The following is a 94,638-nucleotide window of genomic DNA, read 5'->3' as shown; positions in this document are numbered from 1 at the left end:
GCAGCAGCGCCAAGATCGGCGCGGGCAAGTTCAGGCCGCTACGACCGCTGCAACCGGCTTAGCGTGCTTTATTTTCCGTTTTCTGAGGCGACCCCTACCGGAACAACGTGAACATGCTCTACATGGCGCTGACGATGCTCGCCCCGATGGGGGTGATCATGCTGGCAACGATGGGCAAGATGTACGGCAACAAGCCGCTGAACCTTGCGCTTTATGCCGGCCTGACGGTGCTGTTCCTTGCCTCGCTGTTGGCAACGCGCCGCCAGGCGCTGGTCGACGACCGCCAGTTCATCGACTCGATGATTCCCCACCATTCCGGTGCGATCCTCATGTGCCGAGAGGCAAAGCTCGCCGACCCGGAGCTTCTGAGGCTCTGCGGAGAGATCGTCAAAGCGCAACGTGCAGAGATTGAGCAGATGGAAGTGATCGCCGCACGCTTGCGAGCTCAGAAGTGAACGCGTCCTGACGACAGATGGGAATCGGCGCTCCAATCTGACACGACCGTAGTCTGCGGGGCTCGCAGCGATCATGCGCCGCTTCACAGGCTCCCATCCAAGGCAGACGTCCCCGGGGTCTCGCGATGGCAGCACAGCCGTTTGCTCGAAAAGTGCATGGCACCTTCAAGGCGCGCGCGACGACATCAAGGTGACTTGGGCGGAAGCATACCAACGCGCCGTCGAGCTGCTTGGATGCGTCCGATCCGGTCAATAGTGGCGATCTCTGGCGCTGCGCGTTTTCCGCGGGACGTGGCAGATGCTTAGCTGGAGAACCGACGACAGCCGCGTGCGCTGCGCCTTGTCTAGAGCTTCTCAGTTGGTCGACCACCCGGTGGCTCTCGCCGTTCCTCGCCCTGTACGACAAACGCTACCTCGGACTCTAGGGGCCCTTCGGCAGGTGCTCGGCAGCCTTCGCGCGGACTGCCCGAAAGTGACCCTCATCAAGCGGGCCGCCGTCAGGCTCGTATCGGGTAGGCAGGAGAGTTGCGCCCTAACTGATTGGCGCGTTGGTTATCTTCGCGGGGCGACGCAAATGACTAAAACGTAATGGCCGCGTTGGGCTGCCGTCCCAGCGGGATTCCTACAGTGAGATCCATGACGTCCGGAAACGGCGTTTGGGCCGTAGCCGCCGGCTACGGCGCTGATTTAGCTTGAAGGAGTACATCATGTCGCGCATCAATCTTTCCACCGCTATCGTCGCCGCAGTCCTCGCGATCACAACTGCGCCTGCTTTCGCAAGCAACGGCTTCACGCCGGCCAACAACGATTCCGGCGGCGAGTACCACGCCATGCCCGGCGGCAAGACACGAGCCGAGGTTATCGCGGAACTCGAAGCGGCCCGACGGGATGGCACCCTTGCGAGGATGAGCCGCAACCAGTCTTACGAGCTGGGCTATGACATGCCGACGAGGTCGGTCGGCACGAAGCGGGCGAAGGAAGCCTCCAATGGCAACATCTCGGGCAGCGGCGAACTCGTTTTCGAAGGTCCGGCAGCGGGTGCACGCACCCGGGCGGAAGTGATCGAGGAATTGCGTCGCGCGCGCGAGGACGGGTCGCTGCGCCGCATGAATACGAATCGCGGGTATTGATCAAGCGACTCAGGTTAGCGGTCGCCGATGTTCGAGGCTCGTTGCGCATTGCTTTGTGCTGGCGTCAGGCGTCTACCGCTATCGCGAGGACGGCACGGCTGCGAAGAGATCGGGGCGACCGGCTAGGAGTCTGCGCGGCAGAACTCGCTGCGCACGGTTGCAGCGTGCTGCGAGCCCATCGGCTTGAGCTTCGATGAGCTTTTAGCGGCTGTCCCGATGGGGTGCAGCCTTTGGCCAGCCTGGCAAGGCTGCTGCAGGCACATTGCAAGCGTGCTCTTCGCACAGCCTCGGCACTTGTAGCGCTGCAACCGGCTGGCTTGACCATTGCGAACGTTGGCAATGCGACCCGCCACTCAGCGAGCGGCGGCGATGCCAACATCGAGCCGAAAGCGCAGGGCAGCCAAGTGAGGCTGGAGGTTCGCAATCCCGGCGTCGGCGTCTCGCTGGAGGGTGCGGCACTTGTTCAGCCGCTTCGTGTACGGCGACGGGGCGCGGCAGGACTCGCGCAGCCATCAGGGCCTGGGATGAACCTCGTGCAAGCAGGAATCGCGGTCATGCACTGCGGCTACGACTTCGCACGGTCCCATGATGTTGGACGGAGATTGGTCTTCGGTGGCCAGCGGCATCGGAGGGCGGATGACGGATTTGTCATCGTTCGGTGCGGCTGATGTTGGTTATGTGTGCCTAGAGTCAACGCGTGCACTTGGCACATCTCTGAAAGGATCGACCATGAAGCCCTTCATCACCTCTGCAGTCCTTGCCATCGCGCTTGGCGGCATGGCCGCTCCGGCACAGGCCCATCACGCGCTCGCCAACGCAGTGAAAGCCTCCATCGAGTTGCGTGACGGCTCCACACTGCATGTCTTCAAGGATGGCAAGATGTCCAAGGAGGATGCCTTCGGTCGCGCCGTATTCCTGAAGCGCGGCGAGATACTCACGGCCAAGGACGGACGCCAGATCACGGCGGTTGGTAACGAAGTTGCCCGCCTGGAGGCCTTGCTGAAGGAAGACCATACCGGATGACTCGGCACATAGCCGCGTTCGCGGTGGTCACCCGGCAACCCCAGCGTCGACACCCTGACAACGTCCGTAGACATGTCGACAGCTTTTCCCCATCTGAACTAGGCGTTGAATGTGGATTGAAGGCCGCTGGATCTCAAGAGAGCTGTTCAGCCAGTTGATCCTGATCTGGCTGGTCGGCGTTGCGATTGCCGCGGTGGCGGTGTGGCGATTGCGCCGCAATTCAACGAAGGGCGGCGACGCCCGTCGCAAATACGTAAAGCGCACACGTCGGCGGAAAGGCAAATAGCAGGGCCACCCGACGCTTGCGTTCGCAACTCTTAACGCTCTGTAGAGCCCACCAGTGAATTTCGCAGTGCGGGTCGGTGGCCTAGGAGTCTGCGCGGCAGAACTCGCTGCGCACGGTTGCAGCGTGCTGCGATCCGTGAAGTTCTCCTGCGCCTTGTCCTCGGGCACGCCGAACTCGCGCTTGTAGCGTCCGCCACGGGGCTGCCCATCCGGACCTCGGGGACGGCGGTCGTCGTCTTCGCTGCGCCCACGCTCCAGGTCGGCCTCGCGCTGGCGTTGCTCCAGGCGTTCGCGGGCTTGGCGGATGGCTGCGAGCCGCGTCTCGCGGCGCTCGATCTCTGCGAGCAGGTCCAGCTCCGGCTCGCTCGCCTCGGCGTCGTCGGTGGCCTTGGCACGCGCCAGCAGCGCGTCGATCTGCGCCTTGAGTTCAACCTCGGCCTGCTTCATGCGCTCGTAGCTCATGGCCTTGTGGCGGCTGGCATTGGCCTTGACCTTGGTGCCGTCGATGGCCACCGTGCCCAGCTTGACCAGGCCCATCTCGCGGGCGAGCTTGACGACTTGCACGAACAGCTCCGACAGCTCCTTGAGGTGAAAGGCGCGGAAGTCGCAGATCGTGCGGTGGCGTGGGAAGTTGCCAGCCGCCAGCATTCGAAACGCCAGGTCTTCGTGCAGCCGGCGCTCGATCTTGCGCGAGCTGAATACGCCCGTGGCGTAGGCGTAGACGAGTACCTTGACCATCATGGCCGGGTGAAAGGGCTGGTTGCGCGAGCCGCCGCCCTCGTACCTAGCGTAGAACGCCTTGAGGTCCAGCGCGTCAACCGTGTCGTGGATGAAGTAAGCCAGGTGGCCTGCCGGCAGCCAGTCTTGCGGCGCCGCCGGCAGCAGCAACACTTGGTCGGGTTCGTAGGGTCGGTAGCTTCCTGCCATGCCCAATCAACGCATGCACCAGGTCCGCCGACATCAGGAACTACCCGGTTCTGCCGCGCAGACTCCTAGAAGGCAGCCTGACGATTTCTGCGTCGCGGCCTGTGGTCAGCACGGTCCTGGCGCCGTTGGTGGAGGCGTTCAGCGTCCTTCACCCCAAACTGTCGTTGCGGATCGCCTCCTTGGACGACGACGCGCCCATGCCGGAAGTTGACGATGAAGTCACCTTCAGCCTGGGCAAGCCAGCGAACGAAGAGATCGCTGTCACCCCGCTCATGGAGATCGTGTTCGTGCACTGTGCGTCGCCAAGCTACCTGCGCTGCCCCCTGAGATTCGGGGCAGGTAGTTCTAGAGTCCGATCAACCCGAGATGGAGATCGGACCGATGAAGAACCGATACACGGAGGAACAGATCATTGGATTCCTGCGTGAGGCCGATGCAGGCCTGCCAGTCAAGGAGCTGTGCAGGAAGCATGGCTTCAGCGAGCCGAGCTACTACGCCTGGAAGGCCAAGTTCGGCGGCATGAACGTGTCGGACGCGCAGCGGCTGAAGACGCTGGAGGCCGAGAACACGAAGCTCAAGAAGCTGCTGGCCAACTCGATGCTCGAGATCGACGCGATGCGCGAGGTGCTCAAGGGAAAGTGATGGCCGTGGCGGCACGGCGCGAGGTCGTGCGGCAGCTGCAGGACAAGGGCTTGAGCGAACGTCGAGCCCTCAAGCTGGTCGGCATGAGTGCCAGCACCTTGCGCTACCGCCCTCGCTACGACGGCAACGGCCGGCTGCGTGAGCGATTGACGGAGCTCGCCGGCCAGCATCGCCGCCACGGCTACCGCATGCTGCACAGCCGATTGCAGCTCGAAGGCTGGACGATCAACGTCAAGCGCACCTACCGGGTCTACCGCGAGGAAGGGCTGATGGTGCGCAAGCGCCGTCGCAAGAAGCTGCCCGTGCCCGAGCGGCAGCCGTTGGTGCGCCCGATGCAACCCGATGAGGTGTGGAGCATGGACTTTGTGTTCGACGAGCTGGCCAACGGCCGGCGGGTCAAGACGCTGACGGTCGTGGACGACTGCAGCAAGGAGGCGGTGCAGATCGCCGTGGACACGTCGATCGCTGCGCTGTACGTCACACGGGTGCTTGACCAGATCAAGGCCGAGCGAGGCTTGCCCAAAGTGATCCGCACCGACAACGGCCCGGAGTTCGCGGGCCGGACGATGCAGACCTGGGCCGCCAGAAACGGCGTCGAGCTGCGCTTCATCCAGCCCGGCAAGCCGGTGCAGAACGCCTACATCGAGAGCTTCAACAGCCGGTTCAGAGATGAGTGCCTGTCGCAGCACTGGTTCGCCAGCCTGAGCCACATGCGCAGCGTGATCGACAACTGGCGCGAGGACTACAACCACCACCGGCCGCACAGCACCCTCGGGTATGTGCCGCCGGCGGTGTTCGCCGCGCGGTGTCGCCAGCATGCTGGCGACACCGCGCCAAACCCCGCATAGATAACTACGATGCAAACCCCTGGGCTCTAGATCGAAGTGCTACGAATCCTGGGGGCAGCGCAGTGCAGCCACGCCATCGCCATCACCGCAAGTACCAGAACGCCGGCCAGCCAGCGCCTGTAGCCTTGCGGCTCGAAAAGGAGGCAACCAAGCGGGATTGCCACTGCCAGCAATGTGAAGGCCACATCGTGTGTCACAGCACCCATGTCGAAAGCGCCGGCCAGCCATGACCGGTCAGCGCTCTGCGCTGCGTTCCTGAGGTCAGCTAAACCACATCCGCCGCAAGGTTACGTCGCGATCAACGAAGTGGTGCTTTAGCGCTGCCGCGACATGCAACGCGGCTACCGCCATCAAGGCATAGTTCGTCCACTTGTGCACTTGTTCCAGCAACTGCATCTGCGCGTGATCAGTGCCCAGCAAGGACGGCAACTCGGCGACTCCGAACAGCACGATCACCTCGCCCATCCGATTGCTCAGCAGGTACCCGCTGACCGGCGCCGCCACCATGAGCAGATAAAGCGCCGCGTGGGTGGCGTGCGCCAGCCAACGCTGAGCGCGTGGCAACGAAGGCAAAGGCGGTGGGGCGCGCCGCGCCGCCCGAACCAGCAACCGCGCCAGGATCAGCCCGAAGGCGCTGACGCCGAGCCAACGATGCCAGTCGAACCAACCCTGCCGCCCCACGGCGGCATCAGGCATGTCTCCCAGGATCAACCCCGCGGTAGCCGCGACCGCCAGCGCCAGCGCCACCAGCCAGTGCATGAGCACCGCCGGCGAGCTGTAGCGTTCGAACTCGGTCGCGTTTGCCTGATCGCTCATCGGTCACCTCAAAACAGAAGTCGCAGCCCGGCGCGCCACTGCGTCGCTGCGGTCTCCCCGCCGGACTGCGCGCGCGGATAGAACGTGCGCGACAGACTCACATAGGGCGCGACGCGCCGGTTGAACTCGTAACGCGCCTGCACGCCCAGATCGGCCTGGTAGGCGCCGCGACGAACCGTCGCGTCGATGTCGGAAGCCGACCACTCGAGACCCACCGAAGGCGTGACGATGAAGCGATTGGTGAGCAGGAACTCGTTCTCGAAGCGCGTGCGGGCGAAGACCTTGCCGTCGTCGCGCACGAACAGCTTCAGGTCGACATCGAAGGCATAGGGTGCGAGCCCGCGCACGCCGAGCGCCAGGTAGTTGCGCCCGTCGGGCCGCTCGTCGCGGCGCAGGCCGATCTGCGCGTCCCAGAACGGGGCGATGTAGCGCCCGTAGAGCAACTGCAGTTCGGCCGCCTCGGTTCGCCCGCCGCGCCGCTCGGTATCGAGCTGGTACCACAGGCGGTTGAAGTCGCCGCCGACCCAGCCGTCGATGGCCAGCGACTGCGCCGAGCCGGATTGTCCGCGTACCTTGCCGGCGTCGGCCTCAATCCGCGTGTAGGAGTAGATCGAATCGTCCTCCATCGCCTGCGCTCCCAGGGCAACGGTGGCCAACAGCGCGCCGCCCGCGCGGCGCAACGCCGCACTCATGTTCTTCTGCATCGGCGTGATCCTCAGGCGACCTTGACCAGGCGCATCATCCCGGTGGCGGCGTGGTAGAAGAGGTGGCAGTGGAAGGCCCACATGCCTTCGTCCTCGAAGGTGGCGTCGAGCTCGACGGTCTGCGCCGGCGGCACGATGATGGTGTGCTTGCGGGGCGCGTACACACCGTTGCCGTTGACCAGTTCCATGAACACGCCGTGCAGGTGCATCGGGTGTTCCATCATGGTCTCGTTGACGAACTTGATGCGCACGCGCTGCCCCAGGCCCATCTCGAGCGGCTCGGCCTGCGACAGCTTCTTGTCGTTGATGCCCCAGAAGTAACGTGCCATGTCCCCGGTCAGCCGCACCAGCACTTCCTTCTCAGGCGCGCGGTCATCGGCATTGCGCGTGAGGGCACGCAGGTGTGCGTACTTCAGCCGCCTCAGGCCATCGACGTCAGGTTCCGGCTTCGGAGGTGCGGCGCCCATGGCGGCCATACCACCCATGCCCGCCATGCCGGCATGCGGGTCGGCCGGCTTGGCTGCCATGCCGGCCATGCCAGGCATGCCGGCCATCGCATCGGCGGGCCTGGCCGGCGCCGGCATCGCCATGCCGGCATGTCCGGCGGCGCCCGGTGCGGTGGCCGCAGGCTTGCCCATGTCCATGCCCGCCATGCCGCCGCCGCCCATGTCCATGCCGGCCATGCCCATGTCGGCCATCGTGCGCACGGGCTTGGGCCCCAGCTCGGGCACCGGCGCGCTCATGCCGACTTCGGGCGCCAGCGTGCCACGTGCGTAGCCGATGCGGGCGATGGTGGGCACGAAGATCGTGTAGGCCTTGGCTTCCTTCGGCTGCACGATGACGTCGTAGGTCTCGCCGTTGCCGATGCGGAACTCGTCGACCTCTACTGGGTTGACGTTCTGACCGTCGGCCTGCACCACCGTCATCGGCAAGCCCGGAATGCGCACGTCGTACAGGTTCATCGGCGAGGCGTTGACGAAACGCAGGCGTACGCGCTCGCCCGGCTTGAACAGCCCGGTCCAGTTCTCGCCGGGTCGTTTGCCCTGCAGCAGGAACGACCATTCGTCGCCGCCGTCGCTGTAGTCGGTGGGGTCCATGCGCATCTTGGCCCACTCCATGCGCTCGGCCCACAGCGCATCGCGCGCCTTGGCGTCGGGTGCGCTGCGCAACTGGGCGAAGAACTGCGGCGTGGTCACCCGGCGGTAGTTGTAGTAACCGTCCACCTTCTTGAGGTTGGCCAGCACCTGCTGCGGCGGGGTGTCGATCCAGTCGGAGATGACGACGACGTAGTCGCGGTCGTACTGGAAGGGGTCGGGCTTGGCCGGCTCGACGATGAGCGGCGCGAAGTACCCCGCTGCCTCCTGCAGCGCGGCGTGGCTGTGATACCAATAGGTTCCGGACTGCCGCAGCTTGAAGCGGTAGGTGAAGGTCTCGCCGGGGAGGATGCCGGGGTAGGTGACGCCGGGCACACCGTCCTGGTCGTTGGGCACGAGCAGGCCGTGCCAGTGGATGCCGGTGATCTCGCGCAGCTTGTTGGTGACGCGGATCACCACCTCGTCGCCTTCGCGAAAACGCAGCACCGGGCCCGGCATCGTGCCGTTGATGGTGATGCCCTGCGCGGGCTTGCCGGTGACGTTGAGCGTGGTCTCGGCCACGCTCAGGTCGTAGGAGCGCGACACCGGGGTGTCGCGCAGGTCGACTGCCTTGACTTGCGCCCACGCGCGCGGCAGGACAGCCAGCGCACCAAGGCCGGCCAGGGTTTGCAGGGTTCGGCGCTTGGGTGTGTCCATCGGGTCGTACCTCCTGCCCGTTTACTTGGCGGCTTCGATCGAGGTGACGACGATCACGCCGTCGGCCTTATCGGCCGTGAACCTCACCTTTTCTCCCACCTTGACCTTATCCAGCAGCGCCGCGTCCTTGACCTGGAAGACCATGGTCATGCCGGGCATGTCCAGGTTCTTGATGTCGCCGTGCTTCAGGGTGATCTTCTTGGCTTCCTTGTCAATCTTGCGCACCTCGCCTTCGCTCAGCGACGCCGCCATGCCGTCCATCTTCATGCCATCCATCTTGCTGTGATCCATCGCCTGGGCATGCGCGCCGATCGCGAAGGGCGCTGAGGCGGCGAATGCAAGTGCAACTAGGAGAGGCTTCAAGTTCTTCATTTCGATAGCTCCATAAAGTGTGGAAAAAGTTTGCAGCGGGCACCGAGCACCGACAAGTGCCGGGTGCCGTCGCCATGCCGTGACGATAGCACTTATTGCCTGCGACTGCCACAACCACCGGTCTTCGGGGTGCGGGCCTTCCGCACCGCTTCAATGAGCCCACCATTCCGGCGTCGTAGTGTCTCGGCGGCAGCCAGGAGAAATCCAGCTTGCCGAATTTTTCGAAGCAACACACAACTTCGCCGGTCTTGCCGGGCGCCGCCCTAACCATGTCGGCATCGGCGTGTTCCATGCCAGACAGGTTCACCATCATCGCGCGCAGCTCCTTCATCTCTGTCGATATGGCCCGCACCGGTTCATGCTTTACCGCGCCAGAGTTGTAAACGACGACGCGCAAGGTCTCGACGAGTATGGCGCGCATGCTGCCGGTCATGTCCGACCTCAACGGCCCGCGTCTTGTGCGACCTTGCCGGACTCGCCGACCGCGCTGCTGCCAATGCCATGGTCGGCCAGTAGACCCAAGATGAAGCGCGTCAAACCAATCGATATTGCGTTCATGTGTCGTCTTTGCTTGCTCGCCACTAGGTGCACCGAACAACATCGTGAACGATCCTCTTTGACAGAAAGCCGACGGTAGAGTGACAGTTTTGTAATGTTGGGAGAGGTTCATGCTGGAAGCACGGCGCCGGCGGCTGCAGTTAGGCCCATAGCTGCGGCGCCCCAGGCCAAAATCCGCACGGCGGATCGGATGCGCCCTGCCCGACCCATGTGGGCTGCCAGCACACCAAGAACAGCCAGTCCCACAAGACTCCCGGCAACCAGCCAACCCGTCAGGCTCGCGCGTGGAGCCAGCAACAGCACCAACAAGGGCCAGCCCGCACCTGCGGCAAAACTTGCGGCTGAGGCCAGTGCTGCCTGCATTGGTCGTGCAGCCAGTTGGTCGGAGAGCCCGAGTTCATCGCGCGCATGGGCTGCTAGTCCGTCGTGCGCCGTTAGCTGACGCGCGACCTCCACGGCTAGGTCGGGGGCCAAGCCTCGCCCAACGTAGATTGCCGCCAATTCCCCCTGTTCGGCCTCCGGATCCGAAGCCAATTCTTCGCTCTCGCGCTCGAGGTCAGCCCTCTCCGTGTCAGCCTGCGAGGCAAAGGAGACGTACTCGCCTGCCGCCATCGCAGCTGCGCCAGCGACCAGTGCTGCGACATCGCGCTGGCTCACGGCCTGAACGTCAACCTCGTGCGCAAGTGGCTGGTTGGCCGCGGCATCAAGCGTGCCGGACTGGCTGCACCGAGGACCGTGGGTCCCATGCCGGCAGCCGTGCCGATGCCGACGGCTGCGGCGCTGCAGTTCATCCCTGTGGCACTTGCGCCCGAGGCGACGGCCACTGACCTTGCCTCAGCATCCGCTCCCTCCGACATCCATGTCGAACTCAACCGGGACGGCACGCAGCTGAGCGTGCGCTGGCCGTCGACGCAGGCCGACTCGTGTGCCGCCTGGCTGCGCGAACTCGCCGCCACGGCGCTCAAGGAATGATCCGCATCGACGCCCTGTGGCTGTGCAGCCAGCCGCAGGACATGCGCGCCGGCGCCGACCGGTTGCTGACGGCCGTCGTCAACACACTCGGCGAGGCCCGCGCCCACCACGGCTACCTGTTCGCCAACGCACGGGCCAGCCGCATCAAGCTGCTCGTGCATGACGGCTTCGGCGTGTGGTGCGCCACGCGCCGGCTGCATGCCGGCCGCTTCGTCTGGCACACCCGCGAGGCGGGCTCGGCAGCACCGGCCTTGCAACTGAGCGCCCAGCAATTCGAGGCACTGATCCTCGGACTGCCCTGGCAGCGTCTGGGTGAGCTGGCCACGATCCGGCGCGCCTGAGCGTCTGCGTTGACCTGCTCGGCGGTTGACAGCGCAATCGCCAATGGGCGGCCGATGTTCGATGCGGCACCATGCTGCGCATGCCCAGTGCAGTTGCCACCGCCATTGATCTGACGAGCCTGCCGGCCGAAGTGGCGGCGTTGATCGGGCGGCTGCAGCAACAGGCGAAGGCCGACGCGCAGGAACTGGCCCGCCGTGGCGGCGAGCTCACCTTGGCGCAAGCCAAGATCGACAAGCTCAACTTCGAGCTTGCCCGGTTGCGCCGCTGGCAGTTCGACGCCAAGACCGAGGCCATGACCGCCGCGCAGCGGCTGCTGTTCGCCGAAGCCCTGGCCGAGGACGAGGCCAGCCTGCGCGCGAAGTTGGCCGAACTGCAGCGCGGCCTGCCTGAGGCGCCCAAGACGCCCAAGGCACCGCCGCGTAAGCCGCGGCGCCAGGCGCTGCCCGCACACCTGGAGCGTGTCGAGCACCGCCACGAGCCCGAGGACACCCACTGCCCCAACGCCGACTGCCGCCAGCCCATGCAGCGCATCGGCGAGGACGTGAGCGAGAAGCTGGACATCGTGCCGGCCAAGTTCTTCGTGCACCGTCACATCTACGGCAAGTGGGCCTGCCGGTGCTGCCAGCAGTTGCACCAGGAGCCCGCCGAGCCCGACGTCGTCGACGGCGGCATCCCGGCGGCCGGCCTGGTGGCGCACACGCTGATCAGCCGCTTCGTCGACCACCTGCCTTACTACCGCCAAGAGCCGATCAACGCGCGCTCGGGCGTGCACACGCCGCGCTCAACGCTGGCCAGTTGGGGTGGCGCAGGCGGTGCGAGCCTGGAGCCGCTGTACGAGCTGCACCGGGCCTTCATCCTGGGCTGCCGGGTGCTGCATGCCGACGAGACGCCGGTGCCGCTGCTGGACCCGGGCGCCGGCAAGACGAAGAAGGCCTACGTCTGGGCGTGGGCGCGCAGCCATCACGACCCACACCCGGGCGTGATCTACGAGTTCTGCCTGGGTCGAGGATCGCAGTACCCGCTGGCCTTCCTCGGCGGCAAGGGGCCGCCAGTACCCGAGCCGGCCTGGCAGGGCACGCTCATCACGGACCAGTACGGGGGATACAACGCTGTGCTGGACGCCAAGCGCTACCCGCAGCGCCAGTCGGCGGCGTGTGCCGCACATGCCCGTCGTCGCTTCGAGGAGCTCAGCCGGGGCGGCAGAGCTGGCCACAGCGCCAGCGCCAGCGCCGTCGCGACCGAGGCCATGCAGCGCTGGGCTCGGATCTACCGCGCCGAAGCGGCCTTCAGTGAGATGAGCCACGACGATCGCCGGCAGGCCCGCCAGGCGGTGAGCCGGCCGTTGTGGGAGGAGTTCGAGGTGTGGCTGAAGCTACAGCGCACGCAGGTGCTGGACGGCAGCAAGATCGCCGAGGCGATCGACTACAGCCTCAACGCCTGGAATGCGCTGACGCTGCACCTGGACGACGGGGCCGTGGTCATCGACAACAACCTCATCGAGCGGCAGATCAAGCCCTGGAAGCTCGGGGCGAAGAACTGGCTGTTCGCCGGCAGCGCGTTGGCGGGCCAGCGCGCGGCGGTGGTGATGAGCCTGGTGCAGTCGGCCAAGCTCAACGGCCTGGATCCGTGGGCCTACCTGCGTGATGTGCTGGCGCGCATCCACACGCACCCGCACCATCGTCTCGAAGAACTGCTGCCGCACCGCTGGCGGCCCGCGTGACGATGGGAAGGATCACGGCCCCTGTGATCGCGCAGGCCCACGTTGGTGTCCAGCGGATGAGCCTGGCGCAGAAGGTGGCGCTGACCGACGAGATCTTCAAGGAGCAGCCCACCTTGCTCGCCTCGATCCTGGTGTTGCCACGCATGGGCGTGGCCATGGAGCAGTTGGATGTGGCGATACACGTCCTGCTGGTCACGTTCCAGGCGATGAAGCGCAGCGGTCACCAGTGGCCCGTCGTTACTGAAGACATCCAAGAGGGGTGCCTGCAGCGCCTGACAGCCCGTGCGCGCTTCAACGAGGGGCTGCCGCCTGAGTTGGTCGCCCAGATCGTCCAGCAGTTCTGTGACGAGCATGCCGAGCGCTTCCTGCTTGCGTTCGTCTACGGCTATCTCGGCGACCACGACCTGTGGGCTGTGCGTACCGAGGCTGAGAAGTACCTGGTGCTGGCCACGCTCAACCTCGTCGAGTGCATCGCCTTCGTCGGATCGGCAGCTGCGTCCAAGTAGCTTCGCGTCCCGGCCTGGTCAAGGTGGTGCGCCTGGACGCTCACAGGGCTGTTTCGCTACGCCCGGGAGATGTCATGGCACCCAGCCCACTGTTACGAGCGAACCGGCGCGTAGTCGCTGCCCAACGCATTTACAGCGCCGCTCTGGACCGGCTGCGTGTGGGTGACGTGGCATCCATAACCAGGTTCAGCAAAGCCACGTATCTCCTGGGACTGGCGCGAGAACGCTACATACAAGTGGCAAAGGGCAAGTCACGTGGCGAAGGCTGACAGACAACTTCTCGCCGTTGACGCCAGAACGGATGCATCAGGGACGGTCAGAAGCTCGCGGCCCCTGCAGTGAGTGCATCTGTGTGCCGATGACCTGGGCCAGCAGGGCATCCATCGCAACGGTGGCTGCGACCCCAAAAAAAACATTGCACGACCCCCTTGACCCTCCCATCATGGCAAGCTTGAGACTTCCGTTCACGGGTTGGCATGCCAGCCGACCAGGAAGGAAGACATGAACTCTCTTGCTCAAACCCCGCCATCGGCAGACGTTCGCCGCTGGTCGTTCCCGATCTCCGGGATGACCTGCGCGTCCTGCGTCGCCCGCGTTGAAAAGGCGCTCGTCAAGGTGCCTGGCGTCCGCGAAGCCAGTGTCAACCTGGCGACCGAGGCGGCAGCCGTTGAGGCTGCACCTGAAGTCGATCTCGGCGTACTGCGAGCCGCCGTCGAGAAGGCCGGCTACGAAGTGCCCGAGCAGGCACTGAGCCTGCAAATCGAAGGTATGACCTGCGCGTCCTGCGTCGCCCGCGTCGAGAAAGCGCTGTTGAACGTTCCCGGCGTGATCGCGGCCGAGGTGAATCTGGCGACAGAGCAAGCCCAAGTCCGCTTGGCGGCCAGGGAGATCGACATGGCCGCGGTACTGCGCGCCGTCGAACGGGCCGGCTATGCCGCGCGCCCGGTGACCGAGCCCGGCGCTGTGACCGAAGGCGCTGCCGAGGCTGCGTCCAACAGGCATCGTCTTCCCGAATGGTGGCCCGTCGCGGTCGCCGGCGTGCTGTCGGCCCCGCTGTTGCTGCCCATGTTCACGGCCTTGTTCGGCCTGCCATGGATGTTGCCCGGCTGGTTGCAGCTTCTGCTCGCGACACCCGTCCAGTTCTGGCTGGGAGCGCGCTTCTATCGGGCCGGCTGGAAGGCGCTGCGCGCGGGTGCCGGCAACATGGACCTGCTGGTCGCCTTGGGTACCACCGCTGGCTATGGCCTCAGTGTCTACCAGCTCTTGGTGCACGGCGAGCACGCCATGCACCAGCTGTATTTCGAAGCCTCGGCGGTGGTCATCACGCTGGTGCTGCTGGGCAAATGGCTGGAGGGGCGCGCCAAGCGCCAAACGACCGAAGCGATCCGCGCGCTGCAGGCACTGCGGCCGGACCGCGCCCGCGTGCGCCGTGACGGGACCGATGTGGATGTGGCCCTTGGAGACGTTCGTGTCGGCGATCTGGTCGTTGTCAGGCCTGGCGAGCGCGTGCCCGTCGATGGCGAAGTCGTCGAGGGTGCCAGCGAGATCGACGAATCCATGATCACCGGGGAGAGCCTGCCGGTCGCCAAGCACCCGGGTGACCGGGCGACGGGCGGGTCGGTCAACGCCGAGGGCTTGTTGATCATTCGGACCTTGGCCGTGGGAGCGGAGTCCACCTTGGCGAGGATCGTCCGCCTCGTCGAGTCGGCGCAGGCCAAGAAGGCGCCCATCCAGCGACTGGTCGACCGCGTCAGCGCGGTATTCGTTCCGGTAGTCATCGGCATCGCGTTGGTGACGCTGCTGGGTTGGGGACTGGGCACCGGTGACTGGGAAGGAGCCATCCTCAACGCCGTCGCGGTGCTGGTGATTGCCTGCCCATGTGCCCTTGGCCTGGCCACGCCGACCGCAATCATGGCTGGCACGGGCGTCGCGGCGCGCCATGGCGTCCTCATCAAGGATGCCGAAGCGCTGGAGGTGGCGCACGGCGTCGAGGTGGTCGCTTTCGACAAGACCGGCACGCTGACTGAAGGCAAGCCCGAGCTCGTGGCCTTTGAGGCGGTGGACGGCAACGACGCTGGATTGCTGGGCGCAAGCGCGGCGATTCAGGCGAACAGCGAGCATCCGCTGGCTCGCGCGGTCATGGACGCCGCGAAGCGGGAGCGTGTCGGCGTGCCGATGGCCATTGAAGTCCGGGCCGTTGCCGGACGCGGCATGGCGGCAGTCGTACGCCAGCGCCAGCTGAGGCTGGGCAGCAGCCGCTACATGCAGGAGCTGGGTGTCGACCTGACTGCGTTGGAGGCGCGTGCGCAGGCGTTGCGGGCGAGCGGTAGAACCGTGTCGTGGCTGGCGGACGTGGGGGACAAACCGCAGCTGATCGGTCTGCTGGCCTTCGCAGATGCGCCCAAGGCATCGGCGGCACACGCGGTTCAAAAGCTGCACCGGCTGGGCATAAGAACCGTCATGCTGACCGGGGACAACCAGGGCAGCGCCGATTCGGTCGGCCAGCAGTTGGGCATCGTTGAGATCCGCGCCGAGGTGCTCCCTGAAGACAAGGCCGAGATCGTCACCGCGTTGAAGAACGGTGGCCACCGGGTGGCCATGGTCGGTGACGGCATCAACGACGCGCCGGCGTTGGCGGCGGCCGATGTCGGCATCGCGATGTCCACCGGCACCGATGTGGCCATGCATGCCGCTGGCATCACACTCATGCGTGGCGACCCGGCGCTCGTCGCCGATGCGATCGACATCTCACGGCGCACTTACGCCAAGATTCGCCAGAACTTGTTCTGGGCCTTCGTCTACAACGTCATCGGAATCCCGCTCGCGGCCTTCGGGCTGCTCAGCCCCGTGGTGGCCGCTGCCGCTATGGCCTTTAGCAGTGTGAGCGTCGTCACCAACGCGCTGATGCTGCGCAGCTGGAAAGGGAGTCAGCAATGAGCACCGCCACCTCGCATACCGACGGCCCCTTCAACATCGGGGAGGCCGCGGCACGCTCCGGCGTGTCGGCCAAGATGGTGCGCCATTACGAGTCGCTCGGGTTGCTGCCCAAGGTGGGCCGCACCGATTCCGGGTACCGGCAGTACACCGGCAAGGAAATCCACACGCTGCGCTTCGTCAGGCGAGCACGCGACCTGGGTTTCAGCATGGCGGAGATCGCCGAGCTGCTGAAGCTTTGGCAGGACCGCCGCCGGGCGAGCGCCAATGTCAAGCGAATAGCCCTCACGCATGTGGCAGACCTGGACCGGCGCATGAAAGAGCTTGAGGCCATGAAGCGCACGCTGGAGCGCTTGGCCGACTGCTGCCACGGCGATCAGCGGCCGGATTGCCCGATCCTGGATGAGCTTGCTGATTGAACTTACCAGCGGGAGCGTTGATTGCCGGCGATGGGCTGGCGGGTCATCCGCCAGCCACCCAGGAGACCTCTCCATGAATCGTTCTGTCGCTGCACTACGGCTCGCCCTTTGTTCAACCGGTCTCATCCTCGGAATGAGCGGCGCCGCCACCGCCCAATCTGCCAACCACGGCTCGGAGCAAATGCACAAAAGCATGATGTCCGGCATGCAGCAGATGCAGGGCATAAAGATGACTGGCGACACCGACAAGGACTTCGCCATGATGATGAAGATGCATCACCAGCAGGCGCTGGACATGGCCAAGGTTCAGGTCGCGCACGGCAAGTCGCCAGAGTTGAAGGCGATGGCCGAGAAGATGATCAAGGATCAGTCCAAGGAAATTGCCCAGCTCGAGGCCTGGCTGCAGAAGAGCAAGTGAGTCTCCTCGCCTCATTGCACCGCACCGCGCCCATATGTCGCATGGCCTTGCGTTGGCGCAAACGAAGGCCAGCACATCGGTAGGCTTGCTCTGTAAACTGGTGACATGAGGTTGACGAAGGTGTACCGGCGCTGGATCGCAAGCATGCTTGCGACGGTCTTGGTATGCCTTCAGTTCGCCACGGCCGCGTACGCGTGCCCCGCTCCGCAGGGCGTCGCTGGTGAGCCGGCCATGGCAGCAATGCCTGACTGCGAAGCCATGTCCAGCATGGACCCCGAACAGCCGCAGCTGTGCAAGGCGCACTGCGACCGCGACAAGCAGACGGTCAACAACGCGCCCGTGGCGGACGTAGCGCCAGCGGTTCTGCTCGACCGGCTGCTCACGCGACTGGCGCTGTGGATAGCGCCCCAGGCGGCCCAGGCGTTGCCTGCGATCGTTGCCGCCCACACCGGCCCGCCCGATGGCGCACCGCCGGTCTATCTCGCACTCCAGGTCTTCCGCATTTAAGCCCTGACGCCGGCGTTGCCGATTGCTCGGTAGCGCGATGAAGTCAGCGCGATCACTCGATCGCTTCCAGGGCTTTTGTGGAGTGCCGTCATGGCCATCTTCTTTTCGGCGGGATCACGCTTCCGCTATCAGGGCGCGTGCTCAGCCTCGCGCCGCACACGCGTGGCCGTCCTGGCCACGGTGTTCCTGACCGTCGTCGGGACAGTCCGCGCCGCACCCATCAGCTTCGAGCAGGCGCTGCTGTTTGCCGAGCAGCATTCGGCGGCGCTGGCCGCGCGCCAGGCAACCGCCGACGGCGCCCAGCAGGCACGAACGGCGGCCGGGCAACTGCCCAACCCCAAGCTCGCCGTCGGGATCGAGAACTTCCCCGTCTCCGGCCCGGAGCGTTTCAGCTGGAACCGAGACTCGATGACGATGCGCCGGGTCGGGCTCATGCAGGACGTGCCAAACGCCGCCAGGCGGGCGGCCCAGCGGGAGGCGGCCGATGCCAAGACCGCGCGAGAACGGGCGATGCTGGAGTCCGAACGGCTTGCAGTGCGGCGCGAAGCGGCGCTGGCCTGGCTGGGGCTGCACTTCGCGCAACGCCGGCTGGCGGTGTTCGCGGCGCTGGAGCAGGAAGACCGACTTCTACAGGACACGCTGGCCTCACGCCTCGCCTCTGGAGGCGCAATGCCGGCAGACGCACTGATGGCACGGCAAGAGACGCTGGAGCTCGCCGACCGTCGCGACGAGCTACAGGCTGCCGTCGAGCAGGCACGTGCTCAGCTGCGACGGTGGACGGGCGAGCAGCCCGAGCTGTCGGCCCAGGCCGAACCGCCTGCGCTTCGACTGGACCTCGCCCGACTGCTGGACAGCCTGGATCGTCACGCAGACCTGCTGGCCTTCGCGCCCATGCTGGCCATGGCCCGGGCCGACGTTGAAGAAGCCGTCGCCATGCGCCGTGGCGACTGGGGCTGGGAAGTCGCCTACGGCAACCGCGCCCGGGCTTTTGGGGACATGGTGTCGGTGCAGCTCACCTTCGAGCTCCCAGTCTCGCGCGCGACGCGCCAGGAGCCGGTGGTGGCCTCGCGGCAGAAGGAAGTGGAGCGGCTGCAGGCCGAGCGGGAGGATGCGCTGCGCCGCGTGCGCGCCGAGGTCGATGCGCTGGTCGCCGACCTGCAGCGCGCCGAGCGCGTGCTGCAACGCCTGCAGGCTGCCGCGATGCCGCTGGCCAAGGAGCGCGTGCAGGTGACGCTGGCCAGCTACCAGGCCGGCCGCGCCGACCTCGGCACCGTGCTGACGGCACGCAGGAGCGCCGCCGAGGTGCAGCTGCGCGCCCTGGACTTGCAAGCCCAGGTGCTGGCCCAGCAGGCCCGCCTGGCCTATCTCATCGCGGAGTGAACCCCATGTCGCCTCAAAAGAAGTTGTTCACGGTGGTCCTGCTCGTCGCCATCGGCGCGGGCCTGGGTTATGGCGTCGCACGATGGACTACCGGCCCGTCTCCCGCAGCTGACGGGCAAGGTGCGTCCAGTCAGTCGCCAGCAGACGACCGCAAGGTGCTCTATTGGTACGACCCCATGGTGCCGCAGCACAAGTTCGACAAGCCGGGCAAGTCGCCATTCATGGACATGCAGCTGGTGCCGAAGTACGCCGGCGAGGCAGACGCCAGCGGCGTTGCCGTCGACCCGCGCGTGGCCCAGATGCTGGGCGTGCGCACTGCGACCGCGGAGAAGCAGCGCATCGGCGCCTCCGTCCAGGTGCCCGCCACCGTTCAGCTCAACGAACGCGACGTGGCGATCCTGCAGGCCCGCACCGCAGGCTTCGTGCAGCGCGTGGCGCGTGTGGCACCGGGCGACGTGGTGGCCGCAGGCGCCTTCATCGCCGAGCTGCTGGTGCCCGAGTGGACCGGCGCCCAGCAGGAGTTCCTCGCCCTGCGCCGCACGGGCGACGCGGCGCTGACTGCAGCCGCGCGCCAGCGCCTGGTCCTGCTCGGCATGCCCACCGCGCTGGTGCAGCAGGTGGAGCGAACCGGCGAGGTGCAAGCCCTGACCACGGTCCATGCGCCGACCGGCGGCCTGGTGCAGGAATTGATGGTGCGGCCGGGGATGACGGTGTCGCAGGGCATGAGCCTGGCGCGCATCACCGGCTTGTCGACGGTCTGGCTGGAGGCGGCGCTCCCCGAAGTGCAGGCAGCGACGGCGCGCGTGGGCGAGCCGGTCGAAGTGACGCTGGCCGCCTTCCCGGGCGAGACGCTGAAAGGCAAGGTCACGTCAGTGCTGCCCGAGGCCAGCAGCGAGACGCGCACGCTGCGCGTCCGGGCGGATCTGCCCAACCCGCGGGGTCAGTTGCGCGCCGGCATGTTCGCGCAGATGCGGCTGGGCGGGCCGGCCGAGGAGGCGCTGGTGGTGCCGGCCGAGTCGGTGATCCGGACCGGCGAGCGCGCCATCGTCTACGTCGTCGACCAGCCCGGCCGCTTCACCCCCGTGCCCGTGCGCATCGGCCGCGAATGGGGCGACAAGCTCGAGGTGCTGGCCGGCCTGCAGGCGGGCCAGCAAGTCGTCGCCTCGGGCCAGTTCCTGATCGATTCGGAAGCCAGCATGCAGGGCCTGCTGCAGCGCCAGGCAGGCCCGAGTGCGGCGCCGGCCAGTGCCGCGGCGTCGGCGGCATCGCAGGGGGCTTCGTCTGCCACGGTTCATCAGGGCGAGGGGCGAATCGTCGGGCTCACCCCACAGGAGGTGACCCTGGACCACGGTCCGGTGCCCAGCCTGAAGTGGCCGGCCATGCAGATGGGCTTCAAGCTCGCGCAGCCGGGGCTGGTCGATAGCTTCAAGGTCGGCGACAAGGTGCAGTTCACGTTCAGGGAGAGCGCCGAGGGCTACGAAGTCACCCGCGTTCAGCGCGATCCCAAAGGGGGCGCCCGATGATCGCCGCCGTCATCCGCTGGTCGGTCGGCAACCGCTTCTTGGTGCTGCTGGCCACACTCTTCATGGCCGTCGCCGGCGTGCTGTCGCTTCGTTCGACGCCGATCGATGCCTTGCCCGACCTGTCCGATGTGCAGGTCATCATCCGCACCAGCTACCCGGGCCAGGCGCCGCAGATCGTCGAGAACCAGGTCACCTATCCGCTGGCGACCACCATGCTGTCGGTGCCCGGCGCCAAGGCCGTGCGGGCGTTCTCCTTCTTCGGCGACTCCTTCGTCTACGTGCTGTTCGAGGACGGCACCGACCTCTACTGGGCACGCTCGCGCGTGCTGGAGTACCTCAGTCAGGTGCAGGCGCGCCTACCGGCAACGGCCAAGCCGTCGCTCGGGCCCGATGCGACGGGCGTGGGCTGGGTGTTCCAGTACGCCCTGGTGGACCGGACGGGCCAGCACGACCTGTCACAGCTGCGCGCCCTGCAGGATTGGTTCCTGAAGTTCGAGTTGAAGTCGGTCGCCGACGTTGCCGAGGTGGCCACGGTGGGCGGCATGGTCAAGCAGTACCAGGTGGTGATGGACCCCGCCAAGCTGTTCGCCTACGGCATCACGCACAGCCAAGTGCGGGAGGCGCTGATGAACGGCAACCAGGAGGCTGGCGGCGCGGTGCTGGAACTGGCCGAGGCGGAATACATGGTGCGCGCCAGTGGCTTCCTGAAGTCGCTGGACGACTTCCGCAGCATCGTGCTGGCCAGCCGCAACGGCGTGCCCGTGCTGCTGGGCCAGGTGGCCACGGTGCAGACCGGCCCGGAGATGCGCCGCGGCATCAGCGAGCTGGACGGCGAGGGCGAAGCCGTGGGCGGCGTGGTGATCCTGCGCACCGGCAAGAACGCGCAGACGGCGATTGCCGCGGTGAAAGACAAGCTCAAGCAACTGCAGGCGAGCCTGCCCAAGGGCGTCGAGATCGTTACCACTTACGACCGCAGCTCGCTGATCGAGCGGGCCATCGAGAACCTGGCGACCAAGCTGGTCGAGGAGTTCGTCGTCGTGGCGCTGGTCTGCGTCGCCTTCCTGTGGCACTTGCGGTCGGCCCTGGTGGCGATCATCTCGCTGCCGCTCGGCGTGATGGCGGCCTTCCTCGTCATGCAGCAGCAGGGGCTCAACGCCAACATCATGTCGCTCGGCGGCATTGCCATTGCCATCGGCGCCATGGTGGACGCGGCCGTCGTGATGATCGAGAACGCGCACAAGAAGCTAGAAGCCTGGCAGCACGCCCACCCGGGCGAAGAGCTGCAAGGCGAAGCGCGCTGGGCGGTCATCACCGATGCGGCCGTTGAAGTGGGCCCGGCGCTGTTCCTCTCGCTGATGATCATCACGCTGTCCTTCGTGCCCGTCTTCACGCTGCAGGCGCAGGAGGGCCGGCTGTTCGGGCCGCTGGCCTTCACCAAGACCTATGCGATGGCGGCGGCGGCCGGCCTGTCGGTCACCTTGATCCCGGTGCTGATGGGCTACTGGATCCGCGGCCGCATCCCGGACGAGCAGCGCAACCCCATCACGCGCGGCTTGATCGCGCTGTACCGGCCCGGGCTGGAATGGGTGCTGCGCTGGCCCAGGCTCACGCTCGTACTGGCGGTCGCGATGTTGGCGACCACCGCATGGCCGTTGATGCGCCTAGGCGGCGAGTTCCTGCCGCCGCTGGACGAGGGCGACCTGCTCTACATGCCCTCGGCGCTGCCGGGGCTGTCCGCGCAGAAGGCCGCGGAGCTGCTGCAGCTCACCGACCGCATGATCAAGACCGTGCCCGAGGTGCAACGTGTATTCGGCAAGGCCGGCCGTGCGGAGACCGCGACCGACCCGGCGCCGATGGAGATGTTCGAGACCACGGTGCAGCTCAAGCCGCGCGACCAATGGCGCCCGGGCATGACGCCTGAGAAGCTCGTCGAGGAACTCGACCGCGCGGTGAAGGTGCCGGGCCTGTCCAACATCTGGATCCCGCCCATCCGCAACCGTATCGACATGCTGGCCACCGGCATCAAAAGCCCCATCGGCGTGAAGGTGTCGGCCGCCGACCTGTCCGCCATCGACCGCGTCGCCGCGCAGGTCGAGACGGTCGCCAAGACCATCCCCGGCATCAGCTCGGCGCTGGCCGAGCGCCTGACGGGTGGCCGCTATGTGGACGTGCAGATCGACCGCGCGGCCGCGGCGCGCTACGGCATGAACGTGAGCGACGTGCAGGCGGTGGTGTCCGGCGCGATCGGCGGCGAGAACGTCGGCGAGACGATTGAGGGGCTGGCGCGCTTCCCGATCAACCTGCGCTATCCGCGCGAGCTGCGCGACACGCCGGAGAAGCTGCGCAACTTGCCAGTGCTGACGCCGTCCGGCCAGCAGGTGACGCTCGGCTCTCTGGCCACTGTGGCCATCGTCGACGGGCCGCCCATGCTCAAGAGCGAGAACGCCCGGCCGTCGGGCTGGGTCTACATCGACGTGCGCGGCCGCGACATTGCGTCGGTCGTCGGCGATCTGCGGCGCGCGGTTGCCGAGCAGGTGAAACTGGAGCCCGGCATGAGCCTGGCGTACTCCGGCCAGTTCGAATTCATGGAGCGGGCCAACGAGCGGCTGAAGGTGGTCGTGCCTGCAACGCTGCTCATCATCTTCGTGCTGCTCTACCTGACCTTCCGGCGTGCCAGCGAAGCAGCACTCATCATGGCGACGTTGCCGCTGGCATTGACGGGCGGGGTCTGGTTCATCTACCTGCTTGGCTACAACTTGTCGGTCGCGACGGGGGTTGGCTTCATTGCGCTGGCCGGGGTGGCGGCAGAGTTCGGCGTCGTGATGCTCCTGTACTTGAAGCACGCGTTGGAAGACCGCGAGCGTGCAGGCGCGGCGATCACCCGCGAGGTAGTGCTGGACGCGATTCGGGAAGGCGCTGTGTTGCGCGTGCGCCCAAAGGCAATGACTGTCGCAGTGATCCTTGCCGGCCTGCTGCCGATCGTCTGGGGATCGGGCACCGGGTCCGAAGTCATGAGCCGAATCGCTGCACCCATGCTCGGCGGCATGGTGACGGCGCCGCTGCTGTCGCTATTCTTCGTGCCGGCTGCTTTTGCGCTGATGCGCGGGCGGTCGGCTGAGTCGCGTGCGGACGAGCGCCATAGCTCGGGGAAATGAAACTCCAGTTTCGATGATGTGCAGCCCTTGGCAAGATCGTAGGTCGCACCAGCCGCGCTACTGCCGCAGGGTGGAGACGCAGGAATCCTTGATCGCGCAATGCGGAGGGTGAGATGAGCAAATCGCACTGGGACAGTGTCTATGGCCGCAAAGCTGCGGATGCCGTCAATTGGTATGCACCCCACCTTGCCGAGTCGCCGGGATACATCCAGCGCTCCGACGTCGGCAAGGCGGCGTCCATCATCGACGTAGGCGGCGGCGAGTCGACGCTGGTCGACGACCTTTCTCAATGCCGGCTACACGGTGTCACGGTGGTCAACCGCTGCGGTGCGCTGTGGGCCGACCTGCACCACCCCGAGCGCAGCCAATTCAGCGTGGCCGAGATGCTGGAGCACGAACTGCCGCAGCTGATGCCCATGCCCGAGCCGTTCGATGGCTATGTAAAGACCCCGGCGCGCGTGAGCAGCACCTGCCTAGTGTCGGTGGCGCGCAACCGCTACTCGGTGCCGTGCGAGTTGGCCGGCCACATCGTCAGCGCGCGGCTGAACCCGAGCCGGGTGGTCATCGTGGCCGACGACCAGGTCATGGCCGAGCACGAGTGGCTGACCTCGGAAGAGTTGTGAGTTGAAGCGCCGAACCTGTGTGGTTCGGGGTGCAAAAACTGACGGTTCGGAAACGACTGGCGTTGCGAATCAACCGCTTACGGTCGCGGCGGAGTTCGGAACTGCTGGTTCACGGTGCGGGAAGTGACGGTCTGTGAATCGACCGCTCGCTGGCGTCTCGGCTACCTGCGGCTCGGGCCGCGACCAGGCGCTGGTAGCCACTATGGGTTTATGCGAAATTCAAACCGTCAGTTCTGGCATCGAAACCAACATCACCCCTGTTCTGGCTGTTCGGCCGACGCGATGCGAAGCGCCTGGCCAGCGACCGCAAGGCGGAAGCCCTGTAGGTCAGAACCACCCATCCCAACAGGAGTCCTCCATGAAACTCTTCGCTCCCCTCGCCGCTGCCCTCATCGCCGTGGCCGGCCCCGCCTACACCGCCTACGAGCATGGTCACGACCACAAGCCGTTGCACGGCGGCATCGTGGCCGAGTCGGACCCGACGGAGTACGAGCTCGTCGCCAAGCCGGACGCCATCACCCTGCATGCCCGTGAGAAGGGCAAGCGCGTCAGCCTGCGGGGCGCCCGCGCCAAAGCGACGATCCTCAGCGGCGCCGAACAATCGTAAGCGTCCAGCGAACCCATCTTGAACGGCTCGCCCGTGATGGTCAGGATGGTGTCCACCAAAGCAACTAGGTGGACACCATGTCAGACGCCAAGCCGGCCAGTCGCCGGCGTCACGATACAGACCTGAAGCGCCAAGTCATTGCCGCATGCGCGGCGCCTGGTGCGTCCGTAGCCCAGGTGGCGATGAGCTACGGACTCAACGCCAACCTCGTGCACAAGTGGCGGCGCTTGGCCGGGCACGATGGCGAGCCCGGTGTCTCCCCTGCATTCGTCCCGGTGTCAGTGGTCGCCGAAGCGCCACCATGCGAGCCACCGCAGTCCATCGAGCTGGAGCTGCAGCGAGGCCTCGTCCATGTACGGGTTCGCTGGCCAATGGCGGGCGCTGCGTCCTGCGCTGCCTGGCTGCGCGAGATGCTGCGTTGATCCGGGTGGATGCGGTGTGGCTGGCGGTCGAGCCGCTGGACATGCGAGCCGGCACAGAGGCTGCCCTGCGACGCGTGGTGGCCGTCTTCGGCGCCGCCCGGCCCCACCACGCCTACCTCTTCGCCAACCGCCGAGCCAACCGGATGAAGGTGCTCGTGCATGACGGCATCGGCGTGTGGCTGGCGGCCCGTCGCCTCAACGCCGGCCGCTTCGTCTGGCCTCGCGACGTGACCGGCACGCTGAGCCTGAACCGCACTCAGTTCGACGCCCTGGTGCTTGGCCTGCCCTGGCAGCGCGTCGGCGAGGCCGGCGTCATCACGCTGCTGTAGCCGCGCGTCCATTGCTGCATCTGCCGATGGCCGGCGCGGCGCGGGGCAGGCAGCATCACCACTCGTGATTGCCGACGACCTCGACACGCTCGATGCCCACCAACTGCGCGATGCCCTGCGGGCTGCACGCGCAGACGGTGCATTCAAGCAGGCTGTCATCGAGAAGCTCACGCACGAGAACGCCATCCTCAAGCGGCTGAAGTTCGCAGCGCAGAGCGAACGCTTCGGTGCCGAGCAGAGGAGCTTGCTCGACGAGACTCTGGACAGCGACCTGGCGGCAGTGGCTGCCGAGATTGAGGCGCTGCAGCCAAGTCGGGTCACCGGTGAGCGGCAACAGCCTCGGCGCGAGAAGCTGCCGACACACCTGCCGCGTCGCGATGTGTGCCATGAACCCGCGAACACCACCTGCGGCTGTGGCCAGGCCATGCAGCGCATCGGCGAGGACGTGGCCGAGAAGCTCGATTACCAGCCCGGTGTCTTCACCGTCGAGCGCCACATCCGCGGCAAGTGGGTGTGCAAGTGCTGCGAGCGGATCGTGCAGGCGCCGGTCGCCCCGCACATCATCGACAAGGGCCTGCCGACGACGGGCCTGCTGGCCCAGGTCCTGGTGGCCAAGTACCTGGACCACCTGCCGCTGTACCGGCAGGAAGCGATCTTCGAGCGCGCCGGCCACGCCATCGCTCGCTCCACGCTGGCGCAGTGGGTCGGCGAGTGCGGCGTGCAACTGCAGCCGCTGGTGGACGCGCTGGCCGCTGAACTGCGGCGCCAGCCGGTGCTGCATGCCGACGAGACGCCGGTGGCCATGCTCAAGCCCGGCCACGGCAAGACACATCGCGCCTACCTGTGGAGCTACTGCAGCACGCAGTTCAGCCCGCTGCAGGCCGTCGTCTTCGACTTCGCCGACAGCCGAGGCGGCCAGCACGCCCGCGACTTCCTCGGACTGCCCGGGACGCCAGGCAAGCCAGCTTGGCAAGGCAAGCTCGTCTGTGACGACTTCGCCGGCTACAAGGCTTGCTTCGAGCTGGGCGTGACGGAGGTCGGCTGCATGGCGCACGCCCGGCGCAAGTTCCATGAGCTCTGGGCCAACCACGGCAGCCAGGTTGGCGAGCAGGCGCTGAAGTTCTTCGGCCAGCTCTACGAGGTTGAGCGAGCAGCGACCAACGCCGACAGCCGAGCCAGGCTTGAAGCCCGGCAAGCAGCTCGGCCTCTCGCTGATGCATTCCACCAGTGGTTGCGGCAGCAGCGCCAGCGCGTGCCGGATGGCTCAGCCACCGCCAGGGCCATCGACTACAGCCTCAAGCGCTGGGCAGCATTGACCCGCTACCTCGATGACGGGGACCTGCCCATCGACAACAACTGGGTGGAGAACCGCATCCGGCCCATTGCGCTGGGGCGGCAGAACTGGCTGTTCGCCGGCAGCTTGCGCGCGGGCAAAAGAGCTGCTGCGGTGATGAGCCTCATCCAATCGGCCAAGCTCAACGGGCTCGACCCCTATGCCTACCTGCGCGACGTGCTGCAGCGGCTGCCCACGCACCCCGCCAGCTGCATAGAGCAACTTCTGCCTCACCAGTGGCAGACTGTCTAGCTCGCGCCACCAACGCATAGGTACGTCTTATGGTCTTCCTTGCAATCACGCCCGCTGGCCTGGCTGATGTGCTTCGCACCGCCAAGGCCGATGAAGCCATCTGGTGCGGCAGCGACGCGATTACGGAGGCCGATTACGAGGCACTGGAACGCCCGAACGTCAGTCGGTTCATCTACGAGCTCGGAGACCGCGAACTGATTCCCGACGCCATCGGGACCATCGAAGAGCATCACCCCGGTCAAACCGTCTGGGTCGAAGCCGAATCGCAAAGCTAGGCAGAGGCGTTCCCCGGACGCTTACGAACAATCGGTCGTCGAGCTCAAGCCGGCTGCCGGCCGCCTGCAGGCCGGGCGGCAGCTTCAAGGTGGTTCCCGGCAGGAAGATCGTCGCCACGGTGAATCTTCAAGGTTGCCAGGAGGCGAACCTGCGATTCGCGATCAAGTGATGCTGCGCGGCACGTTGCCGAGCAAGCATGCGCGGTCACGGCGCACCTTTATCCGCCCTGGCCGTGAAACTGCTTGACTCTGTAGCGGCTACAGGGATTGGAATTCGGCCATGAACTGGCGCACGTCGCCGCCTGAAAGGATTTCCTGTGACCCATTTCTCTAAGCGCATCGCACCACATGTTGATCGTGCAATCGCCGCTGCCCGGCGTCTTGATGATGCAGGCCAGGCCGGAGCCAGCTTCGCCCATCTCGAGCGCGCCCATGTGCTGGGCCAGACGTCGACGTTCCACCACGTCAGGGTGCATGTGCTGATGCTGGTTTGGGCGGTGAAGCACCGCGTCTGGAAAGAGGCTCGAGGACAGGTGCTCCGCATCGTTGGTGCAGCAACAAAGACGGTCTTGGGTTGGGTTCCGAGCGGCAACACGGGTGGCGCCAACATCAGTCCGTTCAAGCCGCTGCCAATCGCGCCTGATCTGGCTCGCACCATTGAGGCTTCAGGTGGGGCAAGCCGTCGCTCGGTCTGATCCGGAAGCCGTGCCGGGCGCGCATCGCGCTTTGACTTGACTCTGTAGTCGCTTCATGGTCGACGATCGGCCAGTTGGAACTCTCGAAGTTGAATATGGACCGCCGCAAATTTTCTAAGGTTGCGATTGCCACCTTGCTCGCTTCACCGGTCGTTGCTCACGCGCAAGAGCGACCCGTTGCGGGCAAACACTATTCAAGCGTTTCTCCGCGCCAGCCTACGCGAGCCCCCAACCAGATCGAGGTGGTGGAGTTTTTTGCTTACAGCTGCGAGCACTGCTTCATGTTCGAGCCGGCGCTGGAGGCATGGCACAAGCGCCTGCCCGCTGGCGTCGTGCTCCGCCGCGTTCCCATCGCCTTCCGGGAATCATTTGCGACGCATCAGAAGCTGTTCTTTGCCATCGAACAGCTCGGCCTCGTCGACCAGCTTCACGGGAAGGTCTTCACGGCCATCCACATGGGCAAGCAGCGGCTCGACAAGCCCGAAGGCATTGCCGAGTTCGCGAAGAAGAACGGGGTCGAGCCTTCACGCTTGGTGGACGCCGCCAACTCATTCGCCGTTGCGGCGAAGGCCAAGCAGGCCAACGCGCTTGCCACAGGGTACGGCGTGCAGGGCACACCGTCGCTGGGTGTCGATGGACGGTGGCTCACCTCTGGCTCAATGACTGGATCGAACGAGCAGGCTTTGGCCGTCGCGGAGTTCTTGATCGGCGAGGCAAGGCGCGCTGCCAAGACCTGAGACCCCATGAGCTGGCTCGAGCGGCTGCCCGAGGCCAACCCGGCTCTATGGAAGTACATCCTCGGCACTTCGGCTGCGTTCATGGTCGCTGCCGTGGGCTTGCTCGCGTACTACTTTCACCAAGACAGCGTCAGGCGGCGACGTCGGCGGGAGGAACGGCGCGAACAGCGACGCCGCAGCCGGCATGGCAAGCGGTAGCGATCCCCGCCAGCTCAACGGCCATGAACTGACTTCAAATGCCCCCGCCGGCTCAGCGCCGAAGATTTCTTGGCCTCTTCTGCGAGGCCTGAGAGCACGCCGCACTGCTCGGCGGGACGATCTGAGCTGCATCGCAGCCTCAAGTCCTTGAGCTGCTGTTCGAGCGACTTCAGCTCCTTGATGCGCTTCGAGACGTGCTCGATGTGCTCCTCAAGGAGCGCATCGACGCCATTGCACGCCTCCTCTGGCTCGTCCTTGAACCGCAGAAGCACGCGTATTTCGTCGAGCGACATGTCCAAGCTACGGCAGTAGCGTATGAACTGAAGACGCTCGAGGTGGGCCATCTCATACAGCCGGAAGTTGCCCTGTGACCGAGCCGCCGCCTTCAGCAGCCCCTCGCGCTCATAGAAGCGGATGGTCTCAACGGCGGTTTCGGTCGCCGTGGCCAGTTCGCCGATCTTCATAGGAACCTGACGTAGTCGCTAAATGCGTTGACTCTAAACCCGCTTTAGGGTTTCTAATGATGGTAACGAGAATCATTACCATCATGAAGCTGACTTTCCTACGCCACGCTGCCCTTTGCCTTCTCCTCATTGGCCCGGTGACCGGTCACGCTGAAGTGCCTGAGCCAGCCGTGCGCCAGCTGTGGCAGCTAATCGATTACGTGGGTGTCGACTACAGCGGCGCCGTCAGCAATGGCACCGTGGTCAGCGCGGCGGAGTACGCCGAGATGGAAGAATTCGCCACCCGCGCACTGGAGCAAGCGAAGCAGTTGCCGGACGCCGCCGGCAAAGCCGAACTGCTCACAGCTGCGCAGCGGTTGCGGGAGGCAGTGGCACGCAAGGAGGACCCCAAGTCAGTGGCTGAGCTGGCCCGGCACGCAGCCAGCCTCCTGCTGGCGGCCTACCCGGTCCCCGTGGCACCCAGAAAGTTGCCGGAGATACGGCTGGGCCAGACGCTGTACCAAGCACAGTGCGCAAGCTGCCATGGAGCCGCGGGCAACGGCGACGGTCCTCTCGCGCCGAACCTCGACCCCAAGCCGATCGCCTTTACCGATCGCGAGCGGGCGGCCACACGAAGCCTGATGGCGCTGTATCAGGTGGTCAGCCAAGGCGTGCCCGGGACCTCGATGCCGGCGTTCACCGCGTTGTCTGACGATGATCGTTGGGCGCTGGCGTGGTACGTCGGGACGATGGCGAACGATGACGCTGCCCGTGAGCGCGGCGCGGCGCTGTGGCAGAGGGATGCGCGTGCCAAGACCCGGATGACGAATCTCGCGGAACTCACGACCCAGACGGAGGAAAGCCTGACGGCTTCTATGGGCGCCAACGATGCGCGGGACCTGATGGCCTACCTGCGAAGTGACAGCGCTGCGCTGGCAACTGCGAACGGCGGCGTGGCCCTGGCTCGCGCGAAGCTTCAGGAAAGCCTTGCAGCTGCCCGCGCGGGTAACTCGGCTGAGGCAACCCAGCTCGGCTTGTCGGCCTATCTGGACGGTTTCGAGCCACTGGAGCCCAAGCTGTCGGCGCGCAACAAGGCATTGATGACGGAGATCGAGTCGAGCATGTTGGCCTACCGGGCGGCGCTGGGCAACGGCCGGCTGGCCGAGGCAGAAGCCGCAGCAACGCGGCTTGACGGTCTCTTCAGCCAGGCTGAGAAGGAACTGGAAGCCGGCGCATCGGACGCTTCGACGACGTTCGTCGGCGCCCTCACCATCTTGCTTCGCGAAGGTGTCGAGGCGCTGCTGATCGTCGTCGGCATGATTGCGTTCCTGCGCAAGGCTGGCCGAACGGAGGTGCTCCCGCATGTGCATGCGGGGTGGGTGTCGGCGCTGGCGGCTGGCGGCCTGACGTGGGCCGTCGCCACCTACGTCGTCGGCATCTCCGGCGCCAGCCGCGAAGTCACGGAAGGCTTGTCATCGCTTTTCGCTGCGGTGGTGTTGCTGGCGGTCGGTCTGTGGATGCATCAGAAGAGCAGCGCCGGGCGATGGCAGGCCTACCTCAAGGAGAAGATGTCGTTGGCGATGTCGCGCAGCTCGGCCTGGGCGTTGTTTGGCCTGTCGTTCATCGCGGTGTACCGCGAGGTGTTCGAGACGGTGCTGTTCTTCTCGGCACTCGCGGTAGACGGCCACGAGGGCGCTTTGCTGGGCGGCCTGGCGTGCGGGGTCGCTGCGCTGGCAGTGATCGCTTGGCTGCTGCTGCGCACCAGCGCTCGTATGCCCATCGGCAAGTTCTTCGCGGTCAGCTCCATCGCCGTGGCTGTCATCGCCGTGATCCTGGCCGGCAAGGGCATGAGTGGTTTGCAGGAGGCGGGCTGGGTGTCAGCCAACCCGATCCCCTGGCCCCACGTTCAGGTGTTGGGGATCTACCCCACTGCCGAGACCGCAATCGCGCAGGTGGTCGTGTTGCTCATCGCCCTCGCCGGGTTCAGCATCAACGCGGTGCAAGCCCGACGGTCTGCTGCTTGAACTGGGACGCATGCGGCGCGCCCCTTCAGGTCAACAAATCACGCCCGATCAGGTAGATCGCCCAGGCGAAGGCGGCCGCTGTCGGGAGGGCGGTCGTCGCCATGCCGAAGCTCCGTGCACCCGCGCCCTTCGGATATCCCTGCAAGAAGGCAATGCGGCCAATGCCAAACAGCAACACCGCCGCCGGAATAAAAAACAGTGAGGCACCGGACACCAGGGTGGCAAGCGCCAGGTGTGCTCCTACGGCAAGGACGACCTGCTCCAGGGTGTTCTGGAGAAACGCCACCTTGATGGCGAGCGCAGGACTGGGAGCTGAGAAGGCCGAACCCCGATTGTCGTCAGCTGAACGGTACCGTCCCGACGACACCATGCGGACGGCGACCAGCAGCCAGACCAACACCAAAAGGTCGGCTTGGACTGCAAAGGCGATGCGTTCGGCCAGCGCCTCGGGCGGCTGGAAGAACCGTGGCAGCAACCAGCAGGACGCTGTGAGCACCGCCGCGCACAGCAAGGCAGACCATGCGGCACTCCGCAGGATGCGTCGCTGCTCGGCGACCAGGTCGACCTCACCCGACAGCGTCACCCTGTTGCGAACGGTCTTTGACATCGAGGGCTCCTGGCCAATAGCTTATCGGTGGGCGGACGGTGTCAGTGCACACGATGTGGGCGCTGCGCAGCGGTGCCGGGGGTACCCCGAACGTGGCGACGAAGGTGCGGCTGAGGTGGGCGCTGTCCGCGAAGCCGGCGAGATGCGCCGCCTCGGTGAGCGTGGCGCCGGTTGCAAGGGTGCGCACGGCACGCTGCAGGCGCAGCCACCGGACGAACGCCCGAAACGACAAACCGGACGCCTCCCGAAACCAATGCATGAAGTGCGAGCGCGAGAGCCCAGCGGCGGCAGCCGCGTCCTCGACACGTACCGGGGCCTCCAGCGCTTGCTCAAGCCATTCAAGTACCGCCGGCCAGCGCCCGGACTCCATTGGGAGGGGTCGCTCGTCTGGCGCTCCTGATGGGGGCTTCTCAAGCCAGTCCATCAATTCGCCTTCCAGGGCGGTCGCCTGGGTGGCGGTCAAGGCTCTCACATGAGGCTTTGAACACAACGACGCGTCACCGGTCAGCAGGTTTGTGTCGACGAACAGCATGCGAACGGGCTGTGCGGCCAGGATACGGTGCGGCACGCCGGCGGGCAGAACATGGCCAGGCGCATCCAGCGTGCCCCAGGCACCTTCGAGTTTCACGGTCCCCGTCGGGCACCACGCCAACTGGGCAGCCTGGTGCCGATGGGGGCGCCCAGGCAAGACGGGCCCCACGTAGACAGCCCATCCCCGGCCGATGCTCAACAGCGGGCGGTCGAAAAGCGCCCCAGCATCAGGCATCCGTCTGTCGAGCTGGCTTCCTGCGGAAAAGCTCGAACGTCACCAGAAGTGCCGCGCCTGCCGTGATGCCGATGTCCGCGATGTTGAAAGCCGGCCAGTGATGCGGACCCCAATGCAGGTCGATCCAATCGACGACGGCGCCCCGGCCGATACGGTCGAACATGTTGGCCAACGCGCCTCCCAGGATCAATCCAAAGCTGATCCGCTCAGCGTTCGAGGTGGACGCACGCCGGAGCATGACGAAGAGGAACGTCGAAGCCGCCAGCGCGATGGCGATGAAGAAGTAGCGTTGCCAGCCGCCCTCGTTGTGCAGGAAGCTGAAGGCGGCGCCGCGGTTCAGCACATGCACAATGTTCAGCACGGGCGCCAGTTGATGCGTCGCCCCGAAGTCCACCGTCGCGACGATGGCCGCCTTCGTCGCCAGATCCGCGCCGAGAACTGTCGCAGCCAGCACAAAGCCCTGCCGAGCGCCGCGGTCAGGCTCCATGGCTTCGATCCTCTGGCTTGGAACTGCGCAGGAGCCGCAGCCCATTGAACACGACCACCAGACTCGCGCCCATGTCGGCAAGGATGGCCAACCAGAGGCTCGCATGGCCGGTGAAGGCCAGCACCATGAAAATGACTTTGGTCCCGATCGCGAAGGCAATGTTGGCCTTGAGCACGCCGCCCACGCGGCGCGACAAGGCAATGAATTCGGGCAGCTTGCGCAAGTCGTCCTGCATCAGCGCGACGTCGGCCGTCTCGATGGCGGTGTCGGTGCCGGCCGCGCCCATCGCAAAGCCGATGTTCGACTTCGCGAGGGCCGGTGCGTCGTTGACACCATCCCCCACCATCCCGACGGGACCCTGGGCCGCAAGCTTCTCGATCGCCTCCAGCTTGTCCTGGGGAAGCAGATCGCCGCGCGCGTCGGTGATGCCCACCAGCGCAGCCACGGCCGCGGCGGTCTTGCTGTTGTCGCCCGTCAACATCACCGGCTCCACGCCAAGTCGCTTGAGCGAGGCGACTGCCTCCATGCTGCTGTCACGCACCGTGTCGGCCACGGCCAGCACCGCGAGCGCGACCTTGTCAGTCGACAGCACCACGGCAGTTTTTGCCTGGGCTTCCAGCTGTTCAAGCTGAGCCTTGACTGCCTCTGAAGCGACGCCCAACTCCGTGGCCAGGCGCTGGTTGCCGATGTAGTAAGTCTGGCCAGCAATATCGCCTTTGACGCCGCGGCCTGCCAACGCCTCGAAGTTCTGGACATCGGCGTGCGGCTGATCTCCATAGGCTCGCACGATGGCCGTGGCCACGGGGTGCTCCGACAAGGCGTCGATGCTGGCGGCAATGTGGAGCGCCTGCGCGGGCGACAGTTCACCGATGGGCAAGTTGTCCGTCAACGCGGGGCGGCCATGCGTGAGCGTCCCGGTCTTGTCCAACGCCACCGCCCGCAGCAGGCGCCCCTGCTCAAGGTACAGGCCACCCTTGACCAGGATGCCTCTGCGAGCCGCTGCAGCGAGGCCGCTCACGACCGTGACCGGCGTCGAGATCACCAAGGCGCACGGGCATGCGATGACCAGCATGACCAGCGCCTTGTAGGCCCAGTCGAACCAGACACCGCCAAAGAACAGAGGCGGAATCACGGCGATGCCCACGGCCAGCGCGAATACCACCGGCGTGTAGATGCTTGCAAACTGATCCACGAAACGCTGGGTGGGCGCGCGCTGTCCCTGCGCCTCCTGCACCGACCGCGCGATGCGATCCAGCGTGGTGTTGCCCTTGCGTGAACGCACTTCGAACTCGAGCGTGCCGCGTTCGTTGATCGTGCCTGCGAAGACGGTGTCGCCGACCTGCTTGGCCACGGGCATGCTCTCGCCCGTGATCGGAGCCTGGTTGACGGCGGACGATCCGGATTGGACGACGCCGTCCAGCGCGATGCGCTCGCCCGGGCGCACCCGCACCAGGGCGCCCAACTCGACGGTCTCGGCCTTGACCTCTTCCCAGCGGCCATCCGGCTGCTTGACCAGGGCCGTTTCTGGCGCCAGTTCCATCAAGCTGCGGATCGCATTGCGAGCGCGATCAAGGCTGAGCGCTTCGATCATCTCGGCGATGGCGAACAGCCAGATCACCACGGCAGCTTCCGGCCACTGTCCGATGAGCGCTGCGCCGATCACGGCGATCGTCATCAGCAAGTTCATGTTCAAGGACAGCGTCCGCAGCGCGATCCATCCCTTCTTGAGGGTCTCGACGCCCCCTAAGGCGATGGCCGCCAACGAGGCGCCGACCACGGGCAAGGAGGTCTCACCGAGGCCGGCGAATGCCATGGCCTCAGCCCCGAGCGCAAGGACGCCGGCGGCTCCCATCTTCAGCCACTGCGTCTTCGAGATGCCAGATCCGAACTCGCGGGTAACGGGTGGCGCCGGCTGGCTGCTGTCTTGCAGGACGGGCGACATGCCCAGCCGGCCGATGGCCGCCGTGACTGGCGCCAGGTCGTCCAGCGTATGGGCAACGGTCAGCTTGCGGCTCAGGAGGTCGAACTGCAGGGCAGTCACGCCTGGCAGGCCTTCCAAGGCCTTGCGAAGCAGTGCCTCCTCGGTGGGGCAGTCCATTTTTTCAATCAGGTAGATGGCCTGGCCCTTTGGACTCGCGCCGGCCTCCCGCTCGACGGTGGCTTTCATGCCGATGTCGCGCAATGCGTCCAGCACCGGCGCGGGGTCGCCCAGGCGGTGCTGAACGGCCAGCCGGCGGTTGATGAGGTCGAAGTCGAGTTGGTCGACGCCCTCCACGCGGCCCAGGCGCTTGCGGATCAGCGCTTCCTCGGTGGGGCAGTCCATGTTCGTGATGACGAACTGGGTCGTGTTGCCGGTGGCGGACCGAGATAGCGTCGTTGTCGACGTGCCGCACGGGCAACAAGCGGATATCGCATTGTCAGGTGGCGGCACTTTGGCGACCGGCGTTGCGGCAGGTGCAACCACCGCCCCGGCCAGGCGGGCATCCATGCCGATCTCGCGAAGCTGCGTGAGGATCGACTCAGACGAAGGCAGGGTGTGAGACACCTCAAGCCGTCGTGTTGGGAAGTCGAAAGACAACCCTTTCACGCCGTCGAGCCCTTCGAGCCTGGCCCGGATCGCCTTTTCCTCGTCGCGGCAATCCATGTTCGAGACGGTGAACGCCGCAGTCGATGTGGCGATACGAGCGGCACCGCAACTGGATGCGCATGGAGCGCCGCAAGACGATGACGTATCGGCATTGGGACTGACCTCCAAAATCGCTTTCATGCCGATGCCCGTCAAAGCGTCGAGCAGCGGCTGAACCGTGGCGAGGGTGTGCACGACAGTGAGGCGACGCTGCGGCAGATCGAACGCCAAGGACTCGACGCCAGGGATCTCGGCGAGCCGTGCACGGATCGCTGCCTCCTCGTTGCGGCAATCCATGTTCGGAATCTTGAAGGAGGTGGCGCTGCCGGCCGAGCTGGCGCCAGGGAGCTGTTTTTGAGTTGTCATGGTGCGTCCGTTGATCTGCCGTGATTGCACACCCTGTAGCGAGTAGAGAGTCAAGGCGTCTATTTTTCGTCGTCTTGATCCGCAGCTTCTGAAGCTTCCGACAGGATCTCCCTGCCGCCGTTGGCGGCGATGCCGCAGACGACCAGTCCGAGTACCAGGTCGGGCACGTTCGAGCCCCACCACATGACCAGTGCGCCGGACAGCACGATGGCCAGGTTCACGATCGAATCGTTGCTGGTGAAGATGGCCGACGCCTTGAAGTTCACATCCTCGCCGCGGTGCCGCTTGAGGAGGCGCAGGCACACCAGGTTGAGCGCTGCGTTGACGGCCGCCATGGCCATCATGGCCGGGCCGAGCGGCGGTTCGCCACCAAAGAACCGGCGCAACACCTCGACCAGCAGGAGCACCGCCAAGCCGATCAGCAGCCAGCCCGAAAGCCGGGCCGCACGAACCTTGATCGTTGCCGAGCGACCAACGGCGTACAGGCTGACGCCGTAGACGCTGGCATCGGCAAGGTTGTCGAGCGCGGCGGCGATCACCGCCGTGGAGGACGCCATCAAGCCGACCGTGACGCCGGCGATGCACTGGCCAAGATTGATGAGCAGCACCTTCCACAAGATGCTGCGGTCGGCCGCTTTGTTCCCATCCAGACCTGAGCCTTCGTCGTCGGCTTGCTTCTCGGTCATCGCAGTCCTTTCCGTGCTGCAGGCGATTTCACAACCTGTAGTCGGTGGAGTGTCAAGCGCAACGCAACAGCTCGTTTGTTCAAGCCGAACGCAGACCGCGTGACGAGACTGCTCGCAACCAAAAGGCAGGAGATGAAATGAAACGACTCGTCAGGTTTGGCGCCTATCCCCTGGCCATGGCACTGGTGATTGCGGGCGTGGCGTGGACCGGCCAGCAGAACTATCCGCTGGCATGGCTGGCTGTCTTGGCTGCGTCGGGCATGGCCGCAGTCGCAATCTTCGAGCGGCTTTTGCCGTTCGAACGGCGGTGGCAGCGCGCGGACTGTGACTTTCCAGCAGACGTCGCCCACGCGATCGTCAACTTGCTGGTCATGCACGGGGCGATCTTGGGCTTCGTCGTGATGCGCGGCCAGCTTGGGTGGAGCGGGCTGTGGTGGCCGTCGGACTGGCCGTTCCTGGCACAGGTTTTTCTGGCGGGCTTGCCGCTTGACCTGTCCCTTTACGCCGTGCACCGCCTGAGCCACCGGCACGGCTTGCTGTGGCGCTTGCACAGCATCCATCATTCGTCGCGCCGCCTGTACTGGCTCAACGGTGAACGCCGGCACCCTCTGCATGCCGCAATCATGGCTGGTCCGGGGCTCCTGATCCTTGGGATCCTGGGCGCGCCGGCAGAAGTTGTCGGCGGGTGGTTTGTCGTCCTTGCCGTCCACCTGGCGTTCCAGCACGCGAACCTTGACTACCGCGTGGGTGCACTGCGCTACCTGGTCGCAGTGGCGGAGGTACATCGCTGGCATCACCGCGAGCGCTTCGAGGATGCGCAGGTCAACTTCGGCGAGTTCTGGCTGGTTTGGGATCACCTGTTTGGCACCTTTCACCGACCCACGCCACCGCTTGGACCGGTTGGCATCGGGGGCAATCCCGTGCCGGTGAGCTACACCGCCCAGTTGGCTTTCCCGTTCAGGAGAACCGGACACCAAGCTGTGGAATGAACCCGCCCGCACAAGCCTTGCAAAAGACCGCGCGCTGCCGCGTTTCATTCCAGCGGACATCAGCCGCGGCGGCATGTCCGTCATCATGTTTTGGCCGCAGAGCCGTGCCTAGGCGCTTGCGACGACGCCGGCGGTCGCGGTGCGGGGGCTGTCCGCGGCTGCGTCTTACGCTTGGTGGCCGACGCCGCTGAGAACTGCTGATGTCTATGATTTGCGACCTGAGCTAAAACTGCATTGCTCCGGCTCTACCCTCATGCATGACTTCTGCGCACACGACATACGACGGCTGGCCCTGACGAAGGAAGGGGAGCACCAGTGAATGGCCCAGGCGCCATCCAGGACTACGTCCTTGCCGCGGATCGCGAAAACACGGTCCGCAGCTATGCCAATGCCATCAAGCATTTCGAGACGACCTGGAAAGGCTTGCTGCCGGCGACCAGTGACAGCGTCGCCCGCTATTTGGCCGAACACGCCACGACGCTGAGCATCAGCACGCTGCGCCAGCGCCTGGCCGCGTTGTCCCGGTGGCATGCCGACCATGGCTTCCCCGATCCCACGCGGTCCGCATTGGTCCAGCGGGTCTTCAAGGGGGTGAGGGTCAAGCACGCCACGGCCCAGAAGCGAGCCAAGCCCCTGGAGCTAGAGATTCTGGAGCAAGTGTCAGACTGGCTATCGGCGGCACAAGCCACGGCCGGCAAGCTCGGCCGCAAGACCGAGGTGCTGCGCCGCACGCGCGACCGTTCGTTGTTGTTGCTCGGCTTCTGGCGAGCATTTCGCGCCGATGAGCTCACCAGCATGCGCATCGAGGAGGTCGAGGCACGGCGCGGTGTCGGATGGACCTGGCGACCACGGCGCACCAAGACGGTGGCGGAAGGAGAAGACCGCGAGTTCGCGTGCCCAGCCTTGTCTCGGCTTTGCCCGGTTGATGCGTACGTGGACTGGATCCAAGCCAGTGGATTGAAATCGGGCCCTGTGTTCCCGGCTATCGACATGTGGGGCAACGTCTCGGACAGTGCCATGCAACCTCAAGCCGTGATCCCGTTGCTGCGCAGGATCCTGCAGGACGCCGGCGTCGATGCGGCCAGCTCGTATTCGAGCCACTCGATGCGGCGTGGCTTCGCAAACTGGGCCACGTCCAGTGGCTGGGACGTGAAGGAACTGATGGCGCACGTCGGCTGGCGCGACGTCGGCACGGCGGTGCGCTACATCGACGCGTCCCAGGATCGATTTAAGGCCAAGTTCGAGCAGGGCCTTGCGAAGTCTGCGCCGGAGCCCGCAGCCACAACAGCGCCGGCGGCCCCGTCGCCCGCACCGGTCGCCGTCATTCACCTGCGGATGCTCCTGACCAAGCCGGGCGGCTCACGCAAGGGCACGGAGCGCGCCCAGCAGCAGATCCAAGCAATGCACCTGAACAAGTACGGGGTGCGGCCGATCGACCAGGACGGTAGGCGTTTTGAACTTCGAGTGCCTTTCCAGGACCGCGAAGCCTTGGACGACACTCTCTTGGAGCTCTTGGACGAGCTTTTTCGCACTGCCAGCAGCTGCAGTTGCGTCCTTGAGGCGTCATTGCACGAACCTGCGACCGACGCGACCTGGGACTGATCCCGGTGACCGTCCCGGATCCAAAACAAAAGGCTTGTCAAAGTGATCGTTCTGAACACCGCAAAAGAGCTGGTACGGCTGGAGTCATGGGACGACATTGAAGGCCGTCCCGGCTATTCAGATGAGCTGGATCCGTCTCAACACAAGCTGAGTTCAATCATCGGCCAGTACGCCTTTCAGGCGCAGATCCGCTGCGGCTTGTCGAACTGCCACACACCGCACAACCGTGGCTATCTGGTCGTCACCCAGTCAGGGCGCGAGACCAACATCGGCAAGGACTGCGGGAAGCGCTACTTCGGTGTCGATTTCGAGAACCTCGCGGTTCGGTTCGACCGAGACATGCGCGAGAAGCTGGCCCGCGAGAACGTGGGGAACTTCCTGCTGCGACTCGACGAGACGCAGCAGCGACTGAAGGACGTCCTTGATGGTGATCGAGCCGGCGCGTGGGTCTACAAGACGTCACGACCGCTGTTGGAGTCTGCCCGAGGAGTGCCGAGCGACATCGTGCGCGCTGTTGCCGCCATGCTCAAGAACGGCCAGTCGCTCCTGACGAAGGACCGCCCAGCGACCGAGCGGGAAACGCAGATTGCCGAGGCCGGCGGCAATCGGGTAAAGCGACCGCACATGATCACGGAGCCGATCGCGGAGATCCGGGGGTTGGAAGCACTGCGCGAAGAGAACAACCTGCGCAAGCTGTTGATGGTCGACCTGGACACCAATCTGAAGGCTCTGGAGGGATCGGACGTCGACACGATGCAGCCCGCGGATGTCATGCGTTGGTCCAAGTGGGTCAATTCGGTCGATGCCGGCTTCGACCGAGCTGAAGCAGCCATTCGATCAGGCCATGAGTTGCTGACTGTCGAAAATTTGCGCCCGTTCGAGGAGATCCTCAAAGAGCCAGCAGACCGACAGCGGTTCAACGCGTTCTTAAAAGGCCTCGGCTGATGACCTCCCGGCCGGCCGCTTAGGCAGCGGCGTGGGCTCGCCTCTTCGGCTGCTTGGCCAACAAGGTGTCCGCAAAGGGGTCGAAGTTGAACGAGATGATCCCCCGAAAGTTGATGTGCTCGAAGTGCACGGGCCCCATGCGGCGGATCCAGGCGTCCTCGGTCGGCTCCTTCCTCGCGCGCCACGTGTCGACTACCTCCTGCATCTTCATGGTGTTCCAGGCGATGACGACGTTGGTGAGCAGCGTGTGGGCGCCGGAGATGGCCATCAGCTCATCGCTGCGGCGGGCGCGCGTGACGCCGATGCGACCGTGGTAGACGGCCCGCGCGAGGAAGTGAACTGACTCGCCACGGTTCAGCAAGGCATGCATCTCGCGCCGAAACTCTGGGTTGGTGAAGTAGTCGCACAGAAAGATGGTGCGCAGCAGTTTGCCGAGCTCGTCGGCGGCCGCATGCACCGGGTCGCCTTTGGCCGCGCTGCCGAGCCGCGAGAGCGCCTCTCGGGCCGTCAGCTTGCCTTGGCGGATGGAGGCGATCAGCCGCAGCAGTCCGTCCCAACCCTCACGGATCTTTTTCAACGACACCTTGCCGACGTTCAGCCGTTCCAGGTCCTCGGGCACCTGGGTGCCCCAAGGCAAATAGATCTTGCGCTCGGACAAGCGCTGCAACCGCACGCACAGGTCGAAGCCAAGCAGCTTGGAGATCGACATCGCTGCATTGGTATAGCCATGGGTGTCCACCGCCAGCAGCTGTAGTCGGATCTGATCCTCACGGCGAGAGACGTTGTACGCCTCGGCGCCGTGGACGGCGCTGCCGGCCTGGCGGTCGTTGAGGACGATGGGCTGGTCGTAGAAGAGGCTCCACGTGTCGCTCATGTGGACGTAGATGCCGATGCCGTGCGTCTTGCGGCGATGCTCGACCCGCGCGCTGTGCAGGTGGCGGGATGTATCCAAGGTCATCGCGTCCGCCGAGGCCTTCTCGCCGCTTCCCCACAGCGAAGCGATGGGGAAGGACTGCTGGAACTCGACGACTCGGTTGTTCGCGTCCCGCAGCCGGCCACGAGCCTCCATCGCTCGCATGGCCGCCGTGATCTGGGGCACCTGCAGGCCCGGGATCATGGCGCACACGCCCTTGGCCGTGTTCTCGGTGCCATGCGCAAACAACGCGCCGTACAGCGCCTTGAGTTCGTCCAAGGTCTTGGCCTGGCGGCCCAGCAGCACCTCGCTCAGCCCGGTTCTTGCGTCCACCTCGACCAGCATTTCGGCGAACTGCTGGTCGCCAATCTGCTGGAACATGGTGTCACGCGTCCGCGAAACTTCCGGCTCGACCTCCAGCGCCTGGATGGGATCGATGTGCATCTCGCCCTTGTTGTCGACGGTGACGATGCCATTCCTTATCGACTCGCCAAGCTGCTTGATGCATTCATTCAGGCGGGTGAGAACGCGCTCCAGGTACTTGTCCGGGTCGTCGGTCAAGCTCAGCGCCCGGATCAGGGATTTGGAGTTTTCTTCCCATTCCTTGGGCGGGATCAGTTGCTGCTCCTTGCTCTGGTGCTTGGTGCTATGGGCGATCCAGAGGTTGCCGGCGTTGACGCCTTTGCGGATGGAATTCATCGCGCATGCCCTGAGGGCGGCCAGTGCCTTCTTGCGATCGGGGTCCGCCAGCAGGTTGTGCCACGAAGGATCGGCCATCGACAGGTCGAAGTCGTCGGGCAGGGTGGTAGCGCCGCGCTCGTTGAGAGACTTCAGCATTTGGAGCTGCTGCATCGCCTTCTCGTCGTCGGCGCCGCGGATGTCCAGGATGGACAGCGAGTTCAACAGCGCGGTGACGCGCGGCGCATCGTCGTTCACGAGGGATTCGCGGATCAGCGACGCCCGTGTGCCGGAGAAATCCGGCTCATCCGTCGGCATCAACTCCCGCAGGGCGGCGACGATCTCCTTGTCCTTGAGCTGGCCGTCGTAGAGGATGGACTTGACCTTCACACGTTCGGCACGAAGGTCGACGGCCGTGCCGGCTTGCTTTTGCATCACTCGGCCGGAGGCCTTGCGATTGAGGTCGACGGCGCAGCGGCCACCAACATCGGTGGCCATGTCGTTCAGGTCGAGCAGCGTGACGTAGATGAAAGCGCACAGCTGCAAGGCCTGTTGCTGTTCACTGAGACGCTTGGTGTCGGACGGCGCGCGAGCGACCACCTCCTGGCTATAGGCCCTTAGCCGCGCCAGTGGCACACCGTCGAGCTTCCACTGTTCGGTGTCCCATTTCTTGACGCACTGGATCTTCTCGATGATCTCTTTGAGGGTGGCGCGGCCGTGCTTGCCAGGCGAGGTGCGCAGCCATTCGAGGATGGTGACGCTGCCGGGGCCGGGTCGCTTGGCAAACAGCTCCCGTATCGCGGCGCTGCGATTGGCGGCCGGCACGCCAGTCAGCACGGCTTGGATCGCTGCGGCTTCATGGGCTGCGAAGGCCTCGCGCGCAAGGTCTCGGATCACGCGGTCGCTGGGCAAGACTCGCCGCTTCTCGTAGAGCCACATCTCGCCTTGCTTGACCAGGTCGTCGACTGAGATGGCGGTGGCCGACAGTCGGTGCAGCGAGTCGAGCAGGGTGGCCTTGACGTCGTCGTCGACGAGGTGGAAGCCAGCGCGAGTTCTTGCCCATTCCTTGTGCTGGCCGCTGGTGTGAGCGTCCTTGTACAAGGAAGCGAGTGAGGCGATGTCCGTCGCCCGCATGCCCATGGCTGAGGTCATGTAGGCGAGAAGCGCCTTCGGGATGCCGGTCAGCGCATCAGGGGCGCGGCCTGTGGCTCGCAGCACCACCAGCTGGTAGGCGGCGCCGATGCGGGCGTTGCCCCGGAACCCGTCTTTAAGTTCGAGGAGATCGTCAGCGCTCAGGCCAAACGACTCTTCAACGTCGCGCGCAGACAGAGTCTTGGGAAGAACATCCCGGCCGACGAACCGCAAGTGGAAACTGGGCAAACGCGTCTCCTCACGGCCCGGGCGTTGTCAGGCCTGGCGCAGGAGACTACCTAACGCGTTTGTCACGCCCGAGACGGGAAACAATTACGGGAATACCCGCAGCCCTTAACCCCAGTCTGTGCACCTAAACCGAGATCACCCCTCCCGCCCGCACAAAGGATCGAATGAAAACTCTTGCCAACCCTGGCCGGCGCCAACTGGCTTCGATCTGTCTGGCCTTTTGCACGCTGCCCGCCGCATTCGCCGCCCAGGCCCAGACGGCCGCCCCGCCGGCGCTGGAACTGGTGGTGCTGGGCTCGGGCGGCCCGGGTGCCACCGGCCGTGCGGGTTCGGCCTATGCCGTGTTGGTGGATGGCGTGGCGCGTGTCTTCGTCGACGCCGGCCCGGGATCTTTCGTGCGCCTGGGTGAAGCCAAGCTGGCGCTGGGTCGGGCCGACATCGTGCTGCTGACGCACCTTCATGTGGACCATGCCGGTGGACTGCCAGGCCTCTTCAAGGCCCGTGCGGTGTCCAACCGCGGGCCGGTCGATTTCAAGATCTTCGGGCCGGCAGGGCGGCGTGCGCTCGATGCCGACGATGCCGACTTCCCGGCCACCAGCCGCTTCATCGACCTCTTGTTCGGCAAGCAGGGCGCCTTCGGCTACCTGAAGGACTTCTCGGCGCCGCTGCGCTTTCAAGTGAACGACATCGACGCACCCGCCACGGCGTCAGCCCTGCCCGAAGTGCACACGGTGTTCGATGAGGGCGGCCTGCGCATCAGCGCCGTGGCCGGCCACCACCGCGACGCACCGGCAGTGGTCTACCGCATCGACCACGCCGGCAAGAGCATCACCTTCAGCGGCGACATCGACGCCAGCGGGCTGGCGGGTCTGCGGCGAATCGCCCAAGGCACCAGCCTGCTGGTCTTCAACAGCGTGGTGCTCGACCCACCCGGCTCGCCCGACGTGCTGTACACCTTGCACACGCCACCCAAGGCCATCGGCGAAGTGGCCGATGCGGTGCGCGCCGGCCAGCTGCTGCTGAGCCACCTGTCACCTGCGCTCGACGCGCAGCGTGATGCCGTCAAGGCGTCGATTGCCGCGCACTACGCCGGCGGGGTGGTGTTTGCGCAAGACGGTCAGCGGCTGGCGCCCTGAGGCGCGCAGCCGCCGGCGATAGTGCCGGTACCAGCCCCCAGTTCGACGCCCGTGCCCACCGACCCCACGAAGGTGATCACGCGAGCCATGCCGTCGGGCCGCAGGAACACGGCGGCGTCGAACTTCATGCGCTGGCCGCCCGATGGGCTGCCGCTCACGAAACCTTCGGTGCCGACACCGCGGTCCAGGCCCCGCAAGTAGAAGGCGCCCGCCGTGGTGCCGAGGGCGTCGGCAAAGGTGCCCGAGAAGCTGAAGGTGTCGCTGGCCGGGTCGTAGCCGGCGAACGCGCTCGCCACATCCACGTCGCCGTTCTGCGGACCGATGTACGTGGGCAGTAGGTCGCCAATGGGGTCGGTGATGCCTTGCGCCAGCGCACCGGTCGCGGCGGTGAACAAGCTGGCCAGCAGCAGGAAGGTCAGGGTTCGCTTCATCGGAGCAATTGGTGGAGCGTGTCGGGCGGGTCAACTGCCGATGGCGTGACAGAAAAAGTTTTTGCGTGGACCGGAATAGACCGCCTGCCGGCGCCGTCTGCCCATGTGTCGGGACCTCATGGACCCTTCATCCACCACCGACCACCCCTCACTTCACATCAAGCCTTCAACGGAGCCCTCCATGTTCAAGACATTCGCCTTTGCCGCCACCGCCCTGACGCTTGCCGCTGGCAGCGCCTTCGCCGCCCCTTCCGACGACGCCCGCACGCACTTCCAGGCCATCGCTTCGGGCGACACCCAGATCGTGATGCGCGCCTACGCCGACCAGGCCCAGCTGAACTGGGTCGGCGGCCCGCTGGACGGCACCTACGCCACCACCGACGCCATCCGCGGCACCTGGGAAAAGTTCGGCAAGGCCGTCGGCCCGCTGAAGCTCACCATCGGCTCCATCGAAGAATCGGCCAACCCCAAGGGCTCGACGGTCTCCGCCAACGTCGTCTTCGAAGGCAAGCAGCCGATCAAGGTGCGTTACGTGCTGACCTACCGCGAAGGCAAGATCGTCAGCGAAACGTGGCAGATCGACCCCAAGCTGAACGTCGCCCTGGCAGCCACGGCCGAAACCGCCGGCAAGACCGCGACCTACTGATCCACCAGCGCCGCGCCGCACCGGGCCAGACCGGGGGCGGTGCGCACCTGCGTCGTTCGGGTTCATTCCCCGCAGTTGACAACGGAATACCCGCAAGCGCCCGTGCGTCTACCCGTTTGCAGTGGTCGAGCCACTGCTCACCCATCCCCCCAGGAGTTCCCCATGCGACACCCGCTTTCCAAATTTTCGGCTGTGCTGATGCACGCTGCTCTCGCGGCCGCGGCAGGCCTTGCTTCACTGCCCGGCCACGCCGCAGACGGCGCTGAATCCCTGACCTACACCAACATCACCAAGATACGCGACGGCATGGGCGCACGCGGCGACCTCGCACCGATCGCACGCATCGTCTCGCCGCTGGCGGATTCGCAGATCGTGCCGGGCGAAGGCCGCATTGGCGCAGGCAGCGTGAATGGCACCGGCTTCGTGTTGAACATCGAGGTCGTCACGCGCGACGCGACACCGATCGCCGCGAAAGAGTCGCTCAACATCAGAAACACCGCGCTGCTCGGCCAGATCAACCCGAACATTCCGGGCCTCTATGTCTTCCTCGACACCGACCTCGTCAAGCCCGACGGTGGCGTGATCCCGAAGAACACCAACCTGGCGAACCTCTTCAACATCCTGGGCACTGACGACACGCCGGGCGCGGGCGTGACGCTGTGGCTGGGCTGGCACGTGCTTGAATCGCTGCCGCTCGACACGAGCCGCTTCAACATCACCACCGCCGTGGTCGACACCGCCGGTCGGATCGGATTCGACCGGGTCTCGATGGCGGTGCTGCGCGGCGGTATCACATCGGGGCAGGCACTGACGCCCCTTCCGATCGATGTGTTCGATGACGGCATCGACGACGCGGACGGACCGGAGGTGACGATGATCGCGCCCCGCGTGCCGTCGCGTGTGTCACCTGGGCCGCAAACCGGCAATCCGACGCCGCCTGCGAATGCCTCGCTGTTCTTCATTCAAGTGGCGGCGCTGGACCGCTCGCGTCACGGCATCGGCGTCAGCGAAAACGGCCAAGGCACGGCGGCCCGCTCGGTGTTGGGAACCATCCTGGATGGCAGCCAGATCCAGAACCCGATCACGCACCCCAGCAACGGCACGAACCGCAATTTCCCGGGTCTGAACGTGACCTTCGACGTGCCCTTGCGTCAGCCCAACGGCAACGTGGTGCCGGCGGGCTCGAACCTGGCGCCGATCTTCAACGTTGCCGGCAGCGAGCTGGACGCTGACGGCTATGTCGTGACGACGGCCGATTGGGTGGTGGGGGGATCGCTCCTGATGCCTGCGGGCAAGCGTTCGGTCACGATCACCGCCCGGGTCACCGACAACGCCAACCGCACCCGCAGCGTCAGCCACGTCGTGGGCATCAGCCCGGTCGAGAACGGCCAAACCCTGACGCCCGCACCCTGAGAACGAGGCCGCGCGGCTCCGACCATGGAGCCGCGCTGGACGCACAGGGCAGCGGCAGCCTGCCACCCTGCACAACCAACACCCCATCTTTTTTCACGCCTGCGGAATAAAAGGCCCGAGCGTGCCGTCTGCCCCGATGTGAGCAACATCTCACCCACGCTGCCCGATCCGCCACCACTTCCACGGAGCTTCCCATGTTCAAAACCCTCGCCATCGCCGCATCTGCGGTAACGTTTCTGGTCACTGCCGGCTGTGCCAACATGGTCGAGCCGCCTGCCAAGGCGCCCGCCATGTTGTCTGGTGGCGCGCTCGTCACACCCGCTGGCATGACCCTCTACACCTTCGACCAGGACGTGGCGAACAGCGGCAAGAGCGCCTGCAACGGCGGCTGCGCCGCGCTCTGGCCGCCGATGATGGCCACCGCCACCGACCGGACCACGGGTGCCTACAGCATCGTCACTCGCGACGATGGGTCACGCCAGTGGGCCTACAAGGGCAAGCCGGTGTACACCTACAAGGCCGACCAGAAGGCCGGCGACCGCAGCGGCGACAACTTCAAACAGGTCTGGCACATCATCAAGGAATGACGCCTGTACACCCGCCTGCACACCCAGCTTCGCGCGGGCTCGACCCATCGTCAACATCCTGATGAACGACGACCATCAACTGCTGAGCTGGGTGCCGCGCCTGCGCCGCTATTCCCGGGCGCTGGTGAACAACCGTGACGACGCCGACGACCTGGTGCAGGACACGCTGGAGCGGGCCTGGGCCAAGTCGGGCCTGTGGGGCGGCGTGGCGGACATGCGCGCCTGGCTCTTCAGCATCATGCACAACCTGCACGTCGATGGCGTGCGCCGGCCCAGGCTGCACACCGTGACCATGGACGATGACACCCCCGAGGTGCCGGTGATGCCGACGCAAGGCGACAGGTTGGCGGTGCTGGACCTGCAGGCCGCGCTGGACCTGCTGCCCGTCGAGCAGAAGGAAGTGCTGCTGCTGGTGACGCTGGAAGACATGGCCTATGCCGACGTGGCGCAGGCCCTGGGCATTCCCATCGGCACGGTGATGTCGCGCTTGTCGCGCGGCCGTGAGCGCCTGCGCGGCCTGATGGAAGGTCGTGCCGAACCCGTGCGGCTGAAGGTCGTCAAATGAATGCATTGCGAAGCACCCTATGAGTACCGATCGCCCATCGCCGCCCACCCTCCCGCCCACCCCCCCGGTCACCGAGGCCGAGCTGCATGCGTTTGTCGATGGCCGTCTGCCCGCAGAGCGTGAGGCCGAGATCGCCGCCTACCTGGCCGCGCGCCCCGACGATGCGCAGCGCGTCGAGGCCTACCGTGCGCAGAAGCGCGAGCTGCCCGCCCTGTTCGACCCCGTGCTGGACGAGCAGCCGCCGCAACGCCTGCTGAAGTCGGCGCGCCCGCGCGCCGTAGCTCCAACGCCCTGGTACCTGCAGCGCCTGGCCGCCGGGTTGGCCATTGCCGTCATGAGCGGCGCCACCGGTTGGGGGCTGCGCGGCGTCGGGCCCGGCGCCGGCGGTGACGATGCGGCGCGCATGGCGGCTGTGCAACCGGCTCCGGGTGGCCTGACCCTGGTGTCTGCCAGCGGCTTCGCGCAGCGCGCCGCCGTCGCGCACGCGGTCTACAGCCCCGATGCGCGCCGGCCCGTGGAAGTGGACGCCGCGCACGAAGACCAGCTCGTGGCCTGGCTGTCCAAGCGCATGGGCGCGCCGATGAAGCCGCCGCACCTGCAGTCGCAGGGCTACACGCTGGAGGGCGGACGCCTGCTGCCGGGTGGCCAGGGGCCGGTGGCGCAGTTCATGTACCGCAATGAACTCGGCAGCAAGCTGACGCTGTATGTGTCCAACGACGTCGCTGACGTGGGCAGCGCGGCCGGGCCGGGCGGGGCGCCCCAGCCGGGCGCGAAGAACGCCGACACGGCCTTCCGCTTTGCGCGCGAAGGCGCGGTCAATGTCTTCTACTGGGTTGACGGGCCTTTCGGCTACGCCTTGTCGTCAGACGCCGACCGCAGCGTGTTGGCGCAGGTGTCGGCCGCGGTTTACCAGCAGCTGGGCGCCCGGCGCTGATGGCCGCGGACGGGCCGGTGTGGCACTTCTTTTAGTCGGCAGTGGAATCAAACGGCGCGCGGCGCGCTCTTGGTCCACACGTCCACACGTCCACACGTCCACACGTCCTACCGGCGCAGGCTGGCAGGCGCCCGAACCCAGCCCGCCACCGGAGACGCCATGCCCACCCTTGCCCTGCCCTTGAGCTTGATGCTCAGTCTGACGCTGGCCCTGGCCGGCTGCCAGACGCCGACACCTGCAGTACCCGCATCTGCACCGCCCGTCGAGAAGCAGGTGCGCGTCAACGACACCGACATCCGCTACATCGAACAAGGCCAGGGCGTGCCGGTGGTCTTCGTGCACGGCTCGATGAGCGACCAGCGCGTGTGGGACGCCTACCGCCCGCAAGTGGCGGCGCGCTACCGTTACATCGCCGTCAACCAGCGCTACTTCGGCGTGCAGCCATGGGACGACAGCGGTGCGCGCTTCTCGCAGCCCATGCACGCCGCTGACCTGGCAGCCTTCATCCAGAGTTTGGGCGCCGGCCCGGTGCACGTCGTGGCCTGGTCCTACGGTGGCTCGGTGGCCACGCTGGCGGCCAGCCAGCACCCCGAGCTGTTCCGCAGCCTGACCCTGCATGAGCCCACCATCGGCAGCCTGATCACCGGCACGCCCGAGGGCAAGGCCGCCATCGCGGCCTTCGGCGGCGAGGTCGGCCGCATCCGCACCGTCGCCAACGGCGGTGACACGCCAGCGGCGATGCGCCAGTTCTGGGAATTCGTGCTGAAGCTGCCGCCGGGCGGCTTCGACGCCGAGCCCGTGGCGCTGCAGCGCATGGTGCTGGACAACCAGCGCACCGTGCCGCTGACCCTGAACGCGCCGCCACAGCCCATCAGTTGCGAGATGGTGGGTGCCATCCGCGCACCGGCGCTGGTGACCGTGGGCGCCGACACGCGGCCCTTGTGGGCGCTGTCCGCTGCCGCCTGGCAGCGCTGCGCCGCCCAGGCCGAGCTGGCCACCATTCCGAACAGCAACCACGACGCCGTCGTGCGTTCACCGCAGGCCTTCGCCGCGCTGCTGATGCCTTTCCTGGCGCGGCATTGACCGCTCCCCACTCCACATCGAAAGCACCCATGACCACCCAACGCCGCGACATCCTCAAGTACTCGCTCGCCGCTGCTGCAGCCAGCGCGCTGCCCGCAGTGCAAGCCCAGGTACCAGCCGCACCCGGCACCGGATCCGGTACCGCAGCCGGCCCCGGCATCGACCCGCGCGACCGCGTCTTCATCACCAACGAAGACTCCAACACGCTCGTCGTCATCGATCCCAAGACCAACACCGTCGAGAGCACGATCAACCTGACCAGCTTCGACGAAGACCCGCGGCCGCCGTTCCGCTACGTCACCGCCGGCGTGGCGCCTACGCACGCGGCGATGATCCACAAGCCGCTGTACCACGGCTGCATCGACGCCCACGGCGCCGTGCCGTCGCCCGACGGCCGGCTGCTGGCCACCAGCGGGCGCGGCTCCAGCAACATCTACCTCATCGACGCCGAGCAGCGCCGCGTGATCGGCAACACGCCCAACCCGGCCGCCGGCCCGACGACCAACCCCGAGCGCCTGAGCAGCGGCCTGCTGCTGGGCCGCGAGCCGCACGAGCCCACCTTCACGCGCAACGGAAAGGAGCTCTGGGTCACGCTGCGCGGTGAAGACCGCATTGCCATCCTCGACGTCGACCGCGCCGTGCGCCAGTTGAAGGGCGCCGACGGCGCGGGCTCGACGGCCGTCCGCCAGCTCCTGCCGACGCTCAACGGCCCGGCCCAGGTGTGGTTCAACCGCGAAGGCACGCTGGCTTTCGTGGCCAGCCAGAAGGTGTCGCAGGTCGACGTGTTCCGCGTCAACGCGGGCGCCGATGGCCGCAGCCAGCCGCAGCGCGTGACCACGCTGGACATCAGCGCCCAGGACAAGCCCGGCTTCACACCCTTCATGAAGACCACGTCCGATGGCGCCGAGGTGTGGTTCTCGCACAAGCTGGCCGATGCGCTGTCGTGCCGCTCGACGCAGGGCGGCTTCGATCTTGTCGACAGCGTGCCACTGGGCATGGGCGCGCGGCCCAACCACGTCGAGTTCGTCAGCAACGCGCGCGGCAGCGTGGTCTACGCCAGCCTGGCGCGCATCGACGACGGCGGCCCTGGCGGCGTGGCATCCAGCCCCATCGCCATCATCGACCGCAGCGCCGCGGGCGGCCAGCGCAAGGTGGTGGGCACCTTCTTCAGCCACGGCCGCGAATCGCACGGGCTGTGGACCAACCCCGAGAACACGCTTCTCTACGTGGCGCACGAACAGGACGAACTGCCCGGCACGCCCAACGCCGGCCAAACGGTGTGCAGCGCTTTCGACGTGAGCGACCCGTTCAAGCCGGCCTTCATCGCGCAGATTCCGCTGGGTAACCTGGCCCTGCCTTCGGGCGCATTGCGCAACAAGAAGAGCATCAACCTTGTCTACGTGCGCGTGGGTGCGAAGGGCCAGACCGCATGAAAGGCATGAAGGGCAGCCGCGCACAGCTTGGAGTCAATGCCTTCCAGCGCGAGATGGACGAATCCATGGCGCGCATGATGCAAGACATGCACGGCCCGGGCTACGTGGGCCAGGCCGACATCGACTTCCTGGCGATGATGATTCCGCACCACGCCGGCGCCGTCGACATGGCGCGGCTGGTGCTGCAGCACGGCCGCGACCCGGCCACGCGTCAACTGGCGGAGGAGATCATCGCCGGGCAGACCATCGAGATCGAAAGCATGACGCGGCGGCTGGCGGCTTTGCGCAAGCCGTCCGGCACGGGTTCGGCGGCCGAATTCCCCTCGCTGGGCGGCACGCGGGGGCCTTGATTGCTGGGCTCAGGGTAAGCACTGACGATGGCCGTGGAATGAACAGCAGCGCCGGTCGCTCTTGATCACCATGCTCTTGCAGTCTGCCGAGTCCCGCTACAACGCCTGGGTGCGGGACCACTACCGCTTTTTGCTTCGCAGCGCCTGGGCGCTGACCGGCTCGCGCGCGATCGCCGAAGACGTGGTGCAGGACTGTTTTGCCAACGCATGGAAACACCGCGAGCAGTTGCGGGATGGGGCGTTGGCACGGGCCTGGCTGTTCCAGATCATGCGCCGCGCCGCCTTCCGCCAGGCGGTGCCCAGCATGCAGTCGCTGGACGATGAAGAGCAGCCCGAGCAGACCGCGCCTGACGCCGGCTTGGACGACAAGCTCGATGTCGTCAAGGCACTCGCACGGCTGGCGCCCATTCACCGCGAAGTGCTGGTGCTGTTCTATTTCGACGACATGCCGACTGCGCAGATGGCCGAGGCGCTGGAGATCGCGCCGGGCACCGTGCTGTCGCGCCTGGCCCGTGCGCGCGACGCGCTGAAGCAGGTGATGGGCGTGCCCGTGCGGGCGACCAGCGGCGGCCAGGTCACGCCGTTGAGGAAGATCCAGACATGACGCCCGAATTCCGACCCCCCGAGTTCCCCGACAGTGACTTCGACCTGCGCGCACGCGCCGAGCTCGCGCTGGCTTATCCCGCCGACGCCGCCCCGGCGCACCTGTTCCGCAAGGCGCAGCCACTTCTGGCGCGGCGCAGCTTCCAGCGCGCTGTCCTGGGCCTGCTGCTGGCCGGCAGCGGCACTGGCGCCGTGTTGGCCATGCGCCCGCCCGAACTCGTGCGCGGCGCCATCGAGCACGAATACTTCGAGCGCACATTGCGCGGCACCTTTATGGACAGCGCGCCCTTGCTTCAGCACCTGGGGCTAGGTGGCAAGCAAGTCGTGCCGGGCTTTCCGCAGCTGATGCGGCCTTGCGACATCGACGGCCACCTCGTCTACCACCTCACCACCTTCTTCGAGAAGGGCGGCATGGTCACCGTGTTCGCCTTCGACAAGGCGGTGGCGCTGACGGAGGGCAGCGGCTGGTGGGGCAACGTGCACTGGAAAGTCATCACCTCGCGCGACGGCAAGCCGCTGGTGCTGGTGGCGCAGAAGAAGCAGGCCCTGGCCGTGGCGCAAAGCCAGTTCGGTCCAGCCACCGACATGTCCCCACCGAATTCCACACCGACCCCCAAGGAGACCCGATGAACAAGACCTTGAACTCGCTGCCGCGGCGCCAGATGCTGGCCGGCAGCGCCAGCGCCCTGGCCGCGGCCGGCCTGGCCACTTTCACGCGCGGTGCCGCCGCGGCTGGCGAAACCCCAGTGGCCAGCGCCACGCCCAAGCCGCTGCCCGCCTACGTGGCGTGGAAAGACCCGGCCAGCGTCATCGTGCACAGCAGCACCACCATCGAGACCAAGCGCGCAGCCTTCGGCAGCGGGGTCATCACGCCGGCCGAGCAGCTCTACATCCGCAACAACCTGCCGGCGCCCGACGCGTCCATCGTCGCCGACCGCGACGCCTGGCAGGTGGCCATCGAAGGCGTGAAGGCGCCGCGCATGCTGACGCTGCGCGAGCTGAAGACGATGGGCGTGGAGACGACCGCGATGGTGCTGCAGTGCTCGGGCAATGGTCGCGGCTACTTCCCCAGCAAGCCCAGTGGCACACCCTGGCAGGTGGGCGCGGCGGGTTGCGTGATGTGGACCGGCGTTCCGGTGCGCGTGGTGGCCGAAGCGCTGGGCGGCGTCGTGCCGGGCGCCGGTTACCTGACCGGCACCGGCGGCGAGAAGCTGCCCGAAGGCCTGGACCCGCTGAGCATCATCGTCGAGCGCTCGGTGCCGGCCGCCGCGATGGCCGACGCGCTGCTGGCCTGGGAGATGAACGGCGTGCCGATCTCGCTGGCCCACGGCGGGCCGCTGCGCCTGATCGTGCCCGGCTACACCGGCGTGAACAACATCAAGTACATCAAGCGCCTGGCCTTCACGGCCAAGGAAACCGAGGCGAAGATCATGTCGCACGGCTACCGCATCTCGCCGCCGGGCGGCAAGGGCGAACCCAGCCAGCCGTCGGTGCAGGAGATGACGGTCAAGTCGTGGATCAACTCGCCCGCACCCGACGCAGCTGGCGTGAGGGCCGGCCTGGTGCAGGTGCAAGGCGTGGCCTTCGGCGGGCTGAACGGCATCAAGCGCGTCGAGGTGTCGCTGGACGGCGGCAAGACCTGGAACGACGCGCGGCTCACCGGGCCCGACCTTGGCCGCTATGCCTGGCGCCAGTTCGTGCTGCCGGCCAGGCTGCCGGCCGGCAGCCACACGCTGGCCAGCCGCGCCACCGACACGGCAGGCAACGTGCAGCCCGAACAGCGGATGGAAAACGCCGGCGGCTACAACAACACGAGCTGGGCCGACCACGCCGTGAAAGTGACGGTGGCCTGATCATGCGCAGCACCATCCAGCAGCGCTTCATGTTGCATGCAATGAGGGTCGCGTCGGTGCTCGTCGCCGGCTTGGCGCTGCCCGTTCTACCCGCGCTGGCGGCCGACGACAGGGCGCAACTCGCGCTAGGGAAGAAGCTGTTCCTGCAAGGCGTCGTCCCGTCGTGCGCCGTTTGCCACACCTTGCAGGCCGCGGGCGCCGAGGGCGCCGTCGGCCCGGTGCTGGACGAGTTGAAGCCCGACGCTGCGCGCGTGGCGAAGGCGCTGCGCAACGGGCTGGGCCAGATGCCTTCGTACAAGGACAAGCTCACCGATGCAGAGATTGAGGCTCTGTCGCTGTATGTGTCGAAGGCCAGCGGGGGTGCCAAGTGAGACTTCAGGTGGGTGGAATCTGTGGTGCATCCCCACCGATAAAGGCTCATCCGCGCGGGCCGCAAGACGCTGACTGGCACCGAAACGCAGGGCATCTTCATCGGTCGCCGCCGTCGGCAGCGACTGCTTCTCAACTCCTCGACAGACTGGATTGGGTCGATCTGGAACAGTCAGGGCGACGGCACGAACGAGCGCGATCTGAGCACAGCAGTCCTTCGCGCGGGTTCCGCCAACTCCCTTCGTGGTCATCGCCAATGCCGAGGCCCTGCGGTCCCAGATGGTTGTTCTGGAGCCCTCATGGACGGTTAGCCGAGGCCTGCCCGCATGGCCGCCGCCGGTACGCACACGGCGGCGGCATGCAACACTGGCAAGCCGATGACGGAGTGCGACCGGTTCAGAGCGCACTGAGGAACGCCATCAACTTGTCCTCCGGCCGATAGCGCCTGGCCTGCACACTGGGAGGCGCAACCGTGTCCAGCACACGCTCCTTCAACGTCAGATCGGCATCGAGGTAAATCTGAGTGGTCTCCAGCGATTCGTGGCCAAGCCACATCGCGATCACCGACCGATCTACTCCAGCCTGAAGGAGCTCCATCGCCGTGGTGTGCCGCAACACATGTGGCGTCACGCGCTTGCACGTCAAGGATGCGCAGGTCCGGCCAGCTGTGGCAACGTGCTTGGCCACAAGGTACTGGACGCCGTCGGCACTGAGGCGGTTGCCTCTGGCACTCGGGAACAGAATGACGGGCTCAGGTCCCAAGTCGCTGCTCATCCATGACCGCAACGCTGCCTGTGTCTGTTTGGCCAGCGGCGTGCAGCGCTCCTTGCGCCCTTTCCCGAGCACGTGGACGTGGGCGCCCGTGCCGAGCCTGACATCGGCGGCTCGTAGACCGGTGATCTCGGACAGACGCAGCCCGGTCTGAACCGCAAGCAACAACAGGGCATGGTCGCGCCGCCCCGCCCATGTGGTCCGATCGGGTGCGGCAAGCAAGGCTTCGACCTCTTCACGTGTCAGATGGCAGACCTGCTTGCGAGTGCACCGCTTGCTGGGAATCGCCAGGACCCGCTGGATCAGGCCTGCATGACCAGGCGATTCAAAGGCGGCGTACTGAAAGAACGACCGAATGGCGCTCTGCCGCAGGTTCCGGCTTCTGGCAGTCACGCCGCGTTCGTGCTCAAGGTCGGCAAGGAACGCCGCGATCAGCGGCGCGTCGAGTTGCTCCAACACCAGCGCGCTCGGGGCAACCTTGAGGCGCTTCTGGGCGAACCGGAGGAAGAGCCGGAAGGTGTCACGATAGGACGCGATCGTATGGGCGCTTGCCTGCCGCTGGTGCATGAGTCTTCGGGTGAAGAACCCCTCCAGCAGCACAGGGAGATTGCCAGTCGCGGCCGTCATGACAGCTTCTCCCAGTGACGCTCGAACCGGGCGAGCGCGTGGCCCATCAACTCGGGACACGCGCTGAGGTACCAGTAGGTGTACTCAATGCGCACGTGACCCAGAAAGGTTGACAAGGTCGGCAGGTGGCGCTCTACATCCTGGCCGGATCTGTACCAGCGCAGCAACGTTTGGATGGCAAAGCGGTGGCGCAGGTCATGCAACCGAGGGCGTGGAGCACCCGCGGAGGCGCGCACCTCCGCTTGGTCGAGCAACTGATAGAAGGTCCGATGGATGTGTCCCGGGTCAAGCGCCGTCCTCCGACCCGAGATGAAGAACTGCGGAGGCGCCAGCCGCTTGGCGAAGCGATCGCGGTGCGCGCGGTATTCCGCGAGTGCTGACCTGGTCGAGTCAGCAATCGGAGCCAGCCGAGACTTGCCGAACTTCGTCTGCCGAATGGTCAGCAAGCCTTGGTCGAGATCGACATCGCCGACCTCGAGACGGATCGCCTCACCGAGCCGCATCCCGGTGACGCTGAGCAGCCCCAAGAGGCAGTGGTAGGTCGCCCCTCGCAGGCCATCTGTAGGAGGCAGCGTCAACGCGCAAGCCATCAAGCGAGCAAGCTCATCGTCCGAGTACAGGTACGGTTGTCGCCGATGCCGATGTGAAGGAAGGAGGTTGGCGGGGGTGACCTCCGTGGCAGGGTCGAGCAACCGGTGGTGGAGCGTGAAGCCGCGAATCCGACGCAGCCGATCGGCGGCGAAGCCAGGGCGCGTGGATGGTTTGCTCAGGGCCCACTCTACGGCGGCGGCCGCCGTGATGGTCGTGACGCCGCGCCGGTCGAGAAAGTCCGTGAACTCGATCAGCGCATCTTCGTTCGCCCGAAGCTTGAACCCGAGCGCTCGCCGGAGTGCAAGGTAGTCGGAGGCAGCCTGTCTCAGCGGCGTCATTGCGCACCTCCCGGCCAAGAAGGAGCGACGGCCCGCAGGGAGCGAAGATCCACCTTCGCATAGATCGTCGTTGTCTGCTGCTGGCGGTGACGCAGCACTTCGCCGATCTCGGGCAGCGACGACCCCTCGCGCAGCAGTCGTGTGGCCAAGGTGTGACGGAGCACATGCGCTCCCTTGCTCGGCACATCGATGCCGGCGCGCTGAAGCGCGCGGCGGACGATCGCTGCAACAGCGGTACCACTGGAGAAGCCCTCGATCGGTGCCTGTGCTCGAAGGAAGACCTGCCGGGAGGAACAGCGTGGCCGGGCCTCGCTCAAGTATTGCGCCAGCGCTTGGCCCACCTCGTATGGAAGCGGGAGGCGATCGACTCGGGTTTGTCCATTGCGAACCAGCAACTCGCCGGCGTGCCAGTCGATGTCCTCCAGTTGTAGTGCTACCACCTCGCCAGCCCGCAGCCCGAGCCGCGCAAGTAGGACGATGACCGCGTAGTCACGACACCCACTCAGCTTAGCCCGATCACATTGGGCGAGGGTGCGCAGAACCTGATCGTCCTGGAGCGAGCGGGGGATCGATGATTGCGACCAAACAGCAGGCGCCGGTATGTGCGAAGACATATCGGTGTCGAGCCAGCCGCGGTAAAGCGCGAACCGTAGGAACGCCCGAACTCCACCGACGACTCTGCATGCAGAGTTCGGACGGCAGGTCTTCGTCGCCAGCCTGATGTGCGCCATGACGTCCGGCGCCCCCACGCTGTCGAACGTCAAAGGCCCGTTGGCGAAGAGGAACGTCAACAGATTTCTGGCCGTGATCCGGTTGGAGCGGATGGTTGCAGGCGCCAGATTGCGCTCGTGGCGCATGTAGTCGACATACTCGGCCTCGATCTGCTCAACCGCAGTTGGAGTGCGCTCAGCTGAGGGTGTGCAGATGATGCCCTGTGCCGCCAGATGCGCGAGCAGCCTTAGCAGCGTCGAACGGTCTTCGGCCCTTGGGGCGCGACGGCGCCTGCGGCCTCGCAAGAAGGTATCGACCGACTCTTCGGCTACTGCCGCGGCGGCTACGCCGCGTCCGTCCAACCACCGGCTGAAGTCTCCAACCAACCATGCGGCGCGGCGTCGTGAGTCGCGGCTATAGCCCTTTGCTGCCAATGAATCGATGAAGGAATCGATGCACACGCCCAGCGGGCCCTCGCGCATCCGCATCAGTGCGCGCGGGCGCACAAACAACTCTTCCATGAGGGTCTCCTTCCGGAGAAACCGTCCCCGGTGGAGTCGAACATATGGCAGTGAGGTTCCACCCCTGAACCCGAGTAGGTCGTGTCACCGATCGGAAGCATCGATGCCCGCTCGCGGCTCGGCCTGCATGGCGTCAAGGTCGATGACTGCATCGGCCATCGTTGCGAGGTGCGGGGTCTGGGTGATGAAGAACTCCTGCCGGTAGCCGCCGAGCCGAAGGACTTCGCGCTTCATGGCCATGAACATGCGCTTGTGTTCTGGGTCCAGCGGCCCATCGGCCTCGTCGGAGAACAGCGTGTCGAATCGCCGTCCGGTGTTCTGGGCCAAGTACAGGGCGATCGCGCGCGTCAGGCAGGCGTCGATGAAGGTTCGCTCACCGCCGCTCATCAGGCTAAGGCTCTTGCCACCGCGCGCGTCGGGGCTCAGCGTCCCGGATCCCGACGTGCTATGCCGCATCGCTTCGCAGGTACCTGCGGCGCAGTTGCAGGGGCGGGGACGTCGGCCGGATCGCGAACTCGGCATATCCGGGGTCTCGGCATAGTGGATCTCATGCCGATCACGGCATGAGATCCACACGCGCTCCCCGCCGCTCATCAGCCCCAGGCTCTTGCTGTCGCCCGACTCGCCGTCATGCACAACGATGTCAAAGCCCTCGCGTTGCTCGCCCTTGCCTGTCTCCACCAGCGTGAGAATGGACACGGTGAAGCGTGGGCCATAACAGGCCAGCAGCAGGTCATTGGCCAAGCCAGACAAAGCCGGGCCGGCATCGTCAATGGCCAGGGCGATCAGGCCATCGTTGCTCATACATCGGGCAAACAGGTTCCAATTTCCCAAGCTGCCCTCCGCCCGGGCCATGCGGGACTGCACCTGCACACGCCGATCAGCCAGGGCCCGCGCCTGAGCCGTCAATTCAATCCTGGACTGGGCATCGCGCTCGGCGGCCAGGTGGGCTTGCTCTGCGGTGGACAAGGCCAGGCGCGCTTGGGCCTCAGCCTGGGCGGCAGCGGCCAGTATCTGATGGTCAAAGGGCGTTGGCAAACCATGAAGCACCGCGTCCAGGCGATTGAGCGCCTCCCGGAAATGCTGCGCCTGTTGCACCAGGGCCTGCGCGATCCGCTGACGTGTGGCCTCGATCTGTTGGCGCTCGGCGTGCTCTTCGGTCGTCTCGTTGTCTTGGGTCCGGCCAAGCTCTGGCTCCAATGAGGACAGTTCAAGCTCAATGGTCTGCAAGGCGGCGCGGGCTTGGGTAATCTGGCCCGCCCTGGTCGCCAGCAGCGACATGCGGGACACCCGTGTTCGAGCCATGTCACCCAAGCGTTCGGCCAGCGCCAGCGCTTGAGGCGCCTGGGCCAGCTCCTCGTACCGATGGCGGATCAGGGACAATTCCTGTTCTGCCAGGGCCTTGTCCTGCGCCAGGCGGCTGATCTGGCCTTGTGCGCTGGGCATCAAGGTCTGGGCTTCATACGCATCCCCCAGCAGCTTGCATTGCCCTTGCAGATCGGTGCCCGCACAAGGCACCTCACCGACCAAGCCAAAGCGGTGCGCCAACTCCTGGGCCTTCAAAGCCGCCCTGCCTGCCTCCAGTTCGATGCTGGCTAGCTTCTGCACCAGCAGTCGTTCCGTGGCCTGTGCATCCCTCATCGCCTGCACCTGCTGTCGGCACACAACGATCCCCTGCTGCCTTGCACTCAGCACCTGTTCGGCCAGAGGCAGGCGATGTGCCGCACGCTGGACCGCGCCAGCCTCTTCGAGCACGGTCAGGCACTGGCGACGGGACTGCATGACCGTGCTCTGCCGAGACTGCGCATGCGTGCGCCGACTGGTGATGCGCTGCGCCAAGCGCTCCAGGCCCAGCAAGGCATCCTGCTCTTGAGCCTTGAGCCCCTCGATGGCTCGCGTGCCTGCAGCGATCAGCGCCTTGCGCTCCTCAAGCAACTGCGCACGACGCGCCTCGGTGCTCTGTGACTGATCCCGTTGGGCCTGCAAGCGGGCATGGCAAACCCGATGCCCATCCAATGCCTGCTGCGCTTGTTGCCGCTCAAGCAAGGCTTGCGCAACGCGGTCGGATGCACCTTGCAAGCGATGCAGCCCCGCATCCAGGCGAGCCTGCTCCGCATCCAGCCCGGCCGACTCCTGCCTGATGGCCGACAGCCCGGCCTTGATCAGTTTGGCGGTGTCATTGGCCTTTTGCCCCAACGCTCGGATTTCTTCCTGGCCGAGCAAGTCGGACAGCAAGCTCTTGATCTCGGCATTGCGGTAGGTGCTGAGTTGGCGCTTGCCCTGCGCTGAGAACGCGGAGGTGAAGAAGGTATCAGCGCTGCCACAAATTGCTTCTACACAGCGCGAGTAGGTCTCGACCTTGCCGTCGGACACCAGACCATCGTCGAGACAGACCGGGCGCCATTGGCCCACATCACTGAGCGCATACAAATAGGCCTCGGTCTTGTGGCGCCCGTTGAGCCGGATCACCACTTGGGATCGATAGCACCTGCCTTCATGTGACCAGGTCAGATCCTTTTCGTTCTCCGGCAGGCAGACATGGTCGTAGTAGGAAAAGCCGCCAGGGCCGCTCAAGGCCGCGCGTGACGGCATCGTCAGATAGGGGTGCATGTTGTCCATCAACGTGGTCTTGCCCCTCCCGTTGGCCCCGGCAATGGCGACGAGGTCGGCGCCATCGGCCAGGCGCTCGAAGTCCAGCGTCAACACGTCTTGTCCCAGGCCATCACGGATGCCCCGAAAGCCTTTGAGGGTGAGTTTGAGTGGTTGCATGGTTGGCTCCAGCGGTTTGCTGAAACCAGTTTCCGACGTGATCTCACGTTGTCAACGCCAGCTCGTCACCATAGTCCAGACACTCAATTCAGACTCTCGACGGGGTAGGAACGACCCAAAGCGGAAGTGGACCGCCGCGAACGAAGCTCCGCGTTGCCATCGTTCAAAGATGACCTTTGCAGCAATCGCCGCACCGGATTGATCGCTCGATTGAAAGAGAGAATAGGCGCCAACAATAGACACGATTCATCCGAATGCCTGCGCGATATCCTCAAGCTGCTAAAGACACAACCGAACATCACTTTGAGGAACTCATGCGGCATCAATGGGTGGGCCTCCGGTATCCGCTGACCGTGGACCCACTACGGATTCCTTGCGCCATTCGTTCGCAAGCGTCCAGCCGCGTTCCTGCTGAAAGATGTACCAGTCGTTCCAGCCATTCCTGCTCGTCCCAGTCACAGCTTTCGATGCCGCGGAGAACGAGCCGTGCCTTCCATCAATACCGGAGATGACGATGGCGCCTTGGACGACGGTCGCTGCATACTCGGTCCCTGCATAGGTGAAACGACACGTCGATCCGTTCGCCGGAAAGGCGTTGGCGCCAGTAGTCGGCTCAAACTCCGCATCAGTCCCCTGCGTTGCTGCACGAGTGCGTTTCGGTGCCCCCCAGACTACGCGCGCCAATTCAAATAACGCATTGCCTCGTTGACAGATAGTGGACTCATCCCATAGTTCGAACTCATTGAGTTCGCGGTTCAGGGCAAGTGCGGCAAATGCCCGAACAGCCGGCATCTTCACTGAGAATTGCCCGTTTGACACCGCAGTGTTGAGCGCGCCGGTGATCAGGGTGAGGTTGCCGATGGTGTTGACGATGCTGTTTCGAGCGCGAACCCTCTCCGAAAGATCAGGCGTGTAGTCCACTTCGGCCACCCCATCCATGCCGGGCAGAGCCCATTTCGTTTGCCATCGCTGCGGCATGATGTGCTCTATGGTCAGCGTTGACCGAATCTGAAGGTCCTCTGTCATTGCCGTGTGCTTTGCACGCTCGATCGTTTCCAAGATGTAGCGCAACCGAGGCTGGCGGTTGGTTCGGTACTGCTCGCGCATGACCCAGCTGCGTTGCCACTCTGCATCGTCGGGCCATCTATCTATGTCGGCGAGACGGCTTGACAAATACACGATCAATTCGTCAACCTTGTCGTCCTCGCACGTTCTAAGTCTGGATATCAACGTAGCGAAAAAGCGGTTGTAGTTCTTGGTCGTAAGGCCGCAGATGTCGCGACGTAGGATGTAGCTCTCCAATGTGCGGAAAGCCTCGCTGAGCCGCGGGGCGACAGATGGCTCAGTCGCGAGGTAGATCGCCAAGGGCATCGCGGTAGAAACGTCGAACGCGTTCGCGACTTGTCCAAACCGTCCGACTGGATCGCCTTCGCGGGGTGCGAACAGGCGTTGCTCGACCGCAGCTGTTGTTGAGATTGCCTCAAGCTCATCCGTCACCGACGCATAGGGCGCCTTATCCAGGGTCCACTTCCGGTACCCGGAGAAAAGATTCTCGATCGACACGATGTCTCCGATATGCATCGCGAGGTGATCGGTCAGCATCCAGTCAAGGCGCGAACGGGTCTGGCGGCCTCTCGACTCCTGAACCCGCCAAAAATTCCGATCGAGAGGCAGCCAATGCTTCTCATAGAGTTTGTCAACGTTGAGGCCGCCATCGCTCTGGCCAAGATCCTTTGCGCGCTGAAATATGAAATTTCGAAGTAGATCAGCGGGGGATAAGGGCATGCCCCGGCTGTTCAGCGTTTCGAAGATGGTCTGGGGATCATCGCCACCCTCTAGCTCAATCGACACTACGGCCAAGCCAGACTTCAGCGCCTCAAAAAGAATTTCGAGCCGGTCTTCCTGGTAGGTGCCGCCAACGTTGACATGGGCCGCAATACGTCTGCGAAATGCGTCATATGCAGAGGTCGACGCCTTGCCGACTAGCTCGTCGTTCTCAGCCAGCCCTGCGACACCTGTAAGGTCAGCAGTGGAGTCTAGGATCTTCACAAAGGCACGTCGGTCCGTGATCGACGGCCACAGCTTGTATCGCTCCTCCTCCCTCTCCATGACTCCGTCATTCAAGAGGTACTTGCCAATTTCTCTTGCGTAGCTGGATCCGTGGCTATCGGCTACATCGCGCAGGGCAGCGAGCAGCAACTGGAAGGTTGTCAATCGTTGTTGGCCATCAATGACTTCAAAGGCTTGAACCTGCTTTCCAAAGGTCTTGACCTGGCTGATGACGATAGCGCCCATGAAGTGTGGGATCAGACTTGATCTGTCCACCTCAATTCGCTTGACGGCACGCTCAATGTCCTCCCAAAGAAGTCCGATCTGCGGGGCCTCGCGCCACGAATACTGCCGTTGGTAGAGCGGAATCAAGTAGCGGCGCTTACCGTCGAATAAATCGATGATCGACCGAGTGAATGGTTTCATGGTTCAACGAGATCCGAGATATTTAGGAGACACGTTCGAGTTGATCATCAACCCGAATGAAGCGTACCAGCCGAACACACTGGGAGCGCTCCAATGCGACAGTTTTCTTATCGAGAAAGGGGCGGTCAATTTCTTAGGCGGAGCAGCATCGTCGACCGGAAGCAGTCATGAGTGATCGTTTGCGCCTGACCGTGTTGGTCGATGACACGCCACGTCCGCCCGATATGCCTCCAGACCGGCAAAGCAGAATGTCATCGCAGCACACCGTGCGCGGTTCAAAACGCCTCGTTGCCACCATCACCGAAACTTGAGCACTTCGCTTCCAAAATCCGTCCAACAATCTCCTGTGGCTGTGAACACACCAATTCATCAAGGCACCTCAGCAGCCCCGCGTCCTGAACACCCGTTGCCTGCGCCCAAGCCACAACCTTCTGCTCCAGGCTGGACAACTGCGAAATGCCTGCAGCCCTGGTGCGCACCACCGGCACGATGCGCCCTTCCAGCTTGACCTCTGCAGCCGCCCCCAGCACCTGCTGAATAGCCTCGCGATTGACCTCATGGCGATCTTCGTCGGCCACCGTCCACCGGACTCGCACGAACGCCCCCGCAACATCTTGCTGCGCCACTGCATCCCGCAAGGAGTCGAGGTCAGGCTTGCCATCGAACACAATGTCAACAGTCCGCCGAGCAGGTGTCGGCTGCAGCGTGCAGACCGCTGACGAGGTATCCACCTCCCACAGCAGCCAGCCTTTGTCGCCATCCTCCCCATAGTGGAAGCGCCCGATGGAGCCCGCATAGGCAATGCGCTGCTGCCCATGCCGCCCCTCACAGTCCCATGCTTGATGTCGGTGGATGTGCCCCAGCATGAAAGCCTGGGCCTCAGCAGCGAACAATGCGCCCGTGGTGAACTCGTGGTCGAATCCGGCCATGGGCACGCCGTGTTCGCTCATGCAACCAAAGACGGTGCCATGCGACACGCCGATGGACGGCACGGTCAAGGCCTGAGCTCGTCGGTGGCTCTCGGCAAACCCGGCCAGCAGAACGGCCAGGTGCTCGCCCACTGCCTCGGCAGCAGCCCCAGCCCCTACCGTGGCCGCCACGGCAGCCTTGTTGACCGTGGGCACGCAGCTGAACAGGGCCATGAGCCCATCTGGCAGCACATCGAAACGCCAGCTTGAAGATACCTGCCAGCAGCCGTTCGGCATGAGCGCCACTTGTCCGATCTGATCGGCCACATGGACAGGGTAACGCCCGCCCAAGGATTTGAAAATGGACAAGGTGCCCGGTGGCTCGTGAGAGAACGTGCCTTGCAGCATCAGCACCGGGCAATGGTCGGCCAGGCGACGCACCTGCGCCACCAGACGTTCGGCGGCGGGCGAATGCAGGTCCAGGGCGTGATCGGTTGAATCCCCAGACAGCACCGCAGCCTGCACACCCGAGGCCATGGCCATGTCGATGGCTGCCCCAAAACAGCGGTCGGCCTCGATCAGGTTCTTGGGGCCGTAATGAAGGTCAGAAAAATGAGCAATGCGAACCATGCCGTTTCTCCTTCACGACACCCGGTGCAGTTCGCTCTCGATCTTGTCGAGGTAGCCCTGCGGGTCGTTGCGATAGCGGTCCAGTTCATCCCAGGCACGGCGGCGGCCATGCGGGTTGAGCCGCCAGCCTCGGCCCCACCGGCGGTCGGCATAAGCCTGGTATTGCTCAGCAGCAATGCCATAGGCTTGGGCACGCGCAAGGAGGTGTTCCAAGGTGAGATCCCCGTCATGGACCGGGATGCCCTTGGGGGCATCAGCGATCACCGTATCCACAACAGCATCCAAATCAGCACCAGCGCCCTCCCACGTTGCCCCCCCATCCAGGACCTGGGTGGCCAGTTGAGCCTGAACAATGGCCGTGTCTTCGTCCTCCCTGTCACGCAACAAGGCGGTCACATCCACAGGCGCTTCCAATTCGATGATCCATTGCGGCACACGGGTGGGCAGGCCCGTCTCGTCGATGTGGGCAACCTCCATCAAGCGCTTGGTCAGGTAAAACGGGGTGCGTTGCCGATCCAGAAAGCCAGAGATACGACCGCCACGCAGAAAGCCGATGGTTTCGAACTTCTGGATGGCCGCGTTCATGGCGTAGAAGCTGTTGGTGGGCAACTCGAACGCACTGATGGAGCGGATGCCCGGGATGAAGAACAGGAACCGGCCGGTCAGGTTGCAGCGCCGCTGCTGGTAGTCAGCGCAGGACTCGGGCTCGCAGATGCCGCCATTGTCTTCACGCAGAACCGTCTTGCGCCCACCGAAGATGCGGATAGAGCGCCGCCCCGTGTTGTCCATGGGCACCGGCGCATGGCACATGCAGTGCCGCACACGGCCATCAGCCGAATACTGCGACCAGTAGCGTTTGTCCTGGGCCCCCCAGGCCGCGAGTTCGTGCGGCATCACGGTTTGCCATTGATCGGACGGAAAGACGATGGGGAATCGATAAAGGTGAAGGCCGTCACCTCGATCTTCGCCATAGGCTTCCAGGATCTGCTTGGGAATCTCGGGATTGGGAAAGTCTTGTGCCCGCACGGTGAACCAGGGAACGTTGCGCGGGATCAATGGTGACTTGAGTTGCGGCAGCGCCCCCACGATGGCGCGCTCGATCTGGTCAAAGGACTGCCCGGCCTCAACGCCCTCGTCGTAGAGGCGTTGAGCCTGGGGTTGCTCCGCCGCCTTGCGGGTGAGCACCTTGATGCCTGCGCGGATCTTGCCGCCTGTGGGGATGCGGGCGGGGCCTTGCCCCAGCAGTGTCGGCAGTGCTGCCGAGCCGCCCTGGACCGTGACAGTGGTTTTGACCATGGTGGCGCTCCTTCATGAACATGCGATGGTTCATGCTCTCGCGACTTCATGCGACGTCAAGCCCGAGCGCGTATGTGGCATTCTCGATAGCATGAACATCAGCGGCAAGCTCAGAGGCTGGGCAAGGCGGATCAAGCGAGACGGTGTGACGCTCTGGTTCGCTGGCAAACACCCGGCAACGCCGTGGTATGCGAAAGCCATCGGTCTTTTCGTCGTGGCCTATGCACTCAGTCCTATCGATTTGATCCCGGACTTCATCCCGGTGCTCGGTTACATGGATGATGTGTTGCTGCTGCCTTGTCTCATCTGGCTGACCATTCGGCTCTTGCCCGCTGAGGTTTTGGTCATCTGCCGCGAACAGGCTGACAACTGGCTGAAATTGCAGGGATCAAAACCAAGCAGCCGTTTTGGTGCGGTTCTGATCGTGCTTATCTGGATTGGGGTCTGTACAGCACTCTGGATATGGCTTTAGCCATATCGCAGGTCAAGGCAACGCCCGCCAGGCAAACTTGACACATGGGGTAGGCCTGCCTAAACTTCGTTCACTTGTACAGACTTACGGCGCAACTGCCTCTCATGCCCACGCACGCCTTCACCGTTCGCAAGCTCGCCGACACCGCAGGGGTCGGTGTGGAAGCGGTGCGCTTTTACCAGCGTCGCGGGTTGTTGCGTGAGCCTGCCCGTGAAGGCAATGGCTTTCGGCAGTACGACGAGAGTGACGTGCGGCGCCTGCGTTTCATCAAGCGCGCGCAAGAGCTGGGCTTTTCCCTTAACGATGTGGCCTCGCTGGTGTCTCTGAGCGCTGAGACCGATCAGGTGCGCGTTCGCGAGATCACCCAGCAACGTGTGCTGGACATCCGCCAGCGAGCCACCCACCTGGAAGCCATGGCCGTTGCCCTTGAAGGCTTGGTCACTTGTTGCCAGAAGTCGGCCAATGGCGATCACTGCCCCATCATCGCGGCCTTGGTCGATCACGACACCCGCCCCACAGAGCAGGTGGCCGCATGACCATGCCTCGCGCGCTCAAGCATTGGATTTGCCGACTGATGGTCGGCGTGATCCTGTTCGCGCAGATGAGCGTGGCGGCCTACGCCTGCCCCAGCAACGTCGTCTCCGGCAATGCCCCCGCCGACGCCATCACAGCGATGGGCGCCATGGTGGATTGCGAGCAGATGGGCGAAGGCATGGGCAAGCATCTGGACCAAGCCAACCCTGGCCTGTGCGCCGAGCATTGCCAACCCACCCAACAAAGCGATCACACCCAGGTGCCTACCGTGCCTGCGGCGATGTTGATCGCGCTGTACACCGTCGCCCTGATGGTGGACGCGTCAAGGCCAGATGGCCTGGCGCCGACTGCGGACAGCCGCCTTCATGCGGCACCACAACCGCTGTCCATACTGCACTGCTGCTTCCGAATTTGACACGCCGAGTGACGCGGCGCTGAAAGGCCTGACGGCCGCTTCAGCGCCTGGTCGCGCAGGTTGCTGGCCAATGCAGGCGCTTGGCGTTCCGCCCAGTCCTGCACACGCCCACGCCATTGGCTTCATTCGGAGGTGTCATGTTTCCCCATTTTTCGCTCTTGTCACGCAGGAGCATGCAACTGGTCGATGTCGGCCATCCCATTTGCATGCGCATGCTCACGCGCATTCGCACGCGCTTCCAAGGTGTCGCCGTTCTGGTGGCCCTCAGCCTCGCATCCTTCCATGCCCATGCCGGAGACGTCCTGACGTTTGAACAAGCGCTCGGGATGTCCCAGGCACGCTCACAACAACTGGTGGCCCAGAACCACGCCACGGCGGCTGCCCGCGACATGGCTGTTTCGGCCGCTCAGCAGCCCGATCCCGTCCTCAAACTGGGCATCAACAACCTGCCCATCAGCGGACCTGATCGCTTCAGTGTCACCCGCGATTTCATGACCATGCGCTCAGTGGGTCTCATGCAGGAGTTCACCCGTGAGGACAAACGTCTTGCACGGTCCATGCGCTTCGAGCGGGAAGCCCGGGCCAGCGAAGCCAGCCGTGCACAAGCGCTGGCTCAACTGCAACGAGACACGGCCATCGCCTGGCTGGATCTCTGCTACCAGGAACGCATGCTGGCCCTGGTCAAGGCACAGCGCGATGAAATCCGCCTGCAAGTTGAGGCGACTGAGGTCGCCTACCGAGGGGGCAGAGGATCGCAAACCGATGTGCTCGCTGCGCGCGCAGCGCTCGCTCAGATGGATGACCGCATCGACCAGATCACGCGTGAGGTCAGCACAGCGCAGACCGCACTGCGCCGGTGGACAGGACGTGTGGCCGTCACGCCCCTGGGTGATGCGCCCGACACCAGCCATGTTCCCTTGCACTTGAGCGATCTGGAAAGCACCCTGACCACACACCCTGACATCACCGTCCTGATCCGGCAAGAAGAGATGGCCCAGGCCGATGCGGACCTGGCCCGAGCCAACAAGCAAGCCGACTGGGGTGTGGAGCTGATGCTCAGTCAACGTGGGCCCGGCTATTCCAAGATGGCCTCTGTCAATGTCTCCGTTCCCTTGCAATGGGATCAAAAGAGCCGTCAGGACCGGGACCTGGCTGCCAGGTTGGCCACCGTGGAGCAAATGCGCGCCCAGCGCGAAGAGGCCACACGGGAGCACCTTGCCCAGGTCACGGTGATGCTCCAAACCTGGCAGAGCAGCCGGGATCGCCTGCGCCGCTACGACAGCGCCTTGATCCCGCTGGCTGCCGAGCGAACACAGGCCGCCTTGACCGCCTACCGAGGCGGCAGCGGCACGCTGGCCTCCGTGCTGGAGGCTCGCCGCATGGCCTTGGACACCCAAATGGACCGGCTGCGACTCGACATGGACACCGCTCGCATCTGGGCGCAGCTCAACTACCTGATCCCGGTGGAACACGACGCGGCCATGCCCGTTCTTGACCACTGACACGGAGCCTCACATGAAACTCAAAAATCTGGTGATCGCCATGATTGCCGCCACAGCACTGAGTGCCGCTGCATATGGCCTGTACGCATTGGGCATGCAAAGAGGCATGGGCATGAATGCCGATGCTGAACTGCGCCCCGCTCAGCCTGCCACAGAAGCAAACGCCACCCAAGCCCTGCCGCAAAGCGTGGCCGAGGGTGAAGACGCCACCCGGCGACACATCGCCGATGGCCTCAAGGCTGGCGACATGGACCCGGTCACCGGCAAGAAGGTCTTGTACTACCACGACCCCATGGTGCCGGGCAACAAGTTCGACAAGCCCGCGAAGTCGCCTTTCATGGACATGATGCTGGTGCCCGTCTACGCAGACAGCGATGGTGACCAGGGCAAGGTCACCGTCAGCCCGCGCATCCAGCAGAACCTGGGTGTACGCACTGCAGAGGTCACAGAAGGGGTGCTGTCGCCCCAGGTCTCTGCCGTGGGCAGCATCGCTTACAACGAACGCGACCAGGTTGTCATGCAAGCACGGGCCGCCGGGTTTGTGGAGCGGCTGCATGTGCGCGCCACGCTGGATGCGGTCAAACAAGGTCAGCCCCTGGCCGATCTCTATGTGCCTGATTGGGTGGCCGCGCAAGAAGAGTTCTTGTCTGTTCGCCGCATGCGGGGTGCCGACATGGGCAGCTTGGTGGATGGCGCTCGCCAGCGCATGCGTCAGGTGGGCATGAGCGAGGATCAGATCAAGCGCGTCGAGCAAACCGGCAAGACCCAGCCGCGTATCACCCTGGTGGCGCCCATCGGCGGCGTGCTCAGCGAGTTGATGGTGCGTGAAGGCATGTCCGTGATGCCGGGGGCCACTTTGTTGCGCATCAACGGCGTGTCCACGGTTTGGGCCAACGCCGAAGTGCCGGAGAGTCAAGTCGCGCAACTGCGCCAAGGCACCAAGGTGCAGGCCCGCAGCCCGGCTGTGCCTGGCACCACCTTTGAAGGCACGGTTCAGGCCCTGGTGCCGGAGGTCAGCCCTGGCACCCGCACCCTCAAGGCCCGCGTGCAGTTGAACAACCCCGGCATGCGCCTAGTGCCAGGCATGAGCGTGGCCATGCAGTTCATGGACATGCGTGCCGAGAAGGCCTTGTTGATCCCCACCGAGGCAGTCATCCAGACGGGCAAACGCACCGTGGTGATGCTGGCCGAAGACAAAGGTCGGTTCCGCCCGGTCGAGATCGAGACGGGCATCGAGAGCGATGGGCAAACCGAGGTCAAGCGCGGCCTGGATGTGGGCCAGCGTGTGGTGGTGTCATCGCAGTTCCTCATCGATTCGGAAGCCAGCCTCAAGGGTGTTGAGGCGCGGCTCAATGGCTCACCGGCACCGACCATGGACAACACCGCACCCAGACACGAAGGTCAGGGCAAGGTGGAAGCCCTGGCAGGCGAAGCCATCACCTTGTCGCACGGGCCGATTGCCTCACTCAAGTGGGGCTCTATGACGATGGATTTCAAGGCGCCACTCAAGGGCGGGCTGCCCCGCCATCTGGAAGTGGGTGACCCGGTGAGCTTTGAGTTCTACATGGATGCCGACGGCATGCCGCAGTTGACCCGACTGTCGCACCTGGCACCTGAGCCCCAGCCTGCGTCCGAGGCGCCCCATCAAGCCCATGGGACAGCCAAGCAAGGGAGCAAGCCATGATCGCCCGCCTGATCCGTTGGTCCATCACCAACCGCTTCCTGGTGCTGCTGGCCACCTTGATGCTCAGTGCATGGGGGGTGTATTCGGTTGCGAGAACGCCCCTGGACGCCTTGCCCGACCTGTCTGATGTGCAAGTCATCATCCGCACGACCTACCCAGGCCAGGCACCGCGCATCGTCGAGAACCAGGTCACCTACCCGCTGACCACGACCATGCTGTCGGTGCCTGGTGCCAAAACGGTGCGGGGGTACTCCTTCTTCGGCGACTCTTATGTTTACGTGCTGTTTGAGGACGGCACCGATCTGTACTGGGCCCGCTCGCGTGTGCTGGAGTACCTGAACCAGGTTCAGTCGCGTTTGCCTGCCAGCGCCAAGGCTTCGCTGGGGCCCGACGCCACGGGCGTGGGCTGGATCTACCAATACGCCCTGGTGGACCGTGGGGGCACACAGGATGCCGGGCAACTTCGAGCGTTGCAGGACTGGTTCTTGAAGTACGAACTCAAGACAGTGCCGAATGTGGCGGAAGTGGCCTCGGTGGGCGGCATGGTGCGCCAGTACCAAGTGGTGCTGGACCCCGACAAACTGGCCACCTACGGCATCCCGCACACCCAGGTGGTCGAGGCCATCCAGAAGGCCAACCAGGAAGCGGGTGGCTCGGTGCTGGAACTGGGCGAGGCCGAGTACATGGTGCGTGCCTCTGGCTACCTGCAATCGCTGGACGATTTCCGACAAGTGCCCCTGATGACCACCAACGCAGGTGTTTCAGTGCGCTTAGGGGATGTGGCCCGCATCCAGATGGGGCCCGAGATGCGCCGGGGCATTGGTGAGTTGGACGGTGAGGGGGAGGCCGCTGGCGGCGTGATCGTGATGCGCTCAGGCAAGAACGCATTGGAGACGATTGCAGCCGTCAAGGCCAAGCTCAAGACCCTGCAAGCCAGCTTGCCCAAAGGGGTGGAGATCGTGCCTGTGTACGACCGATCCACCCTCATCGAGCGTGCGGTGGAGAACCTCTCGCACAAGCTGCTCGAAGAGTTCGCCGTGGTCGCCGTGGTGTGCTTTGTCTTTTTGTTTCACCTGCGCTCGGCGCTGGTGGCCATCATCTCGCTGCCCCTAGGCATCCTGGCGGCTTTCATCGTCATGCACTACCAAGGGGTGAACGCCAACATCATGTCGCTGGGTGGCATCGCCATTGCCATTGGCGCCATGGTGGATGCAGCCGTGGTGATGATCGAGAACGCACACAAGCACCTGGAACATTGGGAGCAGGCCCACCCCGATCAAACGCTGGAAGGTGCCGAGCGTTGGAAGGTCATCGGCGACTCGGCGGCCGAGGTCGGGCCCGCGCTGTTTTTCTCACTGTTGATCATCACGCTGTCTTTTGTGCCAGTGTTCACGTTGGAGGCGCAAGAGGGGCGGCTGTTCTCGCCGCTGGCCTTCACCAAAACCTATGCCATGGCGGCGGCAGCGGGCTTGTCAGTCACGCTGATTCCCGTGCTGATGGGCTACCTGATCCGTGGCCGCATCCCCAGCGAGCAGAGCAACCCGCTCAACCGATTCCTGATTGCCATCTACCGCCCACTGCTCAATGCGGTCTTGCAAGGCCCCAAGCGCACGCTGGCGGTGGCCACCGTGTTGCTGTTGCTCAGCTTGTGGCCCTTGCAGCACATTGGCGGCGAGTTCATGCCCAAACTGGACGAGGGCGACTTGCTCTACATGCCCACGGCTCTGCCGGGCTTGTCCGCAGGCAAGGCCGCCGAGTTGCTTCAGCAGACCGACCGCTTGATCAAGACCGTGCCTGAAGTGGCCAGCGTGTACGGCAAAGCAGGCCGTGCAGAGACCGCGACCGACCCGGCTCCCATGGAGATGTTCGAGACCACCATCCAGTTCAAGCCCAAGGACCAATGGCGCCCCGGCATGACGCAAGACAAGCTGGTCGATGAACTGGACCGCATCGTCAAGGTGCCTGGCCTGGCCAACATCTGGGTGCCCCCCATCCGCAACCGTATCGACATGCTGGCCACCGGCATCAAGAGCCCCGTGGGCGTCAAGGTGGCGGGCACCGACCTGGCCACCATCGACCGGCTCACGGGCGAGATCGAGCGTGCGCTCAAGGACGTGCCCGGTGTGAGCAGCGCCCTGGCCGAACGCTTGACAGGTGGCAGGTATGTGGATGTCAACATCCGACGCGATGCCGCAGCACGCTTTGGCATGAACATCGCCGACGTGCAGTCCGTCATCAGCTCAGCCGTGGGTGGCGAGAACATCGGCGAGACGGTCGAAGGCTTGCAGCGCTTCCCGATCAACCTGCGCTACCCACGGGAAACGCGCGATTCATTGGAAAAGCTACGCACGTTGCCCATCGTCAATGAGCGCGGTCAACGCCTGATCCTGTCCGATGTGGCAGACATCCTAGTCACAGATGGCCCGCCCATGTTGCGCAGCGAGAATGCGCGCTTGTCGGGCTGGGTGTATGTGGACATCCGGGGGCGGGATCTGCGTTCAGCGGTGCAGGACATGCAAAAGGCCGTCACAGCCAAGGTCAGGTTGCCGCCGGGCTACTCGGTGTCTTGGTCAGGCCAGTTCGAGTTCCTGGAGCGGGCCACGGCCAAGCTCAAGGTGGTGGTGCCCTTCACGCTGCTGATCATCTTCGTGTTGCTGTACATGACCTTCGGGGTGTTTGACGAGGCCTTGCTGATCATGGCCACGCTACCCTTTGCCCTGGTGGGCGGCATCTGGTTGCTCTACCTGCTGGGCTACAACCTGTCGGTGGCAGGGGCTGTGGGCTTCATCGCGTTGGCGGGGGTGTCGGCCGAGTTCGGCGTGATCATGCTGCTCTACCTCAAGCAGGCTTGGGGCGAGCGCATCGACAAGGGCCAGGTCAGTGTCGATGACCTGCTGGACGCCATCCGTGACGGTGCCGTGCTGCGCGTGCGCCCCAAGGCCATGACGGTGGCCGTGATCCTGGCGGGCTTGCTGCCGATCATGTGGGGGGCAGGCACGGGCTCCGAGGTCATGCAACGCATTGCTGCACCCATGGTCGGGGGCATGATCACGGCGCCACTGCTGTCGATGTTCGTGATTCCGGCTGCGTACCTGCTGATTCGCCGCAGCAAAAAGGCAAGGCACGCCACGCAAGCGCCTCACATGAAACATGCCTGAAGGCTGTCACGCCATCACCCACAACAACAGCCACCTCGACTGGCCTTCTCGGGTTTGAGCGGCCCATTTGTCATCACCACAGGGGTGTAACCAGCCTCCTGGATTGCGTCGCGAAGTTCATCTGCATCCGCCTCGGTGGGTTCGATCTGGACCTGGTGCGACTGCAACTCGATCCGTACAGTGGCCTCTTTATCGATGGCCCGCACCGCCTTGGTGATGGTGCTGACGCAATGGCCGCAAGTCATGTCCTTGACTTCAAAAGTGATCATCAGAAACTCCGAATGGTTTTTGGTGGGTTCACTTTCAAGCTTCCCACAGCAGGAAGGTCAAGCACCTGTTTTCAATAACCATGCCGTCGAAGCAAGTAATTGCCACATGACTTTACATTCCCACGATGGGAAGCTTGAGGATCCACGACAAACATCAACCACCTATACGGGCACACCATGATCTCCCCGCAAAAGCCGCTGGCCACATTCCGAATCGACATCCCCATCTCGGGGATGACTTGCGCCTCTTGTGTGTCCAGGGTAGAAAAATCGCTCAAGGCAACGGCTGGTGTGCAAAGCGCCAACGTCAATTTGGCCACCGAAGTGGCATCGGTCCAAGCGGACCCATCTGTGAACCTTGAGGTACTCAGCGCAGCCGTCCGCAAGGCCGGCTACGACCTGAAGACCACCGATGTGGCCCTCCATATCGAGGGCATGACCTGCGCCTCTTGCGTCACCCGGGTGGAAAAAGCCTTGCTCAAGGTTCCCGGCGTTTTGTTAGCCTCCGTCAACCTGGCAACCGAACAGGCCGCCGTGCGTGCACTCTCCACGATCCCACCCGCATCTCTCGTGGCAGCGGTCACCAAGGCAGGCTATGTGACTCAATTGAAGCAGGCAGCCGAGCCCGCAAAGCCCAACACCCTGCCGACATGGGGGCCCGTGGCGATCGCTTCTGTTTTAACCTTGCCTCTGGTATTGCCCATGGTGCTGCAGTTGGTGGGGATCGACTGGATGCTCAATGGCTGGCTGCAACTCGCACTGGCCACGCCGGTGCAATTCTGGCTGGGCTGGCGCTTCTACCGGGCAGGATGGCGGGCCGTCAAGGCCAAGGCCGGCAACATGGACCTGCTGGTTGCGCTTGGCACGTCCGCAGCCTTCGGCCTGTCCGTCTACCTTCTGATGCGGCATTCACAGCACGGCATGCCGCACCTCTATTTCGAAGCCTCGGCTGCCGTGATCACGCTCGTTCTCCTGGGCAAGTGGCTGGAGGATCGCGCAAAGCGGCAGACCACGGATGCGATTCGCTCTCTGAACGCCTTGCGGCCGAGCACGGCACTGGTACGACGCGATGGCGTTGACGTAGAAATGCCCGTGGCCGACGTGCGGGTCGGTGACCTGGTGTGCATACGCCCGGGTGACCGCGTGCCCATCGATGGCGACATCATGGAGGGGCGCAGCCACGTAGATGAATCGCTCATCACCGGCGAAAGCCTGCCTGTGTCCAAACAAGTGGGTGATCAGGTGACCGGCGGGGCCATCAACGCCGAGGGCATGCTGATTGTCAGGACGCAGGCCGTCGGTGCCGAAACAACCCTGGCACGCATCATCCGACTGGTCGAGTCGGCCCAGGCGGGCAAGGCGCCTATTCAGCGCATCGTGGACCGTGTCAGCGCCGTGTTCGTTCCGGTGGTGTTGGGGATCGCGTTGCTCACCTTCCTGGCTTGGCTTGGCATCAACGGAGACTGGGAGCATGCCCTGATCAACGCTGTGGCTGTGCTGGTGATCGCCTGCCCATGTGCATTGGGCCTGGCCACACCCACGGCGATCATGGTCGGAACAGGTGCCGCCGCACGCCGAGGCATCCTCATCAAGGATGCTCAGGCATTGGAGATCGCGCATTCGGTGACCGTCGTGGCGTTCGACAAAACAGGCACACTGACGGAAGGCAAGCCGACGCTGGTAGCCGTTGTCCCGGCCGAAGGGTCAGGCATTGACGAAGTGGTCGCTCTGGCCGCAGCGTTGCAACAAGCAAGCAGCCATCCGCTGGCACTGGCAGTCACCACCCACGCCCGCGACGCCAGCCTCACCATCCCCTCTGTGCAAGATGCCAAGGCACTGGCGGGCCGGGGCGTCGAGGGCATGGTGAGGGGAGCCAAGTTGATGCTGGGCAACACCAGACTTTTGAATGAACTGGGGGTGGATGCAGGTGCGCTCGGCACGCAAGCCGATGTGTTGGAGCGGCAAGGACGGACCTTGTCATGGCTTGTGCAGCAAAACGCAGGCGGCTTTGAACTGTTGGGGCTGATGGCCTTCGGAGACACCGTCAAGCCCACGGCAGCTGCAGCGGTGAGAAACCTGCACCAACTGGGCATCAAAACCCTCATGCTGACCGGCGACAACCAGGGCAGCGCTGATGCGGTCGCGCAGGCCCTGGGTATTCTCGATGTGCGAGCGGAGGTGCTGCCCAGCGACAAAGCGGCCATCGTGCAAGCCTTGCGCGCCAGCGGTGAGGTCGTGGCCTTCGTGGGTGATGGCCTGAACGATGGCCCTGCCCTGGCTGCAGCATCTTGCGGTTTTGCGATGGCCGGAGGTGCTGACGTGGCAACCGAGACCGCAGGCGTCACGCTGATGCGCGGCGACCCCAGGCTGGTGGCCGACGCCCTGGATGTGTCGCGGCGAACCTATGCCAAGATCAAGCAGGGGCTGTTCTGGGCCTTTGCCTATAACGTCCTGGGCATCCCACTGGCGGCACTGGGCATGCTCAACCCCGTCATCGCGGGTGCCGCCATGGCGCTCAGCAGCCTCAGCGTCATCGCCAATGCGCTCTTGCTGCGCCGTTGGCGGGGTGCGATGGAAAACGAGTTGCCACAGCACACCAAGCCTGCCACCGTCAATTCACAAGGAGCCGCTGCATGAGCGAACACATGAACATCGGAGAAGCAGCCAAGGCCTCTGGCGTGTCGGCCAAGATGATCCGGCACTATGAAAGCGTGGGGCTCTTCCCCGGCGCTTTGCGAACCGATGCAGGTTACCGCCAGTACACCGACAAGGAGGTCGGCACCTTGCGCTTCATTCGGCAAGCCAGAGACCTCGGGTTCTCGCTGGATCAGATCCGCGAACTGCTGGGACTATGGCAAGACCGTCGACGCCCAAGCCGCCAGGTGAAGGCGCTGGCCCAGGCCCATCTGCAGGAGTTAAATCAGAAGCTCCAGGAATTGCTTGCCATGAAGGCCACCCTCGAACACCTCGTTCATTGCTGCCATGGTGATGACAGACCGGACTGCCCGATCCTCGATATCCTGGCAACCCCACATGCCCAAAGCGAAACGAAGCCCGCGCGGAGCGGGCTGCGGTCAGGTCGGCAAAGTTGACCTGGACGATGTGGGCAAGCAACGCATCATCCAATCAATCCAGGTGTCCTTCGCTGATCAGGTTGCCAAGCCTTGCCACCTCGTTGCTGCTCGCAACTATCTTCTTCCCGTCGACGGTTTCTAACGTTTCCCCTTTTTTCATGTAAACGGCTTTCCCATACTTACTTTCCTTCGCCATTTTTCCATCCTTGAAAAGGTAAAGCGTGCCACCATCTTTCAGTTGATGCGTAGCAGCGGCCTGATTTTTTGCCGCATCACCAGCATAAACAGATCCGACAAATCCAATCAAGGCGACAAGCGTGATCAACGAGGTAGAATTTTTCATGGTGTTTCCTCTTGGAAATTTGCAAAGATGTGGCCTTCGAATAAAATATACAAGACCACAACATGCAATTTAACCGCCATCACCTTACAAAGACATGACGTCGCGATGACTAATTTGACAGCATCTCTTCAATATTAAAACGTCTTGAAAACTCATCCGTCATTATTGAAATAATGTACTTGTCATAGACCCTTGCCAATTGCGCATCATTGCCGCCCAAACGGATGTTCTTTTTGAACAAGGCAGTACCTCTGGACCCAGGTATATCTGGCCTGCGTGAGGGAACATTTAAAACTTGCCTGACACGAAATCCGGAGCGCACAGCACACGCGTTAACCCAAATATCATCCGCATCAGGACACGTCGCCCGGTAACCGAGTCCGACTCGCTTGAGCAGAAGCAGAAAATCAGGTGGGTAAAGTACGCCACCTACCCCAGTGGAGAAATTAAGATGGGAGGGGGCACTGCTATTGCAAAGCGGCCATGCGATGTAGGGCATCAATGCATCGCCATTCGTTAAGACAGACCGAGCGCGCAAACAATGAATAACGGCCTTATCGCTCAACCAGGCATCAAAAAGATGCTTGAAAGCAAGATGTTCGTAAAAAACATCGTCGTCAATGGTGATCAAAGGTCGAACGAAAGAGGCATTCATCTGCAGATAAGGTTGCAGCTTTTTGTGAGGCCCATCGTTTTCGCAGGTTATCACCTCCAATCCACGATGACACAAACGCGTCAACGATTTCGGCAATCGCCCCGGCCAATCTTCCCGAGACAAGAACAGAATGACTCTTCTGGGCTTAATTCCGCTGCACGCAGATTCGATCGCCAAATGAACCCTGTTGACACGATCTCCGTGTGAAGTGAGGGACACATCAAACGCTGAGCTCTCGTCCACCAATTTTTCTTTCGAGAACCAGTTTTTCAATGCATACCGAAGAAAAAGAAGATAGCTCTTCACCACAGCCCCAAAATAAAAAGCATCCCCAAATCAGGCCAAACACCATCTTCAGCAGAGTGGGCACTGAATTGGACTATGGGCGATCCTCTAACCAATCAACCGATCAGATAAATTGCCCAAGCAAAGCCTGATTGAATCGATCTCGGAAAAACACCACCGAGCAAAGACAGTCAACACCAACTCAACAAGCCTGGCGCCTAACGTGATTTAACACTTTCGTCAGGGCGCATTTTTTATTTCCGTCACGATCATCTTCCCACCCTCGCTGAGGACCATGAATTTCACCTGATCACCAGGCTTGAGATTGGACAAGATGCTCTTGTCTTTGGCGGTAAACACCATGGTCATGCCTGGCATGTCCAGGTGCTTGATGTCACCATGCTTGATGGTGACTTTGCCGTTGGTCTGATCAATTTTCTTGATCTCGCCGTCGGTCATTGCGGGAGCCTGCGCGGACTCCATCTTCGAATGGTCCATGGCAGCTTGAGCGAATGAAGCAAGTGGAGAAGCGATGCCGATGGCACAAGCCGATACGGCTAAAAATTTAGCAATGACGTTCATTGTTGACCTCATGAATAAGAGTTAAAAACCAGAACCGATCCGTCTTTGCGGATCAGCAGCACTTGGTATGGATCGCGGTGACCATCAAAGTCAGGCCCATCCATCCCAGGAGATCCGACAGGCATGCCAGGCACAGCCAAACCCAGGGCATGTGGCCTGTCTTTGAGCAACCGGCGGATATCGCGCGCAGGGACGTGCCCCTCGATCACATAGCCGGACACCACAGCCGTGTGACAGGATGCCTGCCGCTCCGGCATCCCAAGGGTGGCACGCGCGGCCTTGTTGCCCTCATCCACCACGGTGACGACGAAGCCATTGTGCTCAAGGTGCGAGACCCACAGCTTGCAACAGCCGCAGTTGGGATCTTTCCACACCTTGATTGGTGTTCGCTCCGCAGTCTCTGAGGCCGCCCAAATCGTCGGCGTACATGCCAATGACAAGGCCGCCATCAGCACTTTGCGCCTAGAGCGCAATGGAGATACAGATTGGTCTCGCATGATCATTTCTTCGAAACCTGGACCTTGCCCTTCATGCCCGCCTCGTAGTGACCAGGAACCAAGCATGCGAAATTCACTGTCCCGGCTTTAGTGAACTGCCAGACGATTTCACCTTGCTGCCCAGGCGCAATGGTCACCTTGTTGGGCTCGTCGTGCTCCATGTTCGGGAACTTCTTCATCACCTCCAAATGCTCCAAAAGTTCCTTTTCGGTCCCCAGGTTCATCTCGTGCTTGATCTGGCCTGCGTTTCTGACGACGAAGCGCACTGTTTCGCCCTGCTTGACTTGAATCGATGCAGGTTCAAATCGCATCTTGTCGCTCATCGAAACCTTGATCGTTCTGGTGACTTTCGATGCCCGACCAGGCTTGCCAATGGCGGTTTCTTCAGCGGCCTGGGTTCCTGCACCATGGTCATGCGCATGGTCTCCCCCAGCAAATGCGGAAGCGGACAGCGTCAAGCAAGTTGCAGCAATGAAGTGGGTGGCGAATCGACGTTTGTTCATCATGAAAAATCCGTATCAAGAGGTTGAGAATCAGTGATCGCTGTGAGACGTCGGCTTGCGGGCTCGCACCTCGACAGCCTTGTCAGGCTTCTTGGCCCGGGGCATAGATTGCCCACCTTCAGACTTGAATCTGGCAGGCTCACTCAAGGGGCCGGTATATTCATGTGCCACGGTGCCTGCAGGATGCTTGAACCAACCAGGGTCCTTGTAATCGCCATGCTTTTGGTTCTTGCGAACCTTGAGCACACTGAACATGCCGCCCATCTCGACCGAGCCAAAAGGCCCTTCGCCAGTCATCATGGGTACCGTGTTGTCAGGTATCGGCATTTCCATCTCGGTCATGTCGGCCATCCCACGCTCGCCCATGACCATGTACTCAGGCAAAAGGCCCTTGATCTTTTTGGCAACGCCACGGTGATCCACACCAATCAGATTTGGAACGTCATGCCCCATGGCGTTCATGGTGTGATGGCTCTTGTGGCAGTGAAAAGCCCAGTCCCCCTCCTCATCGGCCAAAAACTCGATCTGCCGCATTTGCCCAACGGCAACGTCGGTGGTCACCTCGTACCAGCGAGTGCTCTTCGGCGTCGGGCCACCATCGGTGCCTGTCACCAAGAATTCATGTCCATGCAAATGGATGGGGTGGTTCGTCATCGTGAGATTGCCAACCCGGATGCGCACTTTGTCGTTAAGTCGAACGTTGAGCGAGTCGACCCCGGGAAAGATGCGGCTGTTCCACGCCCACAGATTGAATTCAAGCATGGTCGTCGTCTTGGGGGTGTAACTGCCCGGATCGATGTCAAAAGCATTGAGCAAGAAGCAGAAGTCTCTGTTGACCTCATCGATCAACGGGTTCTTGTTCTTCGGGTGCGTGACCCAAAACCCCATCATGCCCATGGCCATCTGGGTCATTTCATCGGCATGGGGGTGATACATGAACGTTCCTGGACGACGTGCCACGAACTCGTATACGTAGGTCTTCCCCACAGGAATGGCGGGCTGATTCAAACCGGCCACACCGTCCATGCCGTTGGGCAGCCGCTGTCCATGCCAATGGATGCTCGTGTGCTCAGGCAACCGATTGGTGACATAAAGCCGAACACGGTCGCCTTCAACCACCTCAATGGTGGGCCCCGGGCTTTGCCCGTTGTACCCCCACAGGTGCGCCTTGAAGCCTGGCGCCATCTCTCTCACCACTGGCTCGGCAACCAAATGGAACTCCTTGACGCCTTGGTTCATCCGCCAAGGCAAAGTCCAGCCATTCAAGGTCACCACAGGGTTGTAAGAACGCCCTGTTTCAGGAACGAGAGGAGCCATGGTGTCCGAACTGGTCTGAATCACCGGCTCAGGCAATGCGGCCATGGCCACACGGCTGACGGCACTGGCTGCCACGGCACCACCCGCAATGCCAGCCATTCTGAAAAAATCTCTTCTTGACGACATCTTTGTTCCTTTGATCAGTGGCCGCCACCGGCGCTGGGAGCTGCGCCGCCGACGGACAAGGTGGTACTGGTGGGGCGCCCGATCAGAGATGCCTGCATCGCGGCGTCGGCCAACCAGAACTGTTGTTCAGCATCAATGGCAGCAATAACCGTTTCCACTTGATCCCGGTAGTCGGCCAGCAGCTCGAATACACCGATGAGCATGCCGTTGTAGCGAAGCTGGTTCTCATCCGAGATGACTTTGCGCAGAGGCAGAACCTCGTCTCTGTAATGCCTGGCGACGTCGTGAGCAGCTCGATATGCCGAATAGCTCTCTCGCAAATTGGAGCCTGCTGAGCGAGTGACAGCTTCAAGCTGATTGGCTGCCGCCAAAGTTCGCGCATTGAAGGCGTCGCGCTGCATGCCACCCCAGTCAAAAATTGGCAGCCGCAAGGCCAACTCATAACCTCTGGCGGAAGAACTTGTTCCCGCTGCGTTATCAAATTTGGTGTTCCTGCGCGCGGTCAACTCGATGTCGGTAAACGAGTTCACCAGTTCAAGACCCTGAGCCTTGGCATACGCATCGAAATTACTCTGGGCCAAGCGAATGTCCAGTCGGGATTGAGACGCCTGCGCACTGAATGCCTTCGGATTCACTGGTTCCTTGGGCAGGTCGGGGAGACGATCTGGAAGCCTCAACTGATCGACTTGGGCATCGTTCAAACCAAGCAGACGCACCAACTCCTCTCTGGCCGCCGTATTCAGATGGCTTGCAGAGGCCAGCCTGGTTGCTGCATCGGCATAGAAGGCCTGCTGCCTGGCGCGCGAAACACGGTTGAAGTTGCCGACCGCTTGCATGCGCTGCGCCAGTTCTGCGCTTGCTTGCGATGCCTCATAGACTTGTTCGGCGTACTTGAGCGTCTGTTGAGCGGCCACGGCACGGACCCATGCCTGGCGGACCAAGGTCACTTGGTCCACAACGTCTGCAGCCAGCTTTACCTGTGCTTGTTCAATTCGTCGGCTGGCAGCACTCTGTCGCCAAGGTAGAGAGATGAGATCAAGCAAGCCAAAGGACAAAGCGCGCCCCAACTCCAGCTCATCGCCAGCGCGCAAGCGCTCAAAACTGAACACCGGATTGGCGATGCGGCCTGACTGAGCCGTCCGAGCTGCTTCAGCCCAACTCTGCGCCAGCAGGGCTTGCATGGAAGGACTATTGACCAACGCCAACTCCACTGCTTGCGACTGGCTCAAAGGCTTTTCCAACAGAGAGTGGGCTCGTCCGCGGAGCTTTGTCTTTTCAGAATCGTTCGTCGCCAGCGACAGATTCCCCTGCGTGAAGCCCGAGGTTTCGTCGTTGATGCGCTTGACCGATTGACCAATGTCGATGCTCGCACAACCCGAGAGAACACCCAAACCGATCGCAGCGACACCCGCTCTCAGCGGTACTCGATTGAACAGCCTTTTCATCGACGGCTCTCCCCATGACCTGCGTGCGGATCATCGCGTTCAGACTCGCTGCTCGGTTTGATGTTGGGACCACCACGCGACTCTCGTGCGTAAGCTCGCCAACCACCAATGCGACCGACCAAGTCGTTGGACTCTTTCCAGGCCGCGAGAACCGGATCGGAAAAGCCCTGGTAGCTGCCAATAGGGGATCGGTAGGTCACCATGAATTCAGGTGGCGCGATTGGTTCAGCACTGGCAGGCTGCTGGGCTTGGGTCAGCCCCCCCATGGCTAACAGCACCAGACCCAGTGCGGGGCGAACAACATAGGACGATTGGGCCAATAGCATGTCTTCCTCTTGGCAAGCTGTGATTTCAAGCTGCCATTGTGCTCAGGTCAGCCTGTCGAGAACCTGTTTCGCAGATGACAGTTTTGTCATCTGCGAAACGCACGTCAGAATGGCGGCAAACTCATGCGCTGGCAGGAACTGGAGATCACCGTGCGCATCTTGATCGTAGAAGACGAACCAAAGACCGGGGAGTACCTGCGCCAAGGGCTCAGCGAAGCAGGGTTTGTTGTCGATCTGGCGACCAACGGCCCCGACGGGATTCACCTCGCCAAACACGGTGCGCACGATCTGGTGATCCTGGACGTCATGCTGCCAGGTCTCAACGGGTGGCAAGTGCTGAGCACCTTGCGTCAGCAGGGCCTGGAAATGCCTGTCTTATTTTTGACAGCCCGCGATCAAGTCGAGGATCGTGTCAAAGGGCTGGAGTTGGGCGCCGATGATTACCTCATCAAACCGTTCTCGTTCGCGGAGTTGCTGGCGCGGGTTCGAATCATCCTGCGCAGGGGGCGGCAGCATGGTGACGGCCCAACGTTGTGCGTTGCTGATCTTGAGATGGATCTCTTGCGACGACGCGTGACCAGAGGTGGCGTGAGGATCGACTTGACGGCCAAAGAGTTCGGTCTTCTGGAGCTACTGATGCGGCGACAAGGTGAGGTGCTGCCGCGTTCTCTCATCGCATCGCAAGTGTGGGACATGAACTTCGACAGCGATACAAACGTGATCGAGGTGGCCATTCGGCGGCTGAGGGTCAAAATCGACGAAGGCCAAAACATCAAGTTGATTCAAACAGTACGAGGAATGGGGTACGTTCTCGAAGAGCCTGGAAGGTCTGCACAGTGAAGATCGAACGACTGAAGGCGTTGTCACTGACCGCTCGCTTGACATTGTTCTTCACCTTGACGTCCGTGTGCATTGTGCTGGGCTTGGGCAGCCTGCTTATGTACGCTGCAGACCAGCATTTCATCGATTTGGACCGCTTCACCCTCAGTGACAAGCAACTCCTCATCAAGGACATCCTAACGAAGTCGCGCTCTCAAGATGACGCCCGCAAAAGATTGAGCGAGGCCTTGAATCACCACCACGGCATGTACATCTCTGCCAAAGGCATTGACGGATCAACACTCTATAGTTCAGATCGGTTTTCTCCGCCTGGGCAAGTGGCGCCGGGGCTGAGCCAGCCTGACGAGCAGGTGACTCAAAGGTGGCAGAGTCAAGGGCGGGAATACCGGGCGCTTCGCATGCAGCAAAGCCCTGGATACGACCCCACCAACGCCCTTGACGTTGTTGTGGCCATTGACACGAAACACCACGACGAATTCATCGCCCAACTCGGCCGAACCTTGGCGATTTACACGGTACTTGCGATGATCGCCAGCGGCATGCTCAGTTGGTTTGCTGCCCACCAGGGTCTTGCTCCGTTGAGGGCGATGAAATCGCGTGCTGCGACAGTTTCCGGGAGGCAACTTGACGAGCGGATGCCTGTCGGCTCAGTTCCCATTGAGATGGCCGATCTGGCAAAGGAACTCAACAGCATGTTGGACAGGCTGCAAAGTGATTTTCAGCGTTTGTCAGATTTCTCCTCTGATCTGGCGCATGAACTGCGCACACCTATCAGCAACTTGATGACGCAAACACAGGTTGTCCTGTCATCGCAACGTGACACGGAGACCTATCGAGATACCCTGGCATCTAACGTCGAGGAGTTTCAGCGCTTGGCCAGAATGGTGTCAGACATGCTTTTTCTGGCCAAGACTGAACGCAGCTTTGCCATACCTCAAAAGGAGCATTTTCAAGCGTCATCAGAAATCCAGAAACTCGTAGAGTTTTACGATGCCGTCGCGGAAGAAAAATTTATCCGCATCAACGTTGTGGGCGATGACCTGATCACAGGTGACAGGCTGATGTTCAGGAGGGCCGTCAGCAATCTGCTGTCAAATGCCCTTCGCCACACACCGAGCAGCGGAGACGTTTGCATCTCCGTGCGAAAAGCAGAGCCCTATATCGAGGTGGCTGTTGCCAATTCGGGCGAAGACATCGACCCCAAGGTTTTACCAAGGTTGTTCGATCGATTCTTCCGTGCAGACCCCGCTCGGGCTCACCCATCCAGCGACGGCGCAGGACTGGGTCTGTCCATCACCCGTGCGATTGTCGAAGCCCACAGCGGAAAAGTCGCCGTCACCTCAAAGCATGGGCGCACCTGCTTCACGCTGAGTTTCCCGGTGGGCGACAGGGCGAACCCGACCCACGCCTGACATGCTCATTCTGTTGTGGAATTGGCATCCAGGCACCCGGTGCCGCGCAATGCGCGCCCTCTGCCATTGATCTAGATCAAGCTGGCTGGCGTTAATGGCCTCAATGACACCAAGATAACAAACCTGTAATCTCTGACTCACCTGCATGAAAGGTGCTGCCACTAAGCTGAACTCACCACAACCGTTCGCCTAGCGAATACTGGAGTCAGCATGATCGTCAATCAACGCAACTTCTCTGCCGCAGCCCTGGTTTTTTTGGCACTGAACGGAATGGCCTTTGCACAATCAAAGGCAGAAGATCACTCGGCACATCACCCTGCGGCGTCGGCATCCGCGTCAGTTGTTGCCCCAAGCGCATCGACTTCGTCGGCCATGAGCGAGTCAATGGGCATGCACGCCCACATGGAAAAGCACCACGCCGAAATCCAGCGAATCATGAAGATCCGAGACTTCAAGAAGCGCCAGGGCGCCATGAATGAGCACATGAAAGCCATGAAGGAAGGCGACTGTCCAATGATGAAGGACGGCATGGGCATGGGCCCCGCATCCGGCACAAAAAAGTAACTCTCACGTAAACACTCGAAATACACGGAGCGCAAATGACAAACGTACACCACCCTCACCAAAGCAGCACTGGACGCCCATCGTTTCTGAGGTCCCCGGTCGGCGTAGCGTTGATCATGGTTGGCGTCATTTTGGCGTTCTTCGTATTGCGAGAGCACTGGTCGCATGTCGTGGGCAAACTGCCGTATCTGCTGTTATTGGCATGCCCACTGATGCATCTGTTCGGACATGGACATGGCGGTCACGGAGGGCAAAAGCATGGGTCTGGCACGCCACAGGACACGGCAGATTCTGGCAAAGCAACCCGATGAAGGGTATGCAACATGAGCTTGGCCTACAAGGCCCATGCTTCGATCACACCAAAGGTCCTGCCGCGCTTTTTGAAATCACAACTGGAGTGCGCCCGTGAACGAAAATCACAGCCATCGCCACTCACCCAGCGATAGCGCCGCATTGCATGGCGACGAAGTCAAGGATCCGGTTTGCGGCATGACGATCAAGCAGCAATCGGCACTGACTGAGCGCTACGCAGGCAAGATGTTCTTCTTCTGTAGCGAACACTGCAAGGCCAAGTTCCTCTCAAGCCCAGCTCGGTTCGCCTTGCCGAACGAGGGGAAGCAGGCTGGAGCAACACCTCCTCAGCTACCCGCCTCAGAGCAGCTCACAGGCGCCACCTATACCTGCCCGATGCACCCGGAGGTTCGTCAAGACCACCCGGGCAACTGCCCCAAGTGCGGCATGACCCTGGAGCCCTTGCTTCCCAGCCTCGATGACGACAACCCCGAGTTGCGTGACTTTCAGCAGCGCTTTTGGTGGACGCTGCCACTGACCGCCATGGTGTTTGTGCTGGCAATGTTCGGACACAACCTGGGGCTGATGGACATGACCGTCCAAAGCTGGGTCGAGTTGGCCCTGGCCACACCCATCGTCCTATGGGGGGGTTGGCCATTCTTCTACCGGGGCTGGCTATCGGTGGTGCATCGCAGCCCCAACATGTGGACATTGATAGGCCTGGGCACCGGTGCGGCGTACTGGTACAGCGTCGTGGCCACCGCGGCGCCGCAGGCCTTTCCTGCTTCTTTCATGGCGATGGGGCGTGTGGCGGTTTACTTTGAAGCCGCTGCAGTGATCATTTCGCTGACGCTGCTTGGGCAGTTGCTTGAACTGAAGGCGCGCTCTCAAACATCCGCGGCCATCAAATCGCTCTTGGGTTTGGCGCCCAAGACAGCCCGGAGGTTAAAGCCTGACGGGACCGAAGAAGACATCCCGTTGACCCATGTGCACGTCGGAGACCGCTTGCGCGTGAGACCCGGAGAGAAGGTTCCTGTGGACGGCGTCGTGGAGGAAGGCACGAGTGCCTTGGACGAATCCATGCTGACTGGTGAGCCCATTCCCGTGAGCAAGCGATCGGGCGACAAGGTCATAGGCGCGACGATCAATACCAACGGCGCGCTGATCATTCGCTCGGAGCGTATTGGATCGGAGACCATGCTGTCGCAGATAGTGCAGTTAGTGGCCCAGGCGCAGCGCTCCAAGGCTCCCATGCAGCGCATGGCCGATGTTGTAGCCGGTTACTTCGTGATTGCTGTGATCAGCATTGCCGTGCTGACTTTCTTCGGCTGGGGTTTCTTGGGGCCAGATCCGAGCTGGGTGTACGGCCTGATCAATGCGGTATCTGTGCTGATCATCGCCTGCCCTTGTGCGCTAGGTCTGGCAACACCCATGTCCATCATGGTGGCCACCGGAAAGGGGGCCACTCAAGGTGTCTTGTTCAGGGATGCTGCAGCCATCGAACGCATGCGTCAGGTCAACGCGTTGATCGTGGACAAGACGGGTACGCTCACAGAAGGCAAGCCAGCCTACGACCGCGCAGTGGCAGCGCCTGGCTGGGACGCCACCGAAGTATTGAGGTTGGCAGCTAGCCTCGATCAGGGTAGCGAGCATCCACTTGCCGATGCCATCGTGCGAGCAGCTCGCGAACAGGGCTTGCTCTTGGGCAAGCCGATCAATTTTGAATCTGGCACAGGCATTGGCGTACAAGGGGAGGTAGATGGCCATCGCTTGGCGCTGGGCAACACCACCCTCATGCAACAGATCGGGGCTCCCGTAGAGAAACTTGTGCCGCAGGCAGAAGCGTTGCGCGCGGAGGGCGCCAGCGTCATGTACCTGGCTGTCAATGGCCAGATTGCCGGCTTACTGGCTGTCTCTGACCCCATCAAATCAAGCACTCCTGAGGCACTGACCGTCCTTAGGGAGGCAGGTATTCGGATAGTGATGGCCACAGGCGACGGACAGACCACAGCAAAAGCGGTCGGCGCAAGGTTGGGTATCGATGAGGTTCATGGCGAGGTCAAGCCCGCAGACAAACTCTTGCTGGTCGAGCGCCTGCAGAAAGAGGGGTGCGTGGTGGCCATGGCGGGCGACGGTATCAACGATGCACCCGCGCTCGCTCGCGCGGATGTGGGTGTCGCGATGGGAACGGGTACAGATGTGGCCATGAACAGCGCCCAGATCACCCTGGTCAAAGGCGACCTTAGAGGGATTGCCACGGCGCGCATGCTATCCATGGCGACCGTGGCCAACATGAAGCAAAACCTGGCTTTCGCGTTCTTCTACAACGCCTTGGGCATTCCCATCGCAGCGGGTTTGCTGTATCCCCTGACCGGGTGGCTACTGTCCCCATTGATTGCGGCTCTGGCCATGAGTCTGAGCTCCGTGTCGGTGATTGGCAATGCCCTGCGGCTACAGCGCTTCAAGAAAAAGTGACGTACTTGAAATCCTGGTCTACCTGCCTGCGCTGGTACTCCAGCAGGGCAAGTCCATGTGGCTCCTGCTGCCTGCTGCGACAGCGCTGAGTTTGTTCTCCGTGGCTGCCGACGCTGCACCCCACGGCGGCCGGGCGTACCTACGCGGTCTGTGGTGGTGTCTACATTTTTGGGGCCTTGGCGTGACTGTGGCAAGTGGATGGCATCACCCCAAGCCGCTGGGACAGCGGTCTGGGCCTGCATGGCGCTGGCAGGGAAGGCCTTCATTGCGTTTCAGCCAACGTCGTCCTGACCTCAGTGGCCGTGTCGATGGTGCGCATCCGGGAAATGCGCGTGGCTGTGGCTCATAGGCAAATGGCGATGAAGGTGCTTGTGCGGCACACCCAGCACGACAGGGCCAGCGTGCTCATGTTGATGGTGCGCATCGTGAACGTGCTCATGCGCGTGTTCCAGGGCCTCATGCGAATGCTCGTGAGCATGGTCCTCCGACAAGTGCAGCCAGACACCCCAAGCCATCAAGGCCGCGGCGACCAGCAACTGAACCGTGACAGGCTCGTGGAGAAGCAGCACAGACACCAGCGCGCCAAAGAACGGTGCAACGGAAAAGTAGGCCCCTGTGCGCGACGCACCCAGATGCCGCAGCGCCAGGACGAACAAGGTCAGGCTGGCGCCGTAGCTGAGAAACCCGAGTAAGCCCGCAGACAAAGTGGTCTCCCAACCGGGCCACCCCGCGCCCAGCGCCACGGCCAAAACCAGATTGCTGCTGCCTGCGCTCAATCCTTTGGCCATGGCAATGAAGCCGGCGTCGTTCAAGGCGACTTTGCGCGTCAGGTTGTTGTCCACCGCCCAGCCCAAACATGCCCCCAGCACCGCCAAAGATGGCCAGAGTGTCGAAGTGGCTACGTGCTCAGCAGCACCTGGCCAACTCAGCACCAAGGCACCGGCCACGATGGCAGCCATGCCCAGCACGATGCGTCGGTCCACGTTCTCCTTGAACACCACCCAGGCCAGCACGGCAGTCAGCACACTCTCCGCATTGAGCAGCAAGGACGATTGAGACGCGGACATGCCCGCAAGCCCGGTCATCAACAAGACAGGCGCTGCGATGCCGCCCGTCACGATGGCGCCTGCCAACCACCCCCATTCGCGCCAGGCCAGGGTCACCGGAGGTACACGCTGGATGCGACGCACCACCCACAAACCCATTCCGGAACCCAGGTACAACAGCGCCGCCAGCAGCCATGGGCTGGTCTGAGCGAGCAGAACCTTAGCAAGCGGCGCGCTCACACCGAACAACAATGCGGCCAACAACGCGGACATCACGCCGACATGTCGATGAGAGAGCAACTTTTGGATCATGGGTGAGCAGGTTCAGGCAGGAAGGAAGGATGTCGTGACTCAAGGGCCTTTGCTTCCAGAGTTTATTTTCTAAGCGCCAGACGGCAGTCGGTGATGCTGACCTCAACCCAATCGCCCACCTCGACATCGACATCGTTGGGTATCGCCACGATGCGCTTTGCCCTCAGGTTGGGATTGCCGCCATAGCTATAGGAAGCCACGGCAAACCGGGTTTTGCCCGCCTCAGCACCCAATGCCATTCGGCAATCTTCCTTGCTTGATCGCACCGCCAACTGATCCTTTTCGATGGCCACAACCTGCGCTCGCCGCCAACCTTGCGAGTAGGCGTTGCTCGATACCTGCGGCCCCGTCGTGCAGGCGGTGGTCAAGGCCGCAAACACAACGACCAGTGCTATTTTCAGTTTCAGCATGATGAACTCCTTTGGGTTGAGGCAATCAGTTCGCAGGGGAAAAATCATCTGTGCGATGCGTCCATCGGTAGAGCAGCGGCAGCACGAACAGGGTCAATACAGTCGATGACAGGATGCCGCCGATGACCACGGTGGCCAACGGCCGCTGCACCTCGGCGCCCGTGCCAATGGCTACCGCCATAGGCACAAAGCCCAGGCTGGCCACCAGCGCGGTCATGAGCACAGGCCTCAGGCGTGTCAGGGCCCCTTCTCTGATCGCTGGCTCCAGGGTCATGCCGCCTTCGCGCAGGCTTCGGATGTAGGCAATCATCACCAAGCCATTGAGCACGGCCACACCCGACAATGCGATGAAACCCAGCCCTGCCGAGATCGACAAGGGAATGTCCCGCAGCCACAGCGCCGCCACACCGCCCGTCAGCGCAAAGGGCACACCGGTGAACACCAGCAAACCATCCTTGACGTTGCCAAACATGGCAAAGAGCAACAGGGGGTCGCTTCAGAAAACGGAAAAAATCGTACGCTAAGACCCGGAGAACGGACGTAGTGGCCTGAACTTGCCCGCGTCTACCTTGGCGCTGCTGCGCCAGAGGTAATCGCCGGTCAAGTTGATGTGTTCCCAGCCCAGCGGCGACAGGTACTGCAACAGCGCCTCATCGACGGCATGGCCGTTGCCACGCAAGGCATGCGCTGCGCGCTCCAGGTAGACTGTGTTCCACAACACGACAGCCGCCGTCACCAGGTTGAGTCCACTGGCCCGATAGCGCTGCTGCTCGAAACTGCGGTCGCGGATTTCGCCCAGCCGGTTGAAGAACACCGCCCTGGCCAGCGCGTTGCGCGCTTCGCCCTTGTTCAACCCGGCATGCACGCGACGACGCAGTTCGACGCTTTGCAGCCAGTCCAGGATGAACAGCGTGCGCTCGATGCGGCCCAGCTCGCGCAGTGCCACGGCCAGGCCGTTTTGGCGTGGGTAGCTGCCGAGCTTGCGCAGCATCAGCGAGGCCGTGACGGTGCCCTGCTTGATCGAGGTGGCCAGTCGCAGGATTTCGTCCCAATGGGCGCGGACATGCTTGATGTTGAGCGTGCCGCCAATCATCGGCTTGAGGGCGTCATAGACGGTTTCGCCCTTGGGGATGTAGAGCTTGATGTCGCCCAAGTCGCGGATGCGAGGTGCGAATCGAAAGCCCAGCAGATGCATCAGCGCAAAAACGTGATCGGTGAAGCCCGCCGTGTCGGTGTAGTGCTCCTCGATACGCAAGTCGGACTCGTGGTACAGCAGGCCGTCGAGCACATAGGTCGAGTCGCGCACACCGACATTGACCACCTTGGTGTGGAACGGCGCGTACTGGTCGGAGATGTGGGTGTAGAACGTCCGTCCTGGGCTGCTGCCGTACTTCGGGTTGATGTGCCCCGTGCTCTCGGCCTTGCTGCCGGTTCGGAAATTCTGGCCGTCCGACGATGACGTGGTGCCGTCGCCCCAATGCCCGGCGAACGGATGCTGGAACTGGGCGTTGACCAATTCGGCCAGCGCCGCCCCGTAGGTTTCGTCGCGGGTATGCCAGGCTTGCAGCCAGGCGAGCTTGGCGTAGGTCGTGCCAGGGCACGACTCGGCCATCTTGGTCAGGCCCAGGTTGATCGCGTCGGCCAGGATCGTGGTCAGCAATAGGTTCTTGTCCTTGGCCAACTCGCCCGATTTCAGGTGCGCAAAGTGCCGGGTGAAGCCTGTCCATTCATCGACTTCGAGCAGCAGTTCGGTGATCTTGACGTGCGGCAGGATCATGGCCGTTTGGTCGATCAACGCCTGCGCGGTGTCGGGCACCGCCGCATCCAGCGGCGTGATCTTCAAGCCCGACTCCGTGATGATGGCGTCCGGCAGATCGTTCGTCGCCGCCATGCGGTTGACCGTGGCGAGCTGCGCATCCAGCAGCTCCAAGCGCTCGCTCAGGTACTGGTCGCAATCGGTGGCCACGGCCAACGGCAACTCGCTGGACTGCTTGAGGCTGGCGAACTTCTCGGGCGGCACCAGGTAGTCCTCGAAGTCCTTGAATTGGCGTGACCCTTGCACCCAGATGTCGCCCGAGCGCAGGGAGTTCTTCAACTCGGACAGCGCGCATAGTTCGTAGTAGCGCCGGTCTATACCGGCATCGGTCATCACCAGTTTCTGCCAGCGCGGCTTGATGAAGCCGGTCGGCGCATCGGCGGGCACCTTGCGGGCATTGTCGGTGTTCATGCCGCGCAGCACCTCAATGGCGTCGAGAACGTCCTTGGCTGCGGGCGCGGCCCGCAGCTTGAGCACGTCGAGGAATTCCGGCGCGTAGCGGCGCAAGGTGGCGTAACTCTCGCCGATGCGGTGCAGGAAATCGAAGTCATCGGGCTGCGCGAGCTTTTGCGCCTCGGTGACACTTTCGGCGAAGGCATCCCAGGACATGACGGCCTCGATGGCGGCGAATGGGTCGCCGCCCAATTGTTTGGCGTCGATCAGCGCCTGGCCGATGCGCCCGTACAGGCGCACCTTGGCGTTGATGGCTTTGCCCGATGCCTGGAACTGCTGCTGATGCTTGTTTTTGGCGGCGTTGAACAGCTTGCCCAGGATACGGTCGTGCAGGTCGATGATTTCGTCGGTGACGGTGGCCATGCCCTCGATGGCCAGCGCCACGAGGGTGGCGTAGCGCCGTTGCGGCTCGAACTTGGCCAGGTCGGCGGGCGTCATCTGTCCACCCTCGCGGGCTATCTTGAGAAGCCGATTCTGGTGAACCAGCCGCTCGATGCCGGTAGGCAGGTCGAGCGCCTGCCAGGCTTTGAGGCGTTCGATGTGTTCAAGCATGTGGCGGGAGTTCGGTTTGACAGGCGACTGTCGCAGCCAGGCCAGCCAGGTCGTCTTGCCGTTGTCTCGGCGTTTCAGCAGATCGTCGAGTCGGCGGCGATGCGTGTCCGCCAGTGATTCGGACAGGGCTTCGTAGATGCGCCGGTTGGCGCGGGTAATGGCCTCGGCGCAGACACGCTCAATGACATCCAGCGCCGGGATGATGATGTGCCGGTGGCGCAGCGTGTCGAGGACACTGACAGCCAACACGATGCCCTTGTCCGTCTGCAATGCCAATTCGGTGGTGGCATGGACGGCCTGCCGGTAGTGCGCCAAGCCGAATGGCTCCACGCCCAAATATGCACGCAGCTCAAGCAGATGCTCGCGCCGGGTTTCTTCCCTCTCTGCATACTGCGGCCAGCACGATGGGTCGATGCGCAGTTGTCGTCCGATCCATTGCAGCAGGGACATTGGCATGGAGGCATCGGGCAGCAAGCCTTGACCGGGGAGGCGCAGCAAGCACAACTGCGCGGCGACGCCCAGCCGATTGGCGTCGCCGCGCCGCTGGCGAATCAGCGACAGGTCGGTTTCACCGAAGGCATAGTGCCGGATGAGTTCATCTTCGGTGTCGGGTGGCAATAGTAGGCTTGCCCGCTCGGCGGCGGACAGAATCGAACGGCGTGGCATGCAGTCTCCTTCTTCTTGAAAACGAGGGATTGTGAGAGGCCGCACCAGACCACCGACGTGACACGCGAAATGTCATTTTCAGAAGACGACTGCACCAATTAACTGGACGTAACGCCCGGAGTGCAGTCAGCTCCTGATAACCAAATATCAGAAGTCATCGTCACC

The 94,638-nt window shown here is 63.6% G+C and carries 86 protein-coding genes and 4 pseudogenes; 56 read left to right on the top strand and 34 right to left on the bottom strand.

Going from position 1 to position 94,638, the window contains the following annotated elements:
* Positions 1–113: 113 nt before the first annotated feature.
* The 3 genes from EV672_RS19135 (at position 114) to EV672_RS16740 (ending at position 2,608) form a co-directional block, all read left to right on the top strand.
* The gene (locus EV672_RS19135; protein ID WP_243738738.1) at positions 114–455 is read left to right on the top strand and encodes a DUF305 domain-containing protein; all 342 of its coding nucleotides are present in this window, start codon (positions 114–116) and stop codon (positions 453–455) included.
* A gap of 707 nt (positions 456–1,162) precedes the next feature.
* The gene (locus tag EV672_RS16745) at positions 1,163–1,585 is read left to right on the top strand and encodes a DUF4148 domain-containing protein (protein ID WP_133611128.1); all 423 of its coding nucleotides are present in this window, start codon (positions 1,163–1,165) and stop codon (positions 1,583–1,585) included.
* Positions 1,586–2,314: 729 nt separating this feature from the next.
* Positions 2,315–2,608, top strand: coding sequence for a CopK family periplasmic copper-binding protein (locus EV672_RS16740; RefSeq protein ID WP_133611127.1), 294 nt, complete (start codon positions 2,315–2,317; stop codon positions 2,606–2,608).
* Between the two features lie 417 nt (positions 2,609–3,025).
* Here the strand turns inward: EV672_RS16740 and EV672_RS16735 are convergent.
* Positions 3,026–3,820 (bottom strand): annotated as a pseudogene (locus EV672_RS16735) (transposase); the annotation flags it as partial.
* Here EV672_RS16735 and EV672_RS19390 point away from each other — a divergent pair.
* The gene (locus EV672_RS19390) at positions 3,742–4,248 is read left to right on the top strand and encodes a LysR substrate-binding domain-containing protein (protein WP_133611139.1); all 507 of its coding nucleotides are present in this window, start codon (positions 3,742–3,744) and stop codon (positions 4,246–4,248) included. The pseudogene EV672_RS16735 and the gene EV672_RS19390 sit on opposite strands and share 79 nt — an antisense overlap.
* A protein-coding gene (locus EV672_RS16725) for an IS3 family transposase (RefSeq protein ID WP_424923172.1) occupies positions 4,202–5,310 on the top strand; the annotation gives its coding sequence in 2 pieces (ribosomal slippage) (positions 4,202–4,454 and positions 4,454–5,310; 1,110 coding nt in all). The genes EV672_RS19390 and EV672_RS16725 overlap by 47 nt, the downstream gene beginning before the upstream one ends.
* 261 nt (positions 5,311–5,571) lie before the next feature.
* Here EV672_RS16725 and EV672_RS16720 read toward each other — a convergent pair.
* The 5 genes from EV672_RS16720 to EV672_RS16700 all read right to left on the bottom strand — a co-directional run bounded on the left by EV672_RS16720 (position 5,572) and on the right by EV672_RS16700 (position 10,207).
* Positions 5,572–6,126 (bottom strand): cytochrome b, encoded by a 555-nt coding sequence (locus EV672_RS16720; RefSeq protein ID WP_133611125.1) that lies wholly within the window; start codon positions 6,124–6,126, stop codon positions 5,572–5,574.
* Between the two features lie 8 nt (positions 6,127–6,134).
* Positions 6,135–6,830, bottom strand: coding sequence for a copper resistance protein B (locus tag EV672_RS16715; RefSeq protein ID WP_133611124.1), 696 nt, complete (start codon positions 6,828–6,830; stop codon positions 6,135–6,137).
* 11 nt (positions 6,831–6,841) lie between these two features.
* Entirely contained in the window at positions 6,842–8,620 is a 1,779-nt protein-coding gene (locus EV672_RS16710; protein WP_088486181.1) for a copper resistance system multicopper oxidase, read from the bottom strand.
* Between the two features lie 21 nt (positions 8,621–8,641).
* Positions 8,642–8,992 carry a copper-binding protein gene (locus EV672_RS16705; RefSeq protein ID WP_133611123.1) on the bottom strand — a complete coding sequence of 117 codons (351 nt, stop codon included), beginning with the start codon at positions 8,990–8,992 and terminating at the stop codon, positions 8,642–8,644.
* 666 nt (positions 8,993–9,658) lie between these two features.
* Positions 9,659–10,207: a VIT1/CCC1 transporter family protein gene (locus EV672_RS16700; protein WP_243738736.1), complete on the bottom strand. Its 549-nt coding sequence runs from the start codon at positions 10,205–10,207 to the stop codon at positions 9,659–9,661.
* Positions 10,208–10,225: 18 nt separating this feature from the next.
* Here EV672_RS16700 and EV672_RS16695 point away from each other — a divergent pair, with 18 nt between their 5' ends.
* From EV672_RS16695 to EV672_RS16600, 20 genes and pseudogenes are all read left to right on the top strand, one after another.
* Positions 10,226–10,522, top strand: a complete 297-nt coding sequence (locus EV672_RS16695) for a hypothetical protein (RefSeq protein WP_133611122.1) — start codon at positions 10,226–10,228, stop codon at positions 10,520–10,522.
* A complete protein-coding gene (gene tnpB / locus EV672_RS16690) occupies positions 10,519–10,863 on the top strand; it encodes an IS66 family insertion sequence element accessory protein TnpB (RefSeq protein ID WP_133611121.1) in 345 nt (114 codons plus the stop codon). The genes EV672_RS16695 and tnpB (EV672_RS16690) overlap by 4 nt, the downstream gene beginning before the upstream one ends.
* Positions 10,864–10,943: 80 nt before the next feature.
* Complete coding sequence (gene tnpC / locus EV672_RS16685; RefSeq protein ID WP_243738735.1) at positions 10,944–12,584, top strand: IS66 family transposase; 1,641 nt, start codon at positions 10,944–10,946, stop codon at positions 12,582–12,584.
* Between the two features lie 56 nt (positions 12,585–12,640).
* The gene (locus EV672_RS16680) at positions 12,641–13,090 is read left to right on the top strand and encodes a hypothetical protein (protein ID WP_243738734.1); all 450 of its coding nucleotides are present in this window, start codon (positions 12,641–12,643) and stop codon (positions 13,088–13,090) included.
* A 501-nt stretch (positions 13,091–13,591) separates the two neighbouring features.
* Complete coding sequence (locus EV672_RS16675) at positions 13,592–16,027, top strand: heavy metal translocating P-type ATPase (protein ID WP_133611120.1); 2,436 nt, start codon at positions 13,592–13,594, stop codon at positions 16,025–16,027.
* Positions 16,024–16,443 carry a Cu(I)-responsive transcriptional regulator gene (gene cueR / locus EV672_RS16670; protein ID WP_133611119.1) on the top strand — a complete coding sequence of 140 codons (420 nt, stop codon included), beginning with the start codon at positions 16,024–16,026 and terminating at the stop codon, positions 16,441–16,443. The genes EV672_RS16675 and cueR (EV672_RS16670) overlap by 4 nt, the downstream gene beginning before the upstream one ends.
* 73 nt (positions 16,444–16,516) lie before the next feature.
* Positions 16,517–16,861, top strand: coding sequence for a DUF305 domain-containing protein (locus tag EV672_RS16665; RefSeq protein WP_133611118.1), 345 nt, complete (start codon positions 16,517–16,519; stop codon positions 16,859–16,861).
* A gap of 231 nt (positions 16,862–17,092) precedes the next feature.
* Complete coding sequence (locus EV672_RS16660) at positions 17,093–17,368, top strand: hypothetical protein (protein WP_133611117.1); 276 nt, start codon at positions 17,093–17,095, stop codon at positions 17,366–17,368.
* Between the two features lie 90 nt (positions 17,369–17,458).
* Positions 17,459–18,748, top strand: a complete 1,290-nt coding sequence (locus EV672_RS16655) for a TolC family protein (RefSeq protein WP_133611116.1) — start codon at positions 17,459–17,461, stop codon at positions 18,746–18,748.
* A 5-nt stretch (positions 18,749–18,753) separates the two neighbouring features.
* Positions 18,754–20,271, top strand: a complete 1,518-nt coding sequence (locus tag EV672_RS16650; protein WP_133611115.1) for an efflux RND transporter periplasmic adaptor subunit — start codon at positions 18,754–18,756, stop codon at positions 20,269–20,271.
* Positions 20,268–23,426, top strand: a complete 3,159-nt coding sequence (locus EV672_RS16645; RefSeq protein ID WP_133611114.1) for an efflux RND transporter permease subunit — start codon at positions 20,268–20,270, stop codon at positions 23,424–23,426. The genes EV672_RS16650 and EV672_RS16645 overlap by 4 nt, the downstream gene beginning before the upstream one ends.
* A gap of 320 nt (positions 23,427–23,746) precedes the next feature.
* Positions 23,747–24,037, top strand: a pseudogene (locus tag EV672_RS16640) (Mu transposase domain-containing protein); the annotation flags it as partial.
* A gap of 370 nt (positions 24,038–24,407) precedes the next feature.
* Positions 24,408–24,656, top strand: coding sequence for a hypothetical protein (locus tag EV672_RS16635; protein ID WP_133611113.1), 249 nt, complete (start codon positions 24,408–24,410; stop codon positions 24,654–24,656).
* Positions 24,657–24,733: 77 nt separating this feature from the next.
* Complete coding sequence (gene tnpA, locus EV672_RS16630; RefSeq protein ID WP_133611112.1) at positions 24,734–25,078, top strand: IS66-like element accessory protein TnpA; 345 nt, start codon at positions 24,734–24,736, stop codon at positions 25,076–25,078.
* A gap of 5 nt (positions 25,079–25,083) precedes the next feature.
* On the top strand, positions 25,084–25,407 hold the full coding sequence (gene tnpB, locus EV672_RS18745; RefSeq protein WP_279536244.1) for an IS66 family insertion sequence element accessory protein TnpB: 324 nt from the start codon (positions 25,084–25,086) through the stop codon (positions 25,405–25,407).
* 103 nt (positions 25,408–25,510) lie between these two features.
* The gene (tnpC, locus tag EV672_RS16620) at positions 25,511–26,992 is read left to right on the top strand and encodes an IS66 family transposase (RefSeq protein WP_243738737.1); all 1,482 of its coding nucleotides are present in this window, start codon (positions 25,511–25,513) and stop codon (positions 26,990–26,992) included.
* 29 nt (positions 26,993–27,021) lie between these two features.
* Positions 27,022–27,267: a hypothetical protein gene (locus tag EV672_RS16615; protein ID WP_133611109.1), complete on the top strand. Its 246-nt coding sequence runs from the start codon at positions 27,022–27,024 to the stop codon at positions 27,265–27,267.
* 317 nt (positions 27,268–27,584) lie between these two features.
* Positions 27,585–27,962 (top strand): DUF3703 domain-containing protein, encoded by a 378-nt coding sequence (locus tag EV672_RS16610; RefSeq protein WP_133611108.1) that lies wholly within the window; start codon positions 27,585–27,587, stop codon positions 27,960–27,962.
* Between the two features lie 95 nt (positions 27,963–28,057).
* Positions 28,058–28,699 (top strand): thiol:disulfide interchange protein DsbA/DsbL, encoded by a 642-nt coding sequence (locus EV672_RS16605; protein ID WP_133611107.1) that lies wholly within the window; start codon positions 28,058–28,060, stop codon positions 28,697–28,699.
* A gap of 6 nt (positions 28,700–28,705) precedes the next feature.
* A complete protein-coding gene (locus EV672_RS16600; RefSeq protein ID WP_133611106.1) occupies positions 28,706–28,897 on the top strand; it encodes a hypothetical protein in 192 nt (63 codons plus the stop codon).
* 14 nt (positions 28,898–28,911) lie between these two features.
* On the opposite strand, the gene cadR is transcribed toward EV672_RS16600, so the two are convergent.
* Positions 28,912–29,361: a Cd(II)/Pb(II)-responsive transcriptional regulator gene (gene cadR / locus EV672_RS16595; RefSeq protein ID WP_133611105.1), complete on the bottom strand. Its 450-nt coding sequence runs from the start codon at positions 29,359–29,361 to the stop codon at positions 28,912–28,914.
* 83 nt (positions 29,362–29,444) lie between these two features.
* Between cadR and EV672_RS16590 the strand changes: the two genes are divergently transcribed.
* Positions 29,445–31,364, top strand: coding sequence for a cytochrome c/FTR1 family iron permease (locus EV672_RS16590; protein ID WP_133611104.1), 1,920 nt, complete (start codon positions 29,445–29,447; stop codon positions 31,362–31,364).
* Positions 31,365–31,389: 25 nt separating this feature from the next.
* Here the strand turns inward: EV672_RS16590 and EV672_RS16585 are convergent, their stop codons facing one another.
* From EV672_RS16585 to EV672_RS16565, 5 genes are all read right to left on the bottom strand, one after another.
* Positions 31,390–31,971 carry an MAPEG family protein gene (locus tag EV672_RS16585; protein WP_133611103.1) on the bottom strand — a complete coding sequence of 194 codons (582 nt, stop codon included), beginning with the start codon at positions 31,969–31,971 and terminating at the stop codon, positions 31,390–31,392.
* Positions 31,931–32,599 (bottom strand): helix-turn-helix transcriptional regulator, encoded by a 669-nt coding sequence (locus tag EV672_RS16580; protein ID WP_166643618.1) that lies wholly within the window; start codon positions 32,597–32,599, stop codon positions 31,931–31,933. Before EV672_RS16580 ends, EV672_RS16585 begins: the two co-directional genes overlap by 41 nt.
* 130 nt (positions 32,600–32,729) lie before the next feature.
* The gene (gene lspA / locus EV672_RS16575; RefSeq protein ID WP_133611101.1) at positions 32,730–33,224 is read right to left on the bottom strand and encodes a signal peptidase II; all 495 of its coding nucleotides are present in this window, start codon (positions 33,222–33,224) and stop codon (positions 32,730–32,732) included.
* Positions 33,214–36,216, bottom strand: a complete 3,003-nt coding sequence (locus EV672_RS16570; RefSeq protein WP_243738733.1) for a heavy metal translocating P-type ATPase — start codon at positions 36,214–36,216, stop codon at positions 33,214–33,216. Before EV672_RS16570 ends, lspA begins: the two co-directional genes overlap by 11 nt.
* A 59-nt stretch (positions 36,217–36,275) precedes the next feature.
* Positions 36,276–36,902 (bottom strand): cation efflux transmembrane domain-containing protein, encoded by a 627-nt coding sequence (locus tag EV672_RS16565; RefSeq protein WP_133611100.1) that lies wholly within the window; start codon positions 36,900–36,902, stop codon positions 36,276–36,278.
* 137 nt (positions 36,903–37,039) lie between these two features.
* Here EV672_RS16565 and EV672_RS16560 point away from each other — a divergent pair, with 137 nt between their 5' ends.
* The 3 genes from EV672_RS16560 (at position 37,040) to EV672_RS16550 (ending at position 40,438) form a co-directional block, all read left to right on the top strand.
* The gene (locus tag EV672_RS16560) at positions 37,040–37,891 is read left to right on the top strand and encodes a sterol desaturase family protein (protein ID WP_133611099.1); all 852 of its coding nucleotides are present in this window, start codon (positions 37,040–37,042) and stop codon (positions 37,889–37,891) included.
* A 315-nt stretch (positions 37,892–38,206) separates the two neighbouring features.
* A complete protein-coding gene (locus EV672_RS16555; protein WP_243738732.1) occupies positions 38,207–39,493 on the top strand; it encodes a tyrosine-type recombinase/integrase in 1,287 nt (428 codons plus the stop codon).
* A 42-nt stretch (positions 39,494–39,535) separates the two neighbouring features.
* Positions 39,536–40,438 carry a hypothetical protein gene (locus tag EV672_RS16550; protein WP_133611098.1) on the top strand — a complete coding sequence of 301 codons (903 nt, stop codon included), beginning with the start codon at positions 39,536–39,538 and terminating at the stop codon, positions 40,436–40,438.
* A 19-nt stretch (positions 40,439–40,457) separates the two neighbouring features.
* Here the strand turns inward: EV672_RS16550 and EV672_RS16545 are convergent, their stop codons facing one another.
* Positions 40,458–43,409 carry a Tn3 family transposase gene (locus tag EV672_RS16545; protein WP_133611097.1) on the bottom strand — a complete coding sequence of 984 codons (2,952 nt, stop codon included), beginning with the start codon at positions 43,407–43,409 and terminating at the stop codon, positions 40,458–40,460.
* 164 nt (positions 43,410–43,573) lie between these two features.
* Here EV672_RS16545 and EV672_RS16540 point away from each other — a divergent pair, with 164 nt between their 5' ends.
* Positions 43,574–44,545 carry an MBL fold metallo-hydrolase gene (locus EV672_RS16540; RefSeq protein WP_133611096.1) on the top strand — a complete coding sequence of 324 codons (972 nt, stop codon included), beginning with the start codon at positions 43,574–43,576 and terminating at the stop codon, positions 44,543–44,545.
* Here EV672_RS16540 and EV672_RS16535 read toward each other — a convergent pair.
* The gene (locus EV672_RS16535; protein ID WP_133611095.1) at positions 44,527–44,976 is read right to left on the bottom strand and encodes a hypothetical protein; all 450 of its coding nucleotides are present in this window, start codon (positions 44,974–44,976) and stop codon (positions 44,527–44,529) included. The genes EV672_RS16540 and EV672_RS16535 overlap by 19 nt on opposite strands.
* 181 nt (positions 44,977–45,157) lie before the next feature.
* Here EV672_RS16535 and EV672_RS16530 point away from each other — a divergent pair, with 181 nt between their 5' ends.
* The 12 genes from EV672_RS16530 (at position 45,158) to sorU (ending at position 54,814) form a co-directional block, all read left to right on the top strand.
* Positions 45,158–45,622 (top strand): nuclear transport factor 2 family protein, encoded by a 465-nt coding sequence (locus tag EV672_RS16530; protein ID WP_133611094.1) that lies wholly within the window; start codon positions 45,158–45,160, stop codon positions 45,620–45,622.
* A 162-nt stretch (positions 45,623–45,784) separates the two neighbouring features.
* Positions 45,785–47,035, top strand: coding sequence for a hypothetical protein (locus EV672_RS16525; RefSeq protein ID WP_133611093.1), 1,251 nt, complete (start codon positions 45,785–45,787; stop codon positions 47,033–47,035).
* 260 nt (positions 47,036–47,295) lie between these two features.
* Positions 47,296–47,622, top strand: coding sequence for a COG4315 family predicted lipoprotein (locus EV672_RS16520; RefSeq protein WP_051495650.1), 327 nt, complete (start codon positions 47,296–47,298; stop codon positions 47,620–47,622).
* A gap of 61 nt (positions 47,623–47,683) precedes the next feature.
* On the top strand, positions 47,684–48,187 hold the full coding sequence (locus EV672_RS16515) for an RNA polymerase sigma factor (protein ID WP_133611091.1): 504 nt from the start codon (positions 47,684–47,686) through the stop codon (positions 48,185–48,187).
* 19 nt (positions 48,188–48,206) lie between these two features.
* Positions 48,207–49,121: an anti-sigma factor family protein gene (locus EV672_RS16510; RefSeq protein WP_133611090.1), complete on the top strand. Its 915-nt coding sequence runs from the start codon at positions 48,207–48,209 to the stop codon at positions 49,119–49,121.
* Positions 49,122–49,280: 159 nt separating this feature from the next.
* Positions 49,281–50,204, top strand: a complete 924-nt coding sequence (locus EV672_RS16505; RefSeq protein WP_133611089.1) for an alpha/beta fold hydrolase — start codon at positions 49,281–49,283, stop codon at positions 50,202–50,204.
* A gap of 29 nt (positions 50,205–50,233) precedes the next feature.
* Complete coding sequence (locus EV672_RS16500; RefSeq protein WP_133611088.1) at positions 50,234–51,637, top strand: YncE family protein; 1,404 nt, start codon at positions 50,234–50,236, stop codon at positions 51,635–51,637.
* Complete coding sequence (locus EV672_RS16495) at positions 51,634–51,987, top strand: DUF305 domain-containing protein (RefSeq protein ID WP_133611087.1); 354 nt, start codon at positions 51,634–51,636, stop codon at positions 51,985–51,987. The genes EV672_RS16500 and EV672_RS16495 overlap by 4 nt, the downstream gene beginning before the upstream one ends.
* A 70-nt stretch (positions 51,988–52,057) precedes the next feature.
* Complete coding sequence (locus EV672_RS16490) at positions 52,058–52,591, top strand: RNA polymerase sigma factor (RefSeq protein WP_166643617.1); 534 nt, start codon at positions 52,058–52,060, stop codon at positions 52,589–52,591.
* Positions 52,588–53,220, top strand: coding sequence for a hypothetical protein (locus EV672_RS16485; RefSeq protein ID WP_133611085.1), 633 nt, complete (start codon positions 52,588–52,590; stop codon positions 53,218–53,220). Before EV672_RS16490 ends, EV672_RS16485 begins: the two co-directional genes overlap by 4 nt.
* A complete protein-coding gene (sorT, locus tag EV672_RS16480) occupies positions 53,217–54,443 on the top strand; it encodes a SorT family sulfite dehydrogenase catalytic subunit (RefSeq protein ID WP_133611084.1) in 1,227 nt (408 codons plus the stop codon). Before EV672_RS16485 ends, sorT begins: the two co-directional genes overlap by 4 nt.
* Before the next feature lie 2 nt (positions 54,444–54,445).
* On the top strand, positions 54,446–54,814 hold the full coding sequence (gene sorU, locus EV672_RS16475) for a SorU family sulfite dehydrogenase c-type cytochrome subunit (protein ID WP_133611083.1): 369 nt from the start codon (positions 54,446–54,448) through the stop codon (positions 54,812–54,814).
* Between the two features lie 394 nt (positions 54,815–55,208).
* Here the strand turns inward: sorU and EV672_RS16470 are convergent, their stop codons facing one another.
* The 7 genes from EV672_RS16470 to EV672_RS16435 form a co-directional block, all read right to left on the bottom strand.
* The gene (locus EV672_RS16470; protein ID WP_133611082.1) at positions 55,209–56,210 is read right to left on the bottom strand and encodes a site-specific integrase; all 1,002 of its coding nucleotides are present in this window, start codon (positions 56,208–56,210) and stop codon (positions 55,209–55,211) included.
* Positions 56,207–57,139 carry a tyrosine-type recombinase/integrase gene (locus tag EV672_RS16465; RefSeq protein WP_133611081.1) on the bottom strand — a complete coding sequence of 311 codons (933 nt, stop codon included), beginning with the start codon at positions 57,137–57,139 and terminating at the stop codon, positions 56,207–56,209. The genes EV672_RS16470 and EV672_RS16465 overlap by 4 nt, the downstream gene beginning before the upstream one ends.
* A complete protein-coding gene (locus EV672_RS16460) occupies positions 57,136–58,371 on the bottom strand; it encodes a site-specific integrase (protein WP_133611080.1) in 1,236 nt (411 codons plus the stop codon). Before EV672_RS16460 ends, EV672_RS16465 begins: the two co-directional genes overlap by 4 nt.
* A gap of 84 nt (positions 58,372–58,455) precedes the next feature.
* A complete protein-coding gene (locus EV672_RS16450; protein WP_208110795.1) occupies positions 58,456–61,140 on the bottom strand; it encodes an AAA family ATPase in 2,685 nt (894 codons plus the stop codon).
* A gap of 312 nt (positions 61,141–61,452) precedes the next feature.
* Positions 61,453–63,615, bottom strand: coding sequence for a DUF262 domain-containing protein (locus EV672_RS16445; RefSeq protein WP_133611079.1), 2,163 nt, complete (start codon positions 63,613–63,615; stop codon positions 61,453–61,455).
* A gap of 275 nt (positions 63,616–63,890) precedes the next feature.
* Positions 63,891–65,153 carry a metallophosphoesterase family protein gene (locus EV672_RS16440; RefSeq protein WP_133611078.1) on the bottom strand — a complete coding sequence of 421 codons (1,263 nt, stop codon included), beginning with the start codon at positions 65,151–65,153 and terminating at the stop codon, positions 63,891–63,893.
* 12 nt (positions 65,154–65,165) lie between these two features.
* Positions 65,166–66,449, bottom strand: coding sequence for a recombination directionality factor (locus EV672_RS16435; RefSeq protein WP_133611077.1), 1,284 nt, complete (start codon positions 66,447–66,449; stop codon positions 65,166–65,168).
* A 91-nt stretch (positions 66,450–66,540) separates the two neighbouring features.
* Between EV672_RS16435 and EV672_RS16430 the strand changes: the two genes are divergently transcribed.
* From EV672_RS16430 to EV672_RS16405, 6 genes are all read left to right on the top strand, one after another.
* Positions 66,541–66,921 carry a YkvA family protein gene (locus EV672_RS16430; RefSeq protein ID WP_133611134.1) on the top strand — a complete coding sequence of 127 codons (381 nt, stop codon included), beginning with the start codon at positions 66,541–66,543 and terminating at the stop codon, positions 66,919–66,921.
* A gap of 104 nt (positions 66,922–67,025) precedes the next feature.
* A complete protein-coding gene (locus tag EV672_RS16425; protein WP_133611076.1) occupies positions 67,026–67,457 on the top strand; it encodes a MerR family transcriptional regulator in 432 nt (143 codons plus the stop codon).
* On the top strand, positions 67,454–67,870 hold the full coding sequence (locus EV672_RS16420; protein WP_133611075.1) for a hypothetical protein: 417 nt from the start codon (positions 67,454–67,456) through the stop codon (positions 67,868–67,870). The genes EV672_RS16425 and EV672_RS16420 overlap by 4 nt, the downstream gene beginning before the upstream one ends.
* A 326-nt stretch (positions 67,871–68,196) precedes the next feature.
* Positions 68,197–69,372, top strand: coding sequence for a TolC family protein (locus EV672_RS16415; RefSeq protein ID WP_243738730.1), 1,176 nt, complete (start codon positions 68,197–68,199; stop codon positions 69,370–69,372).
* A gap of 13 nt (positions 69,373–69,385) precedes the next feature.
* A complete protein-coding gene (locus tag EV672_RS16410) occupies positions 69,386–71,056 on the top strand; it encodes an efflux RND transporter periplasmic adaptor subunit (protein WP_133611074.1) in 1,671 nt (556 codons plus the stop codon).
* Complete coding sequence (locus tag EV672_RS16405; protein ID WP_133611073.1) at positions 71,053–74,214, top strand: efflux RND transporter permease subunit; 3,162 nt, start codon at positions 71,053–71,055, stop codon at positions 74,212–74,214. Before EV672_RS16410 ends, EV672_RS16405 begins: the two co-directional genes overlap by 4 nt.
* Before the next feature lie 14 nt (positions 74,215–74,228).
* Here the strand turns inward: EV672_RS16405 and EV672_RS16400 are convergent, their stop codons facing one another.
* Positions 74,229–74,483: a heavy-metal-associated domain-containing protein gene (locus EV672_RS16400; RefSeq protein ID WP_133611072.1), complete on the bottom strand. Its 255-nt coding sequence runs from the start codon at positions 74,481–74,483 to the stop codon at positions 74,229–74,231.
* A gap of 177 nt (positions 74,484–74,660) precedes the next feature.
* On the opposite strand from EV672_RS16400, the gene EV672_RS16395 reads away from it, so the two are divergent.
* Both EV672_RS16395 and cueR (EV672_RS16390) read left to right on the top strand, forming a co-directional pair.
* Positions 74,661–77,120, top strand: a complete 2,460-nt coding sequence (locus EV672_RS16395; protein ID WP_133611071.1) for a heavy metal translocating P-type ATPase — start codon at positions 74,661–74,663, stop codon at positions 77,118–77,120.
* 8 nt (positions 77,121–77,128) lie between these two features.
* Entirely contained in the window at positions 77,129–77,575 is a 447-nt protein-coding gene (gene cueR / locus EV672_RS16390) for a Cu(I)-responsive transcriptional regulator (protein WP_125244136.1), read from the top strand.
* A gap of 34 nt (positions 77,576–77,609) precedes the next feature.
* On the opposite strand, the gene EV672_RS16385 is transcribed toward cueR (EV672_RS16390), so the two are convergent.
* The 8 genes from EV672_RS16385 to EV672_RS16350 all read right to left on the bottom strand — a co-directional run bounded on the left by EV672_RS16385 (position 77,610) and on the right by EV672_RS16350 (position 83,636).
* The gene (locus EV672_RS16385) at positions 77,610–77,900 is read right to left on the bottom strand and encodes a CopK family periplasmic copper-binding protein (RefSeq protein WP_133611070.1); all 291 of its coding nucleotides are present in this window, start codon (positions 77,898–77,900) and stop codon (positions 77,610–77,612) included.
* Positions 77,901–78,009: 109 nt separating this feature from the next.
* A complete protein-coding gene (locus EV672_RS16380; protein ID WP_133611069.1) occupies positions 78,010–78,861 on the bottom strand; it encodes a hypothetical protein in 852 nt (283 codons plus the stop codon).
* A gap of 219 nt (positions 78,862–79,080) precedes the next feature.
* Positions 79,081–79,422: a copper-binding protein gene (locus EV672_RS16375; protein WP_133611068.1), complete on the bottom strand. Its 342-nt coding sequence runs from the start codon at positions 79,420–79,422 to the stop codon at positions 79,081–79,083.
* Positions 79,423–79,430: 8 nt separating this feature from the next.
* Positions 79,431–79,919: a DUF411 domain-containing protein gene (locus EV672_RS16370; protein ID WP_125244137.1), complete on the bottom strand. Its 489-nt coding sequence runs from the start codon at positions 79,917–79,919 to the stop codon at positions 79,431–79,433.
* A gap of 2 nt (positions 79,920–79,921) precedes the next feature.
* Entirely contained in the window at positions 79,922–80,425 is a 504-nt protein-coding gene (locus tag EV672_RS16365; protein WP_230179402.1) for a cupredoxin domain-containing protein, read from the bottom strand.
* A gap of 27 nt (positions 80,426–80,452) precedes the next feature.
* Complete coding sequence (locus tag EV672_RS16360) at positions 80,453–81,865, bottom strand: multicopper oxidase family protein (protein ID WP_133611067.1); 1,413 nt, start codon at positions 81,863–81,865, stop codon at positions 80,453–80,455.
* A gap of 14 nt (positions 81,866–81,879) precedes the next feature.
* Complete coding sequence (locus EV672_RS16355; RefSeq protein ID WP_133611066.1) at positions 81,880–83,310, bottom strand: TolC family protein; 1,431 nt, start codon at positions 83,308–83,310, stop codon at positions 81,880–81,882.
* A complete protein-coding gene (locus EV672_RS16350) occupies positions 83,307–83,636 on the bottom strand; it encodes a hypothetical protein (RefSeq protein WP_133611065.1) in 330 nt (109 codons plus the stop codon). The genes EV672_RS16355 and EV672_RS16350 overlap by 4 nt, the downstream gene beginning before the upstream one ends.
* Before the next feature lie 150 nt (positions 83,637–83,786).
* Here EV672_RS16350 and EV672_RS16345 point away from each other — a divergent pair, with 150 nt between their 5' ends.
* The 6 genes and pseudogenes from EV672_RS16345 (at position 83,787) to EV672_RS16320 (ending at position 89,509) form a co-directional block, all read left to right on the top strand.
* The gene (locus EV672_RS16345; protein ID WP_125244139.1) at positions 83,787–84,476 is read left to right on the top strand and encodes a heavy metal response regulator transcription factor; all 690 of its coding nucleotides are present in this window, start codon (positions 83,787–83,789) and stop codon (positions 84,474–84,476) included.
* Positions 84,473–85,888 carry a heavy metal sensor histidine kinase gene (locus EV672_RS16340; protein WP_208110794.1) on the top strand — a complete coding sequence of 472 codons (1,416 nt, stop codon included), beginning with the start codon at positions 84,473–84,475 and terminating at the stop codon, positions 85,886–85,888. Before EV672_RS16345 ends, EV672_RS16340 begins: the two co-directional genes overlap by 4 nt.
* A gap of 210 nt (positions 85,889–86,098) precedes the next feature.
* Complete coding sequence (locus EV672_RS16335; protein WP_133611064.1) at positions 86,099–86,452, top strand: hypothetical protein; 354 nt, start codon at positions 86,099–86,101, stop codon at positions 86,450–86,452.
* Between the two features lie 35 nt (positions 86,453–86,487).
* Positions 86,488–86,763, top strand: coding sequence for a DUF2933 domain-containing protein (locus tag EV672_RS16330; RefSeq protein WP_133611063.1), 276 nt, complete (start codon positions 86,488–86,490; stop codon positions 86,761–86,763).
* 94 nt (positions 86,764–86,857) lie between these two features.
* On the top strand, positions 86,858–89,218 hold the full coding sequence (locus tag EV672_RS16325; protein WP_208110793.1) for a heavy metal translocating P-type ATPase: 2,361 nt from the start codon (positions 86,858–86,860) through the stop codon (positions 89,216–89,218).
* Positions 89,184–89,509: pseudogene (locus EV672_RS16320) on the top strand (YnfA family protein). The gene EV672_RS16325 and the pseudogene EV672_RS16320 overlap by 35 nt, the downstream one beginning before the upstream one ends.
* A gap of 2 nt (positions 89,510–89,511) precedes the next feature.
* On the opposite strand, the gene EV672_RS16315 reads toward EV672_RS16320, so the two are convergent.
* From EV672_RS16315 to EV672_RS16300, 4 genes and pseudogenes are all read right to left on the bottom strand, one after another.
* On the bottom strand, positions 89,512–90,576 hold the full coding sequence (locus EV672_RS16315; RefSeq protein ID WP_133611062.1) for a DMT family transporter: 1,065 nt from the start codon (positions 90,574–90,576) through the stop codon (positions 89,512–89,514).
* A 62-nt stretch (positions 90,577–90,638) separates the two neighbouring features.
* A complete protein-coding gene (locus tag EV672_RS16310; RefSeq protein WP_133611061.1) occupies positions 90,639–90,986 on the bottom strand; it encodes a hypothetical protein in 348 nt (115 codons plus the stop codon).
* Between the two features lie 25 nt (positions 90,987–91,011).
* Positions 91,012–91,473, bottom strand: a pseudogene (locus EV672_RS16305) (efflux RND transporter permease subunit); the annotation flags it as partial.
* Between the two features lie 33 nt (positions 91,474–91,506).
* A complete protein-coding gene (locus tag EV672_RS16300) occupies positions 91,507–94,473 on the bottom strand; it encodes a Tn3 family transposase (RefSeq protein WP_046983514.1) in 2,967 nt (988 codons plus the stop codon).
* Positions 94,474–94,638: the final 165 nt, after the last annotated feature.

It is taken from the genome of Aquabacterium commune (assembly GCF_004362855.1).
In the GTDB taxonomy this organism is placed as follows: domain Bacteria; phylum Pseudomonadota; class Gammaproteobacteria; order Burkholderiales; family Burkholderiaceae_C; genus Aquabacterium; species Aquabacterium commune.
Note: the sequence above shows the minus strand (reverse complement) of the source record. Positions and strands in the feature narration are given on the sequence as shown.

Excerpts from the sequence above, each read along its gene's own strand:
- EV672_RS19135 (WP_243738738.1), top strand. The coding sequence starts at position 114 with ATGCTCTACATGGCGCTGACGATGCTCGCCCCGATGGGGGTGATCATG.
- EV672_RS16745 (WP_133611128.1), top strand. The coding sequence starts at position 1,163 with ATGTCGCGCATCAATCTTTCCACCGCTATCGTCGCCGCAGTCCTCGCG.
- EV672_RS16740 (WP_133611127.1), top strand. The coding sequence starts at position 2,315 with ATGAAGCCCTTCATCACCTCTGCAGTCCTTGCCATCGCGCTTGGCGGC.
- EV672_RS16720 (WP_133611125.1), bottom strand. The coding sequence starts at position 6,126 with ATGAGCGATCAGGCAAACGCGACCGAGTTCGAACGCTACAGCTCGCCG.
- EV672_RS16715 (WP_133611124.1), bottom strand. The coding sequence starts at position 6,830 with ATGCAGAAGAACATGAGTGCGGCGTTGCGCCGCGCGGGCGGCGCGCTG.
- EV672_RS16710 (WP_088486181.1), bottom strand. The coding sequence starts at position 8,620 with ATGGACACACCCAAGCGCCGAACCCTGCAAACCCTGGCCGGCCTTGGT.
- EV672_RS16705 (WP_133611123.1), bottom strand. The coding sequence starts at position 8,992 with ATGAAGAACTTGAAGCCTCTCCTAGTTGCACTTGCATTCGCCGCCTCA.
- tnpB (WP_133611121.1), top strand. The coding sequence starts at position 10,519 with ATGATCCGCATCGACGCCCTGTGGCTGTGCAGCCAGCCGCAGGACATG.
- tnpC (WP_243738735.1), top strand. The coding sequence starts at position 10,944 with ATGCCCAGTGCAGTTGCCACCGCCATTGATCTGACGAGCCTGCCGGCC.
- EV672_RS16680 (WP_243738734.1), top strand. The coding sequence starts at position 12,641 with ATGAGCCTGGCGCAGAAGGTGGCGCTGACCGACGAGATCTTCAAGGAG.
- EV672_RS16675 (WP_133611120.1), top strand. The coding sequence starts at position 13,592 with ATGAACTCTCTTGCTCAAACCCCGCCATCGGCAGACGTTCGCCGCTGG.
- cueR (WP_133611119.1), top strand. The coding sequence starts at position 16,024 with ATGAGCACCGCCACCTCGCATACCGACGGCCCCTTCAACATCGGGGAG.
- EV672_RS16665 (WP_133611118.1), top strand. The coding sequence starts at position 16,517 with ATGAATCGTTCTGTCGCTGCACTACGGCTCGCCCTTTGTTCAACCGGT.
- EV672_RS16660 (WP_133611117.1), top strand. The coding sequence starts at position 17,093 with ATGGCAGCAATGCCTGACTGCGAAGCCATGTCCAGCATGGACCCCGAA.
- EV672_RS16655 (WP_133611116.1), top strand. The coding sequence starts at position 17,459 with ATGGCCATCTTCTTTTCGGCGGGATCACGCTTCCGCTATCAGGGCGCG.
- EV672_RS16650 (WP_133611115.1), top strand. The coding sequence starts at position 18,754 with ATGTCGCCTCAAAAGAAGTTGTTCACGGTGGTCCTGCTCGTCGCCATC.
- EV672_RS16645 (WP_133611114.1), top strand. The coding sequence starts at position 20,268 with ATGATCGCCGCCGTCATCCGCTGGTCGGTCGGCAACCGCTTCTTGGTG.
- EV672_RS16635 (WP_133611113.1), top strand. The coding sequence starts at position 24,408 with ATGAAACTCTTCGCTCCCCTCGCCGCTGCCCTCATCGCCGTGGCCGGC.
- tnpA (WP_133611112.1), top strand. The coding sequence starts at position 24,734 with ATGTCAGACGCCAAGCCGGCCAGTCGCCGGCGTCACGATACAGACCTG.
- EV672_RS16615 (WP_133611109.1), top strand. The coding sequence starts at position 27,022 with ATGGTCTTCCTTGCAATCACGCCCGCTGGCCTGGCTGATGTGCTTCGC.
- EV672_RS16605 (WP_133611107.1), top strand. The coding sequence starts at position 28,058 with ATGGACCGCCGCAAATTTTCTAAGGTTGCGATTGCCACCTTGCTCGCT.
- EV672_RS16600 (WP_133611106.1), top strand. The coding sequence starts at position 28,706 with ATGAGCTGGCTCGAGCGGCTGCCCGAGGCCAACCCGGCTCTATGGAAG.
- cadR (WP_133611105.1), bottom strand. The coding sequence starts at position 29,361 with ATGAAGATCGGCGAACTGGCCACGGCGACCGAAACCGCCGTTGAGACC.
- EV672_RS16590 (WP_133611104.1), top strand. The coding sequence starts at position 29,445 with ATGAAGCTGACTTTCCTACGCCACGCTGCCCTTTGCCTTCTCCTCATT.
- EV672_RS16585 (WP_133611103.1), bottom strand. The coding sequence starts at position 31,971 with ATGTCAAAGACCGTTCGCAACAGGGTGACGCTGTCGGGTGAGGTCGAC.
- lspA (WP_133611101.1), bottom strand. The coding sequence starts at position 33,224 with ATGGAGCCTGACCGCGGCGCTCGGCAGGGCTTTGTGCTGGCTGCGACA.
- EV672_RS16570 (WP_243738733.1), bottom strand. The coding sequence starts at position 36,216 with ATGACAACTCAAAAACAGCTCCCTGGCGCCAGCTCGGCCGGCAGCGCC.
- EV672_RS16565 (WP_133611100.1), bottom strand. The coding sequence starts at position 36,902 with ATGACCGAGAAGCAAGCCGACGACGAAGGCTCAGGTCTGGATGGGAAC.
- EV672_RS16560 (WP_133611099.1), top strand. The coding sequence starts at position 37,040 with ATGAAACGACTCGTCAGGTTTGGCGCCTATCCCCTGGCCATGGCACTG.
- EV672_RS16540 (WP_133611096.1), top strand. The coding sequence starts at position 43,574 with ATGAAAACTCTTGCCAACCCTGGCCGGCGCCAACTGGCTTCGATCTGT.
- EV672_RS16535 (WP_133611095.1), bottom strand. The coding sequence starts at position 44,976 with ATGAAGCGAACCCTGACCTTCCTGCTGCTGGCCAGCTTGTTCACCGCC.
- EV672_RS16530 (WP_133611094.1), top strand. The coding sequence starts at position 45,158 with ATGTTCAAGACATTCGCCTTTGCCGCCACCGCCCTGACGCTTGCCGCT.
- EV672_RS16525 (WP_133611093.1), top strand. The coding sequence starts at position 45,785 with ATGCGACACCCGCTTTCCAAATTTTCGGCTGTGCTGATGCACGCTGCT.
- EV672_RS16520 (WP_051495650.1), top strand. The coding sequence starts at position 47,296 with ATGGTCGAGCCGCCTGCCAAGGCGCCCGCCATGTTGTCTGGTGGCGCG.
- EV672_RS16515 (WP_133611091.1), top strand. The coding sequence starts at position 47,684 with ATGAACGACGACCATCAACTGCTGAGCTGGGTGCCGCGCCTGCGCCGC.
- EV672_RS16510 (WP_133611090.1), top strand. The coding sequence starts at position 48,207 with ATGAGTACCGATCGCCCATCGCCGCCCACCCTCCCGCCCACCCCCCCG.
- EV672_RS16505 (WP_133611089.1), top strand. The coding sequence starts at position 49,281 with ATGCCCACCCTTGCCCTGCCCTTGAGCTTGATGCTCAGTCTGACGCTG.
- EV672_RS16500 (WP_133611088.1), top strand. The coding sequence starts at position 50,234 with ATGACCACCCAACGCCGCGACATCCTCAAGTACTCGCTCGCCGCTGCT.
- EV672_RS16495 (WP_133611087.1), top strand. The coding sequence starts at position 51,634 with ATGAAAGGCATGAAGGGCAGCCGCGCACAGCTTGGAGTCAATGCCTTC.
- EV672_RS16490 (WP_166643617.1), top strand. The coding sequence starts at position 52,058 with ATGCTCTTGCAGTCTGCCGAGTCCCGCTACAACGCCTGGGTGCGGGAC.
- EV672_RS16485 (WP_133611085.1), top strand. The coding sequence starts at position 52,588 with ATGACGCCCGAATTCCGACCCCCCGAGTTCCCCGACAGTGACTTCGAC.
- sorT (WP_133611084.1), top strand. The coding sequence starts at position 53,217 with ATGAACAAGACCTTGAACTCGCTGCCGCGGCGCCAGATGCTGGCCGGC.
- sorU (WP_133611083.1), top strand. The coding sequence starts at position 54,446 with ATGCGCAGCACCATCCAGCAGCGCTTCATGTTGCATGCAATGAGGGTC.
- EV672_RS16470 (WP_133611082.1), bottom strand. The coding sequence starts at position 56,210 with ATGACGGCCGCGACTGGCAATCTCCCTGTGCTGCTGGAGGGGTTCTTC.
- EV672_RS16465 (WP_133611081.1), bottom strand. The coding sequence starts at position 57,139 with ATGACGCCGCTGAGACAGGCTGCCTCCGACTACCTTGCACTCCGGCGA.
- EV672_RS16460 (WP_133611080.1), bottom strand. The coding sequence starts at position 58,371 with ATGGAAGAGTTGTTTGTGCGCCCGCGCGCACTGATGCGGATGCGCGAG.
- EV672_RS16450 (WP_208110795.1), bottom strand. The coding sequence starts at position 61,140 with ATGCAACCACTCAAACTCACCCTCAAAGGCTTTCGGGGCATCCGTGAT.
- EV672_RS16445 (WP_133611079.1), bottom strand. The coding sequence starts at position 63,615 with ATGAAACCATTCACTCGGTCGATCATCGATTTATTCGACGGTAAGCGC.
- EV672_RS16440 (WP_133611078.1), bottom strand. The coding sequence starts at position 65,153 with ATGGTTCGCATTGCTCATTTTTCTGACCTTCATTACGGCCCCAAGAAC.
- EV672_RS16435 (WP_133611077.1), bottom strand. The coding sequence starts at position 66,449 with ATGGTCAAAACCACTGTCACGGTCCAGGGCGGCTCGGCAGCACTGCCG.
- EV672_RS16430 (WP_133611134.1), top strand. The coding sequence starts at position 66,541 with ATGAACATCAGCGGCAAGCTCAGAGGCTGGGCAAGGCGGATCAAGCGA.
- EV672_RS16425 (WP_133611076.1), top strand. The coding sequence starts at position 67,026 with ATGCCCACGCACGCCTTCACCGTTCGCAAGCTCGCCGACACCGCAGGG.
- EV672_RS16420 (WP_133611075.1), top strand. The coding sequence starts at position 67,454 with ATGACCATGCCTCGCGCGCTCAAGCATTGGATTTGCCGACTGATGGTC.
- EV672_RS16415 (WP_243738730.1), top strand. The coding sequence starts at position 68,197 with ATGTCCCAGGCACGCTCACAACAACTGGTGGCCCAGAACCACGCCACG.
- EV672_RS16410 (WP_133611074.1), top strand. The coding sequence starts at position 69,386 with ATGAAACTCAAAAATCTGGTGATCGCCATGATTGCCGCCACAGCACTG.
- EV672_RS16405 (WP_133611073.1), top strand. The coding sequence starts at position 71,053 with ATGATCGCCCGCCTGATCCGTTGGTCCATCACCAACCGCTTCCTGGTG.
- EV672_RS16400 (WP_133611072.1), bottom strand. The coding sequence starts at position 74,483 with ATGATCACTTTTGAAGTCAAGGACATGACTTGCGGCCATTGCGTCAGC.
- EV672_RS16395 (WP_133611071.1), top strand. The coding sequence starts at position 74,661 with ATGATCTCCCCGCAAAAGCCGCTGGCCACATTCCGAATCGACATCCCC.
- cueR (WP_125244136.1), top strand. The coding sequence starts at position 77,129 with ATGAACATCGGAGAAGCAGCCAAGGCCTCTGGCGTGTCGGCCAAGATG.
- EV672_RS16385 (WP_133611070.1), bottom strand. The coding sequence starts at position 77,900 with ATGAAAAATTCTACCTCGTTGATCACGCTTGTCGCCTTGATTGGATTT.
- EV672_RS16375 (WP_133611068.1), bottom strand. The coding sequence starts at position 79,422 with ATGAACGTCATTGCTAAATTTTTAGCCGTATCGGCTTGTGCCATCGGC.
- EV672_RS16370 (WP_125244137.1), bottom strand. The coding sequence starts at position 79,919 with ATGCGAGACCAATCTGTATCTCCATTGCGCTCTAGGCGCAAAGTGCTG.
- EV672_RS16365 (WP_230179402.1), bottom strand. The coding sequence starts at position 80,425 with ATGATGAACAAACGTCGATTCGCCACCCACTTCATTGCTGCAACTTGC.
- EV672_RS16360 (WP_133611067.1), bottom strand. The coding sequence starts at position 81,865 with ATGTCGTCAAGAAGAGATTTTTTCAGAATGGCTGGCATTGCGGGTGGT.
- EV672_RS16355 (WP_133611066.1), bottom strand. The coding sequence starts at position 83,310 with ATGAAAAGGCTGTTCAATCGAGTACCGCTGAGAGCGGGTGTCGCTGCG.
- EV672_RS16350 (WP_133611065.1), bottom strand. The coding sequence starts at position 83,636 with ATGCTATTGGCCCAATCGTCCTATGTTGTTCGCCCCGCACTGGGTCTG.
- EV672_RS16335 (WP_133611064.1), top strand. The coding sequence starts at position 86,099 with ATGATCGTCAATCAACGCAACTTCTCTGCCGCAGCCCTGGTTTTTTTG.
- EV672_RS16330 (WP_133611063.1), top strand. The coding sequence starts at position 86,488 with ATGACAAACGTACACCACCCTCACCAAAGCAGCACTGGACGCCCATCG.
- EV672_RS16315 (WP_133611062.1), bottom strand. The coding sequence starts at position 90,576 with ATGATCCAAAAGTTGCTCTCTCATCGACATGTCGGCGTGATGTCCGCG.
- EV672_RS16310 (WP_133611061.1), bottom strand. The coding sequence starts at position 90,986 with ATGCTGAAACTGAAAATAGCACTGGTCGTTGTGTTTGCGGCCTTGACC.
- EV672_RS16300 (WP_046983514.1), bottom strand. The coding sequence starts at position 94,473 with ATGCCACGCCGTTCGATTCTGTCCGCCGCCGAGCGGGCAAGCCTACTA.